Origin of the sequence: Haladaptatus sp. AB643, from assembly GCF_024136975.1 — an archaeon.
Taxonomy (GTDB): Archaea; Halobacteriota; Halobacteria; order Halobacteriales; family Haladaptataceae; genus Haladaptatus.
Genome location: NZ_JAMYJW010000011.1, coordinates 55,600 through 167,219, shown reverse-complemented (window position 1 = coordinate 167,219; position 111,620 = coordinate 55,600). Strand labels below are relative to the sequence as shown.

Genomic DNA, 111,620 nt, shown 5'->3' with positions numbered 1-111,620 from the left:
ATAGCCGACCACGAGGTCGGCCCCGGCCGTCTTCAGTTCCTCGACCCGTTCGCCGATTTCCCGTTCGGTTCCGACGAGCGCGAAATCACGGCTCGCCGCCGACAGGACGCGCCGTGCGCGGCCGTCGGCGCTGGCATCCGTCGGTGCATCGTCCGGGAGCGCCCGTGCCACGGGCCGTCGTCGGGAGACGTACGCCCCGACCGAATCGAGAATCGTGTCCTCGTCGTCCGTGAGGACGGTTGGGGCGTACACCGCGACCGTTCCCTCGAATCCGGCCGAGCGAAGCGCTCGGACGTCCCGGTCGGTCGAGCGCGACAGCAGTTCGAACTGCGTCGCGCCCGTGGCGGTGGCGATTCGCTCGATCCCTTCGGTGCCGACCCACGCGTCGGGCGAGCGCTCCAGCGCCGCGCCGAGGCGCGGCGCGACCGCACGTCGTTTCTCCTCGTCGTCGAGATACGCCGAATGTCCAGCGACGAACACCGTTCCAACCGCCTCCGGGAGTCGGTCGAACAGCGAATCGTCGCCGAGGGGGTCGAACCCGTCGGCCCGGATCGGCACCGTCATCAGGACGTTCTTCGCCGCCGCCAGTTCGCGGAGCACCGCCTCGTCGGGGAGATGCTCGCGCCCTTCGTAGTCGATGGTGATCGTCTCGAACGGCAAGTCGTGCGCTCGCCGCACGTCACACTCTGCGGGTTTCAGTGCGGCGGCGTCGAGTCCCGTGCGGGCGAGGGCGTGGCTACTGGTTAGCATCGATACCTCCGGTAATCAGAACGAGTTGGCTACTGTTCTCGCGGAACGCGATCAATCGTCTGTGCGACCATGGTCTCCGTAACGTCACGGGGATAAAAAGGCTGTCGGCAACGGCAACGATTCGAGTCAGGGAACGTAGCGTTCGATGGTAGGCATCTCGATGCCGAGCGCTCCCTCGACGAACTCGATGAGTGCGCCATCCTCCGGTTGGAGTCCCCCGGCGAGGACGACGGCGACGAGTCCGAGGAGGCCGGTGCAGACCAGAAAGACGGGCAGTGTCACGAGCGTCAACGTCAGCCAGTGGGACGCGCCGAGGGCGACCGGGAAGAGGACGAGCGGGAGGGCGACGTACGTCCGGTTCGTGGACGAGGCGAACGGCGTGATGTCGCATTTCGACCAGAGTACGAGATTGAGTGCGAGGTTTCGGACGACGTACGCTCCGGACGAGGCGACGGCGGCACCGACGATGCCGTACGTCGGAATGAGGAGGAGGTTGGCGACGAAGTTGAGCGCGAGCGTCAGAATATCGACCCCCAGAATCGCTTTCGTGTGGCCGAGCGCGGCGAGCGTCGTCCGGTTTCGTCCCGCCGCCGCGCTGGTGAAAAACCCGATCGAGAGGATTGCGAGCGCGATACCGCCGCCCGTGTACCCCGACCCGAAGAAGATCGAGAGGGTGTCGTCCGGGAAGACGGTGAACACTAGAAACGCGGGGAAGGTGAGGACGTAAATCCACTTCGTCGTGATGCGGTAGATGCTCGTCACCTCGTCGCGCTCGCCGTCGGCGTCGAGTCTGGACGTGAGCGGCAGGTAGAGATACCCGAACGAGGAGATGACCATGAGGAGGCTGTTCGCCAGCGGGTAGGCGGCGTTGTATATCCCGACTTCGTTCGAGGTGCGAAACTGGGCGAGCATGATGGTGTCCATCCGCGTGAGCAGGATCGAGAGCACCATCGTCACGATGAGCGGGGCCGAATACGCCAGCAGTTCGCGGGTGTGCGTTCGCACGGGGCCGACGAGGCGGACGAGGCGGTTCGAGAGGAAGTAGACCACGACCACCGTGCAGAGCGTGGCGACGAGGTAGGCGTAGCCGATGGACGCGAGGTCCAACCCACCCGCGACGAGCGCGACGAGCAGGAGGATGCGGAGACAAGGGTAGAGAAAGTCCTTCGTGTACAGTTTGTAGCGCGTGTTTTCCATGCCGCGGAGCGCGCTCACGCCGACGGTTAGCCCCGTCGTGATCGGAATCGTGCAGATGAACAGGCGGAGCAGGTCGGTCGCGGCGCTCGTCTCGAACAGCGCGGCCGTGATACGGCCGATGTTCAGGTACAGGACGAGCGAGACGAGGATGCTAACGGAGAGCGAGAAGCCCAGTCCGAACAGCCACACACCGCGCACGTCCCGGTCGTCGTCGTAGCGGGAGACGAATCGCGGAATCCCGTCGTTCAATCCGACGAGCGAGACCGTTGCCCCGATGGTCATGATGGCGAGTGCGATGGTCATCTCGCCGTAGAGTTGCGGCGAGAACCAATGGGCAACGATGATGCGCTCGATCAGTCGACCGACGGACGCGACGATGACGCCGACGACGATGAGGACCGAACTCGACAGCAGTTTCGAGAGGTGGTTCTCACTCGTCGCCATTCCGGAAGTTCCGTGGATAAGCGTGGTGCTCGTGGCCTCGTTGCGTTCTCGGATTCACGGTGGGACAATCAAACCGGCCGAGTGGCTTTGTTATGGACGCCGTACGGCGGAGTAATCGCTCTCATCCGCCTCACCCGCTCCCACACCGACAGAGCCATGTGAACAACAATCATGATATTTTCAGTAGGTCATCGGTTTCGTTGTGACCTTCAGATTGGTTGATATGTGTAGAACGACACCGAAAGAATATTAATCGACCTCTTTGCATTGAAGACCGCATGGCACGCGATTGCAGTACGACAAAAAACGATAGCGGAGCGGACGGCAGTTCGTTCGACCGCCGTTCGTATCTGAAACTGACCGGCACGGCCGCGGTTGCGGCCGCCGGTGCTGGCGCTGCGACCGGTCTCGGCGCGGCGAAGGAGTACGAGACGATCACGATTCCCGCGAACACGGCGAAGCAGTTCACCGTCGGGAGCGGCGAGACGTTCGAAAACAAACTCATCGACATCAGCGCGTCGGGCGCTGACGTTCGCATCATCGCGAGCGGATCCGACTGGACGATCCGCAACGTCGGTTTCAGCGGCGCGTCCGACGTGAGCGGTCCCCACCCGCCGGGAAAGAACCTCGGTGGCTACCCGAACCTCATCACGGCGTCGGGAACCGGGACCATCGAGCACGTCTACATGGGTGACGGCGTCTCCGGTGACATGATTCGCAAGGGCGCGATCGGAATTCCGGCGTCCTTCGCGGGTCACATCGACCTCACCGGCGTCACGATGAACGGTTGGACGGGCAACGCGATTTACGCGGGCGGCGCGGCCAAATCCAGCGGCGGCGGCGGGACACTGGCGTTCGACGGCTGTCTCCTGAAGAACAACAACATCAGCCACCTCCGCGTGGCGACGGACGGCACGACGGTGAAGAACACCGTCATCTACAACACGAACGACGTTCCGCTCCACCCGATCAACGGCGGCGTCGTGAACTCCCGCGGCGTCTACGACGGCTACGGGACGACGAGCGACGTCGTCACGTTCGAGAACTGCGACATCGACTGCACCGACGCGGACACCAACGGCGGGGCCTCCGCGCTCGTCGCGGCGCACACGACGTTCAAGGTCACAGACTCGCAGATCAAAGGCGGTCTCATCGGCAACGTCGAGACGACGAATGTCGGCAGCAACCCGTCGCACGAAGCGCCGAAGGCCGCACCCACGACCGCGAAGCAGGCCGCAACCGGTTCGACGTCGTCCGGCGGAAGTTCGAAGACCGGCGGCAAGTCAAAGAAGAAGGCCAAGAAAGCGAAAAAGAGTAAGAAGGCAAAGAAGTCGAAAAAGAAGAGCAAGAAGAGCAAGAAGGCCAAGAAAGCGAAAAAGAGCAAGAAGGCGAAAAAACCGACCGATCCGGCGATGAAGAAGGGGACGAAGAACGCGGCCGCCTCCGGTTCGCGTGACTTCTGTTTCACCTACAACGGCAAACGCTACTGCGTCGATTTCGGTCAGCTTCGGACGTTGCTGGGTGGATACTGAAAACGAAGTCGAACACGTATTTTTCCGGTAGGGATTCCGTACCACGGTTACACGACGGTCCTGTCGAAGCCGTAGCGGTCGCCGTCTCGATTTTGTGGTTTCAATTGATTGCGTGAACGGCGTCGCCCGATTGGTTCCGACGACGCATAACAAAGTGTAATACCCTTGTGGTATCGGGAAATGAGCAGTGGTAATCGACCGTCCCAGCGTGTCGTCGGGAGTACGGGGACGACGGCGGAACACGGCGACGCGCGTCGTCGGGGCGATGCGCGAGCGGCGGAGTTGACCATCGGTATGTACTATCGGAAGGCGGGAACGCGGGACGCGGGCGGTGTCGTGATGTACGTGCAGGAACTCCTCGACGCGCTGTCGGAACACCAGTCGGCCTACCTCTACACGGAATCCGGAGAACTGACGCCGAAGATGCGCACGACGGACGCGGAAATCGTCCAACTGTCCGACCCCGCGTTCGACGCCGCAACTCGCGTGTTTCCCGGCATCTCGGAGAAACTCGTTCCCCTGCTCGGCGCGATGCGCGACGGGACGATTGCGCGGATGAACGAAACCCTCGACGTGCTCGTGACACACCACTACTTGGAGGACATCGTCCTCTCGAACCTCCTCGACATCCCCGTAATTCGCGTGTACCACGGCTTCGAGCGGACGGGACTCGGGACGACGGCCCACGGGATGCTGTCGGACAGCCACTCTGTCGTCAACTCGGTGCAGACGAACGCGGAGTTCGTCGAGCAACACGGCCACGAACCCGACGGTATCGTCTACCCGGGCGTCGATACCGACCTGTTTCACCCCGACGCGCCGCCCGCCTTCGAGCGCGAGGAACCGACGGTGCTGTTCGTCGGTCGGTTCGTGGAATCGAAAGGCGTCTTCGACCTCATCGATGCGGTCGCGGCGGCCCGCGACGCCGGAACCGACGTTCACCTCTCTATCGTCGGTCGCGGGGACGAAGACGCAGTGGAGCGGCGAATCGAGGAGCACGAACTGGCGTCGTCAGTGTCCGTCCTCGGAGCGGTTCCACACGACGAACTCCCGGGCTACTACACCGCCGCGGACGTGGCCTGTCTGCCGTCCCACTACGAGAGTTTCGGCATGGTCAACATGGAGGCGCTGGCCTGTGGCACCCCCGTCGTCACCACGTCGGTCGACGGCGTCACGGAGTACGCCATCGACCGCGAGACCGCGTTGCTCGTCCCGCCGGAAAACCCCGAGGAGTTGGCGACGGCGATAGCGACGGCGGTCTCGTCGCCGGAGCTACGGGCGCGACTCTCGGAGCAAGGACGGGCCGTCGCGGAACGCTACTCGTGGAACCAGTCGGCGAAGCGTCTCGTGGACGTGTGTGCCGAAATCCTCGGACGAACCGACAGAAATACCCTCGAACGAACCGACCGCGAAGTTCTCAACGCGGATTGACCGGGAAATTTTCGAACGAACCGACCGCGATGTTCTCGATGCGGACCGATTATTCGGACCCCAACTCCACCGGAACCGCCCGCGTCGTCGTCGCCTTGAACGAGGCGACGACCGGTCGACCGGGTTCCAGGCCCAATCGCTCGACGCTGTTCATCGTGACGAGCGCGAGAAGCGGCGTTTCGCCCCCGACATTGACGGTGATACGGGCGATTCGTTCTCCCTCCTCGACAGCCGCAACCGTTCCGGAAAACTGGTTTCTGGCGCTCGTGTCGTCCCCCTGCGGCGCGGCGTCGGGACTGTAGAGGGTGATCACGTCGGAGCGGATGGGCACCTCCACGGCGTCGGCGTCGGCCGGGACGAGCGCGCGAACGACGCCGACGTCCGTCTCGACGAGACCGAACTCGCCGTCGAGTTCGGCGACGGTGCCGACGAGAACCGTCTCGTCCACGTCGGCGAGCCCGGACGATTCCGCCGTGAGTCGGCGGAATCGCTGGATGAGTCGCCGCGCCTCGTCGGTCAACGTGCTCCCCCCGCCGCTCGTCCCGCCGCGTTCGCGGCGGACGAGCGGTCCGAAGCCGTCCTCCAGCGTCACGACTCGGCGCTGTGCGTGGGCGTACGACCGTCCGAGGGCGGTCGCCGCCGCGTTGAGCGAGCCGTGTTCGTCTATCGCCCGAAGCAATTGCACGTCCCGTGCGTCGAACGTGACATCGCCGGAGACGAGTTGTGCGTCGAACGTCGCCCGTGGCGTCGCGTCGTCCATCGTCAGTACCTGTCGTACCGCTCGGTACATCAGTTCTCCGGGCTACCGACGGATCACGATGCCCGTTCGAACTGCTCTTCGGCCTCGCGGAGTCGTTCCAGCCGCGTTTTGAGCGACGGGTGGGTTTCGAGCCACGGCGTGTCCGCGTCCGCCGAATCCGTTCCGTCCACGTCCGTCGCCATCGAGAGCGGGACGATGGCGCGTTCCGGCGGGATTTCGTAGGCGTCCCGCATGTCCGCCGGCGGGCGCGTCGCCGTCGCGTCGTACAGTTTCCGGAGCGCCGAGGCGAGTTCGCCCGCGTTCCCGGTGATTCGCACCGCGCCGCGGTCGGCGGCGAGTTCCCGATAGCGCGAGAGGAGCGCGAGCAGGACTCGTCCGACGAAACTGAAGACGGCCGAGAGGGCATACGAGAAGGCGAAGAACAGGCCGACGAGCGGATGGGCACCTCGCTCGGCGTCCAACGCCCAATGTCTGTCCGCGTACTTTCGAACCCGTAAGGCGAGACGGAGGGGAAGCGACGCGAGGGTGACGACGAGGAAATCCCGGTGGCGAACGTGGGCGAACTCGTGTGCGAGCACGGCTTCGAGTTCGTCGGCCGAGAGCGTCTCCACGAGCGCCGTCGTCACGACGATGGTCGCGCTCTCGGGCGAATACCCGGTCGTGAACGCCGTCGGAACGTTCGAGGTCCGACACTCGATGTCCGGTCGAGGGACCGACAGATGGCTGGCGATTTTCGTCGCGCGCGCCTCGACTTCCGGGGGGACTTCGACGACGACGGGTTCGTCGTCTCCGTCCTTCGGGAACCCCGTCAAATCACTCCCCGCGTAGCGTTCGATGACGTAGAAGCCGAGTACGCTCGATCCGCCAGCCAACCCCGCCATGATGAGGACGGCGGTCATCGTCGTTCCAGTAAAGAGCGCGACGAGACGTGCTCCCGCCGTAACGATAAGCCAGAGCGTCGCCGGAATCGCAATCGCGAAGAGGACGACGAGACACAACGTGGCGACCATCCGAACCTGCAACCCTCGATCCGGTTTCCACTCCATACGATGGCGTATGTTCTCAGCGATGATGAAATTTTTCGACGATGACGAAAATTCGAGTCGTAACCGGGGTCGTCCGCGAAATTCGCTCAGTCGGAGCGCCGGTGGACGGTCATCGGGATTTCCTTCTTCGGGCGGGCCGTAATCGTCGCCATCAGGTCCAGTTCGGCCTCGGGCGTGAGTTCGATGTGGAACTGCTGGTAGATGGTGGCGAGCAGGAGACGCGCCTCCAACATGGCGAAGCGGTCGCCGATACAGCGCCGTGGTCCGGCCGCGAACGGGAAGTACGCGAGTTTCGGGAGCGACTTCTCGAACTCCTTGGTCCAGCGCTCGGGTCGGAACGCGAGCGGGTCGTCGTACCAGCGCGGGTCGCGGTGGACGACCCACTGGTTCATCTGCACCGTCGCACCCGCCGGAATCTCGTAGCCGCCGATGATGTCCGGTTTGGTCGCCTCGCGGACGATGCCCGGCACGGGCGGGTAGAGTCGCATAGATTCCTTGACGACTTTTTCGGTGTACGTCAAGTCGTCCAGGTCGGCCATCGTCGGCGTCTCGCCGTCGAGCACCTCGTCAAGTTCGGCGACGAGTTTCTCCTCCACCTCGGGATACTGCGCGAGGGCGTACATTGTGAGCGTCAGCGAGAGCGCCGTCGTCTCGTGCCCGGCGAGCAGGAGCGTGACGACTTCGTCCCGTATCTGCTCGTCGCTCATGTGGTTGCCGTGCTCGTCCGTCGCGTCGAGGAGCGTCGAGATGACGCCCTCGCCGGTCGGGTCCTCGCGCCGCTCCCGGATCAGTTGGTAGACGACGTCGTCGAGTTGCTTCCGCGCGTCCTTGATCTGCATCCTCGACGGCGTCGGAATCCCCGGCGGGAGGATGAAGTTGGCCAGGCTTTCGGTACCGAGCATGAACTCCTCCAGCGCCGACCCGACGGTGTGGACCTCGTCGTCGATATCGACGCCGAACAGCGCCCGTGCGACGATTTTGAGCGTCACCTCCATCATGTCCTCGTGGACGAGTCGCGTCTCGCCGTCCTCCCACGTGTCGAGTTCCTCCTCGGTGAACTCCGTCATCATGGTGGAGTATCGCTGGATTTCCTGGGGGTGGAAGGCGGGTTGGATGAGGTGGCGGTTGCGCCGCCAGACCGCGCCTTCGCTGTTCAGGATACCCTTCCCCAGCACCGGCCCGAGGATGTTCTGGAACCCCTCGCCCTTGATGTAGTTCTGATTGTTCTGGACGAGCACCTGCTCGATGTAGTCGGGGTGGTTGAGCTGATACATCGGTCCCGACAGTTCTTCCCAGTGAACGATGTCCCCGTACTCGCGGGCGTTTTCCGTCATGAAGCCGAACGGGTCGCGGATGAAATCCCATCGCGTTCCGACGATAGGGAGGCCATCCGGTCCCGGTGGCGTGTCCCCCGTGGGGGGTGTGTCGCTACTCATGGTTGCTACCTAGTACTGCCCCCGGCGGTCTATCTCTATATCCGAGCATCCTAGGTGTGTTTAAATACTCTCGTGCGGTATCGTTCCCCATGCGGTACGCGACGATAGTCATGACGTGGGAGGACGACACGGCCGTTCATCCCATCGACGACCTGCTCTCCGAGACCGACGACGTGACGGTCGAGACGATTCGGTACGTCGGACCGGTGTACGAGGGGCGATACGTGGAACTCGTGGAACTCCGCGGTGACCTCGACGTCGCACGGGAACTGTTGGCCGGTTCGCCCGAAACCATCGAATACGACATCGTCGGTGAGGACGGCTACGGCGTCCTCTACTTGCAGTGTCGAACCGGCGGTCTGGTCGATGACCTGCTCACCATCCTGCGCGAACACGAAATCGTCCTCGACTGGCCGATTGGGTACATCGACACGGGGAGCGAACACGGCCTGCAACTCACCGTGATCGGAACCAGCGATGCGATTCGACAGGCCGCGGGTGACGTTCCCAACGGTATCTCCCTGAAACTCGAACGGATGGGCGAGTACGAACCCGACATGGGAAAGCTCTCGTCGATACTCACCGAGCGGCAGGAGACGCTCTTCGACCTCGCCGTCCGCGAGGGCTACTACGAGGTTCCCCGGGAGACGACCCACCGGGAACTCGCCGAGGAACTCGGCCTCTCGACGGGGACCGTCAGCGAGCGACTCCAGCGAATCGAGTCGAGGTTGGTCGGCGCGTACGTCAACTGATCGGCGAAAATTCCGTTTCGGGACGGTTACGACGCGCCGGTAGGGCTGAGATTAATTACCTCCCCAGCGTCAGTTCTAGCAGGCACGGATTGCCGGAGAACGGGGGGAACCATGACGCCGCCACAGCCGTCCGCTTCCGGGGATAGCAACACGAATACCGACGAGGAGACGTCCCCGTGGCGGTCGTCCACGGTCCAGATCGTCCTCGCGGCGACGCTCCTCGCGCCGCTCGGCGTCCCGCTCATCAGTCCGACGCTACCCGTATTTCGGGACGCGTTCGGCATCACCGACGCACAGGCGAGCCTGCTCATCAGCACCTACTTCCTGACCGGAATCGTCCTGTCGCCGTTCATCGGCATGCTCGCCGACCGAATCGGCAGGCGGGCCGTCCTCATCTGGGGGCTGATCGCGTTCAGCATCTCGGGCGGTGCGATCGCCGTCGCGCCGAGTTACGAGGCCATCCTGTTGTTGCGAACCATCGGCGGGACCGCCGCCGCCGGTATCTTCATCACCACCGTCACGCTCATCGGGGATTCGTTCGAGGGCACCCAACGGAACTCCGTACTCGGGATGAACAACGCGGTGCTGTCCGCGGGGGCCGCGCTCTTCCCCATCGTCGGCGGCGCGCTCGCCACCGTCGCGTGGAACGTGCCGTACCTCGCCTACCTGCTCGGCCTGCCGCTCGCGCTGTACGCAGTTCGGCATCTGGAGGAACCCGCCCACGAACGCGACTCGAAGGGGCTCGCCTATCTGCGCCGCGCCGCCAGCGTCCTCAGCGGACCCGACGCGCTCGTCTGCTACGGCGCGGCGTGCATGACCGAACTGCTGTTGTTCGGCACGGTGCTCACGATTCTGCCGTTCCTGCTGGCCGGGGACTTCGGCATGTCGGCGTTGGCCATCGGACTCCTGCTCTCGGTCGCGGAACTCTCGTCGGTCATCGTCTCCGCGAAGAACGGCTGGTTCGCGCGGTACACGTCGAACTACGGCCTCATCGCCGCCGGGTTCGCCTGCTATTCCGTCGGCCTGTTCGGCGCGTGGTTGGCACCCTCGCCGGTTTTCATCGGCGTGACGATGCTCGTCCTCGGTGCGGGTCTCGGCCTCTCCATGCCCGCCGTGGACGCCGCCATCAGCGACCTCGTCTCCGCGGGACTGCGCGGCGGGGCGCTGAGCCTGCGCAACAGCACGACGTTTCTCGGGCGCGCCGCTGGGCCGATCCTGTTCGCCGGGCTCGCCGAGATTACGGGCTACTATCCGCTCTTCGTCGGCAGCGCCGTCGTCGCGCTCGTCATCGCGCTCTCGATAGCCTCGATGAGCGTCTACCGAACCCGCCGTCGGCCCGTCGCCGAGGCGTAGGTTCGTCGAGGCGCGCGGTACCACGGCGACCCGGCGGCAACAATCCTCTTTTGGCTCCGTCCCGACCACCATTCATGGCGACCGTTATCGGAATTCGGTGTGCCGAAGGTACCGTTCTCGCCGGCGACCGCCGAGTCACGAGCGACGACGCCGTCACTTCGGACGGGGTACGGCGAGTGTTCGAGTACGACGACGCCGGTGCCGCCGTCGTCGGTGACGTCGGGGCTATCGAGGAGTTCGACCGCCGATTCGGAATCGAACTCGACCGTAGTCGGGAGGAGAGCGACGACGTCCACATCGACCGAATCGCGCAGGTTGCGAGCGAGTTGACGGGTGAACTCGGTCTCGACGGGTTGGTCGTAGGGCTGGATTCGAACGGCGACGTCGGCCTCCGCGAAGTCGGGAGCGACGGCCTCGTGCTCGCGTCCGACGTGACCGCGCTCGGCAGCGGCGCGTCCGTCGCCTTCGGCCCCCTCGAACAGGTCGACACGGACCGCGGGTTGGACGACGTGGAAGCCCTCGCCCGCGAGACGCTCTCCATCGTCGCCCAACGCGACCCCGACACCGGCACCGACATCGACGTGGTGCGGTTCGAGAACGGCGACGATTGAGTTCGGGCGGTCATCGTTCAATTTCGAATCGCCCCCGAAAGGTCAGCTTTTACGTGCCGGTCCGCCAACCGACGACATAGAGACCATCACCGTCGCCCATCCCACAATGATTCTCGTCATCGACAACTACGACTCGTTCGCCTACAACCTCGTCCAGTATCTCGGCGAGTTCGCCGACGAGGTCGTCGTCCGGCGGAACGACGCCATCGACGTGGCCGGTATCCGCGCCCTCGACCCCGACGGAATCGTCGTCTCGCCGGGTCCCGGAACCCCGGACGACGCGGGGGTTTCGATGGCCGTCTTTTCCGAAACCACCTATCCCGCGCTCGGCGTCTGTCTGGGCCATCAGGCGCTCTGTGCGGCCCACGGCGCACAGGTCGGCCACGCGCCGGACGTCGTCCACGGGAAGCCATCGACGGTGACACACGACGGAGACGGAATCTTCGACGGGTTGCCCACGGAGTTCGACGTCGGACGATACCACTCGTTGGCGGTCGAACACGGCGACATTCCGGACGTGCTCGTCGAGACGGCGCGGACGACGGACGAGCGCGGCATCGTGATGGGGGTTCGGCACGCGACCCTCCCGCACGTCGGCGTGCAGTTCCATCCCGAGAGCATCCTCACCGACGAGGGGAAACGCCTCGTGCGGAACTTCTGTGAACTGTGCGAAGACGAACGGGAGCGTGAATCGGGAGGACCATGTACTACCACGTGAACGGCGACCTCGTTCCGGCCGACGAGGCGACCGTGAGCGTCCGCGACCGCGGCTTCATGTACGGTGATGCGGCCTTCGAAACCCTGCGCGCTTATGGCGGAACCGTGTTCGAATGGGAGGCACACGCCGAGCGTCTGGAAGCGACCTGCGATGTGCTCGCGCTTGACCACGGGATTTCCGACGAGGACTTTCTGGAACGTATCCGCGACACGCTCGACGCGAACGACCTCCGTGACGCCTACGTCAAACTCTCCGTCTCCCGAGGCCCTCAACCCGGCAAACTCTCGCCCGGCCCGACGGAAAATCCGACGGTCGTCGTGATGGTCTCGGAACTCCCCCGCGGCGGAAGCGAGGGGACCCCGGTTTGGGACGCCCCGGCGACCGCCGAAGTCGTGGAGACGCAGCGTGTGCCCGACGCGGCGCTCCCCGCCCACGCGAAGACGCACAACTACCTGAACGGGATTCTCGCCCGTCTGGAACTCGATGCGGACACGGACGAAGCCGTCATGCTCGATTCGACGGGCGCGGTGACGGAAGGCGCGACGAGCAACCTGTTCTTCGTCCGCGACGGGGTTCTCTACACGCCGTCGCTCTCGAGTCCCGTGCTCCCCGGAATCACGCGAGACGTCGTCCGCTCGCTCGCCGACGACGCCGGAATCCCGAGCGAGACGGGGCGCTACGACCCCGCGGCGGTTCGACGGGCCGACGAGGCGTTCCTGACGAACACGACGTGGGAACTCCGCTCGCTCGCTTCCCTCGACGGTGTCGAAATCGGCGGCGGACCCGTGACCGACGAACTCGCCGCCGCGTTCGACGCGCTGGTCGAAGCGCGCCACTACGATCCGGACGCGTAGAGCGCCCGTTTGAAAAGGCTCAAACTCCCTCGGTCGCAAATCCCGGTCGATGGACGAGCACAGCCGAATCGCCGCTGTCGAGGAGCTCCCGGACGACACCACCTTCCTGTTCACGATTCGGGAGGGCTTCGACGAGGAGGAAGCCATCCTGGTCGCCGACGACGACGGCGACGTCCGAGCGTGGCGAAACTACTGTCAGCACTGGACCGACGTGCGCCTCGACAAGGGCGACGGCGCGAGCATGCGCGACGGCGAACTCGTCTGCGGCAAACACGGCGCGCTGTTCGAAGCCGACACCGGGGTCTGCACCTACGGCCCCTGCGAAGACGCCGTGCTGGACGAAGTCGAGATCACCGTCGAGGACGGGGATGTCTACCTGACCGACGACGATTACGAGTTCGTCGAACAGGGCTCCTCGATCACGCACGACCTCTCCTCGAACCGCTCGCTCGGCTTCGAGTGACGGATTCGGCTGGGGTTTTTCGTTTGGAGAGCTACCGTCCGCTACGAACAGATGTGAGCACAGCTCTGACGAGCTGTTCGCTCGCTCCTGCGTCACTCACGAAGACCTCGCGCGACGTGCGGTTGACGAGTATCGGCCACCCCGTCCAGCTGGGTGGCGCGCGGGCCAGCAGGTCCAAGGACAGTTCGTCCGAGGACCTGACTGGCTATCGCGCGAGGGATGAGCGGAACGACCGTAGGGAGTGAAGCGAATCGGCTGGGGAGGCTCGTGGTGCGGTGCGGAGGCGGTCGGGTGGGGATGAAAGGGGCCGCCCGTTCGCGTACAGCGTGGTCGTCTCGCCGACCCCTCTCGCTGAAGACGAGCGGAGCGAGTCGAAGTGAGATGTCGGTCGAGCGTCACGCGAACGTAGTGAGGGTGGCCACGGAAGTCGCAGCCCGCGAACGAATGTGAGCCGGAACGTCTTCCGGAGGACCGCGAACGGACGGGGGCTTTCGAGGTGATCTTCTCAGTTACTGTAATCACAACCCCATCATACACCTTTTTTCGTAGCGAACGACGAACTTCGAGGTCTTTCTCGTAGTCGCTGTATTCGCAAAACCGGAATCAAACGCATCTATTCCTCAGTGGCGCTGGCCCGAAAGTTCCGCACGCGCGGCGTCCAGAACGTCCGCAGGGGAAATCGCAACATCGTCCCAGGCCGGAAGGACCCCACTTCCACCGGAACGTTCCGGCGGCCGGATGGCGTCGGCGTAGGTTTCGACCTGTTCGCGCTCGGCCACCGGGTCGTACTCCAGTCCGTTGAACGCGGCGTCGGCGGCGTACTGCCGGACGAACTCGCGGCCGGTTTCGCGGTAGCGGGCGGGGAGCGTGTCGTACTCGGGGGCGACGCCGTGGTTCTCACAGACCCGGAAGAGGGCGTTTCCGACGCCCTCGCTCATGGTGGAGAGGCCGCCCGGGCCGGCCACGCCGCGATGGGCGTGTTCGTAGCGACCCAAGTCCACCTGTGCGCTTCCCTCGAATCCGGCGTGCTCGAAGGCGCTCCCGAGGGTGCCGACCTCCAGTCCCCAGTCGCGCTCGACGCGCATTCCGGTGGCGAGGTCGGCGGTCATGCCGAACTCCCCGGCCAGCGCGTAGCGGAACGCGCCGAGGTAGTCGAGAATCTCTCCGTCGTTCGCTCCCAATAGCGTACGAACGAGCGGCGCGTAGAACAGTCGGAACAACCGACCGTAGAGGCGGTTCTCCTCGACGCGAGCGTAGTAGCCCTTCGTGAACGAGAATCCGGTATCGAGCGGGGCGAGCAGACGGGGGACGATGGACGGGTCGTACGTTTCGGTGTCCGCGTCGTGGCAGACGACGAACGCGGAATCGGCCGCCGCGACGCCGAGCGCCAACCAGACGTCCCGGCCTTTTCCGGCGGAGCCTGCAAGCCCGTGCTCGTCCAACAACGTCTCGACCCGTGGATTGGAACACCAGAGCAGCGTGAGCGACAGGTCGAACGACGAGAGCCAGTCGTGAATTCGGCCGACGGAATCAGCGGGGGCGCGAAGCGGAACGACGACGCGATTCGGGGCGACCGTTTCGAGCGCCGCGAAGACGCGTTCGGCCGTCCGGGACCCGTACTCCCGGTCGGTCAGTGGGACGACGACCGACGTCCGGTCGGTCGGCGCGTCGGGAACCCGCCCGCTCAGGTCGTGGAGCGTCGTCACCCGCTCCTGCACGTACTCCATTGGAGATGGCTTCGGTCAGGAGGATGAAAAAGGGCGTGGAGTCGGCAGAACCGTCTCGGTTACCGGGGTCTTCGAAGTTCGAATTAGCTGGTCGCGGCCGCCGTCGGCAGTCGGTCGGCGCGGTGGAGCGCGACGAGGACGAACAGGATGGCGATCAAGCCGATGGAAAACGTCCGGAACACGGTATCGAACAGGAATCCGGCGTCCAACAGCGCGCCGACTATCGAACTGCCTGCCGCCTGTCCGATCATGGCGAGGCCGCTGTACACCGCGTACGCGCTGGCCCTGTTCTCGTCCGGCAAGGAGTCGAGCAGGTAGGTGTCGAGCGCCGGAAACAGGCTGTGGATGACGTAGCCGAGGACGAGCGAGACCCCGATGATGGCGGCGAGTCCCTGTGCCGCCGTCAACGCGAGCAGACAGACGATGAACCCGCCGAGGATGGACAGCATGAGCGGGACGTGTGGGACCCGGTCCGCCAGTCGCCCGGTGAGGAAGAACGCCGGAACGCCCGCAGCGAAGACGACCGTCAGGAGCGTCCGTCCGGTCGTCAGTGAAAGCCCCTTCGTCTGGTGGATGTAGCTCGGAAACCAGTTGAACAGCCCGTTCCAGACGAATCCCGTCGCGCCGATGATGGCGACGCCGCTGAGGATGATGGGCCACTGGCGGAGGAACGCCGTCAACAGATCTCTATCGGTGGCCCCCGCGTCGGGGAGTTCGGTTCTCCCGACGACCACGAAGTACACGACGGTGACGGCGGCGGCGACGATCATGAACAGTTTCAGCACGTCGCGCCACCCGACCATCGTCAACAGCAGGCCGACGAGGATCGGTGCGATGGCGGCGGCGAGTTGGCTGGCCATCCCGTGGATGCCGATGGCTCGCCCCACCCGGTCGGGGTACAGTTCGCTCACGAGAGGGTTCGCGGCGATGAAGTAGATCGCGCTCGCCATCCCCATGGCGAACGCGCCGATGGCCAGCGTGGTGATCGATGACGCGTACGCGGTGAGTCCAGTGGAAACGGTCAGGACGATACCCGCACCGAGCACGACGCGATGACGTGCGACGCGGGTGAGGAGATAGCCCGTCGGAATGCGCGGGAGAGCACTTCCGAGCCAGACGAGCGTGGCGATGAGTCCGATGGTCGTGTCGCTAACCACGAAGTGGGCCTTGAGCGGTTCGAGCAACGGCGCGAACACGACGCGGGCGAAATTGACCAGGAAGACCATCGAGCTAAGCGACGCGAACAGACGACCCCGAGACACGGGCGTGGATTTCGAGAGGGGGTAGTCAAACCTTCCGAAACGGGCAAGAGAATACGTTTGACCGCGGTGTTCGTTCCCACTCGACACACCTGAACGTCGTCGTTCGTCACCGAGCCGAGCGTGTAAACTGAAAACCAGTTCCGTCGATGCCTATATGTCAACAGCTGATGTATGACGGTTCAATGCAATCGGTTCGAAGTGGTCTACGGAAGGGCGAGGTCGAGAAAGACACGTACGGGAGACTCTCGTGCTCGGACTGCCGAGAATCCTTGAAAACAAGAAACGATCCATCCGAGGTCTACTCGGTTCGATTGTGTCCTGATTGTGGTAGCAAGTGGAAAGTATTGTAAATATATTATTCTCTCCGAAGCGCTCGTCACGTGCGGTGCTCGCGTGGCGATACGTCGTCCGACGTGTCGTCCCCGAGACTGTCGAATTCGCTGGTTCCTGTAGGTTTATCGGCCAGTCACTCGCACCAGTCGTATGGCTCGCGCACTGCTCGTCGGCGGCACACGGTTCATGGGACGACACACGGTCGAGGAACTGCTCGATCACGAGTACGAGGTGACGACGTTCACACGCGGCGAATCCGGCAACCCGTTCGCTGACCGAGCGGACGTCTCACACATCCGTGGGGATCGAAACGACCGCGAGGCGCTCGAAGTCGCACGGGACGACGTCGACCCCGACATCGTCATCGATTTTTGCGTGATGCATCCCCGGCAAATCGAGACGGCAACCGACCTGTTCGCCGACGTGGACGCGTACGTCTACGTCTCCAGCGGAAGCGCGTACGCGGAGTATCCGATACCCATCCGGGAGGACGCTACGCTGCACGACTGCACCGACGAACAGGCCGACGACGAGTCGATGGAGAGCTACGGCCCGCGAAAGGCCGAGTGTGACCGCGTCTGTTTCGCCGCCGCCGAGGCGGACGTGAACGCGATGGTCGTCCGACCCATGCTCATCTACGGTCCGTACGACTACACGGAGCGATTCGACTACTGGCTCCATCGCGTCTCGACGTTCGACCGCGTTCTCGTACCGGGCGACGGCGGGAGCCTGCTTCACCGGGCCTACGCCATCGACGGTGCTCGCGCCCTGCGAATCGTCGCCGAGCGCGGAACGCCCGGTGAAGCGTACAACCTCGCCGACCGCGAGACGATGTCGCTCGATGGCTCGCTGGAACTCGCGGCCGACGCCATGGACACGGCGGTCGAACTCGTCCACGCCAGCGAGCGGGAATTGGAAACACACGGCCTCTCGTCCGCCGACTTCCCGCTGTACACGCCGACGCCGTTTCTGGCATCGACCGAAAAACTCGGGTCCCTCGGATGGGAGTCCACGCCGCTTTCCGAAACCATCGCTCGAACCGTCGAGGAACACCTCGAATCCGGACGGATCGGCGAGGATGTCGGACCGGATCGCGAGAAAGAGGAAGCCGTGCTCGACGCGCTCGTCGAGTGAATCCCGTTATCGAACGCGGAACTCGAATCCGTTCGCGTCCCCCGTTTCGCCGCCAAGCACGCTCGCTACGCCTGCGCCGAACGAGTAGGCGATGTCCCGCGCGCCGAGGTTCAACCGACGTCGGAGCGGCGGCGTCGGTTCGAACTCCTGCACCGACACCTCGCTCACGTCGAGTTGCTCGGCCAGTCGTGCTTCGACGTCCTCCCGCGTCCCGATCTCGTCCACGAGACCCAGTTCGCGCGCTTCCTCGCCGAGGTATACGCGGGCTTCAGTCTCCCGAACCGTCTCGGGATCGAGGTCGCGTCCGGCGACCACGCGCTCCACGAAGTCGTCGTACAGGCCGTCGATGATTCCCTGCAAGTAGTTGCGTTCGTCCCCGTCCAACTCCTTCAGGGGGACACCAGCGTCCTTGTACTTGCCCGCCGCCAGTCGTTCGTACGAGAGGCCGACCTTGTCGGCCAGTTCGGACGCGTTTACCCGCGACCCGATGACGCCGATGCTGCCGACGATGCTGGCGTCGCGGGCGAACAGTTCGTCGCACCCGCTCGCGATCCAATAGCCGCCGCTGGCACACGTATCCGTCGCGTACGCTATCGTGGGGCCGTCGAACCGCTCGGCCGCGAGGCGAATATCCTCGCTGGGAACGACCTCACCGCCGGGCGTGTTCAACCGCAACAACAGTCCGTTCGCGTTCGTGTCGTCGTTGGCCCGGTCGATCTGTTCCACGATGTCGTCGGCTGGCGTTCCACCTCTGGAGGGGAACCCGCCACCGCCGCCGTCCCGGCGTATCGGCCCTTCCACGGCGACTTCCGCCACGTCGTACGACGGAAACCGTTGGGCCGCGAACCGGGCGGCTACTCGCGCTCCCATGACTCCCGCGAGCAGTACGAACAGGATTCCCACTACCTCCGCGAGCGTATTCGCATAATCGAGAAACAGCCACCACGCGACGACAACTGTCAGCACTGTTCCGCCAAAAACGATCGCGAGCCGTTGCCCACGACCACCCCCGTTCGACGAGCGTCCGCTTGCCATATCGATAGATGGGTGGGCGACGGCGTTAAAAGTTCGCTAGCAAAGGGTCAGCAGATTATAGCAGACCGGTCTTCTGGAGCTTCATGAGGTCCTCGGTGTCGAGGGTCTCCCCTTCCTTGAACTGCTGGTAGATTTCCTCGGCCTCGGCCTTGGCCTCTTCGCGCTCCTTGGCCTTCTCGGATTTGCGCTCCTTTTCCTCTTTCTTGTCGAGTTCGCGCAGGCGCTTCTGGACGCGGACGAAGTCCTCGTGGTGCTGGTCGGCGGCTTCCTGGGCTTCCACGAAGTTCTCGTGCATCGCGTCGGCGTCGTCACGGATGTCGTCGGCTTCGCGGTAGGCCTCGATCATCTTGTTGTGATGCTGCTGGGCCTGGTCCGCGAGTTCCGTCACTTTCTCGTGGTGCGTGCTCGCTTCGGCACGAACCTCCTCTGCCTCTTCGACGAGTTCTTCGAGGTCGTCGCTCTGATCGAGCTTTTCCTTGCGGCTCGTGTACTCGTCGCGCTTGGCCTCGATTTTCTCGATGAGTTCGCGCTCGTCCTCGGTGGAGAGGACTTCCGTCTGCTGTTTGAACTCAAGCTCTTCGATTTCCTTCTTGAGTTGCTCCAAATCCTTTCCCTCGTCGAGTTCGAGGTCGGATTTGCGGTCCTCAACGCGGTCGAACAGTTTGTTCGCCTCGGCGTTGAGTTCGTTGCGCTTCTTTTTGTGTTCCTGAACTTGCTCGTTCAGTTCGTCACGCTTTTCTCGGTGTTCTTGGGCCTCATCCACCTTTTCCCGTGTGCTCGCGTTCAAGTCATCACGCTTGGACGCGCGTTTGCTCGCCTGCTGATTCAGCTCGTTTCGTCGGTCTCGGAGCTGTCCTGCGAGTTTAATGAGTTCACCTTTCGACTTGTTCTGAAGATCCTCTTCTGTTACGCTTACCATTCTTAGTTAAACCTCGGTTCCTTCCACTCCGGCAAATGATAGCATCGCTACTCTTCTACGAGTTCCAACCATCCGATGACAATATTCCCATATCATTGGTTGACGCGCGGTGCTACCGTGACGCCGGAAGCGTTCAGGTATTACGAAGTATTCGGCATAGCTATTTAAAAGTTGTGCCCTCAAATTATGTGGAAACGCCTAGCACACGCTCCGTACCCCGTGGAAACGGTTGACACACACCTCCAATGGAGTTTATAAAGAATGGTTGGCACATGCAAGCGGTAGAGGCGGACGAATTGAAGCAACATCGTTCCTATTTGGGGAAAATGCCCGAGAGAGGCACGCTACGTCGGATTTTCACTTTCACTCCGGATACGGGTCGATTTAACGTGGGTGGCGGACGGAAATCGAGGTATGATAGAAGCGCTCCGATGTACGTGTGAAGCGACGGATTGCGACCGCGAACTGGCCGAGCGACATCTGATGTTGTCGATGCAGACCAGCGCGGGTACGCGCCGCGCATACGAGTGTGATTGTGGCGCAGTTACGGTGACGGTCACACGCTGACCGGGAACGCGAACCCCAACCGCGACACCCAAACACGAACCGGAAATGACGACGCTGAAGTGGCCCCCGTGGAAAGCCGACGCATGAAGGAAACGATCCACGCACGCGGCCACGAGAACGTATCCGCTCGCCACGCGAGCACGTTCGAAATCACGACCGATGACTTTCTCACGCCCGCGGGTGACTGCATCCTCGCCATCGAGGCCGACCGCGCACCCGCCGACTTCGACCCCGACTTCGTGGAGGCCTGCCGGGACGAGGACGCCACGATAACCGTGACCGTCGAGGCGGGCGACCACTCCGAGACCGTCACCGGCCACGGCCATCCCGACCTCGAATTCGACAGCGACCGAAGCATGGTCGGCCGCACCAGCGACTACGTGGACGAGCGAACGTTCGTCCTCGGCTGTGAGTTCGCCGCCGAGGGGTTCAACCGGGACCTCGTGACCGCGCTGGAGAACGGATTGGAAACCGTCGTCACCGTCGAAGTGGAGTAGTCCGAAACCGACCGAACGCGACGGTCCACCGCCCGATGGTTTTTATCCGATAGCGACCCGAGAGTGGTGTATGAGCGACGACCCGGAACCCGCCGAGAACATCAGCGGCGGGGCGGACGGCGGCGGTATGGCCGCCGAGTTCACACCCGCGGACGCCGAGACCCGCGCCGAGGAGGTCGTGGACCGACTCGGCGAACTGTACTGGCAGAAATCGTATGGCGGGCAGGACGCCTTCACCTGCCTCGTCCGCACCATCCTCAGCCAGAACACCAGCGACGTGGCCAGCCAACCGGCCCACGACGACCTCGTGGTCGAGTACGGCGGCGACGACCTCGCCGAAAACCTCGCCAAGGCCGAGCACGGCGAACTCGCGGACACGATTCACTCCGCCGGACTGTACAACCAGAAGGCGGACGTGATCATCGAATCGGCCGAGAACGTCCTCGCGGAGTACGGGAGCGCGGCGGCGTTCGACGAGTTCGTCAGGGAGGAGGAACCGAGCGAGGTTCGAAACGCCCTACTGGAGATGAACGGCGTCGGGCCGAAGACGGCCGACTGCGTGCTTCTCTTTTCCGGCGGGCAATCGGGCGTGTTCCCCGTGGACACGCACGTCCACCGGATCTATCGCAGGATGGGCATCGCGCCGCCGGACGCCGACCACGAGGAAGTTCGAGAGGTGCTGGAGGACGAGGTTCCGGCCGAGAAATGCGGGTTCGGACACACGGCGAGCATTCAGTTCGGGCGTGAGTACTGCTCCGCCCGGAAGCCCTCGTGTCTGGACGGCGAGGAGGAATGCCCGATGGCGGATCTGTGCGAGCAGGTCGGGGTGGACGTGGAAAACGGTACGGTCGTCGACCCGGCGGAATCGGGACGGTGAAACTGGGTTTTAGCTACTGACTGGTTCGGGTTTCTCCGAACCGAATTTACGTGACAGCCATCTCCCGATCATCGCGGCGATTGCCCCGGACACACCGACCATCACGGCAACGAACGCGATCAGTACCAATACGATGAGTACCTCCAAGACTCCGAAAAATACGGGCTGGTCGAACTGTAAAATCTCACCGACCGTGGGGACCATATCCCACAAGATCGGAAGTGACCCGACCAATCCGGTTCGAAACCCGATTCCCTGCGCTTCTTTCTTTCCGCCGAGGGTTACTACTCCGCCGAGCAGTCCCGTCCAGAATACGATGCCGAAGTCGAGCGTTCCGGGGTATGGTGCGTTGATTAGGACGTAAGCGGCCGAAATGACTCCCGCGGGCAGCGCGTACGCCCACGGATGAGCCGTCACGAATTCACGCAGATCTCTAATCATGGGTTTGTTTGTATGCTATACATTCATGCGTGCATATATTTGTTGACGAGTAAAAACTAGCTACCCCTACCGATAGCGAAAATCGTCCGATTCTCTACTCCACGCCGCCCTCGGAGTGGGACACGTCCGACAGCCACATCGTCTTCTTGTTGACGAACTCGTGGATGCCGTGTTTCGAGAGTTCGCGGCCGTAGCCCGAATCCTTCACGCCGCCGAACGGCAGACGGGGGTCGGATTTGACGAGTTCGTTGACGAACACCATGCCCGACTCGATTTCGCTGGCGACCTCCTTCGCCTGCCGTTTGTCCTGCGTCCAGACGCTCGCGCCGAGTCCGTAGGTGGTGTCATTGGCGCGTCGAATCGCTTCCTCGGTGCTGGAAACGTTGAAAACCGAGGCTACGGGACCGAACAGTTCCTCGTCCGCGGCGGGACTGCCCTCTGGAATGTCGGTGAGCACTGTCGGCGGGTAGTACGGCCCGTCCCTGTCGAGCGGTTCGCCGCCGAGTTCGACGGTCGCGCCCGCGTCCGCGCTCACCTCGACCTGTTCGTGGAGGTCCTCCATCAGGTCCTCGCGGGCCTGCGGGCCGATGTCGGTGTCGTCGTCCATCGGGTCGCCGATGGTCAGCGACTCCATCTCGTCCGTGAACGTTTCGAGGAACTCGTCGTACACGTCCTCGTGGACGACGAACCGCTTCGCGGCGATACAGGACTGGCCGTTGTTGATACAGCGGGCCTGCGCGCCCGTCGTGGCCGCGTCCTCGACGTCGGCGTCGGGGAGGACGACGAACGGGTCGCTCCCGCCGAGTTCGAGGACTGTCTTCTTGAGGTTCTTCCCGGCCGTTTCGGCGACGGCGCGTCCGGCCCCTTCGCTCCCCGTCAGCGTCACGGCTTCGAGTCGTTCGTCCTCGATGATGCTCTCGACCGTGTCAGACCCGACGAGCAGGGTAGTGAACACGCCCTCCGGGAAACCGGCTTCCTCCAACACTTCCTGAATCGCCATGGCACACCCCGGAACGTTCGAGGCGTGTTTGAGCAGGCCGACGTTCCCCGCCGTGATGTTCGGTCCGATGAACCGGAACACCTGCCAGAACGGGAAGTTCCACGGCATCACGGCGAGCACCGGCCCGAGCGGTTCGTACGAGACGTACGATTCCACCTCGGCCTCCGTGCCGATGTGTTCGTCCTGCAGGAACTCCGCGGCGTGCTCGGCGTAGTAGTCACACACCCACGCGCATTTCTCGACCTCCGAAATCGCGGCGTCGAGGGGTTTTCCCATCTCCTTCGTCATCAACTCGCCGTACTCCTCCTTGTTGTCGCGGAGGACGTCCCCCGCCTCCCCGATGAGTCGCTGGCGTTCCTCTATCGGCGTGTGTCGCCACTCGTCGTAGGTTTCGGTTGCGCGCTGCAGTTTCTCGTCCACCGAACTCCCGTCGTCGTCGTCGTACGTCCCCACTACCTCGCCCGTTGCGGGATTGAGACTCTCCATGGATGACGCGACATCGTCCATGGGCATGTACGCTGTGGCGGCCCACGCAAGCCGATGGTACTGGGAAGAAAGGGTGGTCTAGTTCCATTTCGATGATGGTACCGTCGAACAATCGTCCGTTTCCGTCCATACGCGCCCCATACTTATGCGAATCCCAACCGACCAGTATTCTCACATGAATCGTTCGGGGGGCGGGAGGAGTCGATAATGGCGTCGCTCGAAATCTTCCTCGTCATCGGGGTGAGTCTGTTGCTCTCGCTCGTTCTCAGCGAGGCCATCGAACGACTCGGCGAACCGGGATTTCTCGGTGAAATTCTCGCGGGCGTCATTCTCGGACCGTCAGTCGCCATGCTCATCAGCAGCACGGCCGAGAACAGCCCGTTCATCCTCATCGCAACCATCGGCGGCCTGTTGCTCTTTTTCGACGTCGGCTATCAGCAGATCGACCTGAGCGACCTGCTGGCCGCGTTTCGTCCCGTGCTGATAATCGGATTGTCGGGCGTCTTTCTCCCGTTCATCGTCGGCTACATCATCGGGAGCTACTTCGGCCAAGGGTTGGAATCGAGCCTCTACCTCGGCCTCATCCTCTCGGTGACATCGGTCTCCATCGTCGTCCGAACCCTGCTGTCGCTGAACAAACTCGACACGCAGTACGGTCGCTGGATCCTCGGCGCGTCGGTCGTGGACGACGTGGTCGGCCTGCTGGGTATCTCCATCTTGCCCCTGTTCTTCGTCGCCGGGGGGGCCATGGGAACCATCTCCGCGCTCGGGTTGGCCGCGCTGTTCTTCGTCGCCGCGGCGATTTTCTACCGTTTCCTACTCGACCCCGTCTCCGACCTGCTGTCGAAATCCGAAGTCGGCATGTCGGACTTCATCGGAATCCTCGGCCTTCTCTTCATTTTCGGCTACGCCTCCGACGCGGTGGACCTCTCGTACTTCATCGGCGCGCTCACCATCGGATTGGTGGTCTCCACGAACAAGCGACTGGAAGGCAAGAGCCTCCAGTCGGACGTGTACGGTATCGCGTACGGGGTGTTCATCCCGCTCTACTTCGTCGCCATCGGCGCACGAATGGATCTCGGTGCGCTAACCGTCAACACCTTTATCGTCGTCTTCGCGGTGTTCGGTCTCCTGTCGAACTTCATCGCGGGTTACGTCGGCAACATCATCGCGGGCGGGCAGCGAGAACACTCGCTCATCCTGGGATTCGCGCTGCTGCCCCGCTCCGAATCCGGCATCGCCATCGTCTCGCTCGGCGTGGCCCAACACATCGTCGGCAACCAGATATTCGTCGCCTATCTGGTCGTCTTCGTTATCTCCGTCCTGTTGACCCCGTCGCTACTGAAGCGGGCGGTCGAACGCGCCGAGGCGAAGAAAAGCAAGGAGAAGGGGTCGGGAACGGCGGGCGGTTCGTCGGATGCGGATAGTTCGTCGGGGTCGAACGGGGCGGATTCGGGCAACTCGTCTGGGTCGGGTGGCACGTCTGATTCGAGCGATTCGTCCGGGTCAAGTAGTTCCTCGGGGTCGAGTTCGGACGGTTCGTCCGGATCGAGCGAATCGGATTCGGATAGTTCGACGAACTCGGATGGTTCGTCCGGATCGGATAGCTCATCGGATTCGAGCGATTCGTCGGATTCGAGCAGTTAATCGGTCCGCTACTTCTCGCGGTCGTACCGCTCGGCCGCCGTCTCGAACGCCGTTTCGACCTGTTCCTTACTTCGTCGTCCTTCGGCCTCGGCGATGGCTTCCGGGTCGGGATTCACGTCGTCGTCGATACGCGCCCACGATTTGTGGACCTTCGCGTGACACCACCGACAGAGGTACACCGTGATTTCGTGAGAAAGCGTCTCGCCGCCTCCGGCGTACGAGAGGTGGTGTTCTTCCAGCAGCGGGCGTTCGTCGGAGTGGGCCATCCGCCGCTCTTCGAGACCGCAGCGGATGCATTCGCGGTCGCGGTTGCGACAGCGATAGTGCGGACAGTCGCTCCACTCCCAATCGCCGTCCGGGTCCGCGACAGGACAGCGAAACTCCTCCTCTCGACGTTCGCGGGCGAACTCGGGGTCGTGTTCCGGATGCTCGAACGCGTAGCGGCAGTTTCCCTCGTCGGTCAGGTGATCACAGAGTCCGGCGTGTTCGTAGGGGTCGTCCACGCCGACGGCGGTCCCCGACGGGGTTTTCTCCATGGTCGTGGGTGGCGGCGCTCTCGCACAAAAGTTTTGTCTCCCGCCTGAGGAGTTGGCGACGTGCGCGTCGTACACGAATCGGACGGACGGTCGGAGACGCTAGCGAACGATGTCGAGACGGCGGATTCGTTTCTCTCGCAGGCGAAGGGGTTGATGTTCCGGCGGTCGATTCCGGACGACTACGCGCTGGCGTTCCGGTTCGGCGACGTCGATGCCCGGGACGTGCACATGGTGTTCGTTCCGTTCGCACTCGACGCCGTGTGGGCGACGGAGGGGGAAGTCCAGCACGTCAAACGACTCTCCGCGTGGACCGGACTGGGAAAAGCCGAGGCGGACACGTTATTCGAACTGCCAGCGGGTAGTGCCGCCGACGTGTCGGTCGGCGATTCGGTTCGGTTGATCGAATAACTCTACTCGATGTCCTGGAGCGGCGAGAAGCCGTCCACGGGTGTCACCGAATAATCGACGGTCAGCGTGTCCTTCGTGGCGCGAATCTTGCCGACGAAGGTCGAAATCTCTTCGAGCGTGCCTTCGAGGACGAACAGTTCCATACAGTGGTGGTCACCGATGTGGCTGTGGAAGTTCGAGGCAACGAGTCCTTCGTGTTCGTGACGCAAGTGCATCATCCGCTCCTCGACGTTCGTCGTCTCGTAATCGAACATCACCGTGACGATGCCCATCAGTTCACGGTCTTCGAGCCTGCGGTCCTCGAACTCGCCGAGGAGGTTTCGACTGGCTTCGCGGACGACCTCGCTCCGTCCGGTGTAGCCGTGCTCGTCGGCGAATTGGTCGATTCTAGAGAGCAGTTCGTCGGGCATGGAGACGCTCACGACGGTCATGTATTAACTCAGCACCGGATCGCTATTAGAATCTTATTATCAGTACTCGAACGTGATCCGTTCTTCCGTCGGATCGACCGTCGCTTTGCCGCCGACTGGAATCGGGGCGACCGGCGCGGTGTGACCGAAGTCGAGGTCGAAAACGACCGGCGCATCCGGGTTGTACTCGCCGACGAGGTCGGTGATGGCGTCACGTTGGCGTTCGCGGTAGGCCGCGCGTTCTTCGGGTGGTCGCTGGTCCTCGACGGCCCGCGCTTTCGCCCGTCCGACGAGCACGGCCGAAAACCGCGAGAGCAGTCCGCGTTCGCCCATTCCCATCAGCGTCCAGCGAACGTCGAACTCGCTCGGCAGTTCCTCGGACGTTTCGAGCAGGAGAACCGCACCGTCGAGTTCCCCGGCAGGGGGGAGATAGCGATTGACGGATAACTGCTGGTCGACGACGGCGAGACAGCCACCCCACGTTCTGCCCGTGACGGTTTCGTCCGCATCGACAGTGCTGCCGCCGCCGCGCCACTCCCATCCTGGATTCGGTTCCATTTCTCGACGTTCGTGGAGATTTTCGGGATCGTCCCAGTCCAGGTCCTCATCGGTGAATCGCTCGGACGGGCGGAGTTCGCCGAACGAATCTTCGAACATCGCCCGCTTCAGATACTCCACGGTGTACTCGTGCATCGACCCCTGCATGGCGAACTCGGTGAAGAGACAACCGCCGTAAAACGAGACGATTCCCTCGTTCCAAAGCGCCATCTGGAGGTTCGTGTTGTCGCTGATGCTGTAGAACCGCGTCGGGTTCTCGTGGAGCACATCCGTGTCGAGGTGTGGCAGGATTCGAACTTGGTCGGCCCCGCCGATGACCGCGATGACGCCTGCGATGTCGGTGTCCGCGAAGGCGTCCATCACGTCCTTCGCCCGCGCTTCAGGGTGGTCGTACAACCACTCGGGGGATTTCGTCGCCGTCGGGAATTCGACTGGGTTCAGGCCGAATACCGATTCGAGGCGCTCCAGTCCCAATTCGTAGACGTCCGGGAACACCGTTGCGAGGCTCGTTCCGGGAGCGATGATGGCCACGTCGTCGCCCGATTCGAGTGCGGGCGGCAGGATGAAATCGGTCATGGGATACATGTCCCCGATGTGTCTAAAATAGCTTTCCACCCATCAGTTACGGTTCCACTAACGGGCTATTAATCGAAAAATTTGCTGACAGAGCTATCCTAATTCGAACTTAATCGTGCCATAACAAAGAGTCGAAACGGTGTCCCTGTGTGTATGTCAAACCGCTCCGTGGACGGATTCGAGACGCGCCACGCGTGGCCGGCGCTCGCTCCGAATCGGGCGTGGTTGTTGGCGGCACTCGTCGGGGGGAAGACGCTCGACGCCGTGAGCACCATCACCGTCCTCAAACTCCGAACGGACGTCTTCGAATCGGTGTGGCTCACCCGGACGCTCATGGATCATTTCGGTATGGTTGCCGGGTCGCTCCTCACCCTCTTGTTCGCCGTCATCGGCGTCACCCTCCTCGCCGAGAGCGGCCTCCTTTTCGAGCGTGTATTTCCGAGTTCGTGGGTACCGACCGGCTACCCGGCCGCCTTCAGAACCACGATCTATCTCTCAGCAGGCGCTTGGTACTCCTTCCTCGGGGTTCACAACTTTCTGTTCCTGTTCTGAAACCCGTCCCGCACGACGGCGCTGAAACACCGATACATCGAAGTACCGCACGGACTGAAACTCATTCATGAGCACGGAAGACACGGACCCGGTACAGCACTCGGACGGAATGACGCGATTGACCTCCCCGATGCAGGAGTTCACGATGGGACAGGTGACGACCGGACTCGTCGTCTTCGTCATCGGCGCAATCCTCGTGTTCGGCGTTCCGCTCTTGATCTAAACTCGTTTCTGTCCGCTTCCCGTCGACAGTTCCGATGAGAGATCCGTGAAAAGAATTCTGTGTGGCGATCTTCCTTACGGCTGAGACGGGCTTACTCCAGTTCCCGAACGAGGACGTTCCGTAGCTCAGCGATTTCGTCCGCCGTGTAGCGGAGACCCTCGACATCGGCGTCGATTTGGAGGGTTCCCGAGTCGTTCGCCTCTCCGAGTTCGGTGACCGGGGCGACCCCGTCGAATGCTTCGACGACGGCGTCCGGATCGGTCGTCTCGACCACGGCACGACCGGGGAGTTCGCTGAACAGCGACTCGTGGGCGTCGACGTCATCGAGCGAAACCGTCGCCCCGGCGTCGTCCGACACCATCTCGGCGAGTGTTACCGCGAGACCGCCGTCGCTCACGTCGTGGACGGCGAGGGTGGCGTCTCCTGTCACGACATCGCGGAGGGTGGCGAGGCGTTCGCTCGCGTTCTCCGGAAGCGTCGGGAAGCGGTCGCTCCCGCCCACCTGTGCGAGGTATTCGGATCCGCCGAGTTCGGCGGCGGGTTCGCCGACGAGCAACAGGGTTCCCTCGCCTGCGAGTTCCGTCGGTGGTGCGTCGTACCCCTCCGTCGTCCCCGTCATCGCCAGGGTTGGCGTCGGCGGAATCGGGCCGCTCGGCGAGTCGTTGTACAGCGAGACGTTCCCGCCGACGACCGGTACGTCGAGTTCGGAACACATGTCGGCGAGACCGTCCACGATGCCCTTGAATCCGCCGTACACGTCCGGTTTCTCGGGATTGCCACCGTTCAGGCAATCGACCGCGGCGAGCGGCGTCGCGCCTTTGGCCGCGAGGTTGGTTGCGTTTTCGAGCGCGACCGCACGGGAACCGTCGTAGGGTGCCGTCGTCGTCCAGTTGGGGTTCGCGCCGGATGAGAACGCGAGACCGAGTTCGGCGCGGCGAATCGCGAGGACGGCCGAATCGTCGCCCGGAAGCACCGAGGTCCGCGTCTGGACTTCGTGGTCGTACTGGCGGTACACCCACGACTTGTTCGCACAGTTGGGCGACCCGACGACCGATTCGAACGCTTCGCGCACGTCGGCGTCCGGCAGGTCGCGGTTCGGTTGCGTCGGCGCTTCCGACGGGAGGTCGTTCATCGGCGCGCCGTCACCGAGGAACTCGGCGGGCACGTCCACGACCGTCTCGCCCTCGAACTCGCAGACGTAGTTGCCGTCGGTCACGTCGCCGATGACGGTGCAACCGAGGTCGTACTTGTCGGCGATTTCGGAGACCGCATCGACGTTCTCGGGACGCACTTCGTACACCATGCGCTCCTGTGATTCGGCCAGCAGGATTTCCATCGCGTTCATGTTCGGTTCGCGCTGGTGGACGCGGCCGAGTTCGATGTCGGCCCCGAGTTCGCCCTTCGCCACCAGTTCGCTCGACGCGCCACCGAGTCCCGCCGCGCCGAGGTCGCGTGCGGATTCGACGAGGCTCCCGTCAACGAGTTCCTCGTTCGCCTCGATGAGCAGTTTTTCAGTGTACGGGTCGCCGACCTGCACCGCCGGGCGGTCCTCCGTCTCCGCGTCCTCGCCGAGGTCCTCGCTGGCGAAACTCGCGCCGCCGAGTCCGTCACGCCCCGTCGAGTTGCCGACGAGCAGGAGTTTGTTGCCCGGTTCCTGCGCTTCGGCCGTGATGAGACGCTCCGCGGGAAGCAGTCCGACGCAGGCCACGTTGACGAGCGGGTTCCCCTCGTAGTCCTCGTGGAACTGCGTGCTCCCCGTCACCGTCGGCACGCCGATGGAGTTGCCGTAGTCGGCGATACCCTCCACGACGCCCTCCAGCAGGTAACGCGAGTGCTCGCGGTCGAAGCCGCCGAAGTAGAGGCTGTCCGCGAGCGCGATGGGGTACGCACCCATCGACAGCGTGTCGCGGACGATGCCGCCAACGCCCGTCGCCGCGCCGTCGTACGGATCCACGTAGGACGGGTGGTTGTGGCTCTCGATACCCATCGTGATGTAAGTGGAGTCGGCGTCGGCCGACGGAAGTTCGACCACGGCGGCGTCGTCACCCGGCCCGATGACAACGTCGTCGCTCTCGGACTCGAACGCCGACAGCAGGGGCCGCGACGACCGATACGCACAGTGTTCACTCCAGAGGTTCTCGAACAGCGCTTCCTCGGCCGATGTCGGGTCGCGGCCGAGTTCCGCGACGACCAACTCTCGGTCGGAGTCGTCCAAACTCATTCACTGGTTTGTACAAACAGGGCGGATTAATGCCTTTCCATGTGCACGAACGTGTGTGGATTCGGATGGCCGTGACGAATGACAGGAGCGTCTTCTACATCGAACGTGAGGATAGGTGGGTGAAGTCGTCGTGAACGTCCTCACGATCGTCGGGGGGAGGCTTTGGCAATCATAATCATGGGCACCCCGACGAACCGTTCTTCCTTCGTAACTTCCATTGTTCTTTTGGCCGGAAATATGTATAATCAAAACCGAGTTTGCGTCTGTCACACACGTTCGCTCGCGGTAGCGGGAGGTGGACAACGCTCCTTACAGTGGAACTACTCATAAACGAGGCATACGTTCAGGGGTTCGCGTTACGATTCGAGGAAACGTGGGGATGAATGAGCACAACACCCCACGCTTCGGGAGAAATTGCTGTTCGAGCGGGAACCGTCCGATTCCCGACAGTGACGTGATAGATTCGTGTACTTCGACCTACGGTACCACCCCCAACGATGTATATTGGTCACGCTCCTGGTTAAGGAGATGGCTTGCTAATTCGGAATCAGGGGAAGACGACGAGCAAAAGTTGGACGTTCGTACCGTGGGGGACGACAGTACGACGTGTCCTCATACACGAATACACGTCGATACGACCGTCACGTCCGCGTGTTCGATACTGACCTCCTGAAACGCACGACGGAGCGTCGTTGTCGCGTAAGTCAGACCGGTTGACGCCAGTCGCCACCGACGTACTGGAACCCTTCCCGCACCCGTCCTTGACTGGCCATCACCAGGCCGATGAAAAGGATGACGGCCGGTGTTGTCGCGTACGTCACCGCTTTCAACGTTAGGTTCTCGAGACCCGTTCGTGTATCTGCCATCATACTAGTGAGCAGAAAATCTCCCGGCAAATACTTTGTGTTACAATGTCATTCCGCGCGAACTCGGTCGCCGCTGGGCGAACAAGGGCACGCGGAACGTATTCGGCGAGCGATCACAACGGCTACAAACTGACTATGGACGATTGATTTATTTTTGCCCGTATTTTGGCCAACTCTTGTGGAAGTATTCCATTTTGCAAGTACGATGTTCTCTCGACAGCCCTATTTCACCACAATACCTAAATATGGTGTGGGGCGTTGTATCTACTGCAATGACGATCGGAGAAGGAGGGGATGAATAGGACCCGTACCGCCGACAAACATCGATGCCTATGATTGCATGAAGCGCGAGTGACCGTTTTCACCCACCACTCGATGGGCGATGCTGCCTCCATCGCCCCTCTCTCATGCGCCAGAGTAGTTAATTCATGATTCCTCTCTAGAAGAAACTGAGTTCACGATGGAGCTACGGCGTTTTTCGTAGATCGACGACCATCGACGACGGACCGAGTTGCTTTTCCCGACGTACTGCGAACGTTCCCTCGTGCTATCGGTCGAGTTGCATTGTCATTCCGCACTTTCCCACGATGGTCGTGATCCGGTCGAACTGCTCTTGGAACAAGCCAAGGCAGTCGATTTGGACGCCATCGCCGTGACCGACCACGACGAAATCGAGGCGAGCCTCGAAGCCGCGAAACTCGCACCCGAATACGGACTGGTCGGCATCCCCGGTATGGAGATTACGTCACGCGCGGGCCACGTCTTGGGGTTAGGTATCGAAGAACTCGTTCCGCCGGGTCTCTCGTTCGGCGAGACGCTCGACAGAATTCGAGAGCAGGGTGGCGTCGCCATCGTTCCTCACCCGTTTCAGAAATCCCGGAGCGGCGTCGCCGCGAACATCACGGGGAAGAAACTCGCGGAGGCCGACGCTATCGAGGTGTACAACTCGCGCCTGTTGACGGGACGTGGCAACCGGCGAGCGCGGTCGTTCGCCAGCGACCACGGCGTCCCGATGACGGCCGGAAGCGACGCCCACATCAGCGAGATGGTCGGGCAGGCGGTGACGGAAATCGACGTGAACACGCGCGACAGGCGGGCCATCCTCGGTGCCATCGTCGATGGCCGGACGGAGGTCGACGGGAAACGAACGCCGTGGCGGATCAGCTTTCGACAGGCCGCAGGCGGCGTGAAACGGCGGATTATCAACCGCGTCGGGCACTATCTCTGATGCAGGGGGCATCGACCGACGTCGTTCGTCGAGCTATCGACACGGCCGACGCGCTTCCGGGCGGTAACGGGTTTGCAGGCGAGGTGGACGGGCGTCTCGTCCGCGACGTGCTGGGTCGCTATCCACTGTTCTCCGAGGAGGATGACCCGACGACGTGGAGTCACGACCCGACCGACCTCGAGTCGCCGAACCCGGTTCCGGCGGGTTGTGCCCGGACGATAACCGACGAAATCGGTGACGACGGGAACGACGACGAGCGACTGTGGGACCTCCCCAGTCCGGAACCGTTCGAGGGCGAGGCGGATGCCGTTTCTGCGATTCGGGAGGCCATCGAGGGAAGTCTCGGCGACGTGTCCGGCGACGGTCTCGCAGTCGCGTTCTCGGGCGGGGTCGATTCCGCCGTCGTCGCCAGCGCGTTCGACTGCCCGCTGTACGTCGCTGGCTTTCGCGACAGTCACGACGTGGAAGCCGCGCGCACCGCGGCCGACCTGATGGACCGTGATCTACGGATCGTCGAGGTCTCACACGAGGACATCGAGCGTGCGGTTCCCGAAGTCGCTCGCGCCATCGGGCGGACCAACGCGATGGACGTGCAGATCGCGTTACCCCTCTATCTGACCGCCGAGCGAGCGCGGGCGGACGGCTACGACCGACTTGCGGTGGGACAGGGCGCGGACGAACTGTTCGGCGGATACGAGAAAGTCGCCCGTGCGGACCACCGCGTCGAGGCGGAGACGGTACGCGGTGCGGCCCGCGAGACGATCCGAACGCTCGCCGAACAGTTGCCGCGGGACATCCTCACGCTCCGTGCCGCTGGCGTGGAACCCGTCGCACCGCTTCTCGACGACCGTGTCGTCCGGGAAGCGCTTCGGCTACCGGGGTCGATGCTCGTTTCGGACGACGTCCGAAAGTGGACGTTCAGACGGTCCGCTCGGGCGTTCGTTCCGGACGAAATCGCAACGCGGGACAAGAAGGCGGTGCAGTACGGCAGCCTGGTCGCACGTGAACTCGACCGCCTCGCGCGGCAGGCAGGCTACAAACGACGAATGGACGATCACGTGACGAAGTACGTCCGCTCCCGTCTCGAATCGGCCGATCAGTAAAAGCGCTTGCGCGACTGCGGACCGAGTTTCTGCTGGAGCCACGATTCACGGTAGCCGATGCAGTGACCGCCGCAATCGGGGCACATCTGCCGGTCGAGTTCGTACGATTTCCCGCACGACTTGCATTCGAACCGCGTCGAATCACCGCTCCCAAATTTCAGACTGACCCGGCTGACAAATCCCATTCTCGATTTGTTCGACAACTAGCAGTGTCATTATTATCCGGCGAATAATGTCGCCGAAACACCGTTTCTCGTGGGATAAGATCCCTTACTTCCACTCATTCAAAGGAAATACCAATGGCGCGTATCGAACAGGTTTGTTTCCCCTCAGTGTCGGGGTGAAACCACTTGTTCGCTTCCGCAGTCGGGACAGAGTTTCCGGTCACCGTCGAACGCTTTGCCACAGCCGGTACAGACGTACGTCGGTCGCGGGTCGTCGTCGCCGTCCTTGTCGGTGCCGAGCAGACGATCAATGATACTCATGAACTGTGGAATTCACCGTATAGACCTTATTATACACCACCTAATCGGTTCTACTGCTGGAATTCGACGCGCTCGATGGCCTCGATGCCGAGCGTGACGACCTCCTCGGTCACCGCCTCGTGCGTCCGCAGGTCGTCCGGCGAGAACCATCGCCAGCAATCGGCCCTTCGTTCGTCGTCGTCGGGAGCGAGGTCCCGGTTTACCGCCTCGCCGTAGTAGACGAAGTCGATGTGTTGGTGGGCGACTTCCCCGTCGAACTGGTCCACGTCGTAGAGCATGATGTGTTCCGCGGGCGCGAGTTCCCGACCGAAGTCGGCCGTCACGCTCGTTTCGGGTTCGAGCAGGGTCACCTCCAAGCCGGTTTCCTCGCGAGTTTCGCGCAGGGCCGCATCGCGCGGCAGTTCGTCGCGGTCGAGGTGACCGCCGGGCGGGAGAAGCATCCCGAGCCGTTCGTGGTCGTGAAGCAAGCACTCGCCGTCGTTCACGACGTACGTGGTCGCGGTGAAGTGGCGCGTCGTCTCCATACGCAAAAGGAATTCCGGGGTCGGTTCACCGTTACGGTCGTGTGATGATGGCGATCATTTCTCCAACCGAATCTCGTCCCCGATTCCGATGTTGAACACGTCGTCGCCGCGTCCCTCGTTGACCGCGAGTTCGACGTTTCCGTGGCTGCCGACGGTCACGAGTCGCTCGCCGGGTTCGACGTGAGCGTAGGCGGGTTCGACCGGCGCGGACTGGCCGTTGACCGAGAGTTCGTCAACGCCGTCGAGAAAGTCGCCCGGAACGTTCGTGATGGCGTTTCCGAAGTCGTCCACGACGAGTAGTTCGCCGACCGCCGAGTCGTCCTCCACGGTTGGCTCCGGGAACCGGAGGTCCTCGAACGCTTCCGCGGGTTCGATATCGTCGAGGGTTTCGAAGTCCTCGATTCCCGCCTCGTGAATCCTCGCGGCGGCGGGCGCGAACACGTCCCGTCCGTGGAAGGTCGCGCTGTCCGCGTCCCCGTAGGAAACGCGGAAGACTTCGAACCCGTCGGCGTCGGACTGTTCCGACTCGGCGAGTTCGCGGACGACCGGGAGCAGAACGCCGTTGTCCGGGCCGACGAGGGCGTGGCCCCCTGCTCGAACTGCGAGCGCCGCGCGGTCGGTACCGACGCCGGGGTCGACGACGACGAGGTGGACGGCGGGCGGAAAATAGGGAATGACTTCCCGAAGCCAGAACGCGGTCGTCCGAACGTCCTGTCGCGGGAAATCGTGGGCGACGTCCACGAGACGCGCATCGCTGTGCTGGAGCAAAACGCCCTTCATCGCCGCCGGGTACGGCGTGCCGAAATCGGACGAGAGGGTTATCATATCCCGTTCGAATCCGAGTCGCTGACCTGTTGGATACGGTCGATGCCGCCGATTTCCTCGACGATTTCGACGACGGGGTCGGGAACGAGTCGCTGCCAATCGCCGCCTTCGACCATCCGGTCGCGTACCTCGGTTCCCTCCAGCACTTCGCGGTTGAACATGGGCGATTGGCGCACCTCCACGCCTGCTTCCTCGAACAGGCGGATGACGAGTGGGTTGTTCGAGTAGGCCACGTCGAAATCCGGGCTCATGCTCTGGACATGACTGACCCAAACGGAGTTCCTGTCCAAGTCCTCGATGGGAACGGCGTACGTCACGAGGTCGGAATCCACGAGGGATTTGGTTATCATCATGATGCGTTCGCCCGCCGTGAATGGGTCGTGACGGCTGTGTGAGTCGCCCGCGCTCCCGATGCCGAGGACGAGTTCGTCTACTTCCTCGGCGATGGTCTCGACCACGTTGTGGTGGCCGTTGTGGTAGGGTTGGAAGCGCCCGATGTAGAACCCGCGAGTCATGATAGATTTGTCGTGTAGCGTTTTTATAAGAGTGACGAGTCGCTCGTGGGGCGGCGTTTCGTGAGTTCGTGTTCTACCCCCATTCGTTTCGTTCGTGCGTTCGCGTTCTCGATTAACGGCGCGGATGGTTTGAAGGAGATTTATCTTCCCCGATTCCTTCTATTCGTACGTTTGACGGGCTGAAATGGAGTGGGACGGAACACAGGGAGGGAGAAAGTATATCAGTTCTCCAGCCATGTTTTCAACTACACAAAACGAATTCTATGAGTAACGACACCGATGCTTCACCACCGGAGCAAGAAGCCGAGCAAGAAGTCGACCGCCTTGGGAGTGAGGTGGACGCCCAGGTCGCCGACGATATTGCAGAGGACGATCTGCTGGGTGGGTTGGAGATAGAAAGTACGGAAGAGGTCGAGATTCCGGATCGACTGGTCGACCAGGTCATCGGGCAGGATCACGCCCGAGATATCATCCTGAAGGCGGCGAAACAGCGCCGCCACGTGATGATGATCGGGTCGCCGGGGACCGGGAAATCGATGTTGGCGAAGGCGATGAGTCAGCTCCTCCCCAAGGAGGATCTGCAAGACGTCCTCGTCTATCACAACCCCGACGACGGGAACGAACCGAAGGTTCGGACCGTTCCCGCCGGAAAGGGCGAACAAATCATTGAGGCGCACAAGGAGGAGGCCCGCAAGCGCAACCAGATGCGCTCGTTCTTGATGTGGGTCATCATCGCCATCGTGGTCGGCTACGCGCTCCTCATCGCGGGCAAGCCGCTCCTCGGAATCCTCGCTGCGGGTGTCATCTACCTCGCGTTCCGCTACGGGTCGCGTGGCACCGACGCGATGATTCCGAACCTGCTGGTCAACAACAGCGACGTCACCAGCGCGCCGTTCGAGGACGCGACGGGTGCCCACGCGGGTGCGCTGCTGGGCGACGTGCGCCACGACCCGTTCCAGTCCGGCGGAATGGAAACGCCGAGCCACGACCGCGTGGAACCCGGAGCCATCCACAAGGCCAACAAAGGTGTCCTGTTCGTGGACGAGATCAACACCCTCGACATCCGCTCACAGCAGAAGCTGATGACCGCGATTCAGGAGGGCGAGTTCTCCATCACCGGACAGTCCGAACGCTCGTCCGGTGCGATGGTTCACACCGAACCCGTCCCGACCGACTTCGTGATGGTCGCGGCGGGGAACCTCGACGCGATGGAGAACATGCACCCGGCACTCCGCTCGCGTATCAAGGGGTACGGATACGAGGTGTACATGGACGACACCATCGACGACACGCCGGAGATGCGCCGGAAATACGCGCGCTTCGTCGCACAGGAAGTCGAAAAGGACGGTCGGCTCCCGCACTTCACGGACACGGCAGTCGAGGAAATCATCCTCGAAGCCCAGCGCCGTGCGATGCGGAAGGACCACCTCACGCTCAAACTGCGTGACCTCGGTGGACTGGTGCGTGTTGCCGGTGACATCGCTCGCGCGGAGGACGCCGAGAACACCACGCGCGACCACGTGCTGCAAGCGAAACAGCGCTCGCGCTCCATCGAGCAACAGATCGCCGACGACTACATCGAACGCCGGAAGGACTACGAACTCACCGTTTCGGCGGGCGACGTGGTCGGCCGCGTGAACGGTCTGGCGGTCATGGGCGAGGACAGCGGTATCGTCATGCCCGTCATGGCCGAAGTCGCGCCGTCGCAGGGTCCCGGCAAGGTGATCGCCACCGGGAAACTGCAGGACATCGCCGAGGAGGCGGTGCAGAACGTCAGCGCCATCATCAAGAAGTTCAGTGACGAGGACATCTCGGAGAAGGACATCCACATCCAGTACGTCCAATCCTACGAAGGCGTCCAGGGTGACTCCGCGTCGGTGACGATGGCCACGGCGGTCATCAGCGCGCTGGAGAACATCCCCATCGACCAGAGCATCGCCATGACCGGATCACTGTCGGTGCGCGGCGACGTGCTCCCTGTCGGTGGCGTCACGCACAAAATCGAGGCGGCCGCGAAAGCGGGCGTCCAGACGGTCATCATCCCGAAGGCCAACGAGCAGGACGTGATGATCGAGGACGAGTACAAGGAGATGATCGAAATCGTCCCCGTCTCGCACATCAGCGAAGTCCTCGAAGTCGCGCTCACGGGCGAGTCCGAGAAGGACAGCCTCATCAACCGGCTGAAGGACATCACCGGCCACGCCCTCGACCGCAAGGTCGGCGGCACCAAGCCCGGTAGCAACCCGAGTCCGCAGTAGCGGGCGAACGAGAATTCGTTTTTTCCGTTCTCCGACACGAGCAGCGACCGCGTCGCCGTAGTAGATAGTTTTTCACCGTCAGCGTACGAACACGAACGTGAATGGTCACGCCGAACTGGAACGCGTTCGCAGGCGTCACCCTCATTGTCCTCGTCGTCCTCATCGCGCTGGCTCGCGCCTCGCAGGCCATGTTCGTCGGGGAGGACGAAGACGGATGGGAGGAATCCGAGGCGAGCGTCGAAACGCCCGACCGACGCGTACGGAACGGCGGGGACGAATGGGGTGAGGACGAACGGAGCAGGAACGACGACGAACGGGACGACGACGACCAGGATGCCAACGAATCGAACGTTTCCACTTTCGAGAACCAGGGCCGCCGACCGACCGACGTTTCGTCGCCGATTCCCGACGAACCGTTCCCGGCCGTCGAGTCTCCGACTCCAGTGGAGGATTTCACGCCGGGGACGCTGCTGGTCAACGTCGCGCTGAGTCAGGGACTGTTCGGCGTGATACTCGTCGTCGCCGCCGTGCTGACCGCGATTCCCGCCGACGCGCTCGGCGTGGGGAGCGTGACGGCGACCCAGTTCGGCGTCGGGGCACTTCTCGGGGTGGCGCTCTACGTCGCCAACGAATTCGGCCAGCGAGTGGTCGACGCGGCCGGAATCGAGTACGAGGACAGCCTTCGGGAGATGCTCACCCCCGATTCGGTGCGCGGGTGGATCGTTTTGCTCGTTCTCGTCCTCCCGATCATCGCGGGGTTCGAGGAACTCCTGTTCCGGTCGTCCCTCGTGGGCGTATTCGCCGTCGGCTACGGCATCTCGCCGTGGTTCCTCGTCGTCGCCTCGTCAGTCGCGTTCGCTGTCGGCCACGGCGCGCAGGGTCCGGCCGGTGTGCTCGTCACGGGAACGCTGGGTGCGGCGCTCGCCAGCGCGTTCGTCCTGACGGGAAGCATGGTTGTGGTCGTGGTCGCCCACTATCTCGTCAACGCGCTGGAGTTCGCGGTTCACGCCCGCGACGATTCGTCGAGATAGTCGGCGAACACGGATACTGCACGCTCGTAGGAGGTCGGAGGAGCCGAGAGAATCGGGAAGCTCGCTTCCGTGTCACGGAGCGGTGCGCTGTGCTTACCGTTCCTCGCTGTTCTCGTGAGCGACGGAGGAGCGAACGAGAGCCAGAAGCGCTACCGTTCTTCGCTGTCCAGCACGCGGATCTGGTCACCGCGCACGGTGACGGGAATCGGGACGGTGGCCTCGTACAGCTCGACCGTTACCTGGTCCTTGCCCTCGTCGATACGCTGGACCTGGGCCTTCTCACCCTTGAACGGTCCGGCGATGAGTTCCACGATGTCCCCTTCCGCGATACCCTCCACGTCGGGCGTCGGGGAGAGGAAGTGCTCCACTTCGGAGATGTTGCTCTCGCCGGGGACCATGCTCCGCGCGTGGGGGATTTCCTCCAGCACGCGGTCGATGACGCGGTGGTCGTCGGCCTCGACCATGACGTAGCTGGTGAGCGCGTCGGGCGCGAGGACCGCGTGAATCTCCGGTTCCTCGCGGTTGATGATCATGTCCGCGACTGTACGTTCCTGACTTGCCGTGGTCTTTACTGCGTAGATAGGCATTTGTTCTCCTATACGGGGGCGGCGTTGATGAAGCTCATGATGGCGAAGATCACGAACCCGAGCAGTCCAACGAGCAGAATACCGGCACCGGCAATCTGAGCGATCTTCGAGAACTCGTTCCACGACGGCGTGCTCGCCAATTTGAGTACCCGCAGGTACGACGCGAGGTCAAGCTTAACGTCCATTGTTGGTTGTGCTTGGCCATCGGGCTTTTTCTATCTTACTACAGAGGGATGAGAGCGAAACGTGGTTGGGACACGTTCGAGGGGGGATCGGTCGAAACGGCATCGAAGCTCGTACCGAACACGTCTCGATTTTTGTGAAAACCCACGGCTCTCCGCCACAAATCCGAAAAACGAAGAAGAGATTATTCGACGTAGTCGATGTCTTCGGCCTGCTGTTGGGCCTTCGCCTGTGCCCGTTCGGCTTCGTTGCGGCCGTAGATCTGTGGCGATTCGACGCCGGTGACGACGATCATGGTGCGCATGGTGCCGTCGAGGTCCTCGTCGATGGAGGTCCCCCAGATGATGCGGGCGTCAGGGTCGATGCGGTCGTAGATCTGCTCGACCACGCCTTCGGCCTCCTCGATGGACATGTCGTTGCCACCGGTGACGTTGACGAGCGCGGATTTCGCGCCGCTGATGTCCACGTCGAGGAGCGGCGAGCGCAGGGCGCTCTTGACCGAATCCTGTGCCTTCTGGTCGGAGTCGCTCTCGCCGAGACCGATCATTGCCACGCCGCCTTTCTCCATGACGGTGCGAACGTCGGCGAAGTCGAGGTTGACGAGGCCGGGCTTCGTGATGAGCTCCGTGATGCCTTTCACCGAGCGCATGAGCACTTCGTCGGCGACCTTGAACGCCTGTTTGACGGGCAGTTTGCCCACCGAGTCGAGCAGGCGGTCGTTCGGGACGACGATGACGGTGTCGCTCACGTCGCGCAGGCGCTCCAGACCGGCCTCCGCGTTGGTGCGTCGGACCTCGCCCTCCGCCGTGAACGGCGTCGTGACGATGGCGATGGTGAGCGCGCCAGCCTCGCGCGCGGCTTTGGCGACGACCGGGGCGCTCCCCGTGCCGGTGCCGCCGCCGAGACCGGCGGTGACGAACACCATGTCCGAGCCTTGAATCGAGTCGTAGATTTCGTCCTGACTTTCGAGGGCGGCCTCCTCGCCGACCTGCGGGAGCGACCCGGCACCGCGCCCGCTCGTCTTCTGTTCGCCCATCAGAATCTTGGTGTCCGCCTCGATTTCGACGAGATGCTGAACGTCGGTGTTCGCGGCGACGAGTGACGCCCCGTGAATCCCCTCTTCGGCCATTCGGTTGACCGTGTTCCCGCCACCGCCGCCGCACCCGACGACGGTGATGTTGGTTTGGAGTTCCTTGAGTACGTCCTGTAGTTCCTCGTCGGTCATCGTCCCGGAGAGACTAGTGTCCTGCGAGACACCACCGACCTGCGATTGGGGGGCATCCTGTTGTTGCCCTTCCGCCTCCTCAATGGCGTCTTCAACGATTGAATCCATCCTTGAAGCTTCTTTTACGAACGCACATTAATTATCTTTCCCCTCTGGGCGACGGTTGTCTGACTCATATCACTCCACCGTGAAAAAAAGCTATAAGCACTGATTCATCCCCGGGATTCACCGAACGGGGAAGACGCGTGTCCGTTCGGTTTGCACCTCGCCGGGTGGAATCGTCGTCCCGTTCACCTCCACCGCGACCCCGGACGAGAGCTTTCCGAACGCCGGACCCTCCGGAACGCCCAATTTGCGAGCCTTCTCGGGATCGAACCCCACGTCACGCACGACGATTTCGTCCCCGTTCCGGCTCACATCGTCGTACTTTCCGTCGAGCAGTTCGACCAGTCCGTCGATGACGGCCTCGAAGTCCGCCGTATCGAGAACCGCCGCACGCCCGGCGACCTGCGTTCCTCCCTCGTCGGTTTCGAACGCGACCGTCCGCGCCGCGACGAGTTCCGAGACGGCGTCCCTGTCGATTCCCGTAACGGCGTCGAGCAGTTTCCCGGGGAGCGAAACGATTTCGAACGGCTCCGTTGCGGGCATCTCACGCGCTTTCTCGCCGAACCGTAGCCCCGACTCCACCGACGACAGTTCCGACTCCAGTTCCTCGACGAGCGCGAGCGGAACGCCCGACACTTCCCGGACCCACGTCTCGCTCACCACGCGGTAGCCGAGGTCGGCGACGACCTCGGCGATGTCGTCCGTTTTCCCTTCGCAGACGGCGTACTCCGCACCGCTTCGCTCGAACACCTGTCGGATCGTTTCCGGATGTGCCTCCGGCAATCCCAACGTTTCGAGGTTCCAGTCGGACGCGATATGTCCGACCGCCCAGTCCGTTTCCCTGAGTATTCGCTCGAATCGCGGGGCGTAGTGGCCCCCGCCGAAACCGACCAGTTGGCGCTCCCGGTGGGGGGCGACACCGCGCAGGTCGAGGATGGCGCGGGCGACGGCGCGGGCCGCATCGGGGTCGCCCCACTGTTCGTCGTCGCTTCCCAGTTCGACGAACATCGAGGGAACGCCGACTTCGCTCGGCCCGTGGTGGGTGCACTCCATTCCGACGTCGTACCCCTCGGGCGCGTGCTCGTCGAACGCTTCGAGCAGTCGTGCGTGGGCGTTCGGACAGGCCTCGGCCACCGTTCTGTCGGTTCCACCGAACTCCGCCGGGCCGAAGTTGCCCGTGAAGTGGCCCGTCAGCAGCGGGCCGGTGTCCCCCGAATGGCGCGAGGCGAACACGAGCATCTCAGGGTCCGAAAACGGTTCGGCGGCGTCCTCGATGTCGAGGTGGAGCGCGTCGAATTCCCGCAGTTCGAACCCGTCAGTTCGGTAGTAGGTGCCACCACCCTCGGCGTCGGGGCGGGATTCGTCTTCGTGCACGTTCCACTCAGTTTCGGAGAGCAGGAACTCGCCGATGTGTTCGGAGGCGTAATCGGCCCTGCTGACGACGACGGCAATCACGAACGACCCTCCGAACGCACGGCGAAAAAGTCCGTCGAACCCGGAAAGCGTTAAGCCCGGGGGGAAAGTGTGTTCGACCATGGAGATTCTCGCTCCAGTCGATGGCTCCGAATGTAGCATGCGCGCGCTCGACTTCGCCATCGAGTTCGCACGACGATACGATGCCGACCTGAGCGTCGTCCACTTCACGGACGTTCGCGGGGAGGATACCGACCGGTTGCAAACGCGAATCGACGAGAAACTGGCCGACTCCGGGGTCGAGAGCGACACGTCCGTGTCGGTGGACGTCCACCTCGCGAGCCTGAAGGTGTCGGACCGGATCGGAAAGGACATCATCGCCGTGGTCGAGGATGACGACTACGACCACGTCGTCATGGGCCACCACGGCACCGGACGCATCGGGGCGTTCCTCCTCGGAAGCGCCGCGAAGACCGTCCTCGAATCGTGTGACGTTCCCGTGACGACCGTTCCCTGATGCCGTTATCTGTGGTTCTTTCGTCGGACGAATTCGGCCAAAAAATCACATCCGGCGCAGAGGGAACCACTTAATTAGAGCCATTTTGAAAATACCACCACGATGACCCCGCTATCCACAGTTTCGATGGCAATTCTACCACCAGTGTGGGAAAATTCCCTCCTGCTTCTCGCATCGTTTCTCCTACTCCTCCTCGGCGCGGAGGTGTTCACCAACGCGGTCGAGTGGCTCGGCCGCCGACTCGGCGTGAGCGAAAGCGCGACGGGGAGCATCCTCGCGGCCGTGGGTACCGCGCTCCCCGAGACGATGATCCCGATCATCGCCGTCTTCGGGAGTGGCGGCGGGACGAAGGCCGCCGAGGAAGTCGGCGTCGGTGCCATCCTCGGCGCGCCGTTCATGCTCGCCACCATCGCCATGTTCCTCGTCGGGGGCAGCGTTCTCTACTTCGGGACGCGCCGGACACACGGTCAGGAGATGCATTTCAACGAGAAGTCCACCCGCCGAGACCTCTCCTTTTTCCTCGTCGGCTACACGCTCGCGTTTCTCGCCGCGTTGATTCCGAACGACACGATTTCCCACGGCATCGGCGCGGTGCTCGTCCTCCTCTACCTGTTCTACCTCTACCGTTCGCTCAAGAGCGGCGAACTGGTCGAGGGAGAGGACTTGGAGGACCTGCATCTCGGATTGATGATCGAGGGAGTCATCGACCGTTTCCCCGGACGGAACACGGATAGAAATCACTCCGGCAACCCTCACTCGATCCTGGTCGCGGTGCAGACGCTCATCGCGCTCGGCCTCATCATCGGCGGCGCGCAGGTGTTCGTCTCCCAGACGCAGTGGGTCTCCGAGGAGGTGCTCGGCATTCCGACGGCCATCGTCGCGCTCCTCATCGCGCCGCTGGCGACCGAACTCCCCGAGAAGTTCAACAGCATCATCTGGATATCCCGCGACAAGGACACCCTCGCGCTCGGGAACATCTCCGGTGCGATGGCGTTCCAGGGGACGCTTCCCGTCACGTTCGGCATCCTCTTCACTTCGTGGGACCTCAGTCTTTCGTGGGGAACATCGGGATTCCTGAACGGACTCTCCGCGATCCTGGCGATCGTCAGCGGCGGCCTGCTGTACCTCCGGGCACGCCGAATCAACGGGAAGAAGATGACGGCGCGACCGTTCCTCGTCGGCGGGTTGTTCTACCTGCTGTTCATCGCCATCGTCGTCTACCACGTCGTGGTCCTCGACGTCGGCGGTATCGCAGGTCACTGACCAGTCTGGTCAGATGGAATAGCTTAATTGACCCCCATCGGAACTACAATCCATAATGTCTCTTCCAGTCACAGGCTATATGCCGCCGCTCGCGCTTTCGGAGTCGTGGACGAAAGGACTGTTACTGCTCGCGTCCTTCGGTCTTCTTCTACTGGGTGCGGAGGTGTTCACGAACGGCGTCGAATGGCTCGGCTATCGCCTCGGAATCTCCGAGAGCGCGACGGGGAGCATCCTCGCCGCGATGGGAACCGCGCTCCCTGAGACGACGATTCCAGTCATCGCGATTCTGAAGGGTGGAGAAGGGGCTTCCGACGTGGGGGTCGGTGCCATCCTCGGCGCGCCGTTCATGCTCGCCACCATCGCCATGTTCCTCGTCGGGGCCAGCGTCTACTACTTCGCCGACCGCCGCTCCAACGACACCGACCTTCAGTTCAACCAGGGGTCGACGAAGCGCGATTTGACGTTCTTCCTCATCGGCTACTCGCTGGCGTTCATCGCCGCGCTCATCCCCAAAAGCACCGAAATCGCCACGATTCCGATCCGCGACTTCATCGCCATCTTCCTCGTTCTGCTGTATCTCGGCTACCTCTATCTCTCTCTTCGGGCAGGCGAACTCGCGGACGACGACGACATGGACGACCTCCACGTCGGATTGGCCGTCGAAGGAATCCTCGAACGGTTCGGCAGCGGACCCGACAAGGACCACAGTTCCGATCCGCACTTCGTCCTCACGGCGCTTCAAACGCTCATCGCGCTCACCTTCATCGTGATCGGTGCTCGGTTGTTCGTCGATCAAGTGGAGTGGGTATCGAGTTCCATCGGAATCCCGTACGCCATCGTCGCGCTCATCATCGCACCCATCGCGACGGAACTTCCGGAAGCGTTCAACAGCGTCCTCTGGTTGGCACGTGACAAGGACACCCTCGCGCTCAACAACATCACCGGCGCGATGGCGTTTCAGGGGACCTTGCCCGTCACTCTCGGTATCCTGTTCACCCCGTGGAACCTGAACCTCACGTGGGGGACGCCGGGGTTCCTGAACGCGATTTCCGTGCTGTTCGCCATCGCCGCCGGATGCATCGTCCTCTTCCGTGCACGGCGCGTCGGCGAGGGAGACTTCAACCCGACGCCGTTCCTCGGAAGCGGCGCCTTCTACGTCGTCTTCCTCGCACTGGCGGTCTACTTCGTCATGCTCGGGGCGTAACCGTCCCCCGATTCGTACACCTCTTGTCCATTCGACCGTCCGATTAAGTCCCTCCCCTTCCTTTTGCCGCCATGAACGTTTACGGACTGCTCGGCAACCCGGTGGGTCACTCCCGTTCCCCGCCGATGCACGAGGCCGCGTACGACGAACTCGACATGGACGCCCGCTACGTCACCTTCGAACCGGACGCTATCGCCCCGGCAATCGAGGGCGCGAAGGCGCTCGGAATTCGCGGACTGAACGTCACGATCCCGTTCAAAGAGGACGTCCTCGCGCACGTCGACCCCGATTCGCTCGCCGGACGCATCGGCGCGGTGAACACCATCGATTTCTCAACATCCCCACCGACGGGTCACAACACGGACGCGGCGGGTGCGCGGCGAGCGTTCGAACGGCACGACGTTTCACTCGACGGGAAATCCGCGGTCCTCGTCGGTGCGGGTGGCGCGGCGCGAGCGGTCGCGTTCATGCTCGCCGACGAGGGTTCGACCGTCGCTATCGCCAATCGGACCGTAGCGCGCGCGACGTCGTTGGCCGATGCGGTGAACGGCGTCGGTGGCGAGGAAACCGCGACGGCACACGGGTTGGACGAACTCCCGGAACTCGTTGCGGACGCGGACGTGCTGGTCAACGCGACGAGCGTCGGGATGGACTCGGACGAGACGCCCGTTCCCGCCGACGCGCTCCACGCCGACCTCGCGGTAATGGACGCCGTGTACAGCCCGCTCGAAACGCGCCTGCTCCGCGAGGCGTCCGCGCGGGGGGCGACGACCATCGACGGCGCGTGGATGCTTCTGTTTCAAGGGGTCGTCGCATTTGAACTATGGACCGGTCGAGATGCACCGGTCGAGCGGATGGACGCCGCCCTGCGAAGACGGCTTTAAGTGAAGGGACTTTGTACAGTCCTGTAATGGGGCTTATCACACGGCTGAAATCGCTGCTCGGTCTTGGCGATGAGCGGTCGAAAACGCGCAACCGTGACAACGGTGTGACAATCGAGCGTGAACCGACCGAGACGAGAGCACAGCCCGACGTGGAATCAGAGAAAGCAGTGAAAATGTCCGAGGAGTCCCCCGCGGAAGACACGACCGTTTCGACCGAGGAGCCGGTCGATACGGGGGAACCGACCGACCATATCGAGGAGGCAGAGCCAGACACAGCCACTGAACCAGACACAACCGCTGAATCCGAGACGACTGCGGAACCAGACACGGCCGCGGAACCGGCGGAGGCGACCGGACCGTCCGCCGAAGCTGGGCAACCGGCACAGACCGAAGCAACCGAACCGGAACCGGAGCCCGACGCTGTTTCGGACGAGGAGGAAGTCGGTGAACCGGAAGCGGACGAAGAATCGGAAGCTGACGAAGAACCGGAAACGGTTGAAGAACCAGAACTTGACGAAACAGTCGAAGAAACGGCGGACGAATCGGAGTCCGAACCCGAACCCGAACCCGAAGAGGGGCGACCGCTCGAAGACGTGAAGGGCATCGGCCCGGCCTACGCCGAGCGACTTCGGAACGCGGGCGTCGAAAACGCGGCGCAGTTGGCGACTGCCGACTCGGCGGAACTCGCCCGGGAGACGGACCTCTCGGTGAAGCGCATCGAAGGCTGGATGGAACGTGCGGAATCGATGTAACGACCCGGAGATTGTCACCTCGCGGGCTGCGTTCCGCGAAACCGCACGAACTGCACCCCGAGCGGCTCGAATCCCCGTCGAAGTGCGTGTGAGTGTTACGGACCCGTTTCGGGCGTATCGACGGGCACGCGACGGTACCGGCGGCTTTTACTGTGCAACGACGGGTGGGCAATCGGGATGGGGATATTTCGGCGTCGAACCCGCGAGTATCCTCCAAATCGATTCGACCGGGGAATCGGACGCGGACGGATCGAGCCTCGACATCGTCGAGACGGTGCTCGCCGACGAGACGCTCGTCCGCGGCGACTGTGAGGTACCGTACCCGTGCGGGTTGTTCGGCTGGCTCTCCTACGACCTCGTTCGTGAACTCGAATCCCTCCCCAGCGAAGCGACCGACGACCGGAACCTCCCGCGGGTGCAGTTCGGGTTGTACGACTGCGTGGCCGCGTGGGAAACGGGAGCCGAGGACACGCTTCGCGTGACGGCGTGTCCGCAACTCCGCGACCCGGACGACCCCGACACGACGTACGACGAAGCCCGAGAAACGGCGCTGTCGCTCGCGGAGTCGGCTATCGACGGCGACCCATCGGTCGGTCCACCGCCGACGGACGAACGAGGACCGTTCGTCAGCAGTTGCGGACGCGAGGCGTTCGCGGAGCGCGTCGACGCCGTCAAGGGGTACATCCGCGACGGCGACACGTTCCAGGCGAACATCTCACAGCGACTGGAAGCACCGGCGAGCGTCCACCCCGTCACGGCGTTCGACGCGCTCCGGCAGGTCAACCCCGCGCCCTACTCCGCGCTGGTCGAGTTCCCGGGCGTGGACTTGGTCAGCGCCAGTCCCGAACTCCTGCTCGACGTGGATGGCGACCACCTTCGCACTGAGCCGATCGCCGGAACGCGCCCGCGTGGCGCGACCCCGGAAGCCGACGACGAACTGGCCGCCGAACTGCTCTCCGACGACAAGGAGCGCGCCGAACACGCCATGCTGGTCGATTTGGAGCGAAACGACCTCGGAAAGATCGCCGAGTACGGCAGCGTCGAGGTGACCGACTACCGCCGAATCGACCGCTACTCCGAGGTGATGCACCTCGTCTCGGAGGTCACGGCGCGACGACGACCCGACGTCTCCGTCACCGACGCCATCGCGGCGACCTTCCCCGGCGGCACCATCACCGGCGCGCCGAAACCCCGAACGATGGCGATCATCGACGAACTCGAATCCACCCGCCGTGGACCGTACACCGGCAGTATCGGCATGCTGGGATTCGACGAGCGTGCGACCCTGAACATCGTCATCCGCACCCTCGTTCGCCACGGTGACGAGTACCACCTCCGCGTCGGCGCGGGAATCGTCCACGATTCGGTCCCCGAAGCCGAATACGAGGAGACGTTGGCGAAGGGGAAGGCGCTCGTCAACGCGATCGACGAAGCTCTCGAACGCGAGACGGGATTTTCGGTGGAGTGACTCACACGCAATTTTAAATACCAAACCGGGACCAACGACGGTGGACGTTTCGGGTTGCCGAACGCCTCGTCCCATCGATTCGCAACCCACAGTCTGCCTAACCCGGGAGGGTGCGCCAAAAGCGATACAGCAACATTGCTGTCCGTTTCTCAGCTGAAGTGCGCCGCGAGTCGGTCGGCCGCTTCCTCGACGCGTGGAGAGACGAGGGCGAACCGGATCCAGTCGTCGCGCGAAGAGCCGAAGGCTTCGCCGGGCATGCCAGCGACGCCTGCTTCGTCGATGAGGTTCTCGACGTTCGACAGCGTGCCGGGGAAGTCGGGGAAGCGAGCCATGACGTAGAACGCGCCGTCGGGGGTGGTGTAGTCGGCACCGGCGGCGTCGAGCGCGTCGGTGAAGATCTCGACGCGTGATTCGAGGAGCGTGCGGTTCTCCTCGTAGTACTCCCGCGTCGTCTCGCGGAGCGCGTGGAGGACGGCGTACTGTGCGGGACGGCCCGTCGCCACGTTCGTCAGCATGTGGCGAGTCTTGGCCACGTCCACGAGTTCCGGCGGGAAGATGGCGTAGCCGACGCGGAATCCGGTGATGGCAAGCGACTTCGAGAACGAGTTGGTGACGATTCGGTGGTCGGAGTCGAACGCCAACGCGCTGGTGAACTCGCCGGAGAAGTCGAAGTGGTCGTACACCTCGTCGCTGACGAGGAGCGCGTCGTACTCCTCGGCGATAGCGACGAGTTCGCGCATCGTTTTCTCGTCGTACACCGCGCCGGTCGGGTTGTTCGGTGAATTCACGACGATTGCGGCGGTGTCCTCGCTCGCGGTTTCTCGCACGTCGTCAGGGTCAAGCGTCCCGTCCGCCGCGGTGGCGACGAAGCGTTGCTTTGCCCCGAGCATCGTCGTCTTGCCGGGGTAGTACGGGTACACCGGATCGGTGAGGATGAACTCGTCGCCCGCTTCGCGTTCCATCGCCCGGGCCATCGCCAGATAGTTGGCTTCGCCGCCACCGCAGGTCACGACGACTTGCGAGGTATCGACATCCCGCCGTGCGGCGATCTCCTCGCGCAGTTCGAGGAGTCCCTCGCTCGGCGGGTATTGGAAATCATCCCCGCCGAGGTCGGCGTAGGCGTGAAGCCCCTCGGCGATACTGGGCGGTGACCCCCAGTCAGGATTTCCGCTGACCATATCGACGACGTCGTGGTCGGCGTCCGCCGCGTAGGTCATGACGTGAAAGAACAGGGGGGTGTCGTAGTCCATACTTCAGGGTCGCAGCACTGGCAAGTGTTTCTTTCGCAACGAGGAGTGCGACGAACGCGGGAAGGGATTCGTTCGATGGGTGATGGGCATGAGTATGCATCCCATAGTCACACTGGACTTTATGTTGTCAGGAAATTCATTAGGAATGAAGAAAGATGATGCCGGTTCGTATCCTCTACTGACAGTGGTCGGCGCCGCTCGACGGCGTCCGTAATCACTCCGTGGCGGCGACAGTTCTCATCGCGTGTTCGCACGCCGTAGCCACGGCATCGGTCCGACAGACAACCGATAGATCTGCCGCGTATCCGTGGGTATCCGATTCGACGGTCACGGGTAGGTCTCCGCATCGAACGCCGTCGTCCATCCGCCCGATTCGCGGAATCACATCCCGTGGGCGCTGGACGGGCAACGAACAGCAAATCACACCACCCACAACGACACACGAAATGATGGATAACACAGATGAAGACGAAAAGTTCAGCGAGCAACGCGACCGCGTCGATTCGCCGATTCGACGACTGTTCGGAACCTACGGCCGGGAACACTGGTTTCCCCTGTCAGTCGGAATCGTGGCCAGCCTCGCCGCGCACCTGCTCTCGCTCCTGCCGCCGGTTCTCCTCGGCATTGCACTCGATGCGATATTTCCGGTACAGAACCCGCAACCGTATCGGTTGCCCTTGATACCACAGTCGTGGATCCCAACGGACCACTTCGCTCAGCTTTGGTTCACCGTGGGACTGATAACCCTCTCCTTCATCGGGAGTGCGCTCGGCGGATTGGCCAAAGGGTGGGGTCTCAACGAGTTCGCCCAGTCCATCCAGCACGAAGTGCGAAGCGATACCTACGACGCGATGCAGCGGTTGGACCTCGGGTTCTTCGCCGAGAAGCAGACGGGCGAACTGATGAGCATCCTCAACAACGACGTGAACCGCCTCGAACAGTTCCTCAACGGCGGACTGAACGTGATGACTCAGATCGGAATCACCGTGGTCGGCGTCACCGTCATCCTCGCGTCGAAAAACTTCCAACTCGCGTTGGTGACACTCGTGACGGTGCCGCTCGTCGCGCTCTTCACGTACAAGTTCGTCCAGATCATCCAACCGAAGTACTCCGAGGTGCGCTCGACCGTCGGCCGACTCAATGCCCGACTGGAGAACAACCTCGGTGGTATCGAGGTTATCAAGGCGAGCAGCGCCGAAGATTACGAGTTCGACCGCGTGACGGATTCGTCTAGGGAGTACTACGACACGAACTGGGACGCCATTCGAACCCGGATCACGTTCTTCCCTGGACTGGAGTTGAGCGCCGGGTTCGGTTTCATCCTCACGTTCGCCGTCGGCGGGCTATGGGTGCTAGGCGGCGCGCCGTTCGTCTTCTCGGGCGATCTGAGTCCCGGCGCGTTCGTCACGTTCATCGTCCTGAGCCAACGGTTCATCTGGCCGCTCGCGCAGTTCGGTCAGCTGATCAACATGTACCAGCAGGCGGTCGCGTCCTCCGAGCGCATCTTCGGACTGATGGACGAACCGAGCGCCCTCGAAACCGATGACGACGCGCCAGCCATAGACGTTTCGGAGGGCGTCGTGGAGTACGAGGACGTGACGTTCGGCTACGACGACGAGGAGACCGTCATCGAGGACGTGAGCCTCGAGGTAGGCGGCGGCGAAACCCTCGCGCTCGTCGGCCCGACGGGTGCGGGGAAGTCCACGATACTGAAACTCCTCTTGCGTCTCTACGACGTGAACGACGGGACGATTCGACTCGACGGGCAAGACATCACGGAGGTGTCGCTTTCCAGTCTCCGCGAATCGGTCGGCTACGTCAGCCAGGAGACGTTCCTCTTCGCCGGGACCGTCGGCGAGAACATCGCGTACGGGACGTTCGACGCGACCCGAGCAGAAGTCATCGAGGCCGCGAAAGCCGCACAGGCCCACGAGTTCATCGAGGAACTGCCGGACGGCTACGATACGGAAGTCGGCGAGCGAGGTGTGAAACTGTCCGGCGGTCAGCGTCAGCGCGTCGGCATCGCCCGCATCCTGCTTCAGAACCCGGCCGTGCTCATCCTCGACGAGGCGACCAGCGACGTGGACACGGAAACCGAACTCCGCATCCAGCAGAGTCTCGACGCGCTGTTGGCGGATCGAACCGTGCTCGCCATCGCGCACCGTCTCTCGACCATCAAGAACGCCGAAACCATCCTCGTCCTCGAAGACGGTCGCGTGGTCGAGCGAGGAACGCACGGCGAACTGCTCGCCGAGGACGGCCTGTACGCGGACCTCTGGGGCGTCCAAGCCGGGATGCTCGAAGAGATTCCGGCCAGGTAATCATCGTCTTGCTTTCCGTCTCGTGTTGGAAATCGACCCGCGGGTTTCTTTTTTTCGCGCCTCCTTTCCCTCCCCATGAGCACGGACGACCAACCCATCGAAAGGCGAGTCGGGGACGCCCTCCGTGAATCGAACGCGACGGTTGCGACCGCCGAGTCCTGTACTGGCGGCCTCATCGGGTCGCTCCTGACCGACGTTCCGGGGTCGAGCGACTACTTCGACAGCGGTCTCGTCACCTACTCCTACGACGCGAAGATGCGTCACGTCGGCGTCACCCGCGAAGCGCTGGACGAGCACGGTGCCGTCAGCGAACCCGTCGCCCGCGCGATGGCTCGCGGCGTGCGCGACGTCGCGGGGACCACGTGGGGCGTCGCCACGACCGGAATCGCCGGACCGACTGGCGGTACCGACGAAAAGCCCGTCGGAACGGTCTTCATCGGCGTGGCCTACGCGGGTGAGTGGGGAAGCGAGGAATCCTACTCGGTGGTCGCCCGGTACGAGTTCGACGGCTCGCGACAGGAGATCAAGCGTAAAATAGCGAACCAAGCCCTTTCGGACCTCCTCGACGAACTGGAGTAAAAGGGAAAACCTTGATATTGCGGGGTGGGACCTGCAACCAAATGAATCGAAAAGAACACGTATTGAATGCGGCACTTCTCAGCATCGGGCTCGGATACGTTCTCCATCCGTCGGGTGACGTGGAGACGTTCTACTCAATCGTGGCAGTTGGCGTTCCGGTCATCCTCGGCGCGCTCTTTCCGGACGTGGACACCGCCTTCGGCAAACACCGGAAAACGCTCCACAACCTCCCGATCCTCGCGCTGTTTTACGTCTTCCCGATGGTGTTCGGCAACCTGCAATACGTCTGGATCGGCGTCCTCACCCACTACGCCCTCGACATGCTCGGGAGCAAACGGGGTCTGGCGCTGTTTTACCCGTACGAACGCGAGTTCGGCGCACCGTTCGGTGTCTCGGTTTCCAGCAGCGCCGCCACGTTGGTCACGCTCGCGGTGACGGTCTTCGAACTCATCGTCGCCGCAGTGATCGTCAACGGGCAATTCCTCATCGACACAGGGATGACCGCAGTCGGCCTTCAATAGCGTTCGAAAAACGACCGTTCAGTACACGCTTCTGTCGTCGAACTTCCCGCCGTACGTTTCGTGGTCGGGATGCGTGGCTTCCATGCCCGAGAGGACGAGGCGATCGATCTTTTTCCACGAGTTTTCGTACCCGAGGTGTGAGAATTCCAATCGGCGACGGAGTTCGTGGCTCCGTCCCGTCCGATGGAGGACCCGCGTCGTGTTCCCCGCCCGAAGCAGTTCGACGAGTTCGTCCTCGGTTTCGATGTCCTCACCGAACGCCGTCCACACTTCCCCGATGGTTCCACGGAGGTGTGCGTACGACGACCCGAACGCGGGCTTTCCGGTGTTCTTGACGATCTCTTTTGCTCGGCGGTTGTGTCGGTCCCAGTGTTTGGGGTTGTAAGTTTCCACGGCGTGGATGACGTCGGCGTGAACGCGGATGTCCGCCTCCGTGACGCCCACACTGAGAAATTCCGGATGAGGAATCAGGACGGCCGCGTCTTGTCTATCGAACTCCTCCATCGCCGCCGTGAGCGAGATGAAGTCGGGGATGGGGTCGTCCAATCCGATCGCCAGGACGTGTTTTCGGTTCCTCCACGTTCCGGTGAACACCTCGCGAGCGGGGACGACGAGCAACTCGTCGTCGGAGAATTTTTCCGCACGTTGACGAATTTCGGGGAGTCGCATGAAATGTGGCGCGTACACCAGCGCGTCGAGGCCGCGTTCTTTCGCCCGTCTGACGACCTTTTCGTCCAGCACTTTGACGTGCATGTCCACCCTGAATCCGTCGCGGTCGGTCACGAAAGGATATTTCGGCGGTCGAACGATAGTGGTTCTGGTTTCGGTATCATCTGCTTGATCGAACGAACGATAGTGATGAGTTCTCCCCGCGTCGGTTTCCGGGTTCGTCGGTGCGTCATCCTCGAAATAGTGGGATTCTCGGGAGGACGTACAATCGAGCCGTTCTCGGCGAGCCGAACGACCTTCGGATGACGAGCAAGAAACAATTATATCATGGGAATTAGAGAATCAACACATGAGCGCATGGGAATGTGACATCGACGGCTGTGGGGAACGGTTCGCCAGCGTCGAGGACGCCATCGTCCATCAGACGACCGAGCACGAACGACGGGAGTGCAAAGTCTGCGGGACGGTCGTCCCGGACGGATACCTCGCCATCCGCCACGCCTTCGACGAACACTCCCGGGCCGAGTACGTCCGCGCCTACGATGCCGATTCGAGCGACGTACGCTCGCGCGAGCGCGTCCGCGACGAAATCGAGGAATCCGCCGACCTCAAGCAAGTCGTCTCCCGACTCGACGAGGGGAACGCGAGCGAATTGCTCTGAGGAGGTAACAAACTATTTTGAGGCGGGTGCGCAATCCTTGCCACACGGAGGTCATGATATGGACACACTTGCGGACGTAGACGAAATCGTCCACGAACCGTCACGGGAGTTCGTGGAATCCACGAACGTCTGGGAATTCATGCAGGAACACGACATCGATGACTACGACGAACTCATCGAGCGCACCTGTACGGATGGCTCGGAAGACGCGTCTTCTGGCGTCGATTGGTTCTGGGACGAACTGGTGGACTACCTCGACATCGATTTTTACGAGGAGTACGACACGGTTCGTGACGACAGCGAGGGACCACAGTTCTCGGACTGGTACCCCGGCGGCAAGATCAACATCGCGCACAACACCCTCGATCGATACGCGCGGGTCGATAGCCCGACCCGGAACAAAGTCGCCTGCATCTGGGAGGGAGAGCCGGGTGACGTGCGGGAGATCACTTATCACGAACTGTACCGCGAGGCGAACATGGTCGCCAACGCGCTCGAAGCACGCGGCATCGAGAAAGGTGACACCGTCGGCCTGTACATGCCGATGGTTCCCGAGGTCATCTCCATCCTCTACGGCTGTTTCAAAGTCGGCGCGATCGCGGTGCCGATCTTCTCCGGGTTCGGAACCGACGCCACTGCGACCCGCATCGATGATTCCGAATGTTCCGTTCTGTTCACCGGCGACGGCTTCTACCGTCGTGGCAGCGAGGTCGTTCTGAAGGACACCGCCGACGAGGCCATCGCGGAAGCGGGCCACGTCGAGCACACCATCGTCTACGAGCGACTGGGCAGCGAGGAACACAGTGCCTCGGAACTCGAGATTCCCTGGAACGACGACCGCGACGAACGGTGGGACGAAGCCGTCCTCGAACAGGACGACGAGTACGAGACGAAGGAACTCGATTCGAGCGACGAGTCGATGCTGTTGTACTCGTCGGGGACGACGGGGAAACCGAAGGGCATCGTCCACACGCACGCCGGACAGTTGATGCAGTGTGCGAAGGAGATCTACTTCGGCTTCGATCACAAGGACGCTGATCGATTCTTCTGGGTTTCGGACATCGGGTGGATGATGGGTCCGTGGACGCTCATCGGCAACCACGCTTTCGGCGGCACGATATTCATGTACGAAGGGGCACCGGACTACCCCGAACCCGACCGCTTCTGGGACATGATCGACCGCCACGGCCTGACCGTCTTCGGCATCTCTCCGACCGCGATTCGCGCGCTTCGAGGGTACGGCGACGAGTGGCTGGACGACTACGACCTCTCCTCGCTGCGCCTGCTTGGTTCGACCGGCGAACCGTGGGACCCGGAATCGTGGCTGTGGTTCTACGAGAACGTCGGCGGAAGCGAAGCACCCATCATCAACATCTCGGGCGGCACCGAAATCTGTGGTTGCTTCCTGATGCCCATGCCGACACAACCGCTCAAACCCTGTACGCTCGGCGGGCCGGGTCTCGGCATGAACATCGACATCGTGAACGCAAAGGGCGAATCCGTCGCCGACGCCCACGAACGCGGCTACCTCGTCGCCCGCGACTCCTGTCCGTCGATGACGAAGTCGCTCTGGTCGGGTGACGAACGCTATCTAGACACCTATTGGTCGCGGTTCGACGACATGTGGAACCACGGCGACTGGGCACAGAAGGACGAGGACGGTTTCTGGTTCCTCCACGGCCGCTCGGACGACGCCATCAACGTGGCCGGTCGGAAGGTCGGTCCCGCGGAAGTCGAGGGCGCGCTGATGGACCACGACGCGGTGAATCAGGCCGCCGCCGTCGGCGTCCCGGACGACACGACCGGACAGGCCGTCGTCTCCTACGTCATCCTCGAATCGGATGTCGAGGAATCCGACGACCTGCGTGCCGAACTCCGTGAACAGGTCGGCGAGGAACTCGGCAAGCCGTTCCGTCCCCGAGAAGTCCTCTTCGTGGACGAATTCCCGAAAACGCAGTCCGGGAAAATCATCCGCCGGGCCATCGAGGCGGCCTACACGGGCGAGGACTTGGGAGACATGTCCAGCATCGAGAACCCCGACGCGCTCGATAGGCTCGAAGAAGCGAACTGATTTCCTTCTCGGGCACAGGTTCTGTTTCGGTGATCGGACGGATGGTCGATGATCGGATAGATGGTGGAAATTCGACGGATGGTCGATGATCGGATAGAGGGTGGAAATTCGACGGATGGTCGATGATCGGATGGACGATTGCTGATTCGGCGGATGGACGTCGCTCTTGGGTGGACTGACGCCGCTTGACGGTTCGATGAATGGACGCGAATCGATATCATTCCAGCTTTTGAATACTTGGACATGCATCGGCCTCCGATACGCGCTCGGCTGGCGGCGTCCACGGACCGACTGTACGGAACGGTCGGCGGAGCCAGCACGTCCTTCGACTGCTGTGATACGACGTTTCGAATCGGTGCTGACGGCGTCCGTGCGACCTCCGCCTGTAAGCGTGCGAAGGAATCGGCGCTTCGACTGGAGCGGGAACTGGACGCATTCGACGAATCGAGTCACATCGCCGAGCTGAATCGAACGGGGAGCGTCACGAACGGTCACGTCGCGCGAATCGTTCGCCGTGGATTGGAGTACTACGACCGAACTGACGGCGTCTTCGACATCCGTCACGGTGCCGTCGAACACGAGGTGAAAGCGTACGTTCGGGGAGAGGATCCGACAGCACCGGACCCGACGTTCGACCCGTCGTCCGTGACGGTCGATGGGGACACCGTGCGGACCGACGGACCGCTCGATTGTAACGGGCTCGCCAAAGGCTACATCGTGGACCGAGCACAGGAGGCGCTTTCGGGCGTCGGCCGACGCGGATTCGTGGACGGAGGTGGCGACATCGCACGGCCGACCGGACCGGTCGGTATCGAGAGCCCGGACGATGTCGGGACGTTCCTCCGCGTCCTCTCGACGGAGTGGAACGTCGCCACATCGGGCGGCTATCGACGCAACCGCGACGGTATCGAGCACATCTACAACCCGAACGAGAAACGAACCCGATCACGAAACGACCTCGTGACTGTCGTCGCTCGTCGAGACTGCATGGAAGCCGACGCCCTCGCCACCACGCTCGCCGCGCTTCGGCCGGACGCGGCGATTCGTTTGGCGGAGGAGTGGGAGGGTGCGGAGGCGCTTGTCATCCAACAGGGTGTCTTTCACGAAACGGAGGGATTCGATGGACACGTCCGCTAAGCGTCGTCGGACGCTGATCGCGCTGGTGGTGGTGGTCGCCTCGCTCGTCTTCGCGTCGGGGGTTATGGCGTATCGAACGACCCATCAAAAGGAGACGCAGGCGAAACCGACCGTCCACTACACGCCGCCAACGACCGATCATCACCGGACTGGAACGAGTTCCGGAACTAGGACCGGAACCGGGACCGGGACCGGGACGACGACCCAACAACGCGACGACGACCGGGACGGTGTCCCGAACAGCGCCGACAAATGTCCGTCCAAGGCGGGGCGCGGTCAGGGTGACGATTTGGGTTGTCCCGTCGTGACGACGACCCACGCATCATGAACGGGTTCGTCACGCTCACGCTGTGGTATCTCGACCGCGCATCGGCGCTGGTGCTCTTTCCGGCACTCTGGCTGACCGTGTTGACGGGCATCTTCTTCACCGCCCGAGGGTTCGGCCTGATACACCGACTTTCCCGTCGAATACACATCGAACTCGCCGTCTTCGGCATCGGCATGATGGCGGTTCACGCCATCGTCGGAACCGTCGATGCGTGGTTGGTCGTCGATGGGAGCGCACCCGCGCCGAACTACCCGCTCTCGCTGTTCCTCGCTGGTGTCGGTGTCGGAGCCGTCTCACTGGTGGTGCTCGTCCTCGCCGCACTGGGCTTTCTCGAACCGCGGCGGTTCGACAATCCGGGGGCGGTTCACACCCTCGCATACGGTGGATTCGCGTTCGGAATCGTCCACGCAGTCGCCATCGGAAGCGATATGACCGGCCTCCTCGGCCAACTCGTTGTCGGGTCAGTGGTCTTCGTGATACTCGCGCTGGCCTTGAAGCTCCTCGAAGGAACGAGCCTCGTCAACCCAACTGGGTAAACGACGAACTCAGTACACGTCCCACAGGTCGAGGACTTTGTCGAGCAGCCGGTCGTGCAAACTCGCCTGATAGGTCGCATAGAGGCGCATCACCCGGTCGCGGTCCCGAAGCGAATACAACACGGTACGCCCGTCGCGTTCCTTTTCCACGATTCCTTCCTCGTGAAGCCGGGAGAGGTGCCACGAGACGGTCGAACGGGACTTCTCGACACGGTCGCTCAACGTCGCGGTGCTGAGTTCGTCCTCCGACGCGAGTTGGGCGATGATTCGCCGCGAGTACTTCCGTCGGAGGGCGTTCATCGTCGTTTTGTCCCCCGATTCGAACGAGTGGGCAGGATAGTAACGGGTGAAGTTCCCGTCGTCGGAGGACTCGACCAACCCCTCGTCTTCGAGCCATCGGAGATGGTACTGAATCGTCCCCTGCGCGTACTCGTGTCGGCGGAGTAACTCACGGAAATGAATCCCCGGCGTCGCGTGAATCTCGCCGAAGATGGCCCGCCGTGAGTCGAGTTCGAGTTCGTCCATTTCACTCCCGCACTATCGCCACGAAGAACAGCAGGAGGCCGAACAGGACGAACAGGGACGAGAGATGATCGACGAGTTCGGGCTGTACGCCGGTAAAGACCGTTTCCTCGAAGACGACCGCCAGTCCACGGCAGGCGAACAGGCCGTAGGCGACGGTGACGACGGCCAACCGCCGCTCGCGCTCGCGCCGCCACGTCAGGTACGTCAAGGTCCCCAATCCCACACTAACGAGCAGTATCCCGAGACTAACGACCAACTCTATCTCGTCCGCGCGTATCGCCATGAGCTACCGAGTGCGATTCGACGGCCAGGGCAAAAGCGTTCTCGTACAACCGTCTAACGGTGGCGAGCGACGCGAGCCCCCCCACTCCCACACGAACTACTCGAACAGCTTCTCCTCGCGGTCGATGGTGTCGATTCGCGCGATATCCTCGGCATCGAGGGAGATCTCCCCCGCCGCCAAGTTCTCCCGCAGATGGTGGTCGCTCCCCGAGCGTGGAATGGGGACTGCCCCTTTTTCGACGACCCACGCGAGCGCGACTTGTGCCGCGGTCGCGTCGTGTTTCTCGGCGAGATCCGTCATTACCGGCAGGTCGAACACCTCGCCTTGGGCAATCGGCGAGTACGCGACGAGGGTGGTTTCGTGTGCCGCCGCATCCGCGAGGAGTTCCGACTGCTCGTAGAGCGGATGCATCTCGACCTGATGGGCGACGATCGGCGCGTCGAGCACGTCGCGGGCGCCCTCGATTTCCTTAGCGCCGAAGTTGCTGACCCCGACGTGTTCGATACGGCCGTCGTCCCGAAGTCGGTCGAAGGCCGGAAGCGTTGCTTCTGGATCGTAGGTCTGAATCGGTCGATGGACGTAGAGCAGATCGACGGTATCGAGGCCGAGTTTGTCGAGGCTCTCCTCGGTGCTCGATAGCACGTCGTCGGGGGCGAGGCTATCAGCCCAGACTTTGGTGGCGACGAACAAGTCCGAGCGCGGGACGTCGGCGAGTTCGATGGCCTCGCCGACGACCGCCTCGTTGTCGTAAATTTGTGCCGTATCGAGGTGGCGATACCCCATCTCGATGGCGCTGGCGATTCGCTCCGGATCGTCGATTCCCATCGTGCCGAGACCGATTGCCGAACCGTCGTCGATGTCCGTCGTGGTCATAGTCGGGATTCGTGGAGAGGGGTCCTAATCCATGTGGTTGCGGAAGTCGAAGGAACGAGGATTACAGTATCCCGATGATCACAGCGGAACGTCGTCCAGCGTGATCGCAGACGATTCGGGCGCGTTCGATGCGCCCGAATCGTCGTCCACGACCGCGAAATCTGCCGTCCGTTCGGTATCGAGGACGCACTCCCCGCCGACGAGGAGCGGCGCGACGAGTCCGGCGGCTATCGTCCGCGGGTCCGACAACGGTGTACGAACCGCGACCGAATCGGACGGGCCGAATCCCCATTCGTCGGCGACCGCGGTTCCGGCGTCGAGCAACTCGGCGTGGGACACCTCACGCTCTCCGGTGAGTGCGGGCGTTTCGGACGAAAGCGGCGTCTCGGGAAAGACCGGATTTTCGCTCCACACGTCGGTTTCGAAATGCGAGACGGTCGGATCGGCAGGGGCATCGCCGTAGGCGACGTACTGTCCACCCGGTGGTAGCTCGTACTCGCCAACCCGCTCGGTCGGCGCGAGCAGGACACGCGCGTCGATGTCGTTCGGCGGGTCGAAGCGCACGCTCGCGCCGAGCAGAACCGCACCGAAGAAGCCGAGTATCGGTTGCGCCGCGGGTGTTACACGGATGCCGACCGTCACTCCCTCGCGCACGCCGAGGTGCCGGAAGAAGTTCCCCGTCTTCCACGCCGTCGTACAGAGGCGATGATAATCGTACCCTCCGGAGCCGGAAACCCCAAGCGCCGGATCGTCACTTCGTCGGGAACGGACAACGAGATCGCCCAGAATCTGCATGCCGACTCTCGTCCCGGTGAGCGCAAAAGCCCGACGATTCCGAGTAGCAGGTTGGTTTATAATCGAATGAATACCGGATCTTCGGACGTCAATTCGAGGGACGATATCGTCTCCCGTGAACACGGACCGACCCCGACGGTCCACCACCGAGCGTCTGACGAACGTTTATACTGGGGTGCTAGATACTCTCAGTCGCAATCATGGCAAACGTAATCAGACGGATGGCCGAAGGCAGTTCACGGCTCGTAGAACGCTACCTCCCGGACGCGTTTCTGTTCGCGATCATTCTGACGTTCGTCGCGTACGGGTTCGCGTTCGTGTTCGTCGGATCGAGCGGCGGACCGTTGGAACACGGCACGAACATCCTTCTCGACGGGTGGTACGGTGGATTCTGGGCACTGCTCGAATTCGCGATGCAGATGACGCTCATCCTGATGACGGGCTATGCACTCGCACAGTCCGCCGTCGTGGACCGCTTTCTCTCTCGGATGGCGGCGGTCCCGTCGAGCGAACGAAGCGCCGCCGCGTTGGTACCGGTCGTGGCCGCCGTCGCCTCGTTCGTTCATTGGGGCCTCGGTCTCGTCGTGGGTGCCATTTTCGCACGAAAAGTGGCGGAGGAGATCAGAACCATCGACTTCCCCATCATCGTGGCGGGGGCCTACTCCGGGTTCATCGTCTGGCACGGCGGCCTCGCGGGATCGATCCCGTTGGTACTCAACTCGACTGCGGACGAGGGGAACTTCCTCCTCGCAAGCGGCGTCCTGAACTCCACGATTTCGACGGGACAGACCATCTTCACGGCGGCCAACATCGTCATTTTCGTCCTTGTCGGCCTCGTCTTCCTCCCGTTGTTGTTCCTGCTGATGTACCCCGAGAGCGAGGCGAAAAAACACCCGCTCGACCCCGAACAGGTCGAGACGGCGACCGACGGCGGTGAAACGGTCACGGCACCGCCGACGACGACGGATGGGATGACGCTCGCGGAGCGGATCGAACACTCGTCGTTCGTCGCGTACGCCATCGGCTTCGCCGGGTTGCTGGCCGTCGTCGGCTACTTCGTCCGCGGAGTCGTGGACGGGACGATGCCGTGGAACAACCTCAACCTGAACATCGTCAACTTCACGTTCCTCTTCCTCGGCGTCGTCCTTCACGGCACCCCGGCGGCGTACATCGGCGCGATGAAGGAGGCCGTCGAGAACGTCTGGGGGATCATCCTCCAGTTCCCCTTCTACGCAGGCATCATGGGTATCATGGGTTACGCGCCGGAGGGGTCGGCCAGCCTCGCGACGCAGATTGCACAGGGAATGGTCCACGTCTCGCCCGACGGAACGCTCCCCGTGGTCGCGTTCCTCACCGCAGGCATCGTCAACGTCTTCGTCCCTAGCGGCGGCGGCGAGTGGGCGGTCGTCGGCGAAACGCTCGTGAAGGCCGCCCATTCGAGCGGCACGAGCGTCCCCCGCGTCGCCATCGCTGCCGCGTGGGGCGACGCGTGGACGAACATGATCCAACCCTTCTGGGCGATTCCACTGCTCGCCATCAGCGGCCTCTCGGTTCGTGACATCATGGGCTACTGCGTGCTGGTGCTGCTCGGTAGCGGCGTCATCATCAGTCTCGGACTGTTGTTCCTACCGATGTGAATTCACTTTTCGCGGTCCACCTCGTCGAAACGAGGTTCGAAAAAACGCCCTCTACTCCTTCCGTCGAAGCAGATAGCCGAACGCGGCGATGCCGCCGAGCGCGGCGAGCCATCCGAATCCCGGCAACCCGCCGCCGTCCGTCGTGGACGAACTCGTATCCCCGGATGCCGTCGTCGTCGTCTCTGTCGTCGATGGCGAGGTCGAGGCAGTGGGTGACGACGTGGACGGTGGCGATGTCGTTGCGCCCGTCGTGGATGACGTTCCCATCTCTCCCATCGTCCCCGTGGTACCGTTTGCGGTTCCGTTCATCGTGGTCGTCGGCCGTAACACGATGAGGTTGCCGCGCATCGTCTCCGGATCGAACTCCGAGAAGTAGGTCTCCATCTCCGTGGTCGCCGTGAATTCGAGGGTTTGGGTCGCCCCCTTCATCTCGATGACTTCGGTTCGCTTGAGAATGTTCCCTTTCCCGTCACCGATGGCGATGTTGTGGGAGTTGCCGTCCAGGTTCTCCCACCCGATGACGTAGTCCTTTCCGGCCACCATCTGGATCGTCGGATTCGTCTTGTCCGCGAGGGGTTCCGGGGACTGTCCCAACCAACCGGAGACCTGTCCGCCGAGTTCGAACGTCGCGGTCTGCCCGCGTGCGAGACCGACGAGCGCTCCCGTTCCGAGGGCTACTTGCACGAACCGCCGACGAGAGAGTTTCGATCCGGTCATACGAGGAATGTCCGTAGCTATCTATAATATCACCACAGAAATGCTTAGCTTGTTCGGTTGCGGAGTCAGAAACTGCTCTTGATTCGCTCGAAGAAGCCCTTCTCGACGTTCACCTCTTCGCCGCCTGCCTCCGCGAACTGCTCCAACGCCTCGCGTTGTTCGTCGTTCATCGAGTCCGGCGTGACGACCTGCACCTTCACGAAGAGGTCGCCGTTCCCGCGGCGTCGGAGACGGGGCATCCCCTTGCCCCGCAAGCGGAACGTCTCGCCGCTCTGGGTCCCTTTCGGTACATCCATCTCGACCGACCCCGAGAGCGTCGGAACTTCGATCTTGTCACCGAAAACGACCTGCGGGAACGACAACGCCGTCCGATAGTACAGGTCGGCACCGTCGCGCTCGAAGTCGGGATGCTCGCGCACCCTGACTTCGATGAGCAGGTCGCCCTTCGGGCCGCCGTTCTCACCCGGTGCGCCCTCGCGTTCCATCTGGAGGGTCTGTCCGTCGGCAATCCCTGCCGGGATGTCCACTTTGAGTTTCGCCTCCCGCTGGACGACGCCGTCGCCGCCACAGTCGTTGCACGTCTCCGAATACTGTTGGCCGTCGCCGTTACAGCGCGGGCAGGTTTGGGACTGCTGGACGCGACCGAACGGCGTCTGTTGTACTTGCGTAACCTGCCCCTGTCCGTTACACTCCGGACAGGTGTTCACGTCCGCGTCCGGCGGATGGCCCTCGCCGTCACAGGCAGCACAACGCTCCGGCCGTCGAACCGATATCTGCTTCGTCACGCCCTCGAACGCCTCTTCGAGGTCGATCTCCATGCCGGTTCGGAGGTTCGCGCCCTGTCGAGGGCGGTTCGGGTTGCGACGGCCACCACCGCCGCCGCCGAAGAACTCGTTGAAGATGTCTCCCATGCCGCCCATGCCACCGCCGCCGCCGAACGGGTTGCCCTGACCGGCACCGCCGGGTCCGCGACCGCCGTCGAACCCGCCGCGCTTCTCGGCCTGTTCGAACCGGTCGTGACCCATCTGGTCGTAGGCTTGGCGCTTCTCGTCGTCCGAGAGCACCTCTTTCGCCTTTTTCACCTTCTTGAACTTCTCGTCGGCGTCCGGGTCGTCGCTCACGTCCGGGTGATACTCGGCGGCTTTCTTGCGATACGCCTTCTTGATCTCGTCCTCGTCGGCGTCCCGACTTACACCGAGTACGTCGTAGAAGTCCTCGCTCATCAGTTATCGTTTTGTAATGTAGGATGGTATTTGAATCGTCCGTCTACCGTTCGTCACGCGTTCGCCGCGAGCGGCGAACGCGATGCCGACGAGTCAGTTCCCGTCAGCACCGGATGACGAGTTCGTTTTCGTCGTCATCGTCAACGTCGCCGGATTACACCCGGCTGGCGAACGATTCTGACTATTCGTCGTCCGAATCGTCCACGTCACCAGAACGCGGAACGTTCTGGTTGGCTCACGACGACTCTTCGTCTTCGTCGTCGTGAACGTCGCCAGACTACGTCTGGCTGGCAGACGATTCTGACGAGTCGTCATCGTCAGAATCGTCCACGTCCTCGAAGTCGGCATCGACGTACTCGTCGTCCGCCTCGTCAGCACCGCCGTCGGCACCGGGGTTCGGGCCGCCGCCCATGCCACCCATGCCGCCGCCCATTCCGCCGGGGCCTGCGGCACCGGCCTGTTGGGCTTGCTCCTGTTGTTCGTACATCTGCTTGCCGATCTCCTGCAGCGACTTGCTCAGGTTCTCGGTCGCGTCTTCGAGGTCGTCCTTCGTCGCGTCCTCGTCTTCGAGGACCTCCTGGACGTCCTCGATCTCGTCCCGGATCTCGGATTCGAGGTCGTCGTCCACGTTCTCCTCGTTCTCTTCGAGGAGCGTCTCGGCGCGCTGAACGGCACCTTCGGCGGCGTTCCGCGCTTCGATGAGTTCGCGGCGTTCCTCGTCCTCCTCCGCGTGTTGTTCTGCTTCCTCCTGCATGCGCTCGACTTCCTCGTCGGAGAGGCCAGCGCCACCCTCGATGGTGATCTCCTCGCTGTTACCCGAGCCGTGATCCTCCGCGGAGACGTTGACGATTCCGTTCTTGTCGATGTCGAACGTCACCTCGATCTGCGGCGTTCCGGCGGGTGCGGGCGGGATTCCCGCGAGGTGGAACTCGCCGAGTTGTTCGTTCTCGTTGGCGATTTCGCGCTCACCCTGGAAGACACGGACCTGCACCGAGGTCTGGTTGGCCGCCGCGGTGGTGAACACCTTCGACTCCTCGGTCGGAATGGTCGTGTTCTTGTCGATGAGACGCTCGAACAGGCCACCCTTCACCTCGATACCGAGCGAGAGCGGCGTCACGTCGAGCAACACGATGTCGTCCACGTCGCCGGAGAGGACGCCGCCCTGAATCGCCGCGCCGAGCGCGACGGCTTCGTCGGGGTTGACGTTCTTCTTCGGTTCCTGGTCCGTGAGTTCCTCGACCTTCTCCGAAACCTGCGGCATGCGGGTCGACCCGCCGACGAGGATGACCTCGTCGATGTCGGATTTCGAGTAGCCCGCGTCCGACAGCGCCTGTTCGGTCGGTTCGACCGTGCGGTCGATGAGGTCCTTCGTCAGGGACTCGAACTTGGCCCGCGTCAGGCTGTTTTCGAGGTGGACCGGACCGTTGTCGGTCGCCGTGATGAACGGGAGGTTGATGTCCGTCTCCTTCCGCGAGGAGAGTTCGATCTTCGCTTCCTCGGCAGCGTCCTTCAGGCGCTGGAGCGCCTGCCGGTCGTCGCGGAGGTCGATGCCGTGCTCCGATTCGAAGTCGTCGGCGAGGTAGTCGATGATGGCCTGGTCCCAGTCGTCACCACCGAGGTCGTTGTCCCCGTTCGTGGCGATGACTTCGTAGACGCCGCCGCCGAGGTCGAGGATGGAAACGTCGAACGTCCCGCCACCGAGGTCGTAGACGAGGACGGTCTGGTCGGATTCGTCGTCCAGTCCGTACGCCATCGACGCGGCCGTCGGTTCGTTGACGATGCGGTCCACGTCGAACCCGGCGATCTCTCCGGCGTTCTTCGTCGCCTGTCGCTGTTTGTCGTTGAAGTACGCGGGGACGGTGATGACCGCCTTCTCCACGTCGTCGCCGAGGTACTCCTCGGCGTCGCGTTTGATCTTCTGGAGGATCATCGCCGAGATCTGCTCCGGCGTGTACTCCTCTCCCTCGATCTCGACGGTGTAATCCTCGTCGCCCATGTGTCGCTTGATGGACTGAATCGTCTTTTCGGGGTTCTGAACAGCCTGATTTTTGGCTGGTTTCCCGACCAGACGCTCACCGTCGTCGGAGAACGCGACGATGGACGGCGTGGTCCGGTTACCTTCGCCGTTGACGATGATCTCCGGGTCGCCACCTTCCATGACCGCGAACGCGCTGTTCGTGGTACCGAGGTCGATGCCCAGTATCTTGTTGCTCGTCATTGTTGGGGCAACCTACCCGTTTGCGCCGGTTAAAGGTTACTAGATGTCACGAGGATACGCTGAATCCCACCCCTCCGCAGTCATGCGGTTTTTGTTTTCGCCGTCTTCGCGCTTCGGGAGCTTTTTATCGAACCGATATTCTATCCCCCGTTTCCGGACGACGCGACACTCGAACGGGGGCGGTCGTCCACCAGAAGACGACTGAGGTGCAAGGAGGTAACCACGAAGAGGTGGAAAATCCGTACCGGGCAGATTGCTGCGAGGATCGGCCACGCGGCACCCGAGCGTGTCCCCTTCCGATGGCGATAGATGGAGAAAGAACGTTACTCTTCGTCGCCGTTTCCGTCGCTCACCGTCACTTGCGCGGCTTGCAGCACTTTGTCCCCCATCTCGTAGCCCGGTTGGTACACGTCGGCGATGGTGTCCTCGGGGTGGTCGCTCTCGACGCGGAGCATCACTTCGTGGCGCTGTGGGTCCACGTCGTCGCCCTCTTCGGGGTGAATCCGTGCGACGTTCTCGTCCTCGAACACGCGGTCGAGTTCGCGCAGGGTAAGTTCGACGCCCTCACGCAGGCTCTCGACATCGTCGTGCTCCGCTTCGACCGCGCGCTGGAGGTTATCGCGCACGTCGATGAGTCGGTCGATGAGGTCCTCAGTCGCACGCTTTTCGAGCTGTTTCTGCCGCTTTTTCGCGCGCTTCTTGTAGTTCTGGAAGTCGGCACGATTGCGCCGCAGTTTCGCTTCGAGGTCGTCCACTTCGTCGTCCAGTTCCTGCCGTTCCGACTCGATAGCCGCGAGTCGATCCTCGACGTCCGCGGCGAGGCCTTCGTCCGCGATGGCAACCCGCGCGATGAGGCTCGTGTCTTCCGGGCCGAGAACGTCCTCGTCCGGCGTTTCTTCGTCCATCGTATTTTCGTCCGTCTCGACGTTCCCTTCGGCCGGGGATTCCCCTTCGGTTGGCTCTTCGTCTACCGTTTGGGCGGCTTGCTCCTCGGTCATATACGTTCGTAAGTCCTTCCTCGCGTTTAAGGCTTCAGAAACGGTGCGCCCAACTCGGTACGGGCGAGACAATCGACGAGCGTGGTTGCGGACATCGAGTAGGTGGGACGTCCGACCAATCCACTCAACGGGTCGAAATCGGCCAGTCCACGGGAGGAAAGCGTCGGTAGCCGGGTCTGTGTGAGGTCTTCGAGCACCGTTTCGAACGCCTCGTCGGAGACCGACTCGGTGGATTGGTTTCGTTCCCACGCCGCGACCTCCCGCACGAGGACTTCCAGTTCGACCGGGGCCGTCTCCGCGTGTCGGGAGAGGGCATAGAGAACGAGTCGGTTGCGACGCTCGGGCACGCTCGCGAGCACCGAAGCGACTGTTCCCCGTGGCATCGAACTCCCTTCCAGTATCGTCCCCGGTGAATCTCAACCCTGCCAACCGTTTCCATCGTTCACCCGCCGTAACGTGAGCGCAGTTCCGCGGTAGTGGTCGTCGTCCCCGACCGCTCCAGCGTGTCGTTCGAGATGTGAGCCTTTCGTCACACGTCGTTCGTCGGTAACGACCGGTTCGGGGGGATAAGCAACCGTTCAACGGCGTCGTCAGTTTTGTGACGATGTAAGGTGGACGAGACCCCGCGGATCGTCTCGTTTTCCACGGGTCACAACCCTTTTCGGTTGTGCGAAAGAACGGGTATGCATGGCAGACGAGGAATCCAACGAAAACGGCGACAACGGTGACGAACAAGAGAAGACGTTCCAGGAGCGGGTCGAGGAAATCCGAGAGAAACGCGCACAAGAGGGCGATGAAGACCGCGACGAACGATTGAAGGAGGCCATGGGCGGCGGTGGTCCCGGTGGAATGGGCGGTAATCCGTTCGCACAGATGATGGGCGGCATGATGGGCGGCGGTCCGGGCGCTGGCGGCATGGGCGGCCAGCGCGAGCGCGGCGGCGGTGATGAGGACCTCGTCCGCGAAGTTCGTCAGCTACGCGACGAGGTTCGGGACGCGACGCGACAACTTCAGCGCATCGCCGACGCGCTCGAAGAGTAATCCCCTTCCTCTTTCGGCAAATCACCGACCGTAGCCGGAAGTTCTTATACTTCGCCCACTATTTCGATTCGTAACCGTGACTGAGGAGACGAGCGGCGGGTCGACCAGCCTCTTTCGGAACCGCGAGTTCATCGCCTTGGCGGGCACCGCGTTCGCCAGGAGCCAAGCGTATTCGACGATCCTCATCGCGCTGTCGTTGTACGCGGGCATGTTCCACACGTCGAGCACCGTCGAGGGTCTGTTCGGGACGGCGTTCGCCGTCGTCCAACTGCTCATCGTCCTCCCGCTCGGCCGCTACATCGACACGCGAAACTCCAAGCGGATCCTGCTGTTCGGTCTCTTCGTCAACGTCCTCGTGTTCATCGGATTCAGCTTCGTGGATTCGGTGACGGGCGTCATTTTGATGCGCGTCGTGCAGGGGTTCGCCGCGAGCATCCTCTGGCTCACCGGAACGACCGTCATCGGCGAGATCAGCGACGACGACTCCCGCGGGTTGTGGATCGGGACGTACAATCAGGTCGGCGCGTTCTCCAGCCTGTTCGGGGACATCTTCGGCGGATTGCTGTTGTACCTGTACGGGTTCGAAGCGACGTACGCCGCACTCAGCGTCATCACCATCGGCGCGTTTCTGGCCATTTTCCTGTTCCTTCGGGACAACCCCGGCGGACGGAAGGACCCGGATGAGTCGAGTAGCCGTGAAACGTTCGAGACCCTGCTCGGTCGCTCGGCCATCAAGGCGCTCGTCTTCTTCCGCCTCTCGTTCAGCGTCGGGAAGATGGCCGTCATCACCTTCCTCCCCATCTACGCACACACGGAGTTCGGTATCAATCCCTTCGTTGTCGGTGGTATCATGGCCGGTGGGAAGTTGACGAAGTCGCTTACGCAGGGAAAAGTCGGCGACTGGACCGACCGGGTCGGGAAGAAAGAGAGATTCATTCTCGCGGGGGCGCTCGTGTACGCGCTCGGGACGGCGCTCATCCCGTTCGCCGACCTCGCCGACGATTACATCCCCGGCGTGACGGTCTCCGCGTTCGGGGGGTCGATGGTGATACCGGGCGCGTTCTTCGTCCTCTTTGCCGCCTACGCCGTGTTGGGAATCGGTGATAGCCTCCGACTCCCGGCGAGTATGGCCCTGTTCGTCGAAGAGGGTGAGCAGTTCGAGGCGGTGGCGTCGAGCCTCTCCCTGCGCTCTATCGCGTGGAAGGTCGGACAGGTCGGCGGTCCCGTGTTCATCGGCGCTATTTGGGACGCCACGGGCGTGTTCGTCGCGTTCTGGGCGGCGTCGGGTTTCATCATCGTTTCGTCGTTCGTTTTCGCCATGCTCTACAGCACCGACCCCGCGCCCGGCGAGCACGTCGATGCGGTCGGTGGGGATTGAACGTTCGAGCTACGACTCCCGTGCGTCGACTGGAAAGACGTAACGATGAAACCACTGAAGCCCGAAGCGTCAGTATGGACGAGCAACCGGGGCTTTCCGACCAGTACCGAAAATCCAGTCCGTGGCCGCTGTTCGTCGCGTTCGGTCTCGCAATGTTCGAGGCGGGTATCGTGATGGCGAACATCCTGTTTCCCGTCGCTGTCGGCGGGATGCTGATCTTCGTCGGTAGCATCGTCGGCATCCTCCGCGAATCGGAGTACATCAACAACCCGTGGAAAGCACTCATCGCCGCATCGGGCGTGTCGCTCGTCGTGGGCGGCGCGATTTGGTTGACGACGGTGGGTTCGATCCAACTTCGTGGCACGGCAATCCTCATCGGAGGGGTCATCCTCCTCCTCGGCGGCGTTGCTGGCGCGCTTTGGCAACCGGACCCCATCTGAGACGGTCGGACGGTCGGCAACGAACCACTAACCTATTTTAGCTCGTGCTTGCTACGTTTACGTACCATGGCACAAAGCGTCTTCAGCAAAGAAACCCTCCTCAACTTGATGGTCAACATCATTCCCCTGGGGATAATCGTCTGTTTCTTCGTCGCTTTCGTTGGCTTCAACGCGTGGAGCAACAGCGGGCTCGGCGGCATGATTAGCATCGCACTCCTCGTCCTCCCGTTCATCGCCCTCGCCGCGTTGACGTATATTGCAGCCCAGAAAATCGAGGTCGCAACTGGAACATAACCTTTCTTTACCTTGCAGTTCTCACCCTCTCGCATGGCAGCTACTGCGCAGCTGGCTCTCACCGTTGTCATGGGGGTACTTTTGCTCGCGGTCGCTTCGTTCCTCGCTCGTTTCGAGGACTGGCGGTCGTACGCACCCGTTGGCAGCAGTGGTGGCTACGGATACGCAGAATCGAACACGCAGACTCACGAGAAGCCTGCTGGAATCATTCGTTGGATCACGACAGTAGACCACAAGGACATCGGTCTGTTGTACGGGACGTTCGGTCTTCTCTCGTTCGCGTGGGGTGGCATTTCCGTGCTTCTCATGCGGATAGAACTGTTCACGCCGAGCGGTGACTTTCTCAGTGCGAACATGTACAACAGCCTGATGACGACGCACGGTATTACCATGCTCTTCCTGTTCGGGACGCCCATCATCGCGGCGTTCGCGAACTATTTCATGCCCTTGCTCATCGGCGCGGACGACGTCGCGTTCCCGCGTCTCAACGCCGTCGCGTTCTGGTTGTTGCCGCCCGGGGCGATCCTCATCTGGATCGGATTCCCGTTGTTCATGTTCGGCGGTATCCAACCGTCACAGACGAGTTGGACGATGTACACGCCGCTGGCGTCCTGTGGGCAATCGGCCGTGGCGGCCGGCGCAACCTGTCAGGCACAGGCGAGCCCCGCCGTGGACATGATGCTCCTCGGACTGCACCTCTCCGGTATCGCCACGACGCTCGGTGCGATCAACATGATCGCTACCATCTTCACCGAGCGTGGTGACGACATCGGATGGCCGGAACTCGACATCTTCTCGTGGACCATCCTCACCCAGTCGGGTCTCATCCTGTTCGCGTTCCCCCTCCTGGGCAGCGCCATCATCATGATGCTGCTCGACCGTAACTTCGGCACCACCTTCTTCGCGGCCGACGGTGGTGGCGCGATGCTGTGGCAGAACCTCTTCTGGTTCTTCGGCCACCCCGAAGTGTACATCCTCATCCTACCGCCGATGGGACTCATCAGCCTCATTCTCCCGAAGTTCTCGGGACGGAAGCTGTTCGGGTTCAAGTTCGTCGTCTACTCGACGTTGGCTATCGGTGTGCTCTCGTTCGGCGTTTGGGCCCACCACATGTTCTCGACCGGGATGGACCCGCGCCTCCGTGCGAGTTTCATGGCCGTCTCGATGGCCATCGCGATTCCGAGCGCCGTCAAGACGTTCAACTGGATCACGACGATGTGGAACGGGCGGCTTCGCCTGACCGCGCCGATGCTGTTCTGTATCGGCTTCGTCTCCAACTTCATCATCGGCGGCGTCACCGGCGTCTTCCTCGCCGCGATTCCCGTGGACCTCGTGCTCACTGACACCTACTACGTCGTGGGTCACTTCCACTACATCGTGATGGGTGCCATCGGTACGGCCGTTTTCGCTGGTATCTACTACTGGTTCCCGGTCATCTCCGGCAAGATGTACAACAAGACGCTCGCTCACTGGCACTTCTGGCTGACGATGATCGGTACCAACGTGACGTTCTTCGCCATGTTGTTCCTCGGCTACGGTGGGATGCCGCGCCGGTATGCGACCTACCTCCCGCAGTTCACCACGTGGCACCAGATCACCACCATCGGTGCGTTCATCCTCGGTATCGGCCAGCTCCTCTTCGTCTGGAACCTCGCACAGTCCTGGCTCGACGGCCCAGTCGCTCCCGACGACCCGTGGAACCTCGGCGAGGACGGAATGCTCTCGAAGGAGTGGACGTGGTTCGCGAAGAAGCGCGAAACGGCACTCACCGACGGCGGTGAGGACGAAGGAACGCCCGCTGCGGAAGAATAACTTCCGTAATAGAACCTCGAACGAATAGTCCGCTGTAGAATAAACCCGCTTTTTTAATCGTCGAACCGATGCTCGTTACGTCGCAGCGAGCACGATACCCATTACGAACATCAGTGCAGCAATGCCGGCGAGGACGAGCAAGAGCAGTTCTTTTTCGGACATACACCCACTAAGCACGTCTGGATGAAAAGGCTAATCCTTGGCCTGCCGAAAGGGTAATACGTGTCATCTCGACTGCAAGGTCGCTCGCTCGTCGTCAGCTTGTACGTCCTCATCGTCACGTTTGCGGGAGTCGTGGGAGTCCTCCTCGGCGCGTTCGGTCCGGACGGTATGCGCCCCGTCCACCTGTTCGGCGTCATCGAGTTGAAACCGACGCCGGTCGAACTCGCCATCTATGGCATCGTAACGATCGGTCTCTTCCTCGGTATCCTGCTCTCGCTCGTTATCTTCGTCGCGGAGCGATACGACGACGCTCAGCCGAAGGACTAAGTTCACGCCATTCGACATGCTACCATGTATCACGTCCTTCTGGCAGTGGACGAAACCGAATCGCGCGCGATGGCGCAGGTAAACGCCGTTGTGGACCTTCCCGAGGCATCGTCCGAAGTACAGGCGACGCTGCTCTACTGTTTCACCGACAATCCGAACGGTGGCTCCGCATTGCAAGTCGGAGGTATCCGACGGGCGATGGAGGTACTCGACGACGCTGGCATCGAAACGGACATCGTCGAATCGAGCGGGGACCCGGCCGACGTAATCCTCGACGTCGCCGAGGAACGGGACGTCGATTGCGTCTGCGTCGGTGGTCGGCGGCGCTCGCCCGCCGGGAAGGCGTTGTTCGGCAGTGTGTCACAATCGGTCATCCTCAACGCCGACCGACCGGTACTCGTCGCAGGGGCTAAACACGCCGAGTAGGCGTGTTGCGGCCGGAACCGTTAGTCTGCGGTTCCCGTTTGCGGTTCGGTCGCCGGTCCGCCGTACGGGACGCCGCCGAGCGGAACGACTTCCCTGTCGAAACACCAGTTGGTGACTTCCGCGAAACTGACGTACATCGCGTCGAGACCGGTGACGATGCCGACCCAGCCACCAGCGGTGACGAGCGCGTCGATACCGAGCAGGTTGCCGAAGCCGAGCAGGAAGAACGTGACCGCCAGCAGGAGGAACACGCTCCAGAGCGCCCAGTTGAGTTTGAACGTCCCGATCCACATGTAGGCCGTGAAGATGCCCCACATGATGAGGGCCATCCCGAGCGCACCCGGACTCACCGTATCGATGAGGCCGTTGGATTCGAAGAGGACCAGAAGCGCGAACCACCACCAGAACGCGCCGTAACTAGTGAACGCGACGGTCCCGAACGTGTTCCCATTTCGGTACTCCAACAAGCCTGCGAATAGCTGAATCGTCCCGCCGTAGGCGATTGCCATCGGAATGACTGCCATCTCCAAGCTACTGCCGAAAATCCCAGCGTTGACGAGGCTCAACAACACCGTCGTCAGTCCGAAGCCGACGAGTCCGAGCGGTGCCGGGTTGCCGAACTCGGTATCAGCGGGCATCGGTTCTCACCTCTTTGCTTCGTCCGTGAAAACCGTCTCCGCGATACCGTACTCCTCCCCACCATTCGATGCCAATTTGTGACATGCTACACGGATTCACACCATGTCCGTGAGTATAACTGTTGTCTGATTGTTAAGTGCGAAAATGCGGATGACTCAGCATCTGTACCGACCAATTACAACCAAAAAATCTCCGAATCGCTGAACCCGTTGCGGTCGTCAGTCCGCCGGTTGGGTCTTTCGTCCCGACTTCGATTTGAGCGGGGCACCTCCCAACGGGATGACTTCCCGGTCGTACGCCCAGTTGGCCACTTCGGCGAAACTGACGAACATCGCGTCGAGCCCCGTGATGAGGCCGACCCAGCCACCAGCGGTGACGAGCGCGCCGATACCGAGGTAATCGCCGAAGCCGAGCAGGAAGAACGTGACCGCTAACAGGAGGAACACGCTCCAGAGCGCCCAGTTGAGCTTGAACGTGGCGAACCACATGTACGTCGTGAAGACGCCCCACATGATGAGCGCCATGCCGATCGTGCTAGTTGCACCATCCAAACTGATCCAGCCGTTCCCACTGAAGATGACGAGCAGTCCCCACCACCACCAGAACGCCCCGTAACTGGTGAAGGCAACGGTGCCGAACGTATTTCCTTCCCGATACTCCAACAGCCCGGCGAACAGTTGGATCGTCCCACCGAACGCCAACGCCATCGGGATGACCACCACTTCACCGTCCGGAGGAAGCAGTTTTGCGTTTATCATGCTCAACAGGACGGTGGTCAGTCCGAAGCCGACGAGCCCGAGCGGAGCCGGATTGCCAGTCTTCGTGTCTGCGGGCATCTATCTGCCACCTCCGAACCCGTTATCGCCGTGATGTTTCCTACCGGTTCTCTGTGTCGTTGTCTGATGTGCGAATGACATTCGTTAGCACCACTCCTTTAGTTGTTATCCGCAATTCATATATAATGTTTGTTTAAGAAGGAGTACACGACCGGAAAACAATCGAGAAATTTGCCGCGACTACGACGCCGTTTAACTGTCTTGGACCTTGCCCTGGATGTCCTCCACGACGTCCGGGTTCCGGAGCGTGGAGGTGTCTCCGAGTTCGTCCTCGTTAGCGATGTCCTCCAGCAAGCGCCGCATGATCTTGCCCGACCGCGTCTTCGGCAGTTCGGGCGTGAAGATGATCTCCTCGGGCCGTGCGATCGGTCCGATGCCGTCTTCAACGCCTTCGACGATGCGGTCGTAGAGTTCATCGTCACCGTCGTAGCCCTCCTCGGTGATGACGTAGGCGTACACCGCTTCGCCTTTCAGGTCGTGGTGGCCACCGACGACGGCCGCCTCCGCCACGCCCTTCACGCCGACGATGGCGCTCTCGATCTCCATCGTTCCGAGACGGTGTCCGGAGACGTTGATGACGTCGTCGACGCGCCCGAGAACGGTGATGTAACCGTCCTCGTCCAGTTTCGCGCCGTCCTCGGGGAAGTACACCCACTCGTCGGCGTCGGGGTCGGAGTACTCCCGCCAGTACTCGCTGATGTAGCGGTCGTCGTTCTTGTAGACGGTGCGGAGCATTCCCGGCCACGGTTTCTGGACCGTGAGATAGCCCGCCCGTCCCGCTTGGATCGTCTCCCCTTTCGTGTCCACGATCTGCGCGTCGATGCCCGGTAGCGGCGGTCCGGCACTGCCGGGTTTCATCGTTCCGAGGGCGGGGAGCGTCGTTATCATCATCCCGCCCGTCTCGGTCTGCCACCACGTGTCAACGATGGGGCAGTCTTCGTGGCCGATGTGCTTGTAGTACCACTTCCACGCGCGTGGGTTGATGGGTTCGCCCACCGTTCCGAGCAGTCGAAGGCTGGAGAGGTCGTGCTGTTCGGGGTACTCGCTTCCCCACTTCATGTACGACCGAATCGCCGTCGGCGCGGTGTAGTAGATGTCCACACCGTAGTCCTCGACGATTTCCCAGAGGCGGTCCTTCTCCGGGTAGTCCGGCGTTCCTTCGTACATCACGCTTGTCGTCCCGAGCGAGAGCGGCCCGTACACGATGTAGGAGTGACCGGTGATCCACCCGATGTCCGCCGCACACCAGTAGGTGTCCTCGGGTTTGATGTCGAGGACGGCGTGCGAGGTCCACGATACGTACGAGAGGTAACCCGCCGTAGTGTGTTTGACACCTTTCGGCTCGCCGGTCGTCCCGGAGGTGTACATCAGGAACAGCATGTCCTCGGCGTCACGCTGGACGGGTTCGACCTCCGCACCTTCCTGTTCGTCCACGAGGTCGTCGTAGTCGTACTCCTCCTCTTTCATCGGGTGGTCGTACTCGTCGCCGAGTCGGTCCACGACGATCGTATCCACGTCGTGACCGACCTGCGAGAGACCCTTGTCGGCCTTCTCCTTGTGGTGGAGCGGGTCCCCACGGCGGTAGTAGCCGTCACAGGTGATGAGGTGCTCCGAAGCCGCGCTCTTCATCCGCGTGGCGAGCGCGTCGGCCGAGAAGCCCGCGAAGACGACGCTGTGTGGTGCGCCGATTCGCGCACAGGCCAGCATGGCGATGGGGAGTTCGGGAATCATCGGCATGTACATCGTGACGACGTCGTCCTCGCCGACGCCGACCTCACGAAGTGCCGCCGCGAACTCGTTCACCTCACGGTGGAGGTCCTCGTACGTGTAGGTTCGTGTCTCACCCAGTTCTCCGATCCATTCGATCGCCGTCTCGTCTCCCCGCTCGTCGAGGTGTCGGTCGAGACAGTTGTAGGAGGCGTTCAGCGACCCGCCGGTGAACCACTTATAAAATGGAGCGTCGCTCTCGTCGAGAACGGTGTCGTAGTCCTCGTACCAATCGAGCAAGTCGGCCGCACGCTCCCACGCCCCCGGCCAGTTCTCCTCGAACTCGTCGTAAATCTCGGGGTCCGAGACGTTTGCCTGTTCAACAAATGATTCCGGTGGCTCGAACGATTCTGCCTCTTCGAGCCGCGCTTCGAGTTCCACGGTATCGTCTGACATATGCCCATGCTAGCATGCTTTAAGGAGTGGTATAAAGATATGCTACGTTCGCCGACCATTTCGGGAAGAGAAAGTAAAATTCAGGCTTCGAAATACGATGAAAACTACTGTCGCTTCGACTCTGTCGCTTCGCTCGATTTTCCACCGTTTTCGTCGTCCAATACTCCCCCTTCATCGGCCACCTCATCCGGATTCGTCGTGGATGTCACCATCTCGATATTTGCTCGCAACCACGCGGCAGCGGCGGCAACCTCGTCGTCGTCCGTCGAAGTCACTTTCAGGCGTCCGGGGTCGTCGTCCCGGCCCGGATAGCTTCCGATGGCGACGTCGAACCGGTCCCGTGCCGTTTCGAGCGTCCCGCCGAGTGCGCCCTCGGGCGCGGGCGTGTACATCGTTTCGGAGACAACGTCGCCGCCGAACTCGTCCGCGACGAGTTCGAACATGGCCTTCATCTCGCGCGGGATGCCCGGGAAGACGTAGACGTTCGCCACCGCACAGCCGGGTGCCCACCCCGCGTCAGTCACGAGCGGTCGGCCACCCTTCGGAAGCTCGGCCGCCTCGTCGGCACTCAGGTCGAGTTCGTACTCGTCGGTCAACTCGGGGTTTTCCTCGACGAATTTCCGTGTTTTCTCCCTGAGAGCGTCCCGCACCTCCGTGTCGAGGACTGGTTCTCGGTCGAGCGCCATCGCCACTGCGTCCATCGTCACGTCGTCAGGTGTTCCGCCGAGACCGCCGGTGACGATGACGGCGTCGAACGATTCGTGCCACTCGCGGACCCGGTCCACGATGATTTCGACGTCGTCGGGAACGGTCATGATTCGGCGAACCGACCCACCCCTGTCGTGGATCTCCGCCGCCAACCACGTCGCGTTCGTGTTCACCGTGTCCCCCGCGAGGATTTCGTCGCCGACCGTGAGAATCGCGACTTCCATGGGTTCGACCTATGGCACTCGATGGATAAAAATCGTCCCGCCGAACAGGGTCGAAACTACGCTCCGTCGGAATCCCGTGGTGCGACTGCCCATCCTATCGTGAACACCGTCCCGATGACAAGGAGGAGAAAGGAGAGCCACACCCACAGTGTATGGGGAAACGCGACGACGAAGAAAATGGCGAGCAGCGTGCATTGGAGTCCGATGATCGGCATCAAGAGCTCATCAACGTCCATGATATCACGACAAATCTACATAAAATGAACCTTCCGGGATCGATTCGCTCGTACCGCGTCTCAGGCCAGCCCGATCTTCTCCTGATACGCGCCGTGTTCGGCTTCGAACACGTCCATGATCTCGCCCATCGTGGCGTACTCCTTCACCGCGTCAACGATGGCTGGCATGACGTTTTCGTCGTCGTCGATGGCGTCTTGGAGGTCGTCGAGCGCCGCTTCGACGGCGCCGTCGTCGCGCTCCTCCTTGACCTCCTCCAATCGGGCGAGTTGGCGGTTCTGGGTCTCCTCGTCCACCTGCAGGATATCCGGTTTCGTGTCCTCCTCGATGTCGTACTTGTTGACGCCGACGACGATCTCCTCGCCGTCCTCGACGCGCTCCTGGTACTCGTAGGAGGCCTCCTGAATCTCGCGGTGGAAGTAGCCGCGGTCGATGCCTTCGAGGACGCCGTCTCGCACCGAACCGTCGCCCATCTCCTTGATCTCCTCGATGTAGGCCATCGTTTTTTCCTCCACCTCTTCGGTCAGCGACTCGACGGCGAAACTGCCGCCGAGCGGGTCGATGATGTCCGCCGCGCCGCTCTCCTCGGCGATGATCTGCTGGGTTCGCAGGGCGACGCGGACCGCCTGCTCGCTCGGGAGCGCCAGCGCCTCGTCGAAGCTGTTCGTGTGGAGGCTCTGGGTGCCACCGAGGACGCCAGCCAGCGCCTGGATCGTCACGCGGACGATGTTGTTCAGCGGTTGTTGGGCGGTCAACGACTGCCCGGCCGTCTGGGTGTGGAACTTGAGCTGTTTCGACTTTTCGGACTCCGCGCCGTACCACTCGTCCATCACGGTCGAGTAGATGCGACGGGCGGCCCGGAACTTCGCCACCTCCTCGAAGATGGAGTTGTGCGAGTTGAAGAAAAAGGAGAGTTGGGGCGCGAACTCGTCGACGTCCAACCCGCGCTCCATCGCGTCCTCCACGTAGGCGAACCCGTCGGCGAGGGTGAAGGCGAGTTCCTGCACCGCCGTCGAACCGGCCTCGCGGATGTGGTAGCCCGAAATCGAGATGGGTTTGATGTTCGGCGTCTCCTCCACCGCGAACTCGACGGTGTCGGTGACGGTGTGGAGCGACGGTTCCGGCGGGATGACCCACTCCTTCTGCGCAATGAACTCCTTCAGCATGTCGTTCTGGAACGTGCCGCGAATCTCGTCGCGCGGGACGCCCTGCCGGTCGGCCAGCGCGACGTACATTGCGAAGATGACGGGCGCACTCGGGTTGATGGTGAAACTGGTCGAAACTTCATCCAGGTCGATGCCGTCGAAGAGGATTTCCATGTCGCGGAGGGTGTCCACCGCCACGCCCTCCTTGCCGACCTCCCCGTCCGATAGCGGGTCGTCCGAATCCTTGCCCATCAGGCTCGGCATGTCGAAGGCAGTCGAGAGGCCGGTCTGGCCGTTCTCGATGAGGTAGTGGAACCGGTCGTTGGTCTCCTCGGCCGTCCCGAACCCGGCGAACTGGCGCATGGTCCACGTCCGACCGCGGTACATCGTCGGGTAGACGCCGCGCGTGTAGGGGTCCTCGCCGGGGTAGCCCAACTCCTCCTCGTAGTCGATGTCGCCCACGTCAGTCGGGTCGTACAGGTCCTCGACTTCGAGGTTCGAGACGGTCGCGAACCGCTCCTTCCGCTCGCCGAACCGCTCCAATACAGGAGAACGAGTATCCTCCTCCCACTCCTCTTTTCCCTGCCGGATCTCCCGCAGGTCATCCTCGTCGTACATGGTCGTAATTTCTGCCGGGGAATTCATTAAGGATTCGGTGAGCGATTCGTGCGACGTGAGGAGGGTCGTTCTCGACGACGTCGCCCCAGATGAGTCCTCACCCGAGAACGGAGACGCGAACGCGATGCGGTCCGGTTTCCGTCGTCAACGCCACCGAATCGACGAAGCACCCACGAACGTCCTCGCGCCACCCGTCTACCGCCGCCGCGTGGCGCTCGTGGTGGGCTTCCACGTCGTACTCGGGCGAAGAATCGTCCATACTTGGGTCGGTATCATCGACCCGTGGATACGGTGGCGCGTCCGCCGTCACGAGCTTTCGCGGTGGGATTCGAATCGGAGCAGGACCGCCGTGGCCGTCGTCCGCCGGTTCCGTCGCCTGTACGACGTGGAGACGGGCGCGCACCCGTCCGGCGAACGGGGCCGTGATCCGGAGCACCGCCTCCCGGCCGCGCTCGGTGGCTTCGAGCGCGGTCACCACGTCGTCGGCGTGGACCGCGACGGCACGGATGGCCCTCGGGTCGTCGCTCTCGCCGGGCATGAATTTCGGTGGGGAGCGAGAGGAGTTGTACCTGTCGACGATGACGTGACGGAACGGTGGGAACGATGTGTCGGCAGGAAGGGGGAACGGTCAGTAGTGGCCCAACACGCCCTGTCGTCGAGCGCGGCGCGCGGCCAGCGTGAAGACGTAGAAGCCGAACAGACAGTAACCGACCGCGGCGGCGACGAGGATAGCGAGGTCGGTCGCGGGAAACTGCCACAGACGGACCCCGTTCTGCATCGCTCGCTGAAGCATCGCGCTTCCCTGCACCAGTGGGAGGTAGCGAAGCGGTTCGAAGTCGGCCACGGGGGCCGCGATGAGGCCGATGAGGACGAACTGCATCAACTGCGAGACGTTTTCGATGCGCTTGTACAACAGCGCGAGTCCGGCGAAGACGAACCCGATGCCGACCACGGGAAGCAGCGTCAGGACGACGATGGGAACGACGGTCAGCAGATCGACGGCGAGGTGCTGCCCGGTCGTCACGAGCATCAGCGGGAGGATGATCGCGCCCCACAGCATGCTTTCGAGGAGGTACGCGACGACGCTCGACACCATCACCGCCCCGAATCCGTACGGGGACATGTACAACTGTTCGAGCGTGCCCCACTGTGCCTCGCGGGTGATGCTCGTTGCGAGGCTGAAGTACGCCGCCAGCGCCATCGTCCACAGGAACCACCCGACGATGAGACCCCCGAACGTGCCGGAGAGTGCGCTCGCAGCGCCGATGCTCCCGGCGGCCGCCTTCCCGCCGAAGAAGATAACGGCGAAGAAGAGGTAGACGGTCACGATCTGTGCGAGCGTGTTCATCGGATAGCGAACCAAGAGAAGCACGCGCTTGCGGAGGACGGCCGCGAAGAGCGTCAGCACCCCGGCGACGTCCGAATCCGACGCCGCGTTCGACCCTTCGGACCCGTAGCTCACGCGCCCTCACCTCCTGTGTCGTCGGTGATGCTGAGGAACACGTCCTCCAGATCGGGTTCGACGGACGCCATCGACGCGACCGTGAGACCGTTCTCGCGGAGGCAGTCGGCCAACTCGTAGAATTCGTCGCCCGTTACGGAGACGACGAACCGCTCGCGGTCGGCCTGCCGTTCGAACTCCGTCGCGTCGAACGCGTCTTCGAGATGGCGACGCGTCGCAGCGGAAATCTCGCTCGCCACCTGCACCGCGTAGGCCTGTGTGTGGAATAGATCGAGCAGGTTGTCGGGGCTGTCGTCGGCGACGACGTGACCGTCGCTCATGATGATGACGCGGTCGCAGATGTCTTCGATGACATCCATGTCGTGGCTCGAAAGGAGGACGGTCGTCCCCGTTTCGTCGGCCAGATTGCGGAGTTCGGCCCGCAGTTCGAGCGAACTCTCGACGTCCAACCCGAGGGTCGGTTCGTCAAGGAAGACGACGTCCACGTCGCGGGCCAGCGTGCAGGCGAGCGACACCTTCTGTTTCATCCCGCGGGATAGTTCCCGAACCGCGGTGTCGGCCTTGTCCGAGAGGTCGAACTGGTCGAGGAGTTGGTCGTGACGCTCGCGGGTATCGGCGGGACGTTGCCCGGCCAGCGCCGCGAAGAACTCCAAATTCTCCCGGACGGTCAGTCGCCAGTAAACGTTGCGTGCGCCCTCCAGCATCGCGCCGACGTGACGATATGCGCGCTTCGTGTCGGCGTGTACGTCGATACCGTCGACGATCACCCGACCGCCGGAGGGAATGATCAGTCCGAGGATCGATTTGATGGTCGTCGTCTTCCCTGCCCCGTTCGGACCGAGCAGTCCGACGACGGAACCCCGCTCCACGTCGAACGAGACGCCGTCAACGGCAGTGACCGCATCCGCCCCGTCCCCGTATCGTTTCTGCAGGTTTTCGACGCGGAGGATGGATTCCGTCTCGCCCTCTGTCGTTCCCGTTGCCGCTTCTCCGTTCGCTCCCGTCGCCTCGTCGGCTTTCGACTCCGTTCGGGGCGATTCGATGCTCATACGTCTTCCTGTTGTGATGACAATATAATCGTTTCCAGAACGGCCTTTCAGCATTATTTCTGACACGAAAATGTTATGCGAGAAGATCGAAAACCGTGAACCGTGACCGACGACGATTCCGAGTCGCTCCCACCGGCAGAGGCGTTCGCGCTGTTCGCCGACGAGACGCGAGTCGCCATCGTCGAGGCGCTCGCGGAGGAGGCAAGTATCGAAGGAACTGACGGCCCTTCGTTTGCGGAACTCAGGCGAGCGGTTGGCGTTTCCGATGCTGGACAGTTCAACTATCATCTCTCGAAACTCCGAGATCGATTCGTCGTCAAACGCGACGGGAAGTACTATCCTCGATACGCCGCACTCAAACTCGTCGGAGCGATACGGGAAGGGGCGTTCACCGAACGAACGGAGTCGCGGTCAGCGACGCTCGAACACACGTGTCCCCAGTGCGAACGCCCGCTGACGGGCATCTACGAGAACGGTCTCGTGCGAACCGAATGTGACGAACACGACATGGTATTCCAAACGAGCGTTCCGCCGCAGGCCGCCGCGAACCGATCGGTTTCGGAAATCGTCGCGTTCGCCAACGTGGAGTCACAACACCACATTCAGAAGGCGGTCGATGGGACGTGTTTTCTCTGTAGCGGGTCGATGTCCGTGGAGAAACCTCACTGGACGGACGGCGACAGCCTCGTCACACGAATCGACTGTGATTCCTGTTGGATGCGAATGCACTTGCCAGTCGAAAGTTCGGTCATCCGCCATCCCGCTATCGTCTCGTACTTTTACGAACAGGGAATCGACGTGCGGGAAGTCCCGTTTCTCTCGTTCGATTTCGTTCGCAGCGAGGCTCAGACGGACGTCGTCTCGGAGGAGCCGTACCGAATTCGTATCGAAGTCGGACCGGAGGAGGACGCACCGACGCTCACGCTCGACGAGGAGCTGAACGTCGTGGATGTAGAGTGATTACTGCAGCCGTTTCGTCGTCTCCATCAGCGGATGGCGGGCGTAATCGACGACTTGGATGTCGTCGATGCTTTCGAGCCCTTCCTTGCGCGCCGTCTCGGCCATCCCGAGTTCGACCCGGTGGTCGGTGATGATGACGTAGGCGTCCATCTCCTCGATGTCGAGTCGGTCCGCGGCCTTCGCCCGGTGGTGGCCGTCCGCCAGCAGGAGCGTGTGACCGTTTTCGATGACGACGAGCGGTTCAGCCAGTCCGCGTTCCATCTCGTACACGCGTCCTTCTAGCTCGTCTGCGTACACCTTCCCCTGTGTCGGCACGAGGTCGGCGAGCCGTACCTTTCGCCGTCGCTGGGTCACTTCGGTGTCGTGGATGGATTCGAGCGTTCGCATGAGTTTGCCGACCTTCTCCGGCGTCACGCGCTCGATCTGACTGCGGATGAAGTCCGTGTTGGTGATGATGCCGACGAGGTTACCCGCGTCGTCCACGACCGGGAGTTTTTGAATGCCCGAGCGGAGGATGACGCGCGCGGCGTCGTTGACCACCATGTCCGGGTGTGCGACGATGAGTTCCTGCGTCATCACCTTGAAAATGGGTTCCTTTTCGTCGGCGAGCAACAGGTCGCGGGCGCTGACGAATCCCTCGACACGCCGTCCGTCACAGACCGGAAATCCGTTGTGCCCGTCGCTTTCGGCGATCCGCCGAGCGACTTCCTCGACGGTCGCATCGGGGGAGACCGTCGCTACGTCGCGAGTCATGTACTCCTTGACCTTCGCTTTGAGGCCCTCAGTTCCGCCGTCGGGCGCAATACCGACGTTGGAGGACGTGCGACTTTCCGTTTCCTCCTCGGTCTCGTCCATGCAGAGTATCGACGCCCCCCCCGAGGGAAAAACCTCCCGACGTCAGCTCTCGTCGTTCTCCGCGAGCTGAATGTCGAACGCCGCGACCCGTTCGCGGTCGGTTTCGAAATCCCCCGGCCCCGGTCGAGAGCGAACCGTCTCGAAGAACCGGTCGGTGATGATTTCGCCGACGATGGTCGAAAGCGACTCCTCCTCGTCGTCCTCCACTTCCCCGAGCAAGCCCAGCGGGATCTGTGCACCGGCCATGTCGGCGTGCCCGCCTGCGCTTCCGATCTGACCGAACGCCGCCCGCATCGTCTCGCCGAGGTCGACGTCGGTCCCACGCGCGCGTGCGGAGACGTACACCGTACCGTCCATGAAGCCGAACACGAGCGTGACGGTCACGCCGTCCATGTTGAGCAACCGGTCCGCTGCCTGCGCGAGCGCATCACGGTCCGAAAGCGACCCGACGCAACTGGCCAGCACCGTTCCGTCGAGTTCCCGGTTTCGGATCGCCCGTGAAATCGTCTCGAACGTATCGGTGCTGATGGACGGTGTCTCGACGCGTTCCAGGATGCTCGTGTCGGCGTGTGGGAGCAGGAACGCCGCCGCCTCGAAGTCCGCCTCGGACACCTCGCGGGTGAAGTCCTTCGTGTCCACGCGGATTCCGTACAACAGGCCCGTCGCAACCCGTTCGTTGGGGTGAATTCCGAGTTGTTCCAAGTGGTCAGCGAGCAGCGAACTCGTCGCACCGACACCGCTTCGCAGGTCCACGAACCGCGCTTCGACAGGGTGGTTCGGCGGATGGTGATCGATGACGATATCGATGGGCGTCTCCTCTGGAAGTTGGTCGTTGACGCCCGGACTGGAGTGGTCCACCAGCGCGAGTCCGGCGAACTCGGAGAGGTCCGCACCTTCCTCCAGATTTCTGAGGTTCAGATCGAGCAGGTTGACGAACGCACGGTTCTCCTGATGGGAAATCGCCCCGTAGTAACAGGTTTCCGCTTCGGTTCCGACGGATTCGGCCATCCCCTCCAGTGCAACCGCGCTGGCGATGGCGTCCGGGTCGGGGTTGTCGTGCATGAAAATCCCGAGTTTGCCGTCGATGTCCCGAAGTGTGCGCTGGAGTTCGTGCGTTCGAAACGCGGTGTCGGCGTCGGTCAGCGGGAGCAGATGTTCCACGAGCGCCCGACCGGGGTCGATGAACGTGTCCGACAACTCGTCGAGTTCCGTTTGAACCTCTTCGGAGGGACGGGAACCCGCGTACGAGACGAGATAAGCGTCCGGATGTACCTCCCGTACCACCCGTGCGGCCTCCCGATTTCTCTCCGGGTCGTCGCCGCAGACGAAGGCGATATCAACGTGTGGCCTCCCTGCGACCGTTTCGCGGTCCGTCGGGTCACCACGGGTGGCCGAGACGCCCTCCGTGCGGAGCGTTTCGACTCTACTCTCGCTCTCATCGACGACGACGAGAGCACCGGACCAGTCGGCCACCGAGTCAACGATGGCATGCCCGACGGAACCACAGCCGAGCATGAGCCGCGAAACCATCTTATCCCCGATTCAGAGTCTGACACCTAAAACTTGTTGGGAATCCGTTCAGGCACTGATTGTACCGAATAATGGACGTAAAGACGTTCTATTCCGGGAAATTTGAATCGGCGTCGATCGCCTCGAAGTCACGAAAACGGACCAAATACGGCGAATCGGAAGAAAACGCAAACCCAAATTCGAGCCCAAACGCGACCGTTCAGGCGAGAAGGGTGGCGGCGGCGTTGTGAGCCACGTGGGAGAGCGGACCGAACGCGAAGAGCAATACGACCGTGACGACCGCCGCGGCGAGAATCGCCACGTAGAGGCCGGTCGGCCTGCTTCGAATCGTGAACTCGTCGTCCGGGTCCTCGATCCACATCGCCTTCACGACACGGCTATAGTAGAACACCGACAGCGCGCTGTTCGCGGCGGCGATGGCGGTGAGCCACCAGAATCCGGCACCGACCGCGGCACCGAACAGGAAGTACTTGCTCAGGAAGCCAGCGCCGACCGGAAGACCGGCGAGGTTGAACAGGAACACCGTCATGGCGAGACAGGCCATCGGAGCCTTCTCCGCCAGTCCGTTGTAATCCTCGAACGTCTTGCCGACGCCCCACTGTTCGGCCAGCGCGATGAACAGGAACGCACCCGTGTTCATGAAGCCGTAGACGAACAGTTGCAACATCGCACCGCTCAGCACACCGTCGTTGTTGCCGCCGTAGAGGGCGGCGAGGCCGATGAGCACGTAGCCCGCCTGTCCGACCGAGGAGTACGCGAGCATCCGCTTGACCTTGTCCTGCGTGGCGGCCGCGAAGTTCCCGAGCGTCATCGTGATGACGGCGAGAATCTGGAAGGCCAGCACCCAGTCGACCGTTCCCGAAACTGCCGCGAACGGGAACGCAGTGAGGAACACGCGGAAGGCGACGACGAACCCGGCGGCCTTCGAGGCCGACGAGAGGAAGCCCGAAATCGGTGCGGGTGCGCCTTCGTACGCGTCCGGTGCCCAGAAGTGGAACGGAACGGACGCCGTCTTGAACCCGAACCCGGCGAGCACCATCAGCACGCCGATGCCGAGGATGCCGCTCATGCCGTCGAAACCGCTTCCGAGTGCGGTCGCAACCGCGTTCAGTTGCAGGTGGCCGGTGACGCCGTACACCAGACTGATGCCGTAGGCGAAGATTGCCGACGAGAGCGCCCCGATGAGGAAGTACTTGAGACCCGCTTCGACGCTGCCGCGGTTCTTCTTCAGGACTGCGACGAGCGCGTAGGACGGGAGACTGGCCAGTTCGAGGCTGATGAACACCATGGCGAGGCTGTTCGAACTCGCCATCAGCGCCATTCCGGTCGCCGCGAGGACGACCAGCGTGTAGTACTCCGCCTGATACGGGTTGTCCTGCAGATAGTCGTAGCTCGCGATGGAGACCAGCGCGGTGACGCTGGTGAAGATGACCACGAAGAACAGGCTCATCGTATCGACGACCAGCGCGTTGCCGTAGAGATGAACCGGGTCGTCGCCGGTTCCGGCGGTGATGAACCACAGCGCGAGGCCGCCAGCGACGACCGAACCGACCGTCGAGATACCCGCGAGAAGCGGTCTGTCCGACGTGTGTGGGTGAACACTGTCCACGACGAGCAACAACAGCGCCGTCAGGGCGAGGACGATGGCGGGTGCGAGTGCAGCCCAGTCGGGCAACGCGAACGCCATCAGAACCCACCTCCCGTGACGAGCGCCATCTTACCCACGGCGTCCTGAATCATCTGATAGAGGATGTTCGGTTGCACACCGAGCAGGATGATGAGCAGGACGAGCACGACGAGCGGTGCGACGTCGTGGAACGACGCACGGCTGACCTCCGTGCCGTTTTCGAGCTTGAACGGCCCGAAGAGGGTCTGTTGCATCGCGAACAGCAGATAACCGGCCACGATGACGATGCCGAACATCGCCACCGCAGTGAACAGTGCGAGGCCGTTGGTCCCCGCCACGGTTCCCGCGAGAACGGTGGAGTGGAAGGACCCGACGAAGATGAAGAATTCCGCCGTGAAACCGGCCATCAACGGCAGGCCCATGTAGCCGAACGCACCCGCGACGAACAGGGTGACAGTGATCGGCATCTCGTCGGCCAACCCGGACATGTCCGAGACCATCCGGGTCCCAGTCTTGTTGTAGATGACGCCGACGGCCATGAACATCAGTCCCGAGATGAGGCCGTGGGCGACCATCTGGAGGGTCGCGCCGCCGATGCCGTACATCGTGAACGCGACCAGTCCGAGAACGATGTACCCCGTCGACGAGATGGAGGAGTACGCCACGATCCGCTTCAAATCGGACTGTGCCAGCGCGAGCAGCGCACCGTAGATGACGGTGACGACGGCCACGAGGGCGATGATGAACGCGTACTGTTTCGCCACGTCCGGAAGCATGGTGAAGTTGAAGCGCAACAGCGCGTACGTCCCCATCTTCAGGAGCAGACTGGACAGCATGATGACGACCGGCGTCGGCGCTTCGGCGTAGGTGTCCGGCAACCACGTGTGGAGCGGAATGACGGCCACCTTCACACCGAATCCGATGAAGATGGCGAAGAACGCCAGCGTCTTCAGCGTGCTCGGGGCGATGCCGCCGAGGCTTCCCAACTGTCCGCTGTTCAGCGCCTGCGCGATGGCGGGCATGCTGAGGGAGTGGATGGAGTCGCCCAGTCCGAAGACGAGGCCGATGAACCCGATGAACATCAGCAGCGATCCGACGTTCGTGTAGACGAAGAACTTGATCGCCGCGTACTTGCGCCGTGGGCCGCCCCACACGCCGATGAGCAGGTACATCGGGACCAACACGAGTTCCCAGAAGACGAACCAAACGAAGAAGTCGAGCGCCGAGAAGAGGCCGATGAGACACACTTCGGTGAACAGCATCAGGCCGTAGAACTGGCTCTCACGGGACTGAATCGGCGTCCACGCCGATAGAATCGCAAGCGGCGTGAGAATCGTCGTCAACAGCAACAGCGGCATGCTGATGCCGTCGAGTCCGACGTGCCAGTTCAGCGCGTATTGGCCGAACGAAACCCACTTGAACGTCTCTTCGAAGGCGAGCGTCCCGCCCAACAGGGCGTTACCGCTGCCATCGAAGGCACTGTACATCCAGATGCTCCCGGCGGCCGGGAGCAGACTCAGCACGAACGCGAGTTTCCCTGCGACCTTGTCCGGTGCGAGGAAGGTCGCGAACGCGCTGACCAACGTTACCGCGAGAAGTGCTTCGACTATCATCTAAAACCAACCTCCGGTGAAGCCGAGGATGAGAAGCAGGATGACGAACGAGAGCACCAACATGAGCGCGTAGTTCGTCACGATGCCGTCCTGTACCCGCTTCACTCGACTGCCGCCGAACAGGCTCACGCTGGAGACGCCGTTGACCACGCCGTCGATGACGCCCTGGTCGAACTTGTCCACTGCGCGTGCCACCGGAAGCGTGATTCCGGTCGCGAGCCAGACCTGATACTCGTCCTGGTAGTAGTTGTTGAACAGCAGCGTCTTCGCGCTGCCCAACTTGTCCGTGTGCTCGACGGGTTCGGGAACGTTGTAGAGCGCCCACGCGAGCGCGAGGCCGGCGAGCGCGAACGCGAGCGACACGAGGCTCGAAATCAGCGACGAGAACGACGCCGGTTCGCCGTACGTGGCGTTGATGAGTTCCTCGTAGTGATGGACGCTGGTCGAGGCGACCGGTCCGTCGAGCCATGCGTGTAAGAACTCGATGTTCGACGCGTCGAGCAGGTTCGCGACCGGTCCCATGTTGACGAGGCCGCCGACCGTCGCGAGGATGCCGAGGACGATGAGAGGGAACTTCACGTTCCAACCCACGCCCTTGGGGTCACGCGCCGTGTCGGTCCGCGGTTCGCCGTGGAAGGTCAAGAAGACCATCCGGAAGGTGTAGAACCCGGTGAAGAACACGGCGATGAGACCCATCGCGTACGCGACGAGCAACAGCGGGTTGCCGCCCATGCCGTGGACGAGCGCCTCGTAGAGCACCTCGTCCTTCGACCAGAACCCGGCGAATGGGACGATGCCCGCGAGTGCGAGTGACCCGGCGAGGAACGTCCAGTACGTGACGGGCATTCGGTCTTTGAGACCGCCCATGTCCCACATGTTCTCGTTGTGGTGCATGGCGATGATGACCGACCCTGCTCCGAGGAACAGGAGCGCCTTGAAGAAGGCGTGGGTCATCAGGTGGAAGGTCGCCGCGACGTACCCACCCGACCCCAGCGCGAGCATCATATACCCGTACTGGGAGATGGTGGAGTACGCGAGCACCTGTTTGAGTTCCTGTTTGACGACGCCCATCGTCGCCGCGAACAGCGCCGTGAAGCCACCGATGAATGCGATGATGGCGAGCACCTGCGGGAGCAGGGCGTAGAAGCCGTACATCCGCGCGACGAGATACACACCCGCCGCGACCATGGTCGCGGCGTGGATCAGCGCGGAGACGGGCGTCGGGCCTTCCATCGCGTCGGGAAGCCACGTGTGGAGTGGGAACTGTGCGGATTTCCCGAGCACGCCGCCCAACACGAGGAGACCGATGATCGAGAACCACGTCTTCGGATCGAGACCGAAGAGGAGGGTCGCGTTTCCGCTCCCCGACATGGCCTGGTCGGCCATGTGCGCGAACGAGTTGCTTCCAGCGAACTGGGCCGTGCCGAAGGTGGCGAACACGGCCACCACGCCGATGAAGAAGAAGTAGTCCCCGAAACGCGTCATGAGGAACGCCTTCTTCGCGGCGCTCGGCGGTCCCTGTTCGCGGAACCAGAACCCGATGAGCAGGTACGAACAGAACCCGACGAGTTCGAAGAACATGAACGACATCAGCAGGTTGTCCGAGAAGACGAACGCAAGCATGCTGAAGGCGAACAGTCCGAGGCCGGCGTAGTAGCGCGGCAGTCCGATCTCGCCCTCGTCGTTCATGTACCCCAGACTGAAGATGTGGACGAGGAACGCGATGAGCGAGACGATGACGAGCATCAACGCCGACAGCGGGTCGATGAAGATACCGAAGTGGAAGGTGAAGGTATCGTACGCGTCACCCGGCACCCACGTGATCATCTCGTGGTAGGTGTTTCCGCCGCTCACCGTGAGAAACGCCCACAGCGACAGGAGAAGCGACCCGCCGGTCGCGATGATACCCGGAATCGCGCCGCCTTTCGGCAGCATCTTGCGGGCGAACTCGCCGCCGAGCATCGCTATCAGGAACGAGATGAACGGCAGGAGTGCGATGACGGGTGCCAGTTGGAATGCTGTTGCCGTCATTTTACCACCTCATCGTCGTCGCTTGGGTCACGTCCACGTCGTTGAAGTTACGATACAGTACGAGGATGATGCCGATCCCGACCGCGACCTCCGCGGCCGCGAGCGCCAACGTGAACAGGCTGAACGTCTGGCCGGTCACGTTGCCGTAGTAGTGGGAGAACGCGACGAGGTTGATGTTCGCCGCGTTGAGCATCAACTCGACGCTGATGAGGAACATCATCGCGTTCTTCCGGGTGAGGATGCCGAACAACCCCGTGCAGAACACGGCCGCCGAAAGCAGGAGGTAGTATTGGACAGGTACTGCTGCCATTATTCCTCGTCACCTCCTTTCGTCCGGCCGCCGTCGGTTCGAAGCGCCGAGGTGGCGGTCGTGAGTATGCCACTGTCCTCGCGGCTGGCGAGCATGACCGCGCCCACCAGCGCCGCGACGAGCACGAGATCGATAACCTCGAACGCGGCGAGGAATCCCTCGCCGTGGACGAGGGTCTCCCCGCCGACGGTGCCGATATTGAACATCGAATAGCCGATGCTCGCCGTGATGTTGGCCCCGCTTGCGAAGCCGCGTGCGTCGCCGAACGACGCACCGAGGAACACGACGGCGAGAACGACGAACAGCGCAACCGCGACGAGGCCGGGAAGCATCGTACTCGGGTCGCGCATTCGTGGCCGTGATGTCATGCGTTAGTCACCTCCTCTGTACTTGAACGACGTGTGAGCATGACGGCGAACGTTATCAGGATGAGAACCCCGCCGACGTAGACGAGAATCTGCATCGCAGCAACGAACTCCGCCTGTAACATAACGTAGTGGATGGCGAAGCTCAGCAGCGAAACGCCGAGCAAGAGCGCCGAATGCCACACGTCCTGAACCAGGACAGCGCCCATGCTACTCGCCACCGTGAGGATGGCGAACAGCGCGAACGCGATCATTTCATATGCCATTTGAGTCACCTTTGGGTTTGCGTAAACGCCCTTTTAAGATTTCGAGACGGGCGTTTCAGTTGTAGTCGACCGCTCCTTCGCCCTCCCCGATCCATGCGCTCCGGTCGGGTTCGCGCGATTCGAGGGGGTCGATATCCTTGTACCAAGGAACGTTTCTCAGCTGTTCTTTGTTGTACACCAGTTCGCTCTTCGTGTCACCCGTGAACTCGAAGTTCTGCGTGAGCAGGATGGCATCGACGGGGCACACTTCCTCGCACAGTCGGCAGTAGATGCACTGGCCGACGTGGAGGTTGTACTGTTCGCCGTTACGCTTGTCGTCCTGCACGATCTGAATCGTATCGTTCGGACAGACGTTTTCACACTGGCGACACCAGATACAGCGCTCCTGGCTGAACTTGTGAATCCCACGGAAGCGTGGGCTTACTTCGGGAGCGACGTCGGGATATTCGACCGTGAACGTCGTCCCGCCCAATGCGTGCTTCATCGTGGTTGCCATCGATTTGAGAACTCCAATCATAGTGTCACCCCTACGATAACTGCCGTGAGCACCAAGTTAGCGAACGAAAGGACGAGCATGCCCTTCCAGCCGATCTCGATGAGTTGGTCGATACGGACGCGCGGAATCGCCGAGCGTGCCCACTGCGTGAACAGGAACACGGCCCAGATCTTGATCGTGAACCAGACGAAACCGAGCCAGTGCTGTGCGGGGCCGTCCGGGCCGCCGAGGAAGACGGTGGCGATGATGGCCCCACCGAGGAAGATGTGCAGGAACTCTCCGAGGTAAAACAGCACGAAGTAGACGCTCGAATACTCGGTCATGTATCCGGCGACGATCTCCGTCGGTGCCTCGGGTAGGTCGAACGGGTTCCGTCCGACCTCGGCCAGGTTCGCGATGAGGAACAACACGAACGCGAACGGGTTCACGAACGCGTACCACGAGGGAACGTGGAACCCGCCGATGCTGAGCAGGGTGGTCTGCTGAGCCGCGACGATCTGACTCGTCCGAAGCGATCCCGCGAAGATGACAACGGAGGCCGCCGTCACGACGAGGGGAATCTCGTACGCGATGTTCTGTGCCACCGCACGGAGTCCCCCGAGCAGCGAGAACTTGTTGTTCGACGCGTAGCCACCCATCGTCAATCCGAGCGTCGCAAGGGAGGCGACCGCGAACACGTATGCCAACCCGATCTCGGGATCGGCGAGTTGCAGATTGAGACCGAAAATATGACCCATCGGAATGACCGCAAAACCGAGCAACGCCGACCCCGCCATCACCATCGGAGCGATGTCGTAGGCCGGACGGTCCGCACCGTCCGGAATGATGAGTTCCTTCGACAACAGTCGCACTGCATCGGGGATGATGATCAGTACGCCGGCCGGTCCGAGGCGATTGACCGCGATGCGGTCCGTGAACGCGGCGGTGATCTTCCGCTTGGCCCACGGCCCCGCGAACGCCGTCATCGTCAGCATGATGGTGCCGATAACGGCCGCCGCGATGAGCGCCGAAAGTAGTTCTATCGGCGCACTGGGGTTGTTGCCACCGATCGCGTGGGCGATCTCATCGGGGAAGAGCGCCATATTCGTGAGGCCGGGAATCATCGATCGACCTCCCCGAGAATGATGTCGAGGCTACCGAGGGTCGCGACGAGGTCGGGGACGTACTCCCCTTCGGACATCTCGCCGAGCGCGGACAGGTTACTGAAACACGGACTCCGAATCTTGAATCGGCCGGGCTTGTCCGACCCGTCCGAGCGGATGTAAATCCCGAGTTCACCCTTCGCACCTTCGACGGCGCGGTAGGTCTCGGTGTCCGCGTCCGGTTTGAGCGTCCGGGGGACGTTCGACTGAATCTCGCGCTCGTCCTCGGGCCAGTCTTCGAGCAGGTCGAGACACTGCTCGATTATCTTCGCCGACTGTTCGACCTCGCGCATTCGAACCAACAGGCGCGAGTAGTTGTCACAGCCGTCCTCGGTCACGACGTCCCATTCGAGTTGGTCGTAGTAGCCATACGGGTCGTCGCGGCGCAGGTCGTAGTCGATCCCTGACCCCCGAGCGACGGGTCCCGTGACGCCGTACTGTTTTGCGACCTCGGGTTCGAGGACGCCGGTGCCGACGGTCCGAATTTGGAGCAACTCGTTGTCGGTGATGAGGTCGTGGTACTCGTCGAGCGCCGACGGAAGCCCGTCGAGGAAATCCCGAGTCTCGTCGAAGAACTCCTCCCGTGGTTCGGGAATGTCCCAGACGACGCCGCCGAGGCGGAAGTAGTTGAACATCATGCGCTGACCGGTCAGGTCCTCCAGGATGTTCTGGGCGAGTTCCCGGTCGCGCATCGCGTACATGAAGATCGCAGTGAAGTCGCCGTAGATGTCGAGACAGAACGTCCCCAGTGCCAGCATGTGGGATGCGATGCGGCACAGTTCGGCACCCATCGTCCGGATTATCTGCGCGTACTCGGGGACGTCGATGTCGTTCAGGTCCTCCGCCACGCGGGCGTAGGCCCACTCGTTGAGCAGTCCGGAGGAACCGTAGTCCCAGCGGTCGGGATACGGCATGATCTGGTGGCGGTACGTACCGTTTTGGGCCATCTGTTCCTCGCAGCGGTGGAGATAGCCGATGTCCGGTTCGACGTCCGCCACCTGTTCCCCGTCGAGCACCGTTTCCAGGTGCAATACGCCGTGTGTCGCCGGGTGGTGCGGTCCGATGTTGAGGAGCATCGTGTCCGACTCCGCATCGTAGCGGTCGTCCTCAAGCGGATTTTTGTGCTCCTCGAACGGGACGATCTGTGGTCGGTCCTGATCGTAGTTCTTCGCCAGGGGGTGACCCTGCCACGTCTCGGGGAGAAGGATGCGTCGCAGATCCGGATGTCCCTCGTACTCGATGCCGATGAGGTCGTACGCTTCCCGTTCGTGCCAGTCGGCGGTCCGGTAGACCGGTTCGGCCGTCTGGCTCTTCGGGGCGTCCCATGGCGTCGGAACGACGACGCTTACCTCCTGCGTCGGATCGTCGTACTGTTTGAGGTGGTAGATGCTCTCGTACCGGTCCTCGTAATCCTGCGCCGTGACGTTCGAGAGATGGTCGAATCCGGCCTCGTCGCGCAGTATGGTCAAGACTTCCTGCACTTCGTCCGGTCGGACCACGAATCCGGGCGCATTGAGGTGCTGTTCGCGCCCGATGACGTGATCGCCGAGCAATTCGGCGAGTTCGTCTCCGGGGGACGCGGACTCTTCCGCTCCCGATTCGACTTCCTCCTGGGAACTCATGGCGAATCAGCCCAGTTGTAGCGCATGACGAGCGAGTCCTCGTCGATTTCGTCCGCGAGCGACTGTACCAACTCGTCGCGCTCCAAGTCGCCGAACTGTTCCAGTTCGTACGGCTTGACAGTCACCGGGTTCGATTCACCGTGCGCGATGCTCTCTTGGAGTTTCACGACACCGTAGACGAGCGCTTCCGGGCGCGGCGGGCATCCGGGGACGTGGATGTCGACCGGAATGACCTCCTCCGCACCCTTGATGACGTTGTAGCCCTCCTGAAACGGGCCGCCACTGATCGAACACGACCCCATGTTCACGACGAACTTCGGTTCGGGCATCTGGTCGTAGACGCGCTTCATCCGCGGCGCGAACTTCGAGACGATGGTCCCGGGAACGATCATCACGTCGGCCTGTCGCGGCGATGCACGCGGGACGCCGGAACCGAATCGGTCCAAGTCGTGTTTCACGGCGTAGGTGTGCATCATCTCGATGCTACAGCAGGCGATGCCGAACTGCAGCATGAACATGGACGACCCCCGAACCCAGTTCATGAACTTGTCGAACTTCGTGAGAATGAATGGTGACGCGCCGAACGCCTCCCGAAGCTTCGAGTTGAAACGATCGTCGACCCCCGTGCCCATCCGAGCGTCTTGGGTCTTCGTCTGGGGTGCTGTACTACCCTGAATGTACTCCCGTGGTTCGTTACTCATTGTTCCATACCCTGTCTCGTTCCGCGGGGGCTACGAACCCACCGCACCGCACCGTTACGCCAAGCCCACGCGAGGCCGACGACGAGAACCGCGATGAATGCCAACATCGGGACGAGCACCGTCGCAAGGCCGACGCCGCTGTCGATAGCGTTGCGATAGATGACGGTCCAAGGGAAGATGAGGACCGTCTCGATGTCGAAGACGACGAACAACAGCGCAACCATATAGTATTGAATGTTGAACCGAATGCGCGTCGTCCCGGTTGGAATTTCACCGCTCTCGTAGGTGGCGGATTTTCCCTGTTCGGGCACTGTTGGTCTGAGGAGACTCGATATCATCATCATACTAGATGGTATCGCAATCCCCACCAGCGCCAACGCGCCGATGGCTACCCATGGATTCATTACCGATTTCTCCTAGCAAGTGGTAATTTGTGAGCCCACACCTATAAGCGTTGATTCTTGGGATTCTGGGCCTGAAACCCCTCTCTCGCCGGTATTCGGGCAACTAACGCTTTCTCTTCGATAACGTCCCCCGTTCCCATAGAGAATTGAACTGTACCAATGGGGATACTAGTATATAAAATTATATATTATTGTTCGTTACGGAACGAATCCGTTCCTTCCTCGTGGAGACGACGGGAGACGTTCCCGACGTCGGTCTGTAACTCGTCGTGGTACGTGACAAGTCTTTTCCGCAACTCGTCATGTTCTCGAGAGAGAATCTGTGCCGCCGAGAGCGCAGCGTTGAACGACTTACCGGCGTCCACAGCGACGATGGGCGCGCCGGTCGGCATCCCGATGACCGACGACACCGACTTTTCCTGGACGGGAACCCCGACGACGGGAATCGGGTACGCGAGCGACGCCGTCATGTTCGGGAGGTCGGCCGACTTCCCGCCCGCCCCGGCGATGATGACGTCCAATCCACGTGCTTCGGCCGTCTTCGCGTAACTGTACATCAACTCTGGCGTGCGGTGGGCCGAAACGACGTACGTTTCGAACGTGAATCGAGCGTCCGGCGGGTTCTCGTTGTCGGTCACTTCCTCGAAACCGAGTTCCGTGAGCGCGTCGTACGCCCCCGACATCACGTCCAGGTCGGAGTCGCTTCCCATGACGATTCCGATTTCGGGGGTTTCCTCCGTCGGCCGGTCGCGGTTCGCTTCGGCTTCGAACTGTTCGATGAGGCTCGTGACTGATTCTGCGGTGGTCATTGGAACGTGAGTGAGTCGGTGAGGTCTTTTGCGTCACCGTGTAGGTCGGTGAGCGTCGGTTCGTCGACCGTCGCCGGGTCGTCGTCGCCGACGAGCGTGACGTGTCCCATCTTCCGGAGTGGTCGCACGTCGTGCTTGCCGTACCAGTGGAACGACGCGCCGGGGGTCGAAAGCACGCCTTCGACGCCCGAGAGGTCGGCGGGTTCGGGTTCGTCCACGTCGCCCAAAATGTTCGACATCACGATGGAACCGCGGAGCGTCGTCGCCCCGAGCGGGTACCCCAGCACGCCGCGGGCGTGCTGTTCGAACTGCGAGGTGAGCGCGCCTTCGATGGTGTAGTGTCCGGAGTTGTGCGGGCGCGGGGCAATTTCGTTCACCGAAATTTTTCCATCTTCCCTCTCAAACAACTCGATTCCGTACGTCCCTCTCCCGGAGAGCGCCGAGAGCACTTCCCGTGCGACTTCCTCCGCGCGTTCTCGAACCTCGTCTGACGTGCGCGCGGGGACGACGGTTTGTCGAAGGATTTCGTCCTCGTGGACGTTTTCCCCGACGGGGAACGTCGCCACCCCGTCGTCGCCCTTCACGGCGATAACGGAGAGTTCGCGCTCGAAGGGGACGAACTCCTCGACCATCAGTTCGCCCGAGACTTGCGACATCGCGTTGTCCACGTCGTCCTCGTCCTCTACGGGGACGTTACCGCGCCCGTCGTAGCCGCCGCGGCGGGCCTTCAACATCATCGGATAGCCGAACTCCTCGCCCGCTTCGAGCAGGTCCTCGCGGGAATCGACTTGGCGGAAGTCCGGGACCGGAATGCCCCTGTCCTGCAGCGCGCGCTTCTGGACGAGTTTGTCCTGAATGGTGCGGAGCGTCGCCGGGTCCGGGTGGACCGGGACGTCGAACTCGTCGCTCACGGCTTCGAGCACGTCGGGGTCGGCGAGTTCGATTTCGAACGTCAACGCGTCGCTTCGCTCCGCGAGTTCTCGAATCGCGTCCTCGTCGTCGAAGTCGCCGACGATCTGGTCGCGGGCGACGAGCGACGCCGGGCAGTCGGGTGTCGGATCGAGGACGATCAGTTCGACGCCGAGCGGGGATGCCGCTTCCGCGAGCATCCGGCCGAGCTGGCCGCCGCCGACGACGCCAAGGGTAAGCGGTGATGCCGTAACCATGTTGCCCGAAAGCTATCCCTGTGGGTGCATAAGATTTGCCAACTTGGACGAGAAATACGCACAAACGTGCAACGTATCTCGGACTATTCCGCCTGGTTCGCCTTCCGAAGTGCGCTCTTCTTGATGTAAATCGTCGTCGGAGCACCCCAGAGCGTCAGGTCGTGTCGATACGCACGATAGCCGTCGAGATACTTCGCCACGTCCCCTTCGCGTGAGGTTCGGGTGATGACGACCGGCGGCTGTCGGGTCTTCAGGCTCTCGTTGTCCAGCGTGCTATCGACGCTCGCGTTCGCCATCTCGGTGTACCACGGTAGCGGGAGGCGGTTGTACCAGCCGCTCGCGGCCGGTGGTGGGCCGTCGTTGCTGGTCTCGTCCGGGACGTAGAACACGTAGTTACTCTGATCGTCCACGTAACCGTAGTACAGGACGTCGGTCCCTCCTTCGTTCGCCTTCGACACCTGCTGTACCTTTTCCATCGTCGGTTTGATACCGGCGGCCGGTTGTCCCCACTGGACGATGTCGTTGTGGCGCTGTCCGCCGAACACGCTCGGCGTGTCGGGGTCTTGGGGGTGCATGTAGACGACGGTCGTCGCCGGAAAGAGGATCAGTACGACGAGAACGAGGGATATGACGCTCGTCGCGGTCGTTCCGACCCGGTCGTCGTCCTCGTACGCCTCCATCCCCCAGCGATAGATGACCCCCGCGCCGACGGCCGCGGGAATCATGAGCGGGACGATGGCGTGCACCGTCACCCACCCGGCCTGGATGTCGGTCACGAGCGGGTAGCCGAGGATGCTCACTACGCCCCAATAGAACGCGAACGAGACGAGGTCGCGGGGGCGGTCGTCGACGTATCGCGCCGCGATAAAACCGACGACGGAGAGGAGGACGACCACGATTGCGCCCTGTTCGAGTACCGTGATGAAGTGCTGAAGATAGGGAAGGTAGGCGTGCCCCTGACTCGTCACCCACTGTCCGGTGAACTTGTCCCACGTCCCGAGCGTTGCCTCCCCGACGACCGCACCGAACATCGACGGCTGTCCGAACGCCTTCCACAACCCCGGCCCGCCGGTTCCGTTCGTCCGGGGCGCGTAGAAGTAGACGATGATGACGAAGAACTCCACCAGCGCAACGAGGATGTGCGGAGCGAATCGAAGGAGCCCCCGACCGGTTTCTTTGGTCGTCTCGACGAACGTCTCGGTCCATTCCCGGTCGTGATTCCGGGAGAGGAGCAGTCGGTGGTCGAACAGCAGGACGAGCGCTCCGAGCCACGCGAGGACGTACAGAATGGCGTTTTCCTTCGTCGTGAAGCCGAGCGCCAACGCCGCGGTTCCGGCGTAGAGGTACCGTGCCTTCCCGGTCGCCTGTGCGCGGAGGTAGAAACCGAGCGCGAATACCATGAACGCCGCGAGCAACACGTCGTACCGCATGACACGGGAGTAGTAGAGGACGACGGGATTCACGGCGAGGAAGAACGCGAACGCCACCATCTCGGAGTCGCTGAGATGGTCGCGGTAGAGCCACGCGGCCAGCGGTACCAGTCCGGTGACGAGTGCCACCGGCAGTCGCGCCACGAAGTCGCTCGCGCCGAACAGTTCGAACAGGACGCTGTTCACCTGCGGGAAAAAGGGTCCGTGAATCGGCGGATAGTAATTCCAGACGCCGGTCTCCTGAAAGCGGAGTATCCAGTAGCCGACGCGGGCTTCGTCCCAATGGGCGAACCGGGTGCCGAGACCGACAAGCCGGAGCGCCAGCGCCAGCACCGTGATGGCACAGATGAAAGCGAAACCCCGATTTCGGGCCGTCCACCCGGTCAGCGGGTGTTCGCCTGAACTCATTGTTTTGCCTCAAGACAGAGCGGGGATACAAGCCTTGCGGAGAGCGGTAGTTCTTTTAGCCGGGGTGGCCTCCCGCCACACATGGTAACGCTCGGACTCGTCGTCGCGGAGTTCAACGCGCCGATAACGGAGCAGATGGAGGCATCGGCGCGTGAGGCTGCCGCCGAGCGAGGTGCGGAAATCGTCGAAACGCTACACGTTCCCGGTGCGTACGATTCTCCCCTCGCGGCGGACCGGCTTGCGCGACGGGACGACATCGACGGGGTCGCGGTGCTCGGTGCCGTCATCACCGGCGACACCGACCACGATCACGTCATCACGACCGCAACGACACAGAAGCTCACCGACGTGAGCTTGGACCGGGATACGCCGGTCGCCCTCGGAATCACCGGACCGGGCATGTCGGCGGCGGAAGCACGCGAGCGTACCGACTACGGTGCACGAGCGGTCGAAGGTGCACTCGATTTGGTGGAAGAACTACAATGACGATGGAATTTTCGGAACGAATCGGACGTGTCGAACCGAGCGCAACGCTCGCGATCAGCAGTTTGGCGTCGGAACTGAAAGCGGATGGTGCGGACGTCATCGACCTGAGCGTCGGTGAACCCGACTTCCCGACGCCGACGAACATCGTGGACGCCTGCGAGGAAGCGATGGAGGAGGGCCACACCGGCTATCCGCCGTCCAACGGCGTCCCCGAACTCCGCGAGGCCATCGCGGAGAAGCTACAAGGGGACGGTCTCCCGTACGAGGCGGACAACGTCATCGTCACGCCCGGCGCGAAGCAGGCGCTCTACGAGACGGTGCAGACCGTCGTCGACGACGGCGACGAAGTCGTCCTCCTCGACCCGGCGTGGGTGTCCTACGAGGCGATGGTGAAACTCGCGGGCGGCGACCTGAACCGCGTGGACCTCGCACCGCACGACTTCAAACTCGAACCCGCCCTCGACGACCTCTCCGAGGCCGTCTCGGACGATACCGAACTATTGATCGTCAACTCGCCGTCGAACCCGACCGGCGCGGTGTACTCGGACAAGGCACTCGAAGGCGTCCGGGACTTGGCCGTCGAGCACGATATCACCGTCATCAGCGACGAGATTTACGAGCAGATCACCTACGGCGCGGAGTGTACCAGCCTCGGCACCCTCGACGGGATGTTCGAGCGCACGATAACGGTCAACGGCTTCTCGAAGGCCTACTCGATGACCGGCTGGCGGCTCGGCTACCTCGCCGCGCCGGAGGAACTCGTCTCGCAGGCGGCCAAACTCCACTCGCATTCGGTCTCCTCCGCGACGAACTTCGTCCAGCGCGCGGGCGTCGAAGCGCTGGCGAACACCGAGGACGACGTGAGCGAGATGGTCGAGGCGTTCCACGAGCGCCGCGACCGACTCGTCGCCCTGCTGAAACAGCACGACGTGGACGTTCGAACGCCGGACGGGGCGTTCTACATGATGATCCCCGTGGCCGAGGACGACCAGCAGTGGTGTGAGGACGCGCTGGAGCAGGCCCACGTCGCAACGGTACCGGGCAGCGCCTTCGGCGCGCCCGGCTACGCGCGGGTCTCGTATGCGGCGGGCTTGGAGCGGATCGAGGAAGCGGTCGAACGGTTGGCCGACGAAGACCTGCTGTAACGGAAACAGCGTTTTTATTTTCGAGTGAACGACCGAGCTATCGCTTCGTACTTCCGGGAACTCACCACCTCAAACCGCATTGGTCCCGGCTTTCGATATAAACCTACGCGAAAAAGTAGCCCGGTCGTCTCCCGTCGTTCAGTTCCGTCCGATGATGAATCGGTTGGCGATGTAGATGCCGATGGCCGCCCCGATTGCGGGTGAGATGGAAGCAACGACGGATTGCTGGGGGTTGTACCCGAGCGCGAAGAGCGCGACGAGAAACACCGCGATGAACCCGATGGCTCCGGAGATGAGTGCGGTTTTGCCAGCAGGGGAAACCATGCGTTCTCCTCCTTAGACGCCCATGCCCATCAGGTGGCTTCGGAGCACGTCGTCGTCCTTGTTACCCTCGCCGGTGTTGAGGATGACGACGGTGTCGTCCTCGTCGAACTCACCCTGCTGGGCGAGTTCCCACGCGCCGCTTGCGGCGGCGGCGCAGGTTGCGCCCATCTCCAACCCTTCCTTCTGTGCGATCGCGACCGCCGAATCGAGGATGTCTTGGTCGCTGGTCGCCACCGCGCCGCCGTCGCTCTCGCGGAGCGCGTCGAGGATCATCGGGCTCGCGCCGGGGTCGGGAATCTCGATACCGCCGCAGATGGTGTCCGGCGTCTCCCACGCTTCGTGGACGTCCGTGCCCTCCTCCCATGCCTTGACGATCGGTGCACATCCCGTCGCTTGCGCGGCGTACATCGCTGGAAGGTCGTCGGTGAGTCCCAAATCGCGGAACTCCTTTGCGGCCTTGTGCATGCCGACGAGGCCGACCCCGCCACCGGTCGGGTAGACGATGGCGTCGGGGACGTCCCAGTCCATCTGCTCGGCGATTTCGTAGAACATCGTCTTCTTGCCCTCGTGGCGGTAGGGCGTGACGAACGTCTTCACCGAGTACCAGTCGTCTTCTTCCTCCATCGCGTCGGCGTAGGCCGCGCCCGCGTCGCCGATCCTCCCTTCGACGACGGTCATGTCCCCGCCGTGGACGTTGACCATCGCCTTGTTCGTGAACCCGGCGCGCGTCGGGAGGAAGACGTGCGATTCGAGGTCGGCGCGGGCGGCGTAGGCGGCCGCCGCCTGTCCGGCGTTTCCGGCCGACGCGAGCGCGATGTCCGTCGCGCCGTGTTGGGCCGCCGCGGTCACGGCCATCGTCTGGCCGCGGTCCTTGAACGTCCCGGTGGGGTTGCGCCCCTCGTCCTTGAACAGAACGCGTCCGACGCCCATCTCCTCGGCGAGTTTCGGACATTCGACGAGCGGCGTCGCACCTTCGTCCATCGTCACCGCCGATTCGCGGGTGAACGGCAGGAGTTCCGCGTACTTCCACATCGTCTCGAACGGTCGGGATTCGAACTCCTCGCGCGACACGTCGATGGCGTCGTAGTCGTACTCCGGGTCGAGGATGCCGTCGCAGTCGGGACAGCGGTGTGTCCCCACTTCGGCGTCGAACGTCTCGCCACAGTCTACGCACGTCAGTCCGATGAATGCGTCCGTCGTCTCCATGCCCGAAGGTGGGAAGGGGGACCACTAAGCCCTGTTCATCCCCCGTCCCTTTTGCCCCTGCTCGCCGACTGTCGGATATGAAACCGGAAACCGTTCAGTCGATCCTCGCCGACTGGGTGGAGCGACACCGTGAGTCGTTGACGGCTCGCTGGGAGGACGTTCCGCATCGAGTGCGCGACCCAATTTCGGTACCGGAGTACGATTTCCCGACGACGCCGGACGACATCTTCCCGTGGGTTTCGGTCTGCTTCGTGGTAGCGGACGGACGGGTGTTGCTGGTACAGGATTCGGGCCACTTGTCCGTGTGGGAGCCACCAGGGGGGAAAGGCGAGGTTCGAAGAACCTCGAAGAGAGCGAGCGGTGAATGCCGCGAGCAGGGCGAGGCGCGAAGCGCCTCGAAAAACGTAAGCGGTGAATACCGCGAACGAGGCGAACTTGGTGAATCGTATTCCGAAACTGCTCGGCGCGAAACCCGCGAGGAGACGGGCATCGAGTGCGAAATCACCGGCCTGCTGTTCACCGAAACGCTCCAATTCGATTACGGCGAGTCCGTCCTCATCCCCGTGTTGCAGGCCGGATTCGTCGCGCGGCGAGTCGGCGGCGAGATTCGAACGACCGAGGACGCCATCGAAGAAGCGGCGTGGCTCCCGATTTCTGACCTGCCGGACGGAACGCAGTTCGAAGCGGAGATCGGATCGTTGGCACCGTCCCGATAGCGTCGAACCCCAACCTGATGGGCCGAGAGAGGTTTACGGAGGACGACCGACCTTCCCCCATGACCACAGTCATCGTCGCCGGGGCGGGACTCGCGGGCCTCGTCGCCGCCCGGCACCTTGCCCGGTTGGGGGTGGACGTTCACGTTTTCGAACGCGAGGATGAGGTCGGCGGGAGGGTCCGAACCGAGCGGAAAGACGGGTTCGTCCTCGACCGTGGCTTTCAGGTGCTCTTTACCTCCTACCCCGCCGCGAGACGCGAACTCGACTTCGACGAACTCGATCTGCGCTATTTCGACCCCGGTGCGGTGCTCGCCCGTCCCGGCAGTCGATCCACACTGAGCGACCCGTTTCGGGACCCTGGAACGCTGTTCGAGTCGATGGCGAACCCCGAGGTTCACCTCGGCGACAAGGTTCGAACCCTGAAACTCCGGCGGGAACTGACCCGCAAACCGAACCGTGAAATCTTCGCCGGGGAGGACGAGTCCATCGAGGAGTACCTCCGCGAACGCGGTTTTTCCGAATCGTTTCGAGACAACTTCGTCGGGCCGTTTTACGGCGGTATCACGCTGGATCGGTCGCTTTTGACCTCGAAGAAGGTGTTCGAGTTCACGTTCAAGATGCTGTCCACGGGGCGGATCGCCGTTCCCGCCGACGGCATGGGCGCGATTTCCGAACAGTTGGCGCGGAAGGCACGGACGGCCGGGGCGACGATTCACCTCGAAGAGGTCGTTTCGGCGGTCGAATCGGACGGCGACGAAGTCCGCGTCGAGATCGACGGTGAAACCATCACCGGCGACGTAGCCGTCGTCGCCACCGACCCGAAGGCCGCCCGAGAGTTGACGGGCGTCGATTCGATCCCGACCGATGCTCGCAGTTGTGTCACCCAGTATTTCGTCCACGACGAACCGCTCGACACCGGCAACCGAATCCTGCTCAACGTCGGGGACGACGCGCCGAACGAAATCGTCCCGGTGTCCACGATTGCACCGGAGTTCGCGCCAGACGGGCGCGAACTCCTCTCCGCGACGTACCTCGGCTTGCCGGAAGAGTCGGACGAGGAACTGGCGGAAACGGTGGTCGAAACGCTACAGCGGTGGTATCCCGACCGGAATTTTGCCCCGCTCGAACACCTCCACACCGACCGCATCGAGTTCGCGCAGTTCGCCCAACCCCCGGGGGTCTTCGACACGCTTCCGACTAATCGAACCGACGGGGAGTCGGTGTACCTCGCGGGGGACTACACCGAGGCGTCCTCGCTCAACGCCGCGATGGAGAGCGGGCGAAAAGCCGCGCTCGCCGTGTACGACGATCTGTGATCGTCACCGTCCTCGGAAACGGGCGATACGATTTTGTCGATTCCCGGTCGAAATCAATCCGAAACGATGACAAAGCCGGTCCTGGTTCGGAATCCGAACGGCGGCGACCGACGAAAGAGCGTCAAGGCCCGTGACATCGCACGTCGTCGCGGCTACGACGTTCGGAACAGCACGGCTCGCGGCGAAACCCTGACGCTCGCGGAGTCGGCGGCGAGAGACGGTGCGTCGGTTATCGCGGCCTGTGGCGGCGACGGGTCCCTCAACGAAGTCGTCAGGGGTGTCGATGCGGCGGGCGCGCTCGACGACGTTCGCCTCGGGGTGATTCCCACGGGGACCGGCAACGATTTCGCGGACAACCTCGGGATTCGAGGGCTCACCCACGCGTTCGACGTGGTCGAATCCGGCGAGGAACGACGGCTCGACCTCGGGATGGCCGACGACCGGCCGTTCGTCAACTCCTGCGTCGGCGGGTTGACCGCCGAGGCGAGTGCTCGAACGACGCCGGAGCGAAAGCGACGGCTCGGCGTCCTCGCCTACGTGCTGAGCACGCTGCATGAGGCGCGGGAGTTCGACGGCCTTCGACTCGACATTCGAGCGGGACCACGGGATGACCCGGTATGGTCGGGCGAGGCGGAAATGCTCCTCATCGGTAACGCTCGACGATTTCCCGGGGAGCGCGAGCGTCGGGCGAACGTCGAGGACGGCCTGCTGAACGTGGTCATCATCGAGCGCGCGCCGTCGCTCGATTACCTCTCGGCCGGTGCCGCGGAAGTGTTGTTACGCCGGGATTCGACGTATCTCACACGACTCAAAGTTCCTCGATTGCATCTCGAACACGACGGGGAACCGGTGCAGTTCAGCCTCGACGGGGAGACGATTCAACGCGCCGAGATGGACGTTCGCTGCCGTCCGAACGCGATGCGATTCGCGGTCGGAGAACGGTACGTTCCGAATCGGAGCGGAAGATAGAGCGGTAATCCTTCAGGTGTACATGCGACCATATCGGAACAATTACAGGATGCCATGGACGCTTCGAAGGGACACACGGTGCCTATTTTGTCGAGATGACGCTGTCGGTCCCCGCTACAACGGGTCGAAGGAGCCAGTACAGTCCGGGAAGTTGGGAGAGGTTGAGCACTGCATCCCGCATTTTGACGTGCCACTTCGTAGGGGGGATGAGAAAACTCGCAGTGCGCCTCCCGTACGCTTGCTTTTTCTCGATCTCCGGTTTCATCTTGGCCTCGTATTCAGCCAATCCCTCTTCGATAACGGAAGCTTCGCGTAGCTTACGAGCGAGAACGTAGGCACCACCCATCGCCATGGATGCCCCTTGTCCCGCGAGGAGCGAAACGGCGTAGCAGGCGTCTCCCACTAATGTCACTCGTCCCTTCGACCAGTGATCCATCTCGATCTGTGCGACCTGGTCGTAGTAGATACTATCGACATCCGCACAGTGATCGAGCGCATCAGGTACGATCCATCCGATGTCGCCGAACGTCCTGCGCAACTCCTCACAGGGAGACGCCGGTAATTTCTCGTCCGGCGCATCGTGAGCGAACCAGGTGGCGACTTTTCCGTTTCGAATCGGATAGAAACCAGCGGTCCGATTCTCCACTGTGATATCCCGAAATCCGCCGTCCAACTTTCGTCTAAATGCATCGTCTTCGAAAATGTACGCTGCAGTCTGATAGCCGAGATAGCGACGGTACTTCTCCTCCTCCCCAAACGTGAGTTCCCGAACGCGGGAATGAATCCCATCTGCACCGACTAGTAGGTCCACCTGTTCCCGTGTTCCATCAGTGAGATCGACAGTTACCTCGCGTCCGTTCTGCTCGACCTCGTCCACAGTGAGATCGTAGCGAATTTCGACGTCATCCGAGAGGGATTCGTAAAGCACACGCTCCAAATCCCCACGCATCAGTGAGAGCAGTTCTCCGTCCTTCAGACGCCTGAACAACTCGTAATCGATCGTAGAGACGGTGTTCCCGTTCGAATCGACATCGATGATTTCTGAAATCGGGTATTGGACCCCTTCGAGTCGTGGGAGGATGCCCATTCGTTTCGCCACGTCGTACCCGGAGCCGAGGAAATCGATCATATATCCTTCCTCGCGCAATCCGGCCGCCTTCTCGATCAACGAGACGTCCCATTCATCCCGATCTAGCCACCATGCTAGCGTTAGCCCGGCGATTCCCGCACCACAGATGAGAACCCGTTGTCGGTTTGCTTGCGGTTGGTCCCTTTCCCTGTTTTCTATATTCGGCATATACCGAATATTACGATTTAAAAACGATAACTCTTTCTATATTTTCGCGTTTCGTGGGTACCACCTTCGTCTGAAAGTGGAAAAATCGGTGTCGTGGGGTTCGGGGAACCGTTTTCTATTTTTACTACGTACCGATTATAACGAACACATGAGCAACGACGTCGATCCGGTAACCGAGGCTCGGGAGGAGGTCATCGAAGCGTTAGAACACAGCGCTGAGGTGTACGGGTTCAACAGAAGTTACGGACGCCTGTACGGGATACTGTTTTTCGAAAATCGACCGGTTTCACTCGACGAAATCGTTGAAGAGAGCGGCTATGCGAAATCCACGGTGAGTACGGCGATGAAACGTCTGGAGCAATTTCACGTCGTGCACCGTCGCTCGATTCCGGGTGAAGGGAAAAAGGCGTTTTACGAGGCCGAAACCGATCTTTGGCGCATCGTCCAGGAATTTCTCCGTCGGGAAGTTCAACGCGAACTGGACATCATGACTCGTGCGCTCGAATCCGCCGAGAACCGCCTCGAAGGGGTGGACGATGAGCGTGCGAGGGAAGATCTCGAACGGATTCGCTCGTTCGAGAAAACGTACAAACGAGGACAAAAAGTCGTGGATATCTTTGTATCGGTCTCGAATAACCGACTGATAAAACTGATCGAAAATCTATAATTTCCGGTGCTCCCGACCGAATTTTCCCTTGCAGTTCGATTTCCGAATCGACGCTTGCTGAACACTTCGATAGGATTTCCCATCGAATACACGATTCGGCAACTCCTCCTCCGAACTACGGATTACAGCAGTTTCCGAAACTCGGCGAGCGGCGGGAACCGGTAGGTTTCGTCGGCATCCTCGTCGCGGACGATGGGTCGGAGCGGATTCGTCCGCGTGACGAGCGGGGACTGAAAGTCGCTCCCCCGCAGGTCGTTTACGACCATTCCGCTCGCGAAACGGGTGAATGCCGGGAGGACGAGAACGTCCGACTCTCGGTAGGTCTCCTCCCCCCAGAGGTAGCACGGACGACGCTTCCCCTCGATTTCGATGGCCGGATGGTCGTGACCGACGACGTATCGGGGCGCGTCCTCGTCGGGTTCCTCGTGGCCGTGACAGACCAACGTCCCGTCCGCGAGGCGGTACTCGTCCCGTGGGTCGGCGAGTTCGTCGAGCAACGTATCGTGGTTGCCTCGCACGACGACGAGCGTGGCACCCGCTTCGTCCACGAGTTCTCGGAGGTCGGCGAACGTCACTTCGGCTTCCTCCGGCAATCGGTCGAAGGCGTGGAGAACGTCGCCCGCGAGGACGACTTCGCTCGGGGAAAAACGGTCGAGGAGGTCGGAAACTCTCGTGGTCAGATCGGTTCGCTCTCCGAGCGACAGGGAAACGTTCGACGTCGCGTCCCGGCCGATGTGGAGGTCGGCGAGGACGAGCGCGTCGACGGACGGCAGGAAAACGGCGCGGTCCGTGAATTCAGCGTCCACCATCGGCCCGGGTACGTTGGCTGAGGTCGTACTCCCGTCCGGAGACGAGGTAGATGACGTCCTCGATGACAGTCAGCAGTTCGGGGAGGATACGGACCACCAACCACAGGATGATGACGAGCGATATCACGGCGAGCAGTTGGCTGAACACCCTGTCCGCGATGAAGAACGAGACCATCTTCGGGTCGGTGTAGCCCGTGAGACTGGTGACGGGACCGATGAATATCTGGAACCACTGGTTGCCGAACGCGACGGAGATGAACACGTTGCGGATGACGTTCAGCACCCAGATGATGGAGATGGCCATCACGAACGCACGGATCTTTCGGCGGAGCGGCGCGCGGACGGCGGCGATGAGGCCGCCGAAAATGCTCATGCTGCCGATTCCGGTACACGCCAAAACGAGATACGTGTAATACCGGTGGCCGTTGCTGTCGTGGAAGATGAACGCGCTGTGATAGCCGTTCTGCTCCGCGATGGTGAAGTCGGGGTCGTACCCGAGCAGGTGGATGACGGCGTTCGTCTGTGCACTCACGAGTTCGACGATCGACTGACGGAGCGGTTCGATGGTCAGGAACGGGACGTAGATGAGTCCCATCGCCGCGACGCCCCGGGAAAGGACGAAGAGCGAATCCCGTCCGGTGTACAACTGGTAGCCCGTATACACGCACAACGGAACCGCGACGAGGCACAACGTACCCTCGATGAAACTCCGCATCTCGAACGCGAACCGGGGAAAGAGAACGCCCCAAAAGAGCCCAAACAGCACCCATGCTCCCATGCCGACGCCACGTGCCAAATCGCGGTCGTATCCTTCGAGCGCGGCGGTGGCGACGAACGCGGCGATGACGACCCACACGAGGTAATCGGGAAACGTCGTCGTCAGCCACGAGACCGATAGCGAGAGAGGAACGGAAAGGGCGGCAGGGGCGACTTCGATCACGATTCGTCCTTGTTCTCGGAAAATATAGAGTTGACGCTCTTCAAATCGCCCGGACACGTCGGCACCCGATGCGTTTCCACACGGGGTGGTCGTCTCCCGCTTTCACTCGCCGACCGCTGGTATTTTTATCGTCCCGCCCGACGGTTCGGGTATGGCCGACGTGTTGGAGGACAAGCGAGCCGCGACCCGGTTTCGAATCCTCTCGGAGATCGCTGACCGCCAACCGGCGGTGAGTCAAGGCGAAATCGCTGACGCCGTCGGCGTCACGAGCCAAGCCGTCAGCGAGTACATTCGCGGCCTCGTGGACGACGGGCTCGTAGAAAAGGAAGGGCGCTCCCGCTATCGGGTGACCAAGGAGGGCGTCGATTGGCTGTTGCAGTCCGCGACCGACGTCCGGCGCTTCGCGGATCACGTCACGGACGATATCCTCGGGAACGTCGGGGAGGACGCCGCAATCGCACGGACCGACATCGACGCGGGAACGACCGTCTCGCTCACGCTCGCCGATGGATTACTCC

Annotated in this window: 117 protein-coding genes (2 of these 117 only partly in view); 51 read left to right on the top strand and 66 right to left on the bottom strand. The window is 62.3% G+C overall.

All coding sequences use genetic code 11. The annotated features are described in order from the left end of the window. Window positions 1-750, bottom strand: partial view of a luciferase gene (locus tag NKF25_RS19390; RefSeq protein ID WP_253228282.1) — the 5' portion only. The gene continues 33 nt to the left of window position 1, outside the view; the window shows 750 of its 783 coding nt (coding positions 1-750); its start codon is at window positions 748-750; its stop codon lies off the left edge, out of view. A gap of 126 nt (window positions 751-876) precedes the next feature. Next, on the bottom strand, window positions 877-2,391 hold the full coding sequence (locus tag NKF25_RS19385) for a flippase (RefSeq protein WP_253228281.1): 1,515 nt from the start codon (window positions 2,389-2,391) through the stop codon (window positions 877-879). A gap of 278 nt (window positions 2,392-2,669) precedes the next feature. Here NKF25_RS19385 and NKF25_RS19380 point away from each other — a divergent pair, with 278 nt between their 5' ends. Further along, window positions 2,670-3,923, top strand: coding sequence for a hypothetical protein (locus NKF25_RS19380; RefSeq protein ID WP_253228280.1), 1,254 nt, complete (start codon window positions 2,670-2,672; stop codon window positions 3,921-3,923). A gap of 180 nt (window positions 3,924-4,103) precedes the next feature. Beyond that, the gene (locus NKF25_RS19375) at window positions 4,104-5,354 is read left to right on the top strand and encodes a glycosyltransferase family 4 protein (RefSeq protein ID WP_253228279.1); all 1,251 of its coding nucleotides are present in this window, start codon (window positions 4,104-4,106) and stop codon (window positions 5,352-5,354) included. 49 nt (window positions 5,355-5,403) lie between these two features. On the opposite strand, the gene NKF25_RS19370 is transcribed toward NKF25_RS19375, so the two are convergent. The 3 genes from NKF25_RS19370 to NKF25_RS19360 form a co-directional block, all read right to left on the bottom strand. Then, on the bottom strand, window positions 5,404-6,114 hold the full coding sequence (locus NKF25_RS19370) for a TOBE domain-containing protein (RefSeq protein ID WP_253228302.1): 711 nt from the start codon (window positions 6,112-6,114) through the stop codon (window positions 5,404-5,406). 53 nt (window positions 6,115-6,167) lie between these two features. After that, window positions 6,168-7,160: a M48 family metalloprotease gene (locus NKF25_RS19365; RefSeq protein ID WP_253228278.1), complete on the bottom strand. Its 993-nt coding sequence runs from the start codon at window positions 7,158-7,160 to the stop codon at window positions 6,168-6,170. Between the two features lie 86 nt (window positions 7,161-7,246). Beyond that, complete coding sequence (locus NKF25_RS19360; RefSeq protein ID WP_253228277.1) at window positions 7,247-8,596, bottom strand: cytochrome P450; 1,350 nt, start codon at window positions 8,594-8,596, stop codon at window positions 7,247-7,249. A gap of 89 nt (window positions 8,597-8,685) precedes the next feature. Here NKF25_RS19360 and NKF25_RS19355 point away from each other — a divergent pair, with 89 nt between their 5' ends. From NKF25_RS19355 to NKF25_RS19330, 6 genes are all read left to right on the top strand, one after another. After that, the gene (locus NKF25_RS19355; protein ID WP_253228276.1) at window positions 8,686-9,348 is read left to right on the top strand and encodes a helix-turn-helix domain-containing protein; all 663 of its coding nucleotides are present in this window, start codon (window positions 8,686-8,688) and stop codon (window positions 9,346-9,348) included. A 111-nt stretch (window positions 9,349-9,459) separates the two neighbouring features. Continuing rightward, window positions 9,460-10,701: an MFS transporter gene (locus NKF25_RS19350; RefSeq protein WP_253228275.1), complete on the top strand. Its 1,242-nt coding sequence runs from the start codon at window positions 9,460-9,462 to the stop codon at window positions 10,699-10,701. A gap of 74 nt (window positions 10,702-10,775) precedes the next feature. After that, the gene (locus tag NKF25_RS19345) at window positions 10,776-11,312 is read left to right on the top strand and encodes a 20S proteasome subunit A/B (RefSeq protein ID WP_253228274.1); all 537 of its coding nucleotides are present in this window, start codon (window positions 10,776-10,778) and stop codon (window positions 11,310-11,312) included. Between the two features lie 106 nt (window positions 11,313-11,418). Beyond that, entirely contained in the window at window positions 11,419-12,030 is a 612-nt protein-coding gene (locus NKF25_RS19340) for an aminodeoxychorismate/anthranilate synthase component II (protein WP_253228273.1), read from the top strand. Next, window positions 12,015-12,884 carry an aminotransferase class IV gene (locus tag NKF25_RS19335; protein ID WP_253228272.1) on the top strand — a complete coding sequence of 290 codons (870 nt, stop codon included), beginning with the start codon at window positions 12,015-12,017 and terminating at the stop codon, window positions 12,882-12,884. Before NKF25_RS19340 ends, NKF25_RS19335 begins: the two co-directional genes overlap by 16 nt. Before the next feature lie 49 nt (window positions 12,885-12,933). Then, window positions 12,934-13,347: a Rieske (2Fe-2S) protein gene (locus tag NKF25_RS19330; RefSeq protein WP_253228271.1), complete on the top strand. Its 414-nt coding sequence runs from the start codon at window positions 12,934-12,936 to the stop codon at window positions 13,345-13,347. Window positions 13,348-13,967: 620 nt separating this feature from the next. Here NKF25_RS19330 and NKF25_RS19325 read toward each other — a convergent pair. Continuing rightward, entirely contained in the window at window positions 13,968-15,074 is a 1,107-nt protein-coding gene (locus tag NKF25_RS19325) for a glycosyl transferase family 2 (RefSeq protein ID WP_253228270.1), read from the bottom strand. Window positions 15,075-15,157: 83 nt separating this feature from the next. Beyond that, window positions 15,158-16,300 (bottom strand): MFS transporter, encoded by a 1,143-nt coding sequence (locus NKF25_RS19320; protein ID WP_253228301.1) that lies wholly within the window; start codon window positions 16,298-16,300, stop codon window positions 15,158-15,160. 182 nt (window positions 16,301-16,482) lie between these two features. Here NKF25_RS19320 and NKF25_RS24385 point away from each other — a divergent pair, with 182 nt between their 5' ends. Both NKF25_RS24385 and NKF25_RS19315 read left to right on the top strand, forming a co-directional pair. After that, window positions 16,483-16,686 (top strand): HVO_0758 family zinc finger protein, encoded by a 204-nt coding sequence (locus tag NKF25_RS24385; RefSeq protein WP_342766339.1) that lies wholly within the window; start codon window positions 16,483-16,485, stop codon window positions 16,684-16,686. Window positions 16,687-16,819: 133 nt separating this feature from the next. Beyond that, on the top strand, window positions 16,820-17,803 hold the full coding sequence (locus NKF25_RS19315) for an NAD-dependent epimerase/dehydratase family protein (RefSeq protein WP_253228269.1): 984 nt from the start codon (window positions 16,820-16,822) through the stop codon (window positions 17,801-17,803). Between the two features lie 6 nt (window positions 17,804-17,809). Here the strand turns inward: NKF25_RS19315 and sppA are convergent, their stop codons facing one another. Beyond that, complete coding sequence (sppA, locus tag NKF25_RS19310; RefSeq protein ID WP_253228268.1) at window positions 17,810-18,838, bottom strand: signal peptide peptidase SppA; 1,029 nt, start codon at window positions 18,836-18,838, stop codon at window positions 17,810-17,812. A gap of 55 nt (window positions 18,839-18,893) precedes the next feature. Continuing rightward, a complete protein-coding gene (locus NKF25_RS19305) occupies window positions 18,894-19,757 on the bottom strand; it encodes a phosphoserine phosphatase (RefSeq protein ID WP_066143488.1) in 864 nt (287 codons plus the stop codon). Window positions 19,758-20,171: 414 nt separating this feature from the next. Here NKF25_RS19305 and NKF25_RS19300 point away from each other — a divergent pair, with 414 nt between their 5' ends. The 3 genes from NKF25_RS19300 (at window position 20,172) to nth (ending at window position 21,698) form a co-directional block, all read left to right on the top strand. Then, on the top strand, window positions 20,172-20,324 hold the full coding sequence (locus tag NKF25_RS19300; protein WP_253228267.1) for a hypothetical protein: 153 nt from the start codon (window positions 20,172-20,174) through the stop codon (window positions 20,322-20,324). 83 nt (window positions 20,325-20,407) lie between these two features. Continuing rightward, the gene (locus NKF25_RS19295; RefSeq protein WP_253228266.1) at window positions 20,408-20,821 is read left to right on the top strand and encodes a DUF371 domain-containing protein; all 414 of its coding nucleotides are present in this window, start codon (window positions 20,408-20,410) and stop codon (window positions 20,819-20,821) included. Window positions 20,822-20,891: 70 nt separating this feature from the next. Beyond that, window positions 20,892-21,698: an endonuclease III gene (gene nth / locus NKF25_RS19290; RefSeq protein ID WP_253228265.1), complete on the top strand. Its 807-nt coding sequence runs from the start codon at window positions 20,892-20,894 to the stop codon at window positions 21,696-21,698. Window positions 21,699-21,707: 9 nt separating this feature from the next. On the opposite strand, the gene NKF25_RS19285 is transcribed toward nth, so the two are convergent. Beyond that, window positions 21,708-22,115, bottom strand: a complete 408-nt coding sequence (locus tag NKF25_RS19285) for a DUF5518 domain-containing protein (RefSeq protein WP_253228264.1) — start codon at window positions 22,113-22,115, stop codon at window positions 21,708-21,710. A gap of 118 nt (window positions 22,116-22,233) precedes the next feature. After that, window positions 22,234-23,625 carry an NAD-dependent succinate-semialdehyde dehydrogenase gene (locus NKF25_RS19280; RefSeq protein ID WP_253228263.1) on the bottom strand — a complete coding sequence of 464 codons (1,392 nt, stop codon included), beginning with the start codon at window positions 23,623-23,625 and terminating at the stop codon, window positions 22,234-22,236. 207 nt (window positions 23,626-23,832) lie between these two features. Between NKF25_RS19280 and NKF25_RS19275 the strand changes: the two genes are divergently transcribed. Next, window positions 23,833-25,272: a cation:proton antiporter gene (locus NKF25_RS19275; protein ID WP_253228262.1), complete on the top strand. Its 1,440-nt coding sequence runs from the start codon at window positions 23,833-23,835 to the stop codon at window positions 25,270-25,272. A gap of 8 nt (window positions 25,273-25,280) precedes the next feature. Here the strand turns inward: NKF25_RS19275 and NKF25_RS19270 are convergent, their stop codons facing one another. Further along, entirely contained in the window at window positions 25,281-25,808 is a 528-nt protein-coding gene (locus NKF25_RS19270; protein WP_253228261.1) for a hypothetical protein, read from the bottom strand. A gap of 60 nt (window positions 25,809-25,868) precedes the next feature. On the opposite strand from NKF25_RS19270, the gene NKF25_RS19265 reads away from it, so the two are divergent. Next, window positions 25,869-26,216, top strand: coding sequence for a DUF192 domain-containing protein (locus tag NKF25_RS19265; RefSeq protein ID WP_253228260.1), 348 nt, complete (start codon window positions 25,869-25,871; stop codon window positions 26,214-26,216). A 2-nt stretch (window positions 26,217-26,218) separates the two neighbouring features. On the opposite strand, the gene NKF25_RS19260 is transcribed toward NKF25_RS19265, so the two are convergent. Both NKF25_RS19260 and NKF25_RS19255 read right to left on the bottom strand, forming a co-directional pair. Further along, on the bottom strand, window positions 26,219-26,647 hold the full coding sequence (locus NKF25_RS19260; protein ID WP_253228259.1) for a CopG family ribbon-helix-helix protein: 429 nt from the start codon (window positions 26,645-26,647) through the stop codon (window positions 26,219-26,221). Between the two features lie 39 nt (window positions 26,648-26,686). Then, window positions 26,687-27,760 (bottom strand): S66 peptidase family protein, encoded by a 1,074-nt coding sequence (locus tag NKF25_RS19255; protein WP_253228258.1) that lies wholly within the window; start codon window positions 27,758-27,760, stop codon window positions 26,687-26,689. Between the two features lie 153 nt (window positions 27,761-27,913). Here NKF25_RS19255 and NKF25_RS19250 point away from each other — a divergent pair, with 153 nt between their 5' ends. Together NKF25_RS19250 and NKF25_RS19245 are read left to right on the top strand one after the other, a co-directional pair. After that, window positions 27,914-28,312: a hypothetical protein gene (locus NKF25_RS19250; RefSeq protein ID WP_253228257.1), complete on the top strand. Its 399-nt coding sequence runs from the start codon at window positions 27,914-27,916 to the stop codon at window positions 28,310-28,312. Between the two features lie 67 nt (window positions 28,313-28,379). Continuing rightward, entirely contained in the window at window positions 28,380-28,535 is a 156-nt protein-coding gene (locus NKF25_RS19245) for a hypothetical protein (RefSeq protein WP_253228256.1), read from the top strand. Window positions 28,536-28,626: 91 nt separating this feature from the next. On the opposite strand, the gene purL is transcribed toward NKF25_RS19245, so the two are convergent. Together purL and NKF25_RS19235 are read right to left on the bottom strand one after the other, a co-directional pair. Continuing rightward, window positions 28,627-30,756: a phosphoribosylformylglycinamidine synthase subunit PurL gene (purL, locus tag NKF25_RS19240; protein WP_253228255.1), complete on the bottom strand. Its 2,130-nt coding sequence runs from the start codon at window positions 30,754-30,756 to the stop codon at window positions 28,627-28,629. A 704-nt stretch (window positions 30,757-31,460) separates the two neighbouring features. Beyond that, on the bottom strand, window positions 31,461-31,625 hold the full coding sequence (locus NKF25_RS19235; protein WP_253228254.1) for a hypothetical protein: 165 nt from the start codon (window positions 31,623-31,625) through the stop codon (window positions 31,461-31,463). A 541-nt stretch (window positions 31,626-32,166) separates the two neighbouring features. On the opposite strand from NKF25_RS19235, the gene NKF25_RS19230 reads away from it, so the two are divergent. After that, the gene (locus NKF25_RS19230; protein ID WP_253228253.1) at window positions 32,167-32,850 is read left to right on the top strand and encodes a CehA/McbA family metallohydrolase; all 684 of its coding nucleotides are present in this window, start codon (window positions 32,167-32,169) and stop codon (window positions 32,848-32,850) included. After that, window positions 32,850-33,953 carry an asparagine synthetase B gene (locus NKF25_RS19225; protein ID WP_253228252.1) on the top strand — a complete coding sequence of 368 codons (1,104 nt, stop codon included), beginning with the start codon at window positions 32,850-32,852 and terminating at the stop codon, window positions 33,951-33,953. The genes NKF25_RS19230 and NKF25_RS19225 overlap by 1 nt, the downstream gene beginning before the upstream one ends. On the opposite strand, the gene NKF25_RS19220 is transcribed toward NKF25_RS19225, so the two are convergent. From NKF25_RS19220 to NKF25_RS19200, 5 genes are all read right to left on the bottom strand, one after another. Further along, a complete protein-coding gene (locus NKF25_RS19220; protein WP_253228251.1) occupies window positions 33,947-34,138 on the bottom strand; it encodes a hydrogenase maturation nickel metallochaperone HypA in 192 nt (63 codons plus the stop codon). The genes NKF25_RS19225 and NKF25_RS19220 overlap by 7 nt on opposite strands. Window positions 34,139-34,282: 144 nt before the next feature. Then, on the bottom strand, window positions 34,283-34,438 hold the full coding sequence (locus NKF25_RS19215; protein ID WP_253228250.1) for a hypothetical protein: 156 nt from the start codon (window positions 34,436-34,438) through the stop codon (window positions 34,283-34,285). A 50-nt stretch (window positions 34,439-34,488) separates the two neighbouring features. After that, entirely contained in the window at window positions 34,489-34,962 is a 474-nt protein-coding gene (locus tag NKF25_RS19210) for an NUDIX domain-containing protein (protein WP_253228249.1), read from the bottom strand. A 54-nt stretch (window positions 34,963-35,016) separates the two neighbouring features. After that, window positions 35,017-35,787 carry an SAM-dependent chlorinase/fluorinase gene (locus NKF25_RS19205; protein WP_253228248.1) on the bottom strand — a complete coding sequence of 257 codons (771 nt, stop codon included), beginning with the start codon at window positions 35,785-35,787 and terminating at the stop codon, window positions 35,017-35,019. After that, the gene (locus NKF25_RS19200; protein WP_066145149.1) at window positions 35,784-36,302 is read right to left on the bottom strand and encodes a nicotinamide-nucleotide adenylyltransferase; all 519 of its coding nucleotides are present in this window, start codon (window positions 36,300-36,302) and stop codon (window positions 35,784-35,786) included. Before NKF25_RS19200 ends, NKF25_RS19205 begins: the two co-directional genes overlap by 4 nt. 263 nt (window positions 36,303-36,565) lie before the next feature. Here NKF25_RS19200 and lonB point away from each other — a divergent pair, with 263 nt between their 5' ends. Both lonB and NKF25_RS19190 read left to right on the top strand, forming a co-directional pair. Then, window positions 36,566-38,560, top strand: coding sequence for an ATP-dependent protease LonB (gene lonB, locus NKF25_RS19195; protein ID WP_253228247.1), 1,995 nt, complete (start codon window positions 36,566-36,568; stop codon window positions 38,558-38,560). 101 nt (window positions 38,561-38,661) lie between these two features. Then, entirely contained in the window at window positions 38,662-39,591 is a 930-nt protein-coding gene (locus NKF25_RS19190; protein WP_253228246.1) for a CPBP family intramembrane glutamic endopeptidase, read from the top strand. Between the two features lie 149 nt (window positions 39,592-39,740). Here NKF25_RS19190 and NKF25_RS19185 read toward each other — a convergent pair whose 3' ends face one another. From NKF25_RS19185 to NKF25_RS19170, 4 genes are all read right to left on the bottom strand, one after another. Next, a complete protein-coding gene (locus NKF25_RS19185) occupies window positions 39,741-40,178 on the bottom strand; it encodes a transcription elongation factor Spt5 (RefSeq protein ID WP_066143443.1) in 438 nt (145 codons plus the stop codon). An 8-nt stretch (window positions 40,179-40,186) separates the two neighbouring features. Beyond that, window positions 40,187-40,363, bottom strand: a complete 177-nt coding sequence (locus NKF25_RS19180) for a protein translocase SEC61 complex subunit gamma (RefSeq protein WP_253228245.1) — start codon at window positions 40,361-40,363, stop codon at window positions 40,187-40,189. Between the two features lie 182 nt (window positions 40,364-40,545). Then, entirely contained in the window at window positions 40,546-41,694 is a 1,149-nt protein-coding gene (ftsZ, locus tag NKF25_RS19175; RefSeq protein ID WP_253228244.1) for a cell division protein FtsZ, read from the bottom strand. A 117-nt stretch (window positions 41,695-41,811) separates the two neighbouring features. Beyond that, window positions 41,812-43,146 carry a D-aminoacyl-tRNA deacylase gene (locus NKF25_RS19170; protein WP_253228243.1) on the bottom strand — a complete coding sequence of 445 codons (1,335 nt, stop codon included), beginning with the start codon at window positions 43,144-43,146 and terminating at the stop codon, window positions 41,812-41,814. A 79-nt stretch (window positions 43,147-43,225) separates the two neighbouring features. Between NKF25_RS19170 and NKF25_RS19165 the strand changes: the two genes are divergently transcribed. From NKF25_RS19165 to pabB, 6 genes are all read left to right on the top strand, one after another. Beyond that, window positions 43,226-43,621 carry a universal stress protein gene (locus NKF25_RS19165; protein WP_253228242.1) on the top strand — a complete coding sequence of 132 codons (396 nt, stop codon included), beginning with the start codon at window positions 43,226-43,228 and terminating at the stop codon, window positions 43,619-43,621. 126 nt (window positions 43,622-43,747) lie between these two features. After that, entirely contained in the window at window positions 43,748-44,884 is a 1,137-nt protein-coding gene (locus tag NKF25_RS19160) for a sodium:calcium antiporter (protein ID WP_253228241.1), read from the top strand. Between the two features lie 55 nt (window positions 44,885-44,939). Beyond that, the gene (locus NKF25_RS19155) at window positions 44,940-46,088 is read left to right on the top strand and encodes a sodium:calcium antiporter (protein ID WP_253228240.1); all 1,149 of its coding nucleotides are present in this window, start codon (window positions 44,940-44,942) and stop codon (window positions 46,086-46,088) included. Between the two features lie 71 nt (window positions 46,089-46,159). After that, window positions 46,160-46,972, top strand: coding sequence for a shikimate dehydrogenase (locus NKF25_RS19150; RefSeq protein ID WP_253228239.1), 813 nt, complete (start codon window positions 46,160-46,162; stop codon window positions 46,970-46,972). Between the two features lie 26 nt (window positions 46,973-46,998). Further along, a complete protein-coding gene (locus NKF25_RS19145) occupies window positions 46,999-47,724 on the top strand; it encodes a helix-hairpin-helix domain-containing protein (protein ID WP_253228238.1) in 726 nt (241 codons plus the stop codon). A 10-nt stretch (window positions 47,725-47,734) separates the two neighbouring features. Beyond that, the gene (pabB, locus tag NKF25_RS19140; RefSeq protein WP_253228300.1) at window positions 47,735-49,192 is read left to right on the top strand and encodes an aminodeoxychorismate synthase, component I; all 1,458 of its coding nucleotides are present in this window, start codon (window positions 47,735-47,737) and stop codon (window positions 49,190-49,192) included. Window positions 49,193-49,341: 149 nt separating this feature from the next. Here the strand turns inward: pabB and NKF25_RS19135 are convergent, their stop codons facing one another. Continuing rightward, window positions 49,342-50,442, bottom strand: a complete 1,101-nt coding sequence (locus NKF25_RS19135; protein WP_253228237.1) for a pyridoxal phosphate-dependent aminotransferase — start codon at window positions 50,440-50,442, stop codon at window positions 49,342-49,344. A gap of 446 nt (window positions 50,443-50,888) precedes the next feature. Between NKF25_RS19135 and NKF25_RS19130 the strand changes: the two genes are divergently transcribed. From NKF25_RS19130 to NKF25_RS19120, 3 genes are all read left to right on the top strand, one after another. Continuing rightward, a complete protein-coding gene (locus NKF25_RS19130) occupies window positions 50,889-52,763 on the top strand; it encodes an ABC transporter ATP-binding protein (RefSeq protein ID WP_253228236.1) in 1,875 nt (624 codons plus the stop codon). A 75-nt stretch (window positions 52,764-52,838) separates the two neighbouring features. Then, a complete protein-coding gene (locus NKF25_RS19125; protein ID WP_253228235.1) occupies window positions 52,839-53,342 on the top strand; it encodes a CinA family protein in 504 nt (167 codons plus the stop codon). Window positions 53,343-53,383: 41 nt separating this feature from the next. Then, window positions 53,384-53,863: a metal-dependent hydrolase gene (locus NKF25_RS19120; protein ID WP_253228234.1), complete on the top strand. Its 480-nt coding sequence runs from the start codon at window positions 53,384-53,386 to the stop codon at window positions 53,861-53,863. Between the two features lie 18 nt (window positions 53,864-53,881). Here NKF25_RS19120 and NKF25_RS19115 read toward each other — a convergent pair whose 3' ends face one another. Beyond that, window positions 53,882-54,646 carry a PHP-associated domain-containing protein gene (locus NKF25_RS19115; RefSeq protein ID WP_253228233.1) on the bottom strand — a complete coding sequence of 255 codons (765 nt, stop codon included), beginning with the start codon at window positions 54,644-54,646 and terminating at the stop codon, window positions 53,882-53,884. A gap of 235 nt (window positions 54,647-54,881) precedes the next feature. On the opposite strand from NKF25_RS19115, the gene NKF25_RS19110 reads away from it, so the two are divergent. The 5 genes from NKF25_RS19110 to NKF25_RS19090 all read left to right on the top strand — a co-directional run bounded on the left by NKF25_RS19110 (window position 54,882) and on the right by NKF25_RS19090 (window position 59,265). Further along, window positions 54,882-55,193 carry a hypothetical protein gene (locus NKF25_RS19110; RefSeq protein WP_253228232.1) on the top strand — a complete coding sequence of 104 codons (312 nt, stop codon included), beginning with the start codon at window positions 54,882-54,884 and terminating at the stop codon, window positions 55,191-55,193. A 58-nt stretch (window positions 55,194-55,251) separates the two neighbouring features. Next, window positions 55,252-57,264: an AMP-binding protein gene (locus tag NKF25_RS19105; protein ID WP_253228231.1), complete on the top strand. Its 2,013-nt coding sequence runs from the start codon at window positions 55,252-55,254 to the stop codon at window positions 57,262-57,264. A 243-nt stretch (window positions 57,265-57,507) separates the two neighbouring features. Then, window positions 57,508-58,401, top strand: a complete 894-nt coding sequence (locus tag NKF25_RS19100; RefSeq protein ID WP_253228230.1) for an FAD:protein FMN transferase — start codon at window positions 57,508-57,510, stop codon at window positions 58,399-58,401. Continuing rightward, the gene (locus tag NKF25_RS19095) at window positions 58,385-58,729 is read left to right on the top strand and encodes a hypothetical protein (RefSeq protein WP_253228229.1); all 345 of its coding nucleotides are present in this window, start codon (window positions 58,385-58,387) and stop codon (window positions 58,727-58,729) included. The genes NKF25_RS19100 and NKF25_RS19095 overlap by 17 nt, the downstream gene beginning before the upstream one ends. Continuing rightward, complete coding sequence (locus NKF25_RS19090; RefSeq protein ID WP_253228228.1) at window positions 58,726-59,265, top strand: hypothetical protein; 540 nt, start codon at window positions 58,726-58,728, stop codon at window positions 59,263-59,265. Before NKF25_RS19095 ends, NKF25_RS19090 begins: the two co-directional genes overlap by 4 nt. Window positions 59,266-59,274: 9 nt before the next feature. On the opposite strand, the gene NKF25_RS19085 is transcribed toward NKF25_RS19090, so the two are convergent. The 4 genes from NKF25_RS19085 to NKF25_RS19070 form a co-directional block, all read right to left on the bottom strand. Next, window positions 59,275-59,790 (bottom strand): metalloregulator ArsR/SmtB family transcription factor, encoded by a 516-nt coding sequence (locus NKF25_RS19085; protein ID WP_253228227.1) that lies wholly within the window; start codon window positions 59,788-59,790, stop codon window positions 59,275-59,277. Between the two features lies 1 nt (window position 59,791). Continuing rightward, on the bottom strand, window positions 59,792-60,073 hold the full coding sequence (locus tag NKF25_RS19080; protein ID WP_253228226.1) for a hypothetical protein: 282 nt from the start codon (window positions 60,071-60,073) through the stop codon (window positions 59,792-59,794). 96 nt (window positions 60,074-60,169) lie between these two features. Then, window positions 60,170-60,946, bottom strand: a complete 777-nt coding sequence (locus tag NKF25_RS19075) for an aldo/keto reductase (RefSeq protein ID WP_253228225.1) — start codon at window positions 60,944-60,946, stop codon at window positions 60,170-60,172. A gap of 78 nt (window positions 60,947-61,024) precedes the next feature. Next, window positions 61,025-61,741: a long-chain fatty acid--CoA ligase gene (locus NKF25_RS19070; protein WP_253228224.1), complete on the bottom strand. Its 717-nt coding sequence runs from the start codon at window positions 61,739-61,741 to the stop codon at window positions 61,025-61,027. Window positions 61,742-61,941: 200 nt separating this feature from the next. On the opposite strand from NKF25_RS19070, the gene NKF25_RS19065 reads away from it, so the two are divergent. Next, a complete protein-coding gene (locus NKF25_RS19065) occupies window positions 61,942-63,378 on the top strand; it encodes a TIGR00366 family protein (RefSeq protein WP_253228223.1) in 1,437 nt (478 codons plus the stop codon). 51 nt (window positions 63,379-63,429) lie between these two features. Here NKF25_RS19065 and NKF25_RS19060 read toward each other — a convergent pair whose 3' ends face one another. The 5 genes from NKF25_RS19060 to NKF25_RS19040 form a co-directional block, all read right to left on the bottom strand. Further along, window positions 63,430-64,095 carry a hypothetical protein gene (locus NKF25_RS19060; RefSeq protein ID WP_253228222.1) on the bottom strand — a complete coding sequence of 222 codons (666 nt, stop codon included), beginning with the start codon at window positions 64,093-64,095 and terminating at the stop codon, window positions 63,430-63,432. A gap of 65 nt (window positions 64,096-64,160) precedes the next feature. After that, window positions 64,161-65,318, bottom strand: a complete 1,158-nt coding sequence (dnaJ, locus tag NKF25_RS19055) for a molecular chaperone DnaJ (RefSeq protein WP_253228221.1) — start codon at window positions 65,316-65,318, stop codon at window positions 64,161-64,163. Between the two features lie 277 nt (window positions 65,319-65,595). Beyond that, complete coding sequence (gene dnaK / locus NKF25_RS19050) at window positions 65,596-67,536, bottom strand: molecular chaperone DnaK (RefSeq protein ID WP_253228220.1); 1,941 nt, start codon at window positions 67,534-67,536, stop codon at window positions 65,596-65,598. 323 nt (window positions 67,537-67,859) lie between these two features. Beyond that, window positions 67,860-68,534 carry a nucleotide exchange factor GrpE gene (locus NKF25_RS19045; protein ID WP_253228219.1) on the bottom strand — a complete coding sequence of 225 codons (675 nt, stop codon included), beginning with the start codon at window positions 68,532-68,534 and terminating at the stop codon, window positions 67,860-67,862. 26 nt (window positions 68,535-68,560) lie between these two features. Further along, on the bottom strand, window positions 68,561-68,917 hold the full coding sequence (locus NKF25_RS19040; protein ID WP_066143380.1) for a hypothetical protein: 357 nt from the start codon (window positions 68,915-68,917) through the stop codon (window positions 68,561-68,563). Between the two features lie 304 nt (window positions 68,918-69,221). Between NKF25_RS19040 and NKF25_RS19035 the strand changes: the two genes are divergently transcribed. The 7 genes from NKF25_RS19035 to NKF25_RS19005 all read left to right on the top strand — a co-directional run bounded on the left by NKF25_RS19035 (window position 69,222) and on the right by NKF25_RS19005 (window position 74,414). Then, on the top strand, window positions 69,222-69,575 hold the full coding sequence (locus NKF25_RS19035) for a hypothetical protein (protein WP_253228218.1): 354 nt from the start codon (window positions 69,222-69,224) through the stop codon (window positions 69,573-69,575). 76 nt (window positions 69,576-69,651) lie between these two features. After that, on the top strand, window positions 69,652-70,953 hold the full coding sequence (locus tag NKF25_RS19030; RefSeq protein ID WP_253228217.1) for an MFS transporter: 1,302 nt from the start codon (window positions 69,652-69,654) through the stop codon (window positions 70,951-70,953). 74 nt (window positions 70,954-71,027) lie between these two features. Continuing rightward, the gene (locus NKF25_RS19025) at window positions 71,028-71,393 is read left to right on the top strand and encodes a hypothetical protein (RefSeq protein WP_253228216.1); all 366 of its coding nucleotides are present in this window, start codon (window positions 71,028-71,030) and stop codon (window positions 71,391-71,393) included. Between the two features lie 66 nt (window positions 71,394-71,459). Next, window positions 71,460-71,687 carry a DUF6684 family protein gene (locus NKF25_RS19020; protein ID WP_066143369.1) on the top strand — a complete coding sequence of 76 codons (228 nt, stop codon included), beginning with the start codon at window positions 71,460-71,462 and terminating at the stop codon, window positions 71,685-71,687. A 33-nt stretch (window positions 71,688-71,720) separates the two neighbouring features. Beyond that, window positions 71,721-73,499: a cbb3-type cytochrome c oxidase subunit I gene (locus NKF25_RS19015; protein WP_253228215.1), complete on the top strand. Its 1,779-nt coding sequence runs from the start codon at window positions 71,721-71,723 to the stop codon at window positions 73,497-73,499. A 222-nt stretch (window positions 73,500-73,721) separates the two neighbouring features. Continuing rightward, on the top strand, window positions 73,722-73,988 hold the full coding sequence (locus tag NKF25_RS19010) for a cox cluster protein (protein WP_253228214.1): 267 nt from the start codon (window positions 73,722-73,724) through the stop codon (window positions 73,986-73,988). A gap of 24 nt (window positions 73,989-74,012) precedes the next feature. Further along, a complete protein-coding gene (locus NKF25_RS19005) occupies window positions 74,013-74,414 on the top strand; it encodes a universal stress protein (protein WP_253228213.1) in 402 nt (133 codons plus the stop codon). Between the two features lie 20 nt (window positions 74,415-74,434). Here NKF25_RS19005 and NKF25_RS19000 read toward each other — a convergent pair whose 3' ends face one another. From NKF25_RS19000 to NKF25_RS18960, 9 genes are all read right to left on the bottom strand, one after another. Next, entirely contained in the window at window positions 74,435-75,052 is a 618-nt protein-coding gene (locus NKF25_RS19000) for an acetate uptake transporter (RefSeq protein WP_253228212.1), read from the bottom strand. 219 nt (window positions 75,053-75,271) lie between these two features. Continuing rightward, on the bottom strand, window positions 75,272-75,889 hold the full coding sequence (locus NKF25_RS18995; protein ID WP_253228211.1) for an acetate uptake transporter: 618 nt from the start codon (window positions 75,887-75,889) through the stop codon (window positions 75,272-75,274). 192 nt (window positions 75,890-76,081) lie between these two features. Beyond that, on the bottom strand, window positions 76,082-78,052 hold the full coding sequence (acs, locus tag NKF25_RS18990) for an acetate--CoA ligase (RefSeq protein WP_253228210.1): 1,971 nt from the start codon (window positions 78,050-78,052) through the stop codon (window positions 76,082-76,084). A gap of 104 nt (window positions 78,053-78,156) precedes the next feature. Continuing rightward, window positions 78,157-78,984: a molybdopterin-binding protein gene (locus tag NKF25_RS18985; RefSeq protein ID WP_253228209.1), complete on the bottom strand. Its 828-nt coding sequence runs from the start codon at window positions 78,982-78,984 to the stop codon at window positions 78,157-78,159. Between the two features lie 56 nt (window positions 78,985-79,040). Then, window positions 79,041-79,220 carry a hypothetical protein gene (locus tag NKF25_RS18980; RefSeq protein ID WP_253228208.1) on the bottom strand — a complete coding sequence of 60 codons (180 nt, stop codon included), beginning with the start codon at window positions 79,218-79,220 and terminating at the stop codon, window positions 79,041-79,043. A gap of 60 nt (window positions 79,221-79,280) precedes the next feature. Beyond that, window positions 79,281-80,981, bottom strand: a complete 1,701-nt coding sequence (locus NKF25_RS18975) for a methylmalonyl-CoA mutase family protein (RefSeq protein ID WP_253228207.1) — start codon at window positions 80,979-80,981, stop codon at window positions 79,281-79,283. Between the two features lie 97 nt (window positions 80,982-81,078). Beyond that, window positions 81,079-81,519 carry a hypothetical protein gene (locus tag NKF25_RS18970; RefSeq protein WP_253228206.1) on the bottom strand — a complete coding sequence of 147 codons (441 nt, stop codon included), beginning with the start codon at window positions 81,517-81,519 and terminating at the stop codon, window positions 81,079-81,081. A 90-nt stretch (window positions 81,520-81,609) separates the two neighbouring features. Then, on the bottom strand, window positions 81,610-82,443 hold the full coding sequence (locus NKF25_RS18965; protein WP_253228205.1) for an ABC transporter permease: 834 nt from the start codon (window positions 82,441-82,443) through the stop codon (window positions 81,610-81,612). After that, window positions 82,440-83,492, bottom strand: coding sequence for an ABC transporter ATP-binding protein (locus tag NKF25_RS18960; RefSeq protein WP_253228204.1), 1,053 nt, complete (start codon window positions 83,490-83,492; stop codon window positions 82,440-82,442). Before NKF25_RS18960 ends, NKF25_RS18965 begins: the two co-directional genes overlap by 4 nt. Before the next feature lie 102 nt (window positions 83,493-83,594). Here NKF25_RS18960 and NKF25_RS18955 point away from each other — a divergent pair, with 102 nt between their 5' ends. Continuing rightward, window positions 83,595-84,452: a winged helix-turn-helix domain-containing protein gene (locus NKF25_RS18955; RefSeq protein WP_253228203.1), complete on the top strand. Its 858-nt coding sequence runs from the start codon at window positions 83,595-83,597 to the stop codon at window positions 84,450-84,452. On the opposite strand, the gene NKF25_RS18950 is transcribed toward NKF25_RS18955, so the two are convergent. From NKF25_RS18950 to NKF25_RS18875, 16 genes are all read right to left on the bottom strand, one after another. Further along, a complete protein-coding gene (locus NKF25_RS18950; RefSeq protein ID WP_253228299.1) occupies window positions 84,453-85,205 on the bottom strand; it encodes a CBS domain-containing protein in 753 nt (250 codons plus the stop codon). Between the two features lie 144 nt (window positions 85,206-85,349). After that, window positions 85,350-86,837 (bottom strand): DHH family phosphoesterase, encoded by a 1,488-nt coding sequence (locus NKF25_RS18945; RefSeq protein WP_253228202.1) that lies wholly within the window; start codon window positions 86,835-86,837, stop codon window positions 85,350-85,352. 199 nt (window positions 86,838-87,036) lie between these two features. Next, entirely contained in the window at window positions 87,037-88,524 is a 1,488-nt protein-coding gene (locus NKF25_RS18940; RefSeq protein WP_253228201.1) for an NADH-quinone oxidoreductase subunit N, read from the bottom strand. Continuing rightward, on the bottom strand, window positions 88,524-90,077 hold the full coding sequence (locus NKF25_RS18935; protein WP_253228200.1) for an NADH-quinone oxidoreductase subunit M: 1,554 nt from the start codon (window positions 90,075-90,077) through the stop codon (window positions 88,524-88,526). Before NKF25_RS18935 ends, NKF25_RS18940 begins: the two co-directional genes overlap by 1 nt. Then, window positions 90,078-92,108: an NADH-quinone oxidoreductase subunit L gene (nuoL, locus tag NKF25_RS18930; protein ID WP_253228199.1), complete on the bottom strand. Its 2,031-nt coding sequence runs from the start codon at window positions 92,106-92,108 to the stop codon at window positions 90,078-90,080. It abuts the gene before it with no gap. Window position 92,109: 1 nt separating this feature from the next. Further along, the gene (nuoK, locus tag NKF25_RS18925) at window positions 92,110-92,418 is read right to left on the bottom strand and encodes an NADH-quinone oxidoreductase subunit NuoK (RefSeq protein ID WP_066143339.1); all 309 of its coding nucleotides are present in this window, start codon (window positions 92,416-92,418) and stop codon (window positions 92,110-92,112) included. Beyond that, window positions 92,418-92,786 carry a proton-conducting membrane transporter gene (locus tag NKF25_RS18920; RefSeq protein ID WP_253228198.1) on the bottom strand — a complete coding sequence of 123 codons (369 nt, stop codon included), beginning with the start codon at window positions 92,784-92,786 and terminating at the stop codon, window positions 92,418-92,420. The genes nuoK and NKF25_RS18920 overlap by 1 nt, the downstream gene beginning before the upstream one ends. Then, a complete protein-coding gene (locus tag NKF25_RS18915; protein WP_253228197.1) occupies window positions 92,783-93,049 on the bottom strand; it encodes an NADH-quinone oxidoreductase subunit J in 267 nt (88 codons plus the stop codon). Before NKF25_RS18915 ends, NKF25_RS18920 begins: the two co-directional genes overlap by 4 nt. A 55-nt stretch (window positions 93,050-93,104) precedes the next feature. After that, the gene (locus NKF25_RS18910) at window positions 93,105-93,566 is read right to left on the bottom strand and encodes an NADH-quinone oxidoreductase subunit I (RefSeq protein ID WP_066143333.1); all 462 of its coding nucleotides are present in this window, start codon (window positions 93,564-93,566) and stop codon (window positions 93,105-93,107) included. Further along, window positions 93,563-94,648 (bottom strand): complex I subunit 1 family protein, encoded by a 1,086-nt coding sequence (locus NKF25_RS18905; RefSeq protein WP_253228196.1) that lies wholly within the window; start codon window positions 94,646-94,648, stop codon window positions 93,563-93,565. The genes NKF25_RS18910 and NKF25_RS18905 overlap by 4 nt, the downstream gene beginning before the upstream one ends. Next, window positions 94,645-96,309 carry an NADH-quinone oxidoreductase subunit D gene (locus tag NKF25_RS18900; RefSeq protein WP_253228195.1) on the bottom strand — a complete coding sequence of 555 codons (1,665 nt, stop codon included), beginning with the start codon at window positions 96,307-96,309 and terminating at the stop codon, window positions 94,645-94,647. The genes NKF25_RS18905 and NKF25_RS18900 overlap by 4 nt, the downstream gene beginning before the upstream one ends. After that, window positions 96,306-97,010, bottom strand: coding sequence for an NADH-quinone oxidoreductase subunit B (locus NKF25_RS18895; RefSeq protein ID WP_253228194.1), 705 nt, complete (start codon window positions 97,008-97,010; stop codon window positions 96,306-96,308). Before NKF25_RS18895 ends, NKF25_RS18900 begins: the two co-directional genes overlap by 4 nt. Then, a complete protein-coding gene (locus tag NKF25_RS18890) occupies window positions 97,007-97,414 on the bottom strand; it encodes an NADH-quinone oxidoreductase subunit A (protein ID WP_066143326.1) in 408 nt (135 codons plus the stop codon). The genes NKF25_RS18895 and NKF25_RS18890 overlap by 4 nt, the downstream gene beginning before the upstream one ends. A 188-nt stretch (window positions 97,415-97,602) precedes the next feature. Then, window positions 97,603-98,223 (bottom strand): 5-(carboxyamino)imidazole ribonucleotide mutase, encoded by a 621-nt coding sequence (gene purE, locus NKF25_RS18885; RefSeq protein WP_253228193.1) that lies wholly within the window; start codon window positions 98,221-98,223, stop codon window positions 97,603-97,605. Beyond that, window positions 98,220-99,389, bottom strand: coding sequence for a 5-(carboxyamino)imidazole ribonucleotide synthase (locus tag NKF25_RS18880; RefSeq protein WP_253228192.1), 1,170 nt, complete (start codon window positions 99,387-99,389; stop codon window positions 98,220-98,222). Before NKF25_RS18880 ends, purE begins: the two co-directional genes overlap by 4 nt. 83 nt (window positions 99,390-99,472) lie before the next feature. After that, window positions 99,473-101,227 (bottom strand): flippase activity-associated protein Agl23, encoded by a 1,755-nt coding sequence (locus NKF25_RS18875; RefSeq protein ID WP_253228191.1) that lies wholly within the window; start codon window positions 101,225-101,227, stop codon window positions 99,473-99,475. A gap of 81 nt (window positions 101,228-101,308) precedes the next feature. Between NKF25_RS18875 and ribH the strand changes: the two genes are divergently transcribed. Together ribH and NKF25_RS18865 are read left to right on the top strand one after the other, a co-directional pair. Beyond that, entirely contained in the window at window positions 101,309-101,713 is a 405-nt protein-coding gene (ribH, locus tag NKF25_RS18870) for a 6,7-dimethyl-8-ribityllumazine synthase (protein ID WP_066143315.1), read from the top strand. 2 nt (window positions 101,714-101,715) lie between these two features. Continuing rightward, on the top strand, window positions 101,716-102,858 hold the full coding sequence (locus NKF25_RS18865) for a pyridoxal phosphate-dependent aminotransferase (RefSeq protein ID WP_253228298.1): 1,143 nt from the start codon (window positions 101,716-101,718) through the stop codon (window positions 102,856-102,858). Between the two features lie 138 nt (window positions 102,859-102,996). Here the strand turns inward: NKF25_RS18865 and NKF25_RS18860 are convergent, their stop codons facing one another. Further along, complete coding sequence (locus NKF25_RS18860; RefSeq protein WP_253228190.1) at window positions 102,997-103,182, bottom strand: hypothetical protein; 186 nt, start codon at window positions 103,180-103,182, stop codon at window positions 102,997-102,999. 12 nt (window positions 103,183-103,194) lie between these two features. Further along, complete coding sequence (locus tag NKF25_RS18855; RefSeq protein WP_253228189.1) at window positions 103,195-104,388, bottom strand: threonine synthase; 1,194 nt, start codon at window positions 104,386-104,388, stop codon at window positions 103,195-103,197. Window positions 104,389-104,465: 77 nt separating this feature from the next. On the opposite strand from NKF25_RS18855, the gene NKF25_RS18850 reads away from it, so the two are divergent. The 3 genes from NKF25_RS18850 (at window position 104,466) to NKF25_RS18840 (ending at window position 107,389) form a co-directional block, all read left to right on the top strand. Further along, window positions 104,466-105,104, top strand: a complete 639-nt coding sequence (locus NKF25_RS18850) for an NUDIX domain-containing protein (protein ID WP_253228188.1) — start codon at window positions 104,466-104,468, stop codon at window positions 105,102-105,104. 59 nt (window positions 105,105-105,163) lie between these two features. Beyond that, on the top strand, window positions 105,164-106,420 hold the full coding sequence (locus NKF25_RS18845) for an NAD(P)/FAD-dependent oxidoreductase (protein WP_253228187.1): 1,257 nt from the start codon (window positions 105,164-105,166) through the stop codon (window positions 106,418-106,420). Window positions 106,421-106,486: 66 nt separating this feature from the next. After that, on the top strand, window positions 106,487-107,389 hold the full coding sequence (locus tag NKF25_RS18840; protein WP_253228186.1) for a YegS/Rv2252/BmrU family lipid kinase: 903 nt from the start codon (window positions 106,487-106,489) through the stop codon (window positions 107,387-107,389). An 82-nt stretch (window positions 107,390-107,471) separates the two neighbouring features. Here NKF25_RS18840 and NKF25_RS18835 read toward each other — a convergent pair whose 3' ends face one another. Next, window positions 107,472-108,686 carry an FAD-dependent monooxygenase gene (locus tag NKF25_RS18835; protein ID WP_253228185.1) on the bottom strand — a complete coding sequence of 405 codons (1,215 nt, stop codon included), beginning with the start codon at window positions 108,684-108,686 and terminating at the stop codon, window positions 107,472-107,474. 148 nt (window positions 108,687-108,834) lie between these two features. On the opposite strand from NKF25_RS18835, the gene NKF25_RS18830 reads away from it, so the two are divergent. Beyond that, window positions 108,835-109,353 carry a hypothetical protein gene (locus NKF25_RS18830; protein ID WP_253228184.1) on the top strand — a complete coding sequence of 173 codons (519 nt, stop codon included), beginning with the start codon at window positions 108,835-108,837 and terminating at the stop codon, window positions 109,351-109,353. 122 nt (window positions 109,354-109,475) lie between these two features. Here the strand turns inward: NKF25_RS18830 and NKF25_RS18825 are convergent, their stop codons facing one another. Continuing rightward, complete coding sequence (locus tag NKF25_RS18825; protein WP_253228183.1) at window positions 109,476-110,162, bottom strand: metallophosphoesterase; 687 nt, start codon at window positions 110,160-110,162, stop codon at window positions 109,476-109,478. Next, window positions 110,149-111,102: an archaeosortase A gene (gene artA / locus NKF25_RS18820; protein WP_253228182.1), complete on the bottom strand. Its 954-nt coding sequence runs from the start codon at window positions 111,100-111,102 to the stop codon at window positions 110,149-110,151. Before artA ends, NKF25_RS18825 begins: the two co-directional genes overlap by 14 nt. Window positions 111,103-111,253: 151 nt before the next feature. On the opposite strand from artA, the gene NKF25_RS18815 reads away from it, so the two are divergent. Then, window positions 111,254-111,620: the 5' end (the start) of a MarR family transcriptional regulator gene (locus NKF25_RS18815; protein WP_253228181.1), read on the top strand. It continues 416 nt past the right edge of the window; only the first 367 of its 783 coding nucleotides appear in the window; the start codon lies at window positions 111,254-111,256; the stop codon falls past the right edge of the window.

Coding starts and splice junctions, on each gene's coding strand:
- NKF25_RS19380 (WP_253228280.1), top strand. CDS start 2,670: ATGGCACGCGATTGCAGTACGACAAAAAACGATAGCGGAGCGGACGGC.
- NKF25_RS18905 (WP_253228196.1), bottom strand. CDS start 94,648: ATGATTCCCGGCCTCACGAATATGGCGCTCTTCCCCGATGAGATCGCC.
- NKF25_RS24385 (WP_342766339.1), top strand. CDS start 16,483: ATGCCTATATGTCAACAGCTGATGTATGACGGTTCAATGCAATCGGTT.
- NKF25_RS18960 (WP_253228204.1), bottom strand. CDS start 83,492: ATGAGCATCGAATCGCCCCGAACGGAGTCGAAAGCCGACGAGGCGACG.
- NKF25_RS19275 (WP_253228262.1), top strand. CDS start 23,833: ATGGCGTCGCTCGAAATCTTCCTCGTCATCGGGGTGAGTCTGTTGCTC.
- NKF25_RS19340 (WP_253228273.1), top strand. CDS start 11,419: ATGATTCTCGTCATCGACAACTACGACTCGTTCGCCTACAACCTCGTC.
- NKF25_RS19200 (WP_066145149.1), bottom strand. CDS start 36,302: ATGACTCGCGGGTTCTACATCGGGCGCTTCCAACCCTACCACAACGGC.
- NKF25_RS18975 (WP_253228207.1), bottom strand. CDS start 80,981: ATGTACGACGAGGATGACCTGCGGGAGATCCGGCAGGGAAAAGAGGAG.
- NKF25_RS19110 (WP_253228232.1), top strand. CDS start 54,882: ATGAGCGCATGGGAATGTGACATCGACGGCTGTGGGGAACGGTTCGCC.
- NKF25_RS19255 (WP_253228258.1), bottom strand. CDS start 27,760: ATGACCGATTTCATCCTGCCGCCCGCACTCGAATCGGGCGACGACGTG.
- NKF25_RS19035 (WP_253228218.1), top strand. CDS start 69,222: ATGGCAGACGAGGAATCCAACGAAAACGGCGACAACGGTGACGAACAA.
- dnaJ (WP_253228221.1), bottom strand. CDS start 65,318: ATGAGCGAGGACTTCTACGACGTACTCGGTGTAAGTCGGGACGCCGAC.
- NKF25_RS18910 (WP_066143333.1), bottom strand. CDS start 93,566: ATGATTGGAGTTCTCAAATCGATGGCAACCACGATGAAGCACGCATTG.
- NKF25_RS19060 (WP_253228222.1), bottom strand. CDS start 64,095: ATGACCGGATCGAAACTCTCTCGTCGGCGGTTCGTGCAAGTAGCCCTC.
- NKF25_RS19020 (WP_066143369.1), top strand. CDS start 71,460: ATGGCACAAAGCGTCTTCAGCAAAGAAACCCTCCTCAACTTGATGGTC.
- NKF25_RS18935 (WP_253228200.1), bottom strand. CDS start 90,077: ATGATAGTCGAAGCACTTCTCGCGGTAACGTTGGTCAGCGCGTTCGCG.
- nuoK (WP_066143339.1), bottom strand. CDS start 92,418: ATGGCAGCAGTACCTGTCCAATACTACCTCCTGCTTTCGGCGGCCGTG.
- NKF25_RS18825 (WP_253228183.1), bottom strand. CDS start 110,162: ATGGTGGACGCTGAATTCACGGACCGCGCCGTTTTCCTGCCGTCCGTC.
- NKF25_RS18865 (WP_253228298.1), top strand. CDS start 101,716: ATGGAATTTTCGGAACGAATCGGACGTGTCGAACCGAGCGCAACGCTC.
- NKF25_RS19360 (WP_253228277.1), bottom strand. CDS start 8,596: ATGAGTAGCGACACACCCCCCACGGGGGACACGCCACCGGGACCGGAT.
- NKF25_RS18895 (WP_253228194.1), bottom strand. CDS start 97,010: ATGAGTAACGAACCACGGGAGTACATTCAGGGTAGTACAGCACCCCAG.
- NKF25_RS19065 (WP_253228223.1), top strand. CDS start 61,942: ATGGCAAACGTAATCAGACGGATGGCCGAAGGCAGTTCACGGCTCGTA.
- NKF25_RS19345 (WP_253228274.1), top strand. CDS start 10,776: ATGGCGACCGTTATCGGAATTCGGTGTGCCGAAGGTACCGTTCTCGCC.
- NKF25_RS19105 (WP_253228231.1), top strand. CDS start 55,252: ATGGACACACTTGCGGACGTAGACGAAATCGTCCACGAACCGTCACGG.
- NKF25_RS19370 (WP_253228302.1), bottom strand. CDS start 6,114: ATGGACGACGCGACGCCACGGGCGACGTTCGACGCACAACTCGTCTCC.
- sppA (WP_253228268.1), bottom strand. CDS start 18,838: ATGGCAAGCGGACGCTCGTCGAACGGGGGTGGTCGTGGGCAACGGCTC.
- NKF25_RS18835 (WP_253228185.1), bottom strand. CDS start 108,686: ATGCCGAATATAGAAAACAGGGAAAGGGACCAACCGCAAGCAAACCGA.
- NKF25_RS19145 (WP_253228238.1), top strand. CDS start 46,999: ATGGGGCTTATCACACGGCTGAAATCGCTGCTCGGTCTTGGCGATGAG.
- NKF25_RS19130 (WP_253228236.1), top strand. CDS start 50,889: ATGATGGATAACACAGATGAAGACGAAAAGTTCAGCGAGCAACGCGAC.
- NKF25_RS19095 (WP_253228229.1), top strand. CDS start 58,385: ATGGACACGTCCGCTAAGCGTCGTCGGACGCTGATCGCGCTGGTGGTG.
- NKF25_RS19205 (WP_253228248.1), bottom strand. CDS start 35,787: ATGATAACCCTCTCGTCCGATTTCGGCACGCCGTACCCGGCGGCGATG.
- NKF25_RS18920 (WP_253228198.1), bottom strand. CDS start 92,786: ATGACATCACGGCCACGAATGCGCGACCCGAGTACGATGCTTCCCGGC.
- NKF25_RS19155 (WP_253228240.1), top strand. CDS start 44,940: ATGTCTCTTCCAGTCACAGGCTATATGCCGCCGCTCGCGCTTTCGGAG.
- NKF25_RS18915 (WP_253228197.1), bottom strand. CDS start 93,049: ATGGCATATGAAATGATCGCGTTCGCGCTGTTCGCCATCCTCACGGTG.
- NKF25_RS19070 (WP_253228224.1), bottom strand. CDS start 61,741: ATGCAGATTCTGGGCGATCTCGTTGTCCGTTCCCGACGAAGTGACGAT.
- NKF25_RS18945 (WP_253228202.1), bottom strand. CDS start 86,837: ATGGTTTCGCGGCTCATGCTCGGCTGTGGTTCCGTCGGGCATGCCATC.
- NKF25_RS19015 (WP_253228215.1), top strand. CDS start 71,721: ATGGCAGCTACTGCGCAGCTGGCTCTCACCGTTGTCATGGGGGTACTT.
- NKF25_RS19235 (WP_253228254.1), bottom strand. CDS start 31,625: ATGATGGCAGATACACGAACGGGTCTCGAGAACCTAACGTTGAAAGCG.
- NKF25_RS19045 (WP_253228219.1), bottom strand. CDS start 68,534: ATGACCGAGGAGCAAGCCGCCCAAACGGTAGACGAAGAGCCAACCGAA.
- NKF25_RS19295 (WP_253228266.1), top strand. CDS start 20,408: ATGAAGGAAACGATCCACGCACGCGGCCACGAGAACGTATCCGCTCGC.
- NKF25_RS18845 (WP_253228187.1), top strand. CDS start 105,164: ATGACCACAGTCATCGTCGCCGGGGCGGGACTCGCGGGCCTCGTCGCC.
- NKF25_RS19225 (WP_253228252.1), top strand. CDS start 32,850: ATGCAGGGGGCATCGACCGACGTCGTTCGTCGAGCTATCGACACGGCC.
- lonB (WP_253228247.1), top strand. CDS start 36,566: ATGAGTAACGACACCGATGCTTCACCACCGGAGCAAGAAGCCGAGCAA.
- purE (WP_253228193.1), bottom strand. CDS start 98,223: ATGACCACCGCAGAATCAGTCACGAGCCTCATCGAACAGTTCGAAGCC.
- NKF25_RS19355 (WP_253228276.1), top strand. CDS start 8,686: ATGCGGTACGCGACGATAGTCATGACGTGGGAGGACGACACGGCCGTT.
- NKF25_RS19210 (WP_253228249.1), bottom strand. CDS start 34,962: ATGGAGACGACGCGCCACTTCACCGCGACCACGTACGTCGTGAACGAC.
- NKF25_RS19280 (WP_253228263.1), bottom strand. CDS start 23,625: ATGGAGAGTCTCAATCCCGCAACGGGCGAGGTAGTGGGGACGTACGAC.
- NKF25_RS18850 (WP_253228188.1), top strand. CDS start 104,466: ATGAAACCGGAAACCGTTCAGTCGATCCTCGCCGACTGGGTGGAGCGA.
- NKF25_RS19165 (WP_253228242.1), top strand. CDS start 43,226: ATGGAGATTCTCGCTCCAGTCGATGGCTCCGAATGTAGCATGCGCGCG.
- NKF25_RS19000 (WP_253228212.1), bottom strand. CDS start 75,052: ATGCCCGCTGATACCGAGTTCGGCAACCCGGCACCGCTCGGACTCGTC.
- NKF25_RS19100 (WP_253228230.1), top strand. CDS start 57,508: ATGCATCGGCCTCCGATACGCGCTCGGCTGGCGGCGTCCACGGACCGA.
- NKF25_RS19330 (WP_253228271.1), top strand. CDS start 12,934: ATGGACGAGCACAGCCGAATCGCCGCTGTCGAGGAGCTCCCGGACGAC.
- NKF25_RS19150 (WP_253228239.1), top strand. CDS start 46,160: ATGAACGTTTACGGACTGCTCGGCAACCCGGTGGGTCACTCCCGTTCC.
- NKF25_RS19025 (WP_253228216.1), top strand. CDS start 71,028: ATGGACGAGCAACCGGGGCTTTCCGACCAGTACCGAAAATCCAGTCCG.
- NKF25_RS19080 (WP_253228226.1), bottom strand. CDS start 60,073: ATGGCGATACGCGCGGACGAGATAGAGTTGGTCGTTAGTCTCGGGATA.
- NKF25_RS19120 (WP_253228234.1), top strand. CDS start 53,384: ATGAATCGAAAAGAACACGTATTGAATGCGGCACTTCTCAGCATCGGG.
- NKF25_RS19160 (WP_253228241.1), top strand. CDS start 43,748: ATGGCAATTCTACCACCAGTGTGGGAAAATTCCCTCCTGCTTCTCGCA.
- dnaK (WP_253228220.1), bottom strand. CDS start 67,536: ATGACGAGCAACAAGATACTGGGCATCGACCTCGGTACCACGAACAGC.
- NKF25_RS18985 (WP_253228209.1), bottom strand. CDS start 78,984: ATGGAAGTCGCGATTCTCACGGTCGGCGACGAAATCCTCGCGGGGGAC.
- NKF25_RS19180 (WP_253228245.1), bottom strand. CDS start 40,363: ATGGACGTTAAGCTTGACCTCGCGTCGTACCTGCGGGTACTCAAATTG.
- NKF25_RS19305 (WP_066143488.1), bottom strand. CDS start 19,757: ATGGTAAGCGTAACAGAAGAGGATCTTCAGAACAAGTCGAAAGGTGAA.
- NKF25_RS19075 (WP_253228225.1), bottom strand. CDS start 60,946: ATGACCACGACGGACATCGACGACGGTTCGGCAATCGGTCTCGGCACG.
- purL (WP_253228255.1), bottom strand. CDS start 30,756: ATGAGTTTGGACGACTCCGACCGAGAGTTGGTCGTCGCGGAACTCGGC.
- NKF25_RS19270 (WP_253228261.1), bottom strand. CDS start 25,808: ATGGAGAAAACCCCGTCGGGGACCGCCGTCGGCGTGGACGACCCCTAC.
- NKF25_RS18940 (WP_253228201.1), bottom strand. CDS start 88,524: ATGGCGTTCGCGTTGCCCGACTGGGCTGCACTCGCACCCGCCATCGTC.
- NKF25_RS18890 (WP_066143326.1), bottom strand. CDS start 97,414: ATGAATCCATGGGTAGCCATCGGCGCGTTGGCGCTGGTGGGGATTGCG.
- ftsZ (WP_253228244.1), bottom strand. CDS start 41,694: ATGGATTCAATCGTTGAAGACGCCATTGAGGAGGCGGAAGGGCAACAA.
- NKF25_RS19135 (WP_253228237.1), bottom strand. CDS start 50,442: ATGGACTACGACACCCCCCTGTTCTTTCACGTCATGACCTACGCGGCG.
- NKF25_RS19005 (WP_253228213.1), top strand. CDS start 74,013: ATGTATCACGTCCTTCTGGCAGTGGACGAAACCGAATCGCGCGCGATG.
- NKF25_RS19245 (WP_253228256.1), top strand. CDS start 28,380: ATGAGCACGGAAGACACGGACCCGGTACAGCACTCGGACGGAATGACG.
- NKF25_RS19125 (WP_253228235.1), top strand. CDS start 52,839: ATGAGCACGGACGACCAACCCATCGAAAGGCGAGTCGGGGACGCCCTC.
- NKF25_RS18875 (WP_253228191.1), bottom strand. CDS start 101,227: ATGAGTTCAGGCGAACACCCGCTGACCGGGTGGACGGCCCGAAATCGG.
- NKF25_RS18840 (WP_253228186.1), top strand. CDS start 106,487: ATGACAAAGCCGGTCCTGGTTCGGAATCCGAACGGCGGCGACCGACGA.
- NKF25_RS19320 (WP_253228301.1), bottom strand. CDS start 16,300: ATGGTCTTCCTGGTCAATTTCGCCCGCGTCGTGTTCGCGCCGTTGCTC.
- ribH (WP_066143315.1), top strand. CDS start 101,309: ATGGTAACGCTCGGACTCGTCGTCGCGGAGTTCAACGCGCCGATAACG.
- NKF25_RS19350 (WP_253228275.1), top strand. CDS start 9,460: ATGACGCCGCCACAGCCGTCCGCTTCCGGGGATAGCAACACGAATACC.
- NKF25_RS18970 (WP_253228206.1), bottom strand. CDS start 81,519: ATGCCCGGCGAGAGCGACGACCCGAGGGCCATCCGTGCCGTCGCGGTC.
- acs (WP_253228210.1), bottom strand. CDS start 78,052: ATGTCAGACGATACCGTGGAACTCGAAGCGCGGCTCGAAGAGGCAGAA.
- NKF25_RS19385 (WP_253228281.1), bottom strand. CDS start 2,391: ATGGCGACGAGTGAGAACCACCTCTCGAAACTGCTGTCGAGTTCGGTC.
- NKF25_RS19325 (WP_253228270.1), bottom strand. CDS start 15,074: ATGGAGTACGTGCAGGAGCGGGTGACGACGCTCCACGACCTGAGCGGG.
- NKF25_RS18995 (WP_253228211.1), bottom strand. CDS start 75,889: ATGCCCGCAGACACGAAGACTGGCAATCCGGCTCCGCTCGGGCTCGTC.
- NKF25_RS18980 (WP_253228208.1), bottom strand. CDS start 79,220: ATGGACGTTGATGAGCTCTTGATGCCGATCATCGGACTCCAATGCACG.
- NKF25_RS19250 (WP_253228257.1), top strand. CDS start 27,914: ATGTCAAACCGCTCCGTGGACGGATTCGAGACGCGCCACGCGTGGCCG.
- NKF25_RS18900 (WP_253228195.1), bottom strand. CDS start 96,309: ATGAGTTCCCAGGAGGAAGTCGAATCGGGAGCGGAAGAGTCCGCGTCC.
- NKF25_RS19300 (WP_253228267.1), top strand. CDS start 20,172: ATGATAGAAGCGCTCCGATGTACGTGTGAAGCGACGGATTGCGACCGC.
- NKF25_RS19260 (WP_253228259.1), bottom strand. CDS start 26,647: ATGACCGTCGTGAGCGTCTCCATGCCCGACGAACTGCTCTCTAGAATC.
- NKF25_RS19335 (WP_253228272.1), top strand. CDS start 12,015: ATGTACTACCACGTGAACGGCGACCTCGTTCCGGCCGACGAGGCGACC.
- NKF25_RS18950 (WP_253228299.1), bottom strand. CDS start 85,205: ATGACTCGCGACGTAGCGACGGTCTCCCCCGATGCGACCGTCGAGGAA.
- NKF25_RS19040 (WP_066143380.1), bottom strand. CDS start 68,917: ATGCCACGGGGAACAGTCGCTTCGGTGCTCGCGAGCGTGCCCGAGCGT.
- NKF25_RS18855 (WP_253228189.1), bottom strand. CDS start 104,388: ATGGAGACGACGGACGCATTCATCGGACTGACGTGCGTAGACTGTGGC.
- NKF25_RS18860 (WP_253228190.1), bottom strand. CDS start 103,182: ATGGTTTCCCCTGCTGGCAAAACCGCACTCATCTCCGGAGCCATCGGG.
- NKF25_RS19190 (WP_253228246.1), top strand. CDS start 38,662: ATGGTCACGCCGAACTGGAACGCGTTCGCAGGCGTCACCCTCATTGTC.
- NKF25_RS19220 (WP_253228251.1), bottom strand. CDS start 34,138: ATGGGATTTGTCAGCCGGGTCAGTCTGAAATTTGGGAGCGGTGATTCG.
- NKF25_RS19090 (WP_253228228.1), top strand. CDS start 58,726: ATGAACGGGTTCGTCACGCTCACGCTGTGGTATCTCGACCGCGCATCG.
- NKF25_RS18880 (WP_253228192.1), bottom strand. CDS start 99,389: ATGGTTACGGCATCACCGCTTACCCTTGGCGTCGTCGGCGGCGGCCAG.
- NKF25_RS19365 (WP_253228278.1), bottom strand. CDS start 7,160: ATGGAGTGGAAACCGGATCGAGGGTTGCAGGTTCGGATGGTCGCCACG.
- NKF25_RS19215 (WP_253228250.1), bottom strand. CDS start 34,438: ATGAGTATCATTGATCGTCTGCTCGGCACCGACAAGGACGGCGACGAC.
- NKF25_RS19375 (WP_253228279.1), top strand. CDS start 4,104: ATGAGCAGTGGTAATCGACCGTCCCAGCGTGTCGTCGGGAGTACGGGG.
- nth (WP_253228265.1), top strand. CDS start 20,892: ATGAGCGACGACCCGGAACCCGCCGAGAACATCAGCGGCGGGGCGGAC.
- NKF25_RS19315 (WP_253228269.1), top strand. CDS start 16,820: ATGGCTCGCGCACTGCTCGTCGGCGGCACACGGTTCATGGGACGACAC.
- NKF25_RS18830 (WP_253228184.1), top strand. CDS start 108,835: ATGAGCAACGACGTCGATCCGGTAACCGAGGCTCGGGAGGAGGTCATC.
- nuoL (WP_253228199.1), bottom strand. CDS start 92,108: ATGACGGCAACAGCATTCCAACTGGCACCCGTCATCGCACTCCTGCCG.
- NKF25_RS19185 (WP_066143443.1), bottom strand. CDS start 40,178: ATGCCTATCTACGCAGTAAAGACCACGGCAAGTCAGGAACGTACAGTC.
- NKF25_RS19085 (WP_253228227.1), bottom strand. CDS start 59,790: ATGGACGAACTCGAACTCGACTCACGGCGGGCCATCTTCGGCGAGATT.